Source organism: Candidatus Zymogenaceae bacterium (assembly GCA_016931225.1).
Lineage (GTDB): Bacteria > Desulfobacterota > Zymogenia > Zymogenales > Zymogenaceae > JAFGFE01.
This window is the reverse complement of sequence record JAFGFE010000012.1, coordinates 1-107,525: the sequence shown is the minus strand read 5'-3', so window position 1 is coordinate 107,525 and position 107,525 is coordinate 1. Positions and strand designations below refer to the sequence as shown.

Annotated in this window: 100 protein-coding genes, 1 tRNA gene and 1 other RNA gene; 44 read left to right on the top strand and 58 right to left on the bottom strand. The window is 56.3% G+C overall.

Annotated elements, in window-relative coordinates; genetic code table 11:
- The first annotated feature begins 681 nt into the window (after positions 1 to 681).
- The 3 genes from JW885_05530 to JW885_05520 all read left to right on the top strand — a co-directional run bounded on the left by JW885_05530 (position 682) and on the right by JW885_05520 (position 3,276).
- Positions 682 to 2,319 (top strand): NAD(P)/FAD-dependent oxidoreductase, encoded by a 1,638-nt coding sequence (locus JW885_05530; protein ID MBN1881616.1) that lies wholly within the window; start codon positions 682 to 684, stop codon positions 2,317 to 2,319.
- A gap of 10 nt (positions 2,320 to 2,329) precedes the next feature.
- Complete coding sequence (locus JW885_05525; GenBank protein ID MBN1881615.1) at positions 2,330 to 2,734, top strand: cytochrome c3 family protein; 405 nt, start codon at positions 2,330 to 2,332, stop codon at positions 2,732 to 2,734.
- 212 nt (positions 2,735 to 2,946) lie between these two features.
- Complete coding sequence (locus tag JW885_05520; GenBank protein ID MBN1881614.1) at positions 2,947 to 3,276, top strand: NusG domain II-containing protein; 330 nt, start codon at positions 2,947 to 2,949, stop codon at positions 3,274 to 3,276.
- Between the two features lie 204 nt (positions 3,277 to 3,480).
- On the opposite strand, the gene JW885_05515 is transcribed toward JW885_05520, so the two are convergent.
- From JW885_05515 to JW885_05485, 7 genes are all read right to left on the bottom strand, one after another.
- A complete protein-coding gene (locus JW885_05515) occupies positions 3,481 to 4,371 on the bottom strand; it encodes a hypothetical protein (protein MBN1881613.1) in 891 nt (296 codons plus the stop codon).
- Positions 4,358 to 4,933: a hypothetical protein gene (locus JW885_05510; GenBank protein ID MBN1881612.1), complete on the bottom strand. Its 576-nt coding sequence runs from the start codon at positions 4,931 to 4,933 to the stop codon at positions 4,358 to 4,360. The genes JW885_05515 and JW885_05510 overlap by 14 nt, the downstream gene beginning before the upstream one ends.
- 108 nt (positions 4,934 to 5,041) lie before the next feature.
- Entirely contained in the window at positions 5,042 to 8,107 is a 3,066-nt protein-coding gene (locus JW885_05505) for a hypothetical protein (GenBank protein MBN1881611.1), read from the bottom strand.
- Between the two features lie 20 nt (positions 8,108 to 8,127).
- Positions 8,128 to 9,000, bottom strand: a complete 873-nt coding sequence (locus tag JW885_05500; GenBank protein MBN1881610.1) for a B12-binding domain-containing radical SAM protein — start codon at positions 8,998 to 9,000, stop codon at positions 8,128 to 8,130.
- Between the two features lie 72 nt (positions 9,001 to 9,072).
- Positions 9,073 to 9,540, bottom strand: coding sequence for a LapA family protein (locus JW885_05495; GenBank protein MBN1881609.1), 468 nt, complete (start codon positions 9,538 to 9,540; stop codon positions 9,073 to 9,075).
- On the bottom strand, positions 9,537 to 10,052 hold the full coding sequence (locus JW885_05490; protein ID MBN1881608.1) for an HIT domain-containing protein: 516 nt from the start codon (positions 10,050 to 10,052) through the stop codon (positions 9,537 to 9,539). The genes JW885_05495 and JW885_05490 overlap by 4 nt, the downstream gene beginning before the upstream one ends.
- Complete coding sequence (locus tag JW885_05485) at positions 10,049 to 10,525, bottom strand: metallophosphoesterase (protein ID MBN1881607.1); 477 nt, start codon at positions 10,523 to 10,525, stop codon at positions 10,049 to 10,051. Before JW885_05485 ends, JW885_05490 begins: the two co-directional genes overlap by 4 nt.
- A gap of 282 nt (positions 10,526 to 10,807) precedes the next feature.
- Between JW885_05485 and JW885_05480 the strand changes: the two genes are divergently transcribed.
- Positions 10,808 to 11,293 (top strand): DUF721 domain-containing protein, encoded by a 486-nt coding sequence (locus tag JW885_05480; GenBank protein MBN1881606.1) that lies wholly within the window; start codon positions 10,808 to 10,810, stop codon positions 11,291 to 11,293.
- A 22-nt stretch (positions 11,294 to 11,315) separates the two neighbouring features.
- Here the strand turns inward: JW885_05480 and JW885_05475 are convergent, their stop codons facing one another.
- The 6 genes from JW885_05475 to ybgF all read right to left on the bottom strand — a co-directional run bounded on the left by JW885_05475 (position 11,316) and on the right by ybgF (position 18,737).
- Positions 11,316 to 11,636 carry a divalent-cation tolerance protein CutA gene (locus JW885_05475; GenBank protein MBN1881605.1) on the bottom strand — a complete coding sequence of 107 codons (321 nt, stop codon included), beginning with the start codon at positions 11,634 to 11,636 and terminating at the stop codon, positions 11,316 to 11,318.
- Positions 11,637 to 11,651: 15 nt separating this feature from the next.
- Positions 11,652 to 13,028: a methylenetetrahydrofolate--tRNA-(uracil(54)-C(5))-methyltransferase (FADH(2)-oxidizing) TrmFO gene (gene trmFO / locus JW885_05470; GenBank protein ID MBN1881604.1), complete on the bottom strand. Its 1,377-nt coding sequence runs from the start codon at positions 13,026 to 13,028 to the stop codon at positions 11,652 to 11,654.
- A complete protein-coding gene (gene topA / locus JW885_05465) occupies positions 13,015 to 15,315 on the bottom strand; it encodes a type I DNA topoisomerase (protein MBN1881603.1) in 2,301 nt (766 codons plus the stop codon). Before topA ends, trmFO begins: the two co-directional genes overlap by 14 nt.
- A 10-nt stretch (positions 15,316 to 15,325) precedes the next feature.
- A complete protein-coding gene (gene dprA, locus JW885_05460; protein MBN1881602.1) occupies positions 15,326 to 16,432 on the bottom strand; it encodes a DNA-processing protein DprA in 1,107 nt (368 codons plus the stop codon).
- A gap of 98 nt (positions 16,433 to 16,530) precedes the next feature.
- On the bottom strand, positions 16,531 to 17,766 hold the full coding sequence (locus tag JW885_05455) for a LysM peptidoglycan-binding domain-containing protein (GenBank protein ID MBN1881601.1): 1,236 nt from the start codon (positions 17,764 to 17,766) through the stop codon (positions 16,531 to 16,533).
- A gap of 164 nt (positions 17,767 to 17,930) precedes the next feature.
- Positions 17,931 to 18,737, bottom strand: a complete 807-nt coding sequence (gene ybgF / locus JW885_05450) for a tol-pal system protein YbgF (GenBank protein MBN1881600.1) — start codon at positions 18,735 to 18,737, stop codon at positions 17,931 to 17,933.
- 219 nt (positions 18,738 to 18,956) lie between these two features.
- Here ybgF and JW885_05445 point away from each other — a divergent pair, with 219 nt between their 5' ends.
- Genes JW885_05445 through JW885_05435 form a run of 3 tightly spaced genes read left to right on the top strand, consistent with a single transcriptional unit; the run spans position 18,957 to position 21,903 of the window.
- A complete protein-coding gene (locus tag JW885_05445; GenBank protein MBN1881599.1) occupies positions 18,957 to 19,880 on the top strand; it encodes a DUF4349 domain-containing protein in 924 nt (307 codons plus the stop codon).
- Positions 19,877 to 21,421: a CCA tRNA nucleotidyltransferase gene (locus tag JW885_05440; protein ID MBN1881598.1), complete on the top strand. Its 1,545-nt coding sequence runs from the start codon at positions 19,877 to 19,879 to the stop codon at positions 21,419 to 21,421. Before JW885_05445 ends, JW885_05440 begins: the two co-directional genes overlap by 4 nt.
- The gene (locus JW885_05435) at positions 21,418 to 21,903 is read left to right on the top strand and encodes a hypothetical protein (protein ID MBN1881597.1); all 486 of its coding nucleotides are present in this window, start codon (positions 21,418 to 21,420) and stop codon (positions 21,901 to 21,903) included. The genes JW885_05440 and JW885_05435 overlap by 4 nt, the downstream gene beginning before the upstream one ends.
- A 265-nt stretch (positions 21,904 to 22,168) precedes the next feature.
- Here JW885_05435 and JW885_05430 read toward each other — a convergent pair whose 3' ends face one another.
- The 6 genes from JW885_05430 to JW885_05405 form a co-directional block, all read right to left on the bottom strand.
- On the bottom strand, positions 22,169 to 22,711 hold the full coding sequence (locus JW885_05430) for a hypothetical protein (protein ID MBN1881596.1): 543 nt from the start codon (positions 22,709 to 22,711) through the stop codon (positions 22,169 to 22,171).
- A gap of 69 nt (positions 22,712 to 22,780) precedes the next feature.
- Positions 22,781 to 24,319, bottom strand: coding sequence for a GMC family oxidoreductase (locus JW885_05425; protein ID MBN1881595.1), 1,539 nt, complete (start codon positions 24,317 to 24,319; stop codon positions 22,781 to 22,783).
- A 39-nt stretch (positions 24,320 to 24,358) separates the two neighbouring features.
- Complete coding sequence (locus JW885_05420; GenBank protein ID MBN1881594.1) at positions 24,359 to 24,886, bottom strand: gluconate 2-dehydrogenase subunit 3 family protein; 528 nt, start codon at positions 24,884 to 24,886, stop codon at positions 24,359 to 24,361.
- Between the two features lie 187 nt (positions 24,887 to 25,073).
- Positions 25,074 to 25,574: a nitroreductase family protein gene (locus tag JW885_05415; protein MBN1881593.1), complete on the bottom strand. Its 501-nt coding sequence runs from the start codon at positions 25,572 to 25,574 to the stop codon at positions 25,074 to 25,076.
- The gene (locus JW885_05410) at positions 25,571 to 26,161 is read right to left on the bottom strand and encodes a nitroreductase family protein (protein ID MBN1881592.1); all 591 of its coding nucleotides are present in this window, start codon (positions 26,159 to 26,161) and stop codon (positions 25,571 to 25,573) included. Before JW885_05410 ends, JW885_05415 begins: the two co-directional genes overlap by 4 nt.
- Positions 26,162 to 26,186: 25 nt before the next feature.
- Entirely contained in the window at positions 26,187 to 26,699 is a 513-nt protein-coding gene (locus JW885_05405) for a ribonuclease H-like domain-containing protein (GenBank protein MBN1881591.1), read from the bottom strand.
- A gap of 269 nt (positions 26,700 to 26,968) precedes the next feature.
- On the opposite strand from JW885_05405, the gene JW885_05400 reads away from it, so the two are divergent.
- A complete protein-coding gene (locus tag JW885_05400) occupies positions 26,969 to 28,660 on the top strand; it encodes a M48 family metalloprotease (protein MBN1881590.1) in 1,692 nt (563 codons plus the stop codon).
- A gap of 37 nt (positions 28,661 to 28,697) precedes the next feature.
- On the top strand, positions 28,698 to 30,368 hold the full coding sequence (locus tag JW885_05395; protein ID MBN1881589.1) for an amidohydrolase family protein: 1,671 nt from the start codon (positions 28,698 to 28,700) through the stop codon (positions 30,366 to 30,368).
- A gap of 295 nt (positions 30,369 to 30,663) precedes the next feature.
- Here JW885_05395 and ilvD read toward each other — a convergent pair whose 3' ends face one another.
- Complete coding sequence (gene ilvD, locus JW885_05390; protein MBN1881588.1) at positions 30,664 to 32,325, bottom strand: dihydroxy-acid dehydratase; 1,662 nt, start codon at positions 32,323 to 32,325, stop codon at positions 30,664 to 30,666.
- Between the two features lie 269 nt (positions 32,326 to 32,594).
- On the opposite strand from ilvD, the gene JW885_05385 reads away from it, so the two are divergent.
- From JW885_05385 to JW885_05360, 6 genes are all read left to right on the top strand, one after another.
- A complete protein-coding gene (locus JW885_05385) occupies positions 32,595 to 34,241 on the top strand; it encodes a cation:proton antiporter (protein ID MBN1881587.1) in 1,647 nt (548 codons plus the stop codon).
- 73 nt (positions 34,242 to 34,314) lie between these two features.
- Positions 34,315 to 35,928, top strand: a complete 1,614-nt coding sequence (locus tag JW885_05380) for a cation:proton antiporter (GenBank protein ID MBN1881586.1) — start codon at positions 34,315 to 34,317, stop codon at positions 35,926 to 35,928.
- A 166-nt stretch (positions 35,929 to 36,094) separates the two neighbouring features.
- On the top strand, positions 36,095 to 38,770 hold the full coding sequence (locus tag JW885_05375) for a 1-acyl-sn-glycerol-3-phosphate acyltransferase (GenBank protein ID MBN1881585.1): 2,676 nt from the start codon (positions 36,095 to 36,097) through the stop codon (positions 38,768 to 38,770).
- Positions 38,771 to 38,790: 20 nt separating this feature from the next.
- Positions 38,791 to 39,543 carry a septal ring lytic transglycosylase RlpA family protein gene (locus tag JW885_05370; protein MBN1881584.1) on the top strand — a complete coding sequence of 251 codons (753 nt, stop codon included), beginning with the start codon at positions 38,791 to 38,793 and terminating at the stop codon, positions 39,541 to 39,543.
- A gap of 414 nt (positions 39,544 to 39,957) precedes the next feature.
- A complete protein-coding gene (locus JW885_05365; GenBank protein MBN1881583.1) occupies positions 39,958 to 40,431 on the top strand; it encodes a flavin reductase in 474 nt (157 codons plus the stop codon).
- A 19-nt stretch (positions 40,432 to 40,450) separates the two neighbouring features.
- On the top strand, positions 40,451 to 40,690 hold the full coding sequence (locus JW885_05360) for a hypothetical protein (protein MBN1881582.1): 240 nt from the start codon (positions 40,451 to 40,453) through the stop codon (positions 40,688 to 40,690).
- Positions 40,691 to 41,110: 420 nt separating this feature from the next.
- Here JW885_05360 and JW885_05355 read toward each other — a convergent pair whose 3' ends face one another.
- From JW885_05355 to JW885_05275, 17 genes are all read right to left on the bottom strand, one after another.
- On the bottom strand, positions 41,111 to 42,046 hold the full coding sequence (locus JW885_05355) for an alpha/beta fold hydrolase (protein ID MBN1881581.1): 936 nt from the start codon (positions 42,044 to 42,046) through the stop codon (positions 41,111 to 41,113).
- Positions 42,047 to 42,211: 165 nt separating this feature from the next.
- A complete protein-coding gene (locus tag JW885_05350) occupies positions 42,212 to 43,000 on the bottom strand; it encodes an alpha/beta hydrolase (GenBank protein MBN1881580.1) in 789 nt (262 codons plus the stop codon).
- Between the two features lie 148 nt (positions 43,001 to 43,148).
- Positions 43,149 to 43,721, bottom strand: a complete 573-nt coding sequence (gene nusB, locus JW885_05345; protein MBN1881579.1) for a transcription antitermination factor NusB — start codon at positions 43,719 to 43,721, stop codon at positions 43,149 to 43,151.
- Between the two features lie 228 nt (positions 43,722 to 43,949).
- On the bottom strand, positions 43,950 to 44,423 hold the full coding sequence (locus JW885_05340) for a 6,7-dimethyl-8-ribityllumazine synthase (protein ID MBN1881578.1): 474 nt from the start codon (positions 44,421 to 44,423) through the stop codon (positions 43,950 to 43,952).
- Between the two features lie 9 nt (positions 44,424 to 44,432).
- The gene (locus JW885_05335) at positions 44,433 to 45,638 is read right to left on the bottom strand and encodes a bifunctional 3,4-dihydroxy-2-butanone-4-phosphate synthase/GTP cyclohydrolase II (protein MBN1881577.1); all 1,206 of its coding nucleotides are present in this window, start codon (positions 45,636 to 45,638) and stop codon (positions 44,433 to 44,435) included.
- A gap of 35 nt (positions 45,639 to 45,673) precedes the next feature.
- Positions 45,674 to 46,321 carry a riboflavin synthase gene (locus tag JW885_05330; GenBank protein MBN1881576.1) on the bottom strand — a complete coding sequence of 216 codons (648 nt, stop codon included), beginning with the start codon at positions 46,319 to 46,321 and terminating at the stop codon, positions 45,674 to 45,676.
- A gap of 116 nt (positions 46,322 to 46,437) precedes the next feature.
- A complete protein-coding gene (ribD, locus tag JW885_05325; GenBank protein ID MBN1881575.1) occupies positions 46,438 to 47,547 on the bottom strand; it encodes a bifunctional diaminohydroxyphosphoribosylaminopyrimidine deaminase/5-amino-6-(5-phosphoribosylamino)uracil reductase RibD in 1,110 nt (369 codons plus the stop codon).
- A gap of 7 nt (positions 47,548 to 47,554) precedes the next feature.
- The gene (nrdR, locus tag JW885_05320) at positions 47,555 to 48,019 is read right to left on the bottom strand and encodes a transcriptional repressor NrdR (GenBank protein MBN1881574.1); all 465 of its coding nucleotides are present in this window, start codon (positions 48,017 to 48,019) and stop codon (positions 47,555 to 47,557) included.
- Complete coding sequence (locus tag JW885_05315) at positions 48,016 to 48,447, bottom strand: cytidine/deoxycytidylate deaminase family protein (protein ID MBN1881573.1); 432 nt, start codon at positions 48,445 to 48,447, stop codon at positions 48,016 to 48,018. Before JW885_05315 ends, nrdR begins: the two co-directional genes overlap by 4 nt.
- A 25-nt stretch (positions 48,448 to 48,472) precedes the next feature.
- Positions 48,473 to 49,768, bottom strand: coding sequence for a serine hydroxymethyltransferase (locus JW885_05310; GenBank protein MBN1881572.1), 1,296 nt, complete (start codon positions 49,766 to 49,768; stop codon positions 48,473 to 48,475).
- A complete protein-coding gene (rpiB, locus tag JW885_05305; protein ID MBN1881571.1) occupies positions 49,765 to 50,220 on the bottom strand; it encodes a ribose 5-phosphate isomerase B in 456 nt (151 codons plus the stop codon). Before rpiB ends, JW885_05310 begins: the two co-directional genes overlap by 4 nt.
- An 11-nt stretch (positions 50,221 to 50,231) precedes the next feature.
- On the bottom strand, positions 50,232 to 50,465 hold the full coding sequence (gene acpP, locus JW885_05300) for an acyl carrier protein (GenBank protein MBN1881570.1): 234 nt from the start codon (positions 50,463 to 50,465) through the stop codon (positions 50,232 to 50,234).
- A 65-nt stretch (positions 50,466 to 50,530) separates the two neighbouring features.
- Entirely contained in the window at positions 50,531 to 51,274 is a 744-nt protein-coding gene (gene fabG / locus JW885_05295) for a 3-oxoacyl-[acyl-carrier-protein] reductase (protein ID MBN1881569.1), read from the bottom strand.
- A gap of 116 nt (positions 51,275 to 51,390) precedes the next feature.
- The gene (fabD, locus tag JW885_05290; protein MBN1881568.1) at positions 51,391 to 52,299 is read right to left on the bottom strand and encodes an ACP S-malonyltransferase; all 909 of its coding nucleotides are present in this window, start codon (positions 52,297 to 52,299) and stop codon (positions 51,391 to 51,393) included.
- Between the two features lie 64 nt (positions 52,300 to 52,363).
- Positions 52,364 to 53,326, bottom strand: a complete 963-nt coding sequence (locus JW885_05285) for a nitronate monooxygenase (GenBank protein MBN1881567.1) — start codon at positions 53,324 to 53,326, stop codon at positions 52,364 to 52,366.
- Complete coding sequence (gene rpmF, locus JW885_05280; protein ID MBN1881566.1) at positions 53,327 to 53,509, bottom strand: 50S ribosomal protein L32; 183 nt, start codon at positions 53,507 to 53,509, stop codon at positions 53,327 to 53,329.
- Positions 53,510 to 53,523: 14 nt separating this feature from the next.
- Positions 53,524 to 54,132, bottom strand: a complete 609-nt coding sequence (locus JW885_05275; GenBank protein ID MBN1881565.1) for a DUF177 domain-containing protein — start codon at positions 54,130 to 54,132, stop codon at positions 53,524 to 53,526.
- Positions 54,133 to 54,416: 284 nt separating this feature from the next.
- On the opposite strand from JW885_05275, the gene JW885_05270 reads away from it, so the two are divergent.
- The 8 genes from JW885_05270 to hisD all read left to right on the top strand — a co-directional run bounded on the left by JW885_05270 (position 54,417) and on the right by hisD (position 62,414).
- Positions 54,417 to 54,851: a hypothetical protein gene (locus JW885_05270; GenBank protein ID MBN1881564.1), complete on the top strand. Its 435-nt coding sequence runs from the start codon at positions 54,417 to 54,419 to the stop codon at positions 54,849 to 54,851.
- A gap of 336 nt (positions 54,852 to 55,187) precedes the next feature.
- On the top strand, positions 55,188 to 56,537 hold the full coding sequence (gene rho, locus JW885_05265; GenBank protein ID MBN1881563.1) for a transcription termination factor Rho: 1,350 nt from the start codon (positions 55,188 to 55,190) through the stop codon (positions 56,535 to 56,537).
- Between the two features lie 100 nt (positions 56,538 to 56,637).
- Positions 56,638 to 56,856 (top strand): 50S ribosomal protein L31, encoded by a 219-nt coding sequence (gene rpmE / locus JW885_05260; GenBank protein MBN1881562.1) that lies wholly within the window; start codon positions 56,638 to 56,640, stop codon positions 56,854 to 56,856.
- 6 nt (positions 56,857 to 56,862) lie between these two features.
- Complete coding sequence (locus JW885_05255) at positions 56,863 to 57,840, top strand: DUF1385 domain-containing protein (GenBank protein MBN1881561.1); 978 nt, start codon at positions 56,863 to 56,865, stop codon at positions 57,838 to 57,840.
- Positions 57,830 to 58,897 (top strand): peptide chain release factor 1, encoded by a 1,068-nt coding sequence (gene prfA / locus JW885_05250; protein MBN1881560.1) that lies wholly within the window; start codon positions 57,830 to 57,832, stop codon positions 58,895 to 58,897. The genes JW885_05255 and prfA overlap by 11 nt, the downstream gene beginning before the upstream one ends.
- Positions 58,894 to 59,841 carry a peptide chain release factor N(5)-glutamine methyltransferase gene (prmC, locus tag JW885_05245; protein MBN1881559.1) on the top strand — a complete coding sequence of 316 codons (948 nt, stop codon included), beginning with the start codon at positions 58,894 to 58,896 and terminating at the stop codon, positions 59,839 to 59,841. The genes prfA and prmC overlap by 4 nt, the downstream gene beginning before the upstream one ends.
- A 16-nt stretch (positions 59,842 to 59,857) precedes the next feature.
- Complete coding sequence (gene murA / locus JW885_05240) at positions 59,858 to 61,117, top strand: UDP-N-acetylglucosamine 1-carboxyvinyltransferase (protein MBN1881558.1); 1,260 nt, start codon at positions 59,858 to 59,860, stop codon at positions 61,115 to 61,117.
- Entirely contained in the window at positions 61,110 to 62,414 is a 1,305-nt protein-coding gene (gene hisD / locus JW885_05235; protein MBN1881557.1) for a histidinol dehydrogenase, read from the top strand. The genes murA and hisD overlap by 8 nt, the downstream gene beginning before the upstream one ends.
- Before the next feature lie 276 nt (positions 62,415 to 62,690).
- Here the strand turns inward: hisD and JW885_05230 are convergent, their stop codons facing one another.
- On the bottom strand, positions 62,691 to 63,350 hold the full coding sequence (locus JW885_05230) for an L-2-amino-thiazoline-4-carboxylic acid hydrolase (GenBank protein ID MBN1881556.1): 660 nt from the start codon (positions 63,348 to 63,350) through the stop codon (positions 62,691 to 62,693).
- A gap of 280 nt (positions 63,351 to 63,630) precedes the next feature.
- Between JW885_05230 and JW885_05225 the strand changes: the two genes are divergently transcribed.
- Positions 63,631 to 65,784: a HEAT repeat domain-containing protein gene (locus JW885_05225; protein MBN1881555.1), complete on the top strand. Its 2,154-nt coding sequence runs from the start codon at positions 63,631 to 63,633 to the stop codon at positions 65,782 to 65,784.
- 107 nt (positions 65,785 to 65,891) lie between these two features.
- Here the strand turns inward: JW885_05225 and JW885_05220 are convergent, their stop codons facing one another.
- From JW885_05220 to pfkB, 6 genes are read right to left on the bottom strand one after another with little or no spacing between them, the layout of a single operon-like run.
- Entirely contained in the window at positions 65,892 to 66,611 is a 720-nt protein-coding gene (locus JW885_05220) for a tetratricopeptide repeat protein (GenBank protein ID MBN1881554.1), read from the bottom strand.
- Between the two features lie 35 nt (positions 66,612 to 66,646).
- Positions 66,647 to 67,009: an L-2-amino-thiazoline-4-carboxylic acid hydrolase gene (locus tag JW885_05215; GenBank protein ID MBN1881553.1), complete on the bottom strand. Its 363-nt coding sequence runs from the start codon at positions 67,007 to 67,009 to the stop codon at positions 66,647 to 66,649.
- Positions 67,003 to 67,260: a hypothetical protein gene (locus JW885_05210; GenBank protein MBN1881552.1), complete on the bottom strand. Its 258-nt coding sequence runs from the start codon at positions 67,258 to 67,260 to the stop codon at positions 67,003 to 67,005. Before JW885_05210 ends, JW885_05215 begins: the two co-directional genes overlap by 7 nt.
- Positions 67,257 to 68,042, bottom strand: a complete 786-nt coding sequence (locus JW885_05205) for a GTP cyclohydrolase I FolE2 (protein ID MBN1881551.1) — start codon at positions 68,040 to 68,042, stop codon at positions 67,257 to 67,259. The genes JW885_05210 and JW885_05205 overlap by 4 nt, the downstream gene beginning before the upstream one ends.
- Positions 68,043 to 68,045: 3 nt before the next feature.
- Positions 68,046 to 68,417 (bottom strand): 6-carboxytetrahydropterin synthase, encoded by a 372-nt coding sequence (locus JW885_05200; protein ID MBN1881550.1) that lies wholly within the window; start codon positions 68,415 to 68,417, stop codon positions 68,046 to 68,048.
- Between the two features lie 13 nt (positions 68,418 to 68,430).
- Positions 68,431 to 69,360 (bottom strand): 1-phosphofructokinase, encoded by a 930-nt coding sequence (gene pfkB, locus JW885_05195; GenBank protein MBN1881549.1) that lies wholly within the window; start codon positions 69,358 to 69,360, stop codon positions 68,431 to 68,433.
- A gap of 195 nt (positions 69,361 to 69,555) precedes the next feature.
- Here pfkB and JW885_05190 point away from each other — a divergent pair, with 195 nt between their 5' ends.
- The 11 genes from JW885_05190 to JW885_05140 all read left to right on the top strand — a co-directional run bounded on the left by JW885_05190 (position 69,556) and on the right by JW885_05140 (position 83,160).
- Positions 69,556 to 70,005, top strand: coding sequence for a GatB/YqeY domain-containing protein (locus JW885_05190; GenBank protein ID MBN1881548.1), 450 nt, complete (start codon positions 69,556 to 69,558; stop codon positions 70,003 to 70,005).
- A gap of 105 nt (positions 70,006 to 70,110) precedes the next feature.
- Entirely contained in the window at positions 70,111 to 72,453 is a 2,343-nt protein-coding gene (locus JW885_05185) for a Smr/MutS family protein (GenBank protein ID MBN1881547.1), read from the top strand.
- A 192-nt stretch (positions 72,454 to 72,645) separates the two neighbouring features.
- Complete coding sequence (locus JW885_05180) at positions 72,646 to 74,454, top strand: DNA primase (GenBank protein ID MBN1881546.1); 1,809 nt, start codon at positions 72,646 to 72,648, stop codon at positions 74,452 to 74,454.
- Between the two features lie 18 nt (positions 74,455 to 74,472).
- On the top strand, positions 74,473 to 76,236 hold the full coding sequence (rpoD, locus tag JW885_05175; GenBank protein MBN1881545.1) for an RNA polymerase sigma factor RpoD: 1,764 nt from the start codon (positions 74,473 to 74,475) through the stop codon (positions 76,234 to 76,236).
- Positions 76,237 to 76,309: 73 nt separating this feature from the next.
- Positions 76,310 to 76,385: transfer RNA gene (locus JW885_05170), tRNA-Ile, on the top strand.
- 282 nt (positions 76,386 to 76,667) lie between these two features.
- The gene (locus tag JW885_05165) at positions 76,668 to 77,471 is read left to right on the top strand and encodes a Nif3-like dinuclear metal center hexameric protein (GenBank protein MBN1881544.1); all 804 of its coding nucleotides are present in this window, start codon (positions 76,668 to 76,670) and stop codon (positions 77,469 to 77,471) included.
- Positions 77,472 to 77,547: 76 nt separating this feature from the next.
- The gene (locus tag JW885_05160; protein ID MBN1881543.1) at positions 77,548 to 78,285 is read left to right on the top strand and encodes a hypothetical protein; all 738 of its coding nucleotides are present in this window, start codon (positions 77,548 to 77,550) and stop codon (positions 78,283 to 78,285) included.
- 22 nt (positions 78,286 to 78,307) lie between these two features.
- A complete protein-coding gene (locus JW885_05155) occupies positions 78,308 to 78,898 on the top strand; it encodes a reverse transcriptase-like protein (protein ID MBN1881542.1) in 591 nt (196 codons plus the stop codon).
- A 170-nt stretch (positions 78,899 to 79,068) separates the two neighbouring features.
- A complete protein-coding gene (locus JW885_05150) occupies positions 79,069 to 79,593 on the top strand; it encodes a hypothetical protein (GenBank protein MBN1881541.1) in 525 nt (174 codons plus the stop codon).
- A 97-nt stretch (positions 79,594 to 79,690) separates the two neighbouring features.
- An RNA gene (gene rnpB / locus JW885_05145) (RNase P RNA component class A) lies at positions 79,691 to 80,090 on the top strand.
- A gap of 58 nt (positions 80,091 to 80,148) precedes the next feature.
- Positions 80,149 to 83,160 carry a hypothetical protein gene (locus JW885_05140; protein ID MBN1881540.1) on the top strand — a complete coding sequence of 1,004 codons (3,012 nt, stop codon included), beginning with the start codon at positions 80,149 to 80,151 and terminating at the stop codon, positions 83,158 to 83,160.
- 67 nt (positions 83,161 to 83,227) lie between these two features.
- Here the strand turns inward: JW885_05140 and JW885_05135 are convergent, their stop codons facing one another.
- Positions 83,228 to 84,094, bottom strand: coding sequence for an amidohydrolase (locus JW885_05135; protein ID MBN1881539.1), 867 nt, complete (start codon positions 84,092 to 84,094; stop codon positions 83,228 to 83,230).
- Positions 84,095 to 84,326: 232 nt separating this feature from the next.
- On the opposite strand from JW885_05135, the gene JW885_05130 reads away from it, so the two are divergent.
- From JW885_05130 to JW885_05120, 3 genes are all read left to right on the top strand, one after another.
- Positions 84,327 to 85,544 (top strand): alpha/beta fold hydrolase, encoded by a 1,218-nt coding sequence (locus tag JW885_05130; protein ID MBN1881538.1) that lies wholly within the window; start codon positions 84,327 to 84,329, stop codon positions 85,542 to 85,544.
- Positions 85,545 to 85,603: 59 nt separating this feature from the next.
- Entirely contained in the window at positions 85,604 to 86,815 is a 1,212-nt protein-coding gene (locus tag JW885_05125) for a hypothetical protein (protein MBN1881537.1), read from the top strand.
- Between the two features lie 66 nt (positions 86,816 to 86,881).
- On the top strand, positions 86,882 to 87,928 hold the full coding sequence (locus JW885_05120) for an NAD(P)-binding protein (GenBank protein ID MBN1881536.1): 1,047 nt from the start codon (positions 86,882 to 86,884) through the stop codon (positions 87,926 to 87,928).
- A gap of 438 nt (positions 87,929 to 88,366) precedes the next feature.
- Here JW885_05120 and JW885_05115 read toward each other — a convergent pair whose 3' ends face one another.
- Positions 88,367 to 88,810 (bottom strand): Hsp20/alpha crystallin family protein, encoded by a 444-nt coding sequence (locus tag JW885_05115; protein MBN1881535.1) that lies wholly within the window; start codon positions 88,808 to 88,810, stop codon positions 88,367 to 88,369.
- A 142-nt stretch (positions 88,811 to 88,952) separates the two neighbouring features.
- On the opposite strand from JW885_05115, the gene JW885_05110 reads away from it, so the two are divergent.
- The gene (locus JW885_05110) at positions 88,953 to 91,346 is read left to right on the top strand and encodes a penicillin acylase family protein (GenBank protein MBN1881534.1); all 2,394 of its coding nucleotides are present in this window, start codon (positions 88,953 to 88,955) and stop codon (positions 91,344 to 91,346) included.
- 66 nt (positions 91,347 to 91,412) lie between these two features.
- Here the strand turns inward: JW885_05110 and JW885_05105 are convergent, their stop codons facing one another.
- Together JW885_05105 and JW885_05100 are read right to left on the bottom strand one after the other, a co-directional pair.
- A complete protein-coding gene (locus JW885_05105; protein MBN1881533.1) occupies positions 91,413 to 92,543 on the bottom strand; it encodes an acyltransferase family protein in 1,131 nt (376 codons plus the stop codon).
- 111 nt (positions 92,544 to 92,654) lie between these two features.
- Positions 92,655 to 93,386, bottom strand: coding sequence for a metallophosphoesterase family protein (locus JW885_05100; protein ID MBN1881532.1), 732 nt, complete (start codon positions 93,384 to 93,386; stop codon positions 92,655 to 92,657).
- 328 nt (positions 93,387 to 93,714) lie between these two features.
- Between JW885_05100 and JW885_05095 the strand changes: the two genes are divergently transcribed.
- From JW885_05095 to JW885_05075, 5 genes are read left to right on the top strand one after another with little or no spacing between them, the layout of a single operon-like run.
- Positions 93,715 to 94,485 (top strand): outer membrane lipoprotein-sorting protein, encoded by a 771-nt coding sequence (locus JW885_05095; GenBank protein MBN1881531.1) that lies wholly within the window; start codon positions 93,715 to 93,717, stop codon positions 94,483 to 94,485.
- Between the two features lie 2 nt (positions 94,486 to 94,487).
- A complete protein-coding gene (locus tag JW885_05090) occupies positions 94,488 to 96,263 on the top strand; it encodes a hypothetical protein (protein ID MBN1881530.1) in 1,776 nt (591 codons plus the stop codon).
- A 13-nt stretch (positions 96,264 to 96,276) separates the two neighbouring features.
- Entirely contained in the window at positions 96,277 to 97,068 is a 792-nt protein-coding gene (locus JW885_05085) for a sulfite exporter TauE/SafE family protein (protein ID MBN1881529.1), read from the top strand.
- A gap of 14 nt (positions 97,069 to 97,082) precedes the next feature.
- Entirely contained in the window at positions 97,083 to 97,616 is a 534-nt protein-coding gene (locus tag JW885_05080) for a DUF4870 domain-containing protein (GenBank protein MBN1881528.1), read from the top strand.
- 20 nt (positions 97,617 to 97,636) lie between these two features.
- The gene (locus JW885_05075) at positions 97,637 to 98,038 is read left to right on the top strand and encodes a DUF4870 domain-containing protein (GenBank protein ID MBN1881527.1); all 402 of its coding nucleotides are present in this window, start codon (positions 97,637 to 97,639) and stop codon (positions 98,036 to 98,038) included.
- A 329-nt stretch (positions 98,039 to 98,367) separates the two neighbouring features.
- Here JW885_05075 and JW885_05070 read toward each other — a convergent pair whose 3' ends face one another.
- From JW885_05070 to JW885_05025, 10 genes are all read right to left on the bottom strand, one after another.
- Positions 98,368 to 98,898 carry a hypothetical protein gene (locus tag JW885_05070; GenBank protein ID MBN1881526.1) on the bottom strand — a complete coding sequence of 177 codons (531 nt, stop codon included), beginning with the start codon at positions 98,896 to 98,898 and terminating at the stop codon, positions 98,368 to 98,370.
- A 1-nt stretch (position 98,899) separates the two neighbouring features.
- Positions 98,900 to 99,538, bottom strand: coding sequence for a tetratricopeptide repeat protein (locus tag JW885_05065; protein ID MBN1881525.1), 639 nt, complete (start codon positions 99,536 to 99,538; stop codon positions 98,900 to 98,902).
- Between the two features lie 374 nt (positions 99,539 to 99,912).
- The gene (locus JW885_05060) at positions 99,913 to 100,344 is read right to left on the bottom strand and encodes a universal stress protein (protein MBN1881524.1); all 432 of its coding nucleotides are present in this window, start codon (positions 100,342 to 100,344) and stop codon (positions 99,913 to 99,915) included.
- Positions 100,345 to 100,361: 17 nt separating this feature from the next.
- Positions 100,362 to 100,991, bottom strand: a complete 630-nt coding sequence (locus tag JW885_05055) for a V-type ATP synthase subunit D (protein MBN1881523.1) — start codon at positions 100,989 to 100,991, stop codon at positions 100,362 to 100,364.
- Positions 100,992 to 100,994: 3 nt separating this feature from the next.
- On the bottom strand, positions 100,995 to 102,383 hold the full coding sequence (locus JW885_05050) for a V-type ATP synthase subunit B (GenBank protein MBN1881522.1): 1,389 nt from the start codon (positions 102,381 to 102,383) through the stop codon (positions 100,995 to 100,997).
- A gap of 12 nt (positions 102,384 to 102,395) precedes the next feature.
- A complete protein-coding gene (locus JW885_05045; protein ID MBN1881521.1) occupies positions 102,396 to 104,153 on the bottom strand; it encodes a V-type ATP synthase subunit A in 1,758 nt (585 codons plus the stop codon).
- Positions 104,154 to 104,163: 10 nt separating this feature from the next.
- Positions 104,164 to 104,781: a hypothetical protein gene (locus JW885_05040; protein MBN1881520.1), complete on the bottom strand. Its 618-nt coding sequence runs from the start codon at positions 104,779 to 104,781 to the stop codon at positions 104,164 to 104,166.
- A 33-nt stretch (positions 104,782 to 104,814) separates the two neighbouring features.
- Positions 104,815 to 105,120: a V-type ATP synthase subunit F gene (locus tag JW885_05035; protein ID MBN1881519.1), complete on the bottom strand. Its 306-nt coding sequence runs from the start codon at positions 105,118 to 105,120 to the stop codon at positions 104,815 to 104,817.
- Between the two features lie 81 nt (positions 105,121 to 105,201).
- Entirely contained in the window at positions 105,202 to 105,591 is a 390-nt protein-coding gene (locus JW885_05030; GenBank protein ID MBN1881518.1) for an ATPase, read from the bottom strand.
- Positions 105,592 to 105,628: 37 nt separating this feature from the next.
- The coding region (locus JW885_05025; protein MBN1881517.1) for a hypothetical protein at positions 105,629 to 107,525 on the bottom strand (1,897 nt) is incomplete at its 5' end.

The window sequence follows — 107,525 nt, the reverse complement described above, 5'->3', positions numbered from 1 at the left end:
GCTCCTGTCACAACATGGACGCCGAGATCACCTTCAAGGACGCCATGCACCATAACTGCGTTGTGTGTCACATTGATGAGGTCGCCGGGGGCAAGAACCCGCCCACCGACTGTCTCGGATGCCACGAGCAGCGACCATAAGACCATCACCGACAGATAAAAAACTCTCTTCGGCGCCCCCTGATTCCGGGGGCGCTTTTTTACTTGTAAATCAATCTGTTTATGTTACCATATGGAGGCTGAACATTCCCTACGGATGTTTAAAGACGAACCGTCGTATTGAAACGGAAACAGAACAAGGCGACTCCGAACCGATTTATTTCTCATTGTTTCGATGAACTCCCTCTGCCCCAATAAGGTATGTATCACCATGGGGCTCCCCAGCAGACCAAGCGACTGCATCATTTAGTATCCCAAACCGAACGTACATCCGTAACATGGGTTTTCTGCGCCAAGACGATAAAACAAATCGTCGAGGAGTATATGCAACTCAGAAATAATCCTTCAAGGGAACATCAATCACTGAGGACACCATAATCACGACGATGTTGTCCCGATCGATCCAACAAGATGAGTAGCTGCATCATGCGGCATCTTGTTCAGAACCACATGAAAGAGATGATCGGAGATCAGGGAAAACAATAAGTTTCTTCAACTGCATATATATAATAAGGAGGAGGCAATGAAACCATACAAGTTCTCTTTCAGCGTATTTCTTGCTATAGTCGTTGTCAGCGTGTTCCTGGTAACATTCGGCTGCGGCACAACAGCACCGCCGACCCATGAGGCGGAATACGACGTGATCGTCATCGGCGCCGGTATGGGAGGACTCTCCGCCGGGGCGCATCTTGCCGCCAGTGGGCTGAAGGTCCTGGTGCTGGAACAGCACCACAAAGTGGGCGGCTGCACCACTAACTTCAGCCGGGGAGCCTTCGTTTTCGATACGGCGCTCCACGAAATGGCCGGCGGCGGTCCCGGCAGAGCGGACCGCGGCCTGTATCAGCTTCACAAGCTGTGCGGCGTTGATGAGTACGTTGAGCTCTATGAGCTGCCGGAGTTCTATCGATCCGTGTATCCGAACGGCCTGGATATAACCCTGGGCAACACATGGGAGAAATGGGATAGCACCCTGGGAGAACAATGGCCCGAAGAAGCAGAAGGCATCGATAAATTTCACACCCTCTGCTCGTCGTTCATGAACGAAATGCTCAGTTTGAGGGATCTCTTCCGTATGACCGGTGTCGAAGCCTTCTTCACCAAGATGAAGGTCCCCATGAAGCAGAAGATTTTATTTGAATGGAAGGACAGAACCATCCAGGATCTGATGGACGAATGCTTCACCGACGAGAAGCTCAAGGCGGTTGTCTCCCAGCTCTGGGTCTACTACGGTGCCCCGGTGCCCTACGCGTCATGCCTCCTTCTCTTATCCGCCACCGATTCATATCTGACCGACGGCATTTGGCACGTCAAGGGCACTTCCCAGGCCCTGTCAGACGGCTATGAGATGCTCATTCGCAAGCTGGGCGGCAAGGTGAAAACCGATACCCTGGTGACCGAGATCATCATCGAGGACGGCATCGCCACGGGCGTCGTCACCGAATACGGTGACGTCTACACCGGCCGCTACGTTGTCTGCAACACCGACCCCTACCAGATGATTTTCAATTTGATTGGAGAGGAAAACCTCCCCGCAGGTTACGTGGCTAAGATCAGGAACATGGAGCCCGCCAACTCACTCTTCGGCGTGTATATGGGTCTGAATGTGGATCTCGCCGAACGGGGTTATAATGACACGGAGTTGTTTGTCAACACCTCTCTGGATAGCGTCGTGATGCACGACAACATGATGTCAGGAAACTTCTCGGAAGGCGGGGTAAGCATCACCATCTACACAAACTTCGGAGACCCGATCTACGCCCCGGAAGACAAAGGCATGTCGGTGGTTGTGCTCCATGCCTATAGTGACTACGACATCTGGCCCATGGACAAGGGTGAATACCGGGATATGACGGAAGAGAAGGCACAGGAGCTGATCAGCCTTGCGGCGACGGTCATTCCGGAGCTCGCGAATCCCGCATACATCGAGGAGATGGAAATCATCACCCCGGTTACCCTGAAGGAATTCACCATGAACCATGATGGTGTTGTCTATGGATTCTACCTGTCACCGGACCAGTGGGAGAAGATACCCAACAACACTCCCATCGACAATGTATTCATCGCCAGCAACTGGACCCAGGCATGGCACGGCGTCAGCGGCTGCCAGATAAACGGCTGGAGGGCCGCCCGCCTGATCCTTGATATCGAAGGCATAGAATAGGAGGAGAGTCATGAACAAGAAACGTATCGTTCCGATTCTGGCCGCAGTGACGCTCTTCGTGCTCTGTGCCGGCTTGGTTGCCCTGTCCCAGGAGTACGGCCCATACGGCCCGGAGAAGATCTTCATCGACGACACCACCAGGGCGACGCTGCGGTATCTGCCGGTGGATTTCGACCACCAGGAGCATCAGGCCGATTACGACATCAGCTGTGTGACCTGCCACCACACCAATGACGAGGACTTCATCTCCGGTGTGCCCCCGACGTGCGGCTCCTGTCACAACATGGAAACCGAGATCACTTACAACTTCAAGGACGCCATGCATCAAAACTGCGTTGTGTGTCACATCGATGAGGTCGCCGCGGGCAAGAACCCGCCTACGGAATGTCTCGATTGCCACGTGCAGCGGCCGTAACAGTGGTCCATACACACAAAAAACGGCGCCCTTGATTTTTGGGGCGCCGTTTTTTCCTTGGAAATCAATCTATTTATGTTACCATATGAGGGGTGGATACCCCCGACGGCTGTGGAAAGCCGAACCGGCGGACGGAAGCGGAAACAGAACAAGGCGGTCCCGAATCAATTCACATCAAATCGATCCGATTGACTCCCCGGGAGGCGTGCGGCATGAAAAAAAAGGATATTCTCTTCATCATCATTGTGGCGGCGCTCATTGCCGCAGCCTTCGGCATATTCCAGGTGGTTCTCCCGTCCCAGGGGCGGGAAATCGTCATCGAAGAGGGAAATGAGCTTGTCGGCGTGTTCCCTCTGGAGGAGGAGAGGATAATAGAAGTCCAGGGTCCTTTGGGCATCAGTACCGTCGTCATCGAAAACGGGGAGGCCTACATGCTGGATTCCCCCTGCCCCAACAAGGTATGCATCGCCATGGGCCACATCAGCGAGCCGGGCGATACCATCATCTGTATCCCGAACCGGGTCTACATCCGGGCTCGGTAATCTTTCCCCCTCCCCCCTTCACCCGGACCTTTTTTTACCGGTATATTTCCCGGTTTGCTGTGCGATGTTGGTAACATCGTTGCAACGACCGGCGGAGAACTCTCCGGAGTTAAGGCTCATCAGAGACGGCCGCGTCCCGGCGGGAGTAAACAGCAGTCACGCCCGGATTAATACAGACCGTTTCGCGTGTTCCATCGCGAATGATTATTCCTTATCCAGCCCCTTCATTGTAAGTATCTCCAGGGCTCTCTCAATATCCTCCCCTGTTACCTTTAACACGACAGGCGCATCCGCCGGGCAGAGATGGTTCGAATCGTGGACATGAATCATGCGTATCTCGCCCGTCTCGTCCCCTCGATACGAGGGCTGAGATGTCAGATAATTGTAGGGGAAAAACGGGAACCTCCCGGGAAGAACATACACGACAAATCCCGTCCCGTCATTCTCATACTCAATTTCAACCGCATCCCGGGATACATCGAAGAACTCATCAACGAGCTCGCCCTCCACCGGCAAGGGAAGAGAGGATACCTCCCCTCCGTCACCATCACCAAGGCGCATGCGCGCCATCTCAAATGCCATTAATTCCACCAGGGCCTGCTCACGGCGGCTCTGCTCGATCCCCGGCCAATAGCCCACGAATGCGACCGTCATCCCCATCAAGAACAGGGTGGTCAGAATAAGGAGCACACCGGCGGGAATCAGGCGCAGGGGATTCGCGCCGGTCGATTTCGCTTCACCCTTTCTTTTACACGACGAGCCGATCCCCCAAAAGAGCATATCGCCCCCCCGTTTCAGGGCGATGATACCGAAAACCAACGCCACGCCCGCTCCGAGGCCTTCGTGTGCCGCCGAAACCAGAATCGCCAGAATCGCCCCGAGAACCAACAGGACCCCCCTCCGGGAAGACCGCTCGCCCCGAAGCCGCTCCCGTACCGCATACGCCCCACCTGCCAGAGAGAGGAGTATCATCGCCGGGAGTATCAGCACCTCGGACAGGAGAATCTGCGGCCCGGGCGGCTGATTCGCGAACGCGGGCGCCGCTGAAAACAGCACGAAGAGAAAAACCGCGTATCGGACACTATGCTTCATCATCTTCTATGACCTTCCATGAAAAATCCCAGTCCTCCGTCGGCATAAAATCCTCTTTTTGAAAGAAAAGAACGTGTGTATCCGCATGAATGAGGGGATAGGTGGAATGTATGATCTCGACTCCCTCCGGCATCAGACGGAACTCGCCTCTTTCAATGGCACGTCTCCAAAGGCGTGTCGTGGTCAAAAGATAGCACGCGTTCTTATTCGGTGCGTATTGAATATATTCGACCATGATCGTGACGCTGTCGCGCGGCGGAACCGTCACCTCACATCGATATGCTCCCAGAAGGTACCGAACGGGAAACGGTTCATGAGCGGGCTTCAGTGCTGCAACACGGATTAAAACGGGAGAAGGATTATCCTGATCGATCGGAAGAGGAACGGTGAGACCCTGAATGACCGGAAACGGCAGGAAGTTGTCATAGACATAGGTTCCCCGTACATGAACACGATCGGGATATACGGTGATATCAATCTGTTCCTCGGTGAAACGAACGACGGGCAATACACCCGAAAGAAATAGGAGAGCAAAGAAACTGAGGACCAGGACGAAGCAGCGCATCACCCCGGAAACGGGACGTTTTATACACCGTGACGACCTATTGTGTCCCACAAGTGCTCACCTCCCGATGCTCACAAAGAAGACACCGATCCACATCCCCATGCCCGGTTATGCCCCCATATTCCCCTTGTCCGCTTCCTGCATCGAGCGGGAATTCTGGTACCATGCGTGAAAATGAAACCCCATGATGAACCGGAAGAATGCGGATTCCGGCCTGATCATCTCATATACTTCCGTCACCTCCCGGTTGAACGTCCCCGCATAGTCAAGAACCCCGACATATCGAAACATCTCGAGCCTGGTGGTATCGCCGGTGTGCTCCACCCCGAAAATCAGGTAAATATCATCGCCGTCGTACGCGAAAAGATTCCAGAATTCCTTATGGAGCTCGGCGGCGTATACCCGTCGCTCGAAGAAAAAGAGGCGGTTCTGACTCTCCCTGATATACTGTCGCAGGGCGTCCCCGGATATCGCCTCGCCCAGGTTGTAGACATCGGTCGTGGAGGAAACCAGGTCCTGTTCGAAAAGCTCCTCGCTTCTTATTATTTCGGAAAGGTCCTGGGAGAGAATGCGCTCCTCCGCATCATCCCCGATCAACTCCTGGGCATAGTCTACAAACGTCCTGATGCCCCGGGGTCGATCCATCGATTCGTTTCCGACTGGCTGGATGACGGTATATGTGGGCGCAATGATGATCGAGAACGGATAGACCAATCCGGGGTTGTTTGATTTTTGACGTCTCTCCTGCACAAATCGATCCATTCTCTTTTTCACCGCACGGTTTCTCTTGGCCCCCCGGGACGCCTCGTTGATCTTGTCGGCGATGCTCACGCGGACATCCCCCCACAGGTCATCGTGGATGATCACCTTCTGACTGACATCCCCGAAGGCTATATATAAGCCGGTGTTGATCCCAAGGTCCGCAATCTCTCCAAGCCGTTCATAGTAGGATTGGGTCAGAAGCTGCTCCTGGCGAAAATTGTTGTCCAGCATACCGATGAGCCGCTTGATCTGTTTCAGCTCATCCTGGCAGATATCCATATACACCTCGGACGATCGCTCCGAGAGCTTCTGGAGTTCAACCTCTCTGAGGAACTCCTCCTGGGTGGACTTTACCACCGAAAGCTGAAAGCGAAGGTCGTCCTCAAGTTGGACCAGGTCTTTGATCTCCTGCATTGTTTTATATTTTTGTATCTTCAGTGATACGTCGGAAAGTGATTCAATAAGCTTCTCGATTTTCTCCCTGAATATACCACTCTGGACCTCGATGAGAGACGTCGGCGCTATGCTGCGCTTGGTCTTGATGATGGAATTCAGGGTCAGAAGCGCCTCAACGATTTGCGTGCTGTGTTTGTTGATGCGCTCGCGCTGCTGTTCATATTCCACTTGCAGGGTATTGATCTGAGAATTCTCGTCATATTCGGGGTTGTCCTTGACGATCTTTTCTCGAAAATCCCTGGCGATACGATATATTTCCCAGGCGAGGGACACCAGGGAGCTGACCGGCCCTGAAAAGGTGATCGCATCCCCCAAAAGGTTGTTCAGCTCGATACCGGAGGTGTAGTCCGGCCCCACGTTCAGGTAATGGGATTTGGCGGAGTCGAGAATGGGAGCAAAAAATTCATGCTTGAGAAAATCCGCGATGATCAGGCTCCCCGAACGCTTCGCCCGGCGGGTAAAACCCTTCATGTCCACAAACAGATGACCCTCCTTGAGCTCCTCCCGCTTCATCAGGGACACCTTATGGTCCCCGGAAAAACGATAGAGCCTTCCGGCGTCATATTCTCTCACAAGGTGTTGAAGGGTGAGTTCCTTTTTCCTGTTTACGAGACATCGGGTCATGGCGGAGAAATGGCTGTCGTACCCGACATCCATTCGATAGACGATGTATCGCTTGAGGATGTCCGACAGCTTGAACTCAATCCCACTGTCTCCCGAGGAAAAGAGCCGGCTGATCCCCCCCCGCTTGTGACTCCTGAAGTGGGATATGATCTGGCGTATTTTCGTCACCCTGGCCTCGTCCCGATAATATCGATCGACCATGTCCGAAAGGCCGAACTCCAGTTCGCGACTGCTTTCAAGGTTTTCCCACACCGCCCGCAGGGTTTTCTCGTCATGGACGATCTGCACCAACCGTTGGTGAAATACATCCGTCTGGTTGTCAAAGCGCAGGAGATAGTCGATGATATCGTCACGAAAATTGGAGAGGGTATAATAATCCAGGAGCCGTTCCGTTATCGATTTGTCTTCGAGCATAATGCCGACCATCCGGGCAAGCAGATCCCGGACACTCATCGATTTACGGGCGGCTTCGTTGTAGGGTTCTTCGAGCCAATCGAGCACAACAGGAGAGAGGAGATAATTGTTGAGATCGAAGTTGATGATGGACTTCTTTATATTGAGGGCGAACAGCGGCGTTGTGCTTCCCAACAAGAGATATTCCATCTCACGGATGTCGTACGACAGCCGCTTGGTTCTCAGGTCCTTCAGTATGTGCTCGATGACCTTATAGATGACCGCGTAAAAAAGTACCCCGATGGAGCGCTCCAATCGCTCGTAGTTCACCCCCATAATCCTGATGTTTTTGAGGAGTGCCTTTTTTTCGATAAGGATCTTTGAGACGGCAAGGTGGGTGATATAGGCCGTTCGTTCGCCGCCGCCGAGCTGCATCTCTTCTTCAATGGATTTTTTGTAGATCCTTCGAATCTCACCGATGAACTTGCGGCCGTTGAAGCGGGATGACAGCCACGTCTCCAGTATGCCGGCGTCCAGGAGCGGATCCGAATAGAGCACCATCATTGCCAGTTCATGCTCGGCCCGGTTGTAAAAAGCACCGCCGATCTTAAAGGTCTTATGGGCAAGCTTCACATTCTCGTCCAGCGTGGAGACAACGATCCCCCCCCGGTCGTCGTATACCATGGGGGGCTCGATGCGCTCGCGAACCAGCGTCGCCAAATCCCGCACCGCGTCTTCGAATATCTCCTCGCTGGCGCCTCCGAAGATATGGGGGATTCGGATGTTCAGGTCTGATTCACCCAGGTGGAAACGGGCGTCGGTTTTAGAGAGAGACCAGAATTGTCTCCCCTTGATATTTCGCTCCTTGGAATAGGCGAGGATGTCGTCAAGAAGCGTGATACGCTCTTCGAAAAAGCGTTCTCTGAAATCAGACTCCATGTTCATACGCCGATAAGATGTTACAGCCCCCTCATTCTCTCGGGACGCAGCATATCCCGACGGTCTTTGTCGAGTACCGTCCGAATGAGGTACACCGCTTCGTTCTTCTGATCGGGAAGCTCTATTTTCAGCGGCAGATAATTCGAAGCATGATTCGAGGTGAAAAGACAATCGGTGACATCGGTGTGTTCTATGATTCCGGCCAACTCCTTAAGCGACTGCATCGGATCGGGAACTGTGAACTCCCCGTTCATATAGTCGTCATACAGGGGACATCCGGGGACGATCATCAGGGTCAGGGCGCCGATATAATCAGGATCCATCTTGGTGAGCACCTCGCCCGTGGCCCGAGCGTGCCGCTCGCTCCCATCCGGTCCCGCAAGTCCCAGAAGCACCGTCACCGATAACAGGATGCCCGCCTCTCTAATCCGGTGCGCCGCCTCGATCATTTCTTCCGTCCCAACACCCTTCTTCACCCGCGTCAACACCTCCTCGTCCCCGCTCTCCAGGCCGAGATATACGATGCCCAGCCCGCGATCCGCCAGCTCTCGGAGCTCATCATCCGTTCTCTTCAACACACTCTTGGCGTTGGCATACATGCCGATACGCTCCAGGTTCGGGAACGATTCATTCAGATGATCGACGACCGGCATCATCATCCGGCGGGGAACGATCAGGGCGTCTCCATCGGCCAGGAACACACGACGGACGTACTGTTTTCCGCGAACTCCATCGATATCCTCTCGGATATCCTCAAGGCTCCTGATGCGGAATTTCTTCTGTTTGTATGCGGAACAGAAGGTACAGCGATTGTGGGAACATCCCAGGGTGACCTGGAGTATGAGGCTCCCGGCTTCGCTGGGAGGACGAATAACAACGCCTTCGTATCTCATGAGTGCCGTCCGCTTGTGCCGATCGGCCCCCGCATGAAAGAATTTCAACGGAAGCCGATGATGAGTTTTAATCTACTGTTCGGTGTCGCCGGTATCGACCTTTGTGGTCTCGGCCGTATCCGCAGCCTCGGGAACGGGTACCGCTGTTTCGGTTTTCTCATCTTTTTTGAAAGAAAACCGTCGCTTCTTCTTTTCCTCAGGCGCTTCTGCCGTCGGGGCGGGAATGGCCGCCGTCTTTTTCGTTGTCCTGTCGTCCTTGTCGGGAGCGCTCTTGTACAGACTCAGCTCGCTCGTGAGCTCCTTGACCTGCTTGTTGAGCTTTCGAATCTGACCTTTCAGGCGAAGCCTCTCTGTCAGACCCACGAACGACATTAGGATGACCATCACTCCCGCCGCGAGAAACAACAGTGCATACAGCGGCATTGATGCGGATTCCAAGCCAAAATAACTGATCGACGCAAAGTTGCCGTCGTTCTGAGCCGCAAAAGTGATCAGCACGGCAAGCAGCACGACGAACAGGATAACCTTTATAAACTTCATGACTGCTCCTTTAACAGGCTTTTAAGACTGTGTAATAACGAATCATAGGTGGCCAGGATATGTTCCGAGACGACCTTTACATCTCCCACCACGGGCATGAAATTCGTATCTCCCATCCAGCGGGGTACGATGTGCAGGTGAACATGATCCGCAACGCCGGCCCCGGCGACCGCTCCCATGTTGACACCGATGTTGAACCCGTCCGGATTCATGGTCTTCTTCAGCATCCTCACTGAAAGCTGCACGAGGCTGAACAGCTCTCCCGATTCGTCATCGTTCAATTCGGTAATATCTCCCAGGTGGCGGTTCGGCGCCGCCATCAGATGACCGTTGTTATAAGGATACCGATTCATGATAATGAACCCGTACTCCCCCCTGAAAAGAATCAGGTCGTCTCGGTCATCGGTACGCCCGATACGATTGCAGAAGATACATCCGTCCTCTTTGGCCTCCCTGATGTATTGCATGCGCCAGGGCGCCCAGACGACGCTGCGGTGCGTGTCATCGCTCATAGATAGACAATCTCCCCGGTGATATCCTCTCCTATGGTCAGATAGCCGATGCTGTTCTTTTTCGCATACCGGGGATCGGTGGGCGATCCGGGATTGAAAAGCAACACGCCGTCTTTTATCTTGTTGACCGGATTGTGGCTGTGCCCGAACACGATACACGAAACGGTATTAAACGCCGACAGCACCCGCTCTTCCAAGCCGCCCGGAGCGCCTCCGCCGTGCGTAATGCCGATATCCTTTCCCCCCAGGGAAATCACCCGCTTTTCCGGAAGATGTTGGGTGATCTCCCATCCATCAATATTCCCCGCCACGGCATACAGCTCCCAGGCCGAGAGATAGTCAAGCACGACGGGTGAAACGATATCACCCGCGTGAATGACGGCATCCACATCAGAGAATCGCTCCCGCATCAATCGCTTGAACGACTCATCCGGAACTCTCAGGTGCGTGTCCGACAGGACCCCCACTTTCATGTAACAAACGCTCCTTATACCTCTCTTTGGGCACAGAAAAACATCGACGGGGCGCCGAAGGGCGAAGTGGAAAAAACCGCCTTCCCAAAAGGAACAGCCTCGCTTCCTTCACCCCGGATACCCCCGCCGCACGTCACCCACCCCCGTGTTGCGCTGAATTTTCCCAAACATCAATTTTTTATGATAAATCATCGAACACGACAAATCAACCTTAAAACGATACGGCATAGATCCGCCGAAAAGATTGACACATATGTTCTGCGGCCGTATAATAATTAGATAATGAACGATCGGGGAAAAACATCACCGCCGCAGTCTTTGAGTGACGTTCTCTCTTCCATTCTGAAGAACAGGGGATGGGATACGATCATTCGAGAGCGGCGGGTTTTCGAGATATGGGAGGAGGCCGTCGGCGGCCCCATCGCGAGAAACGCCCAACCCGACCGTATCGAGCGGGGCGTTCTGATCGTCCGGGTGAGAAGCTCATCCTGGGCGCAGGAGATGACCTACATGAAGGATCGCATCATCACGAGGCTGAACGAGAAACTCTCCCGACAGCTGGTGACCGATATGCGATTCATTCAGGGAACGATTGATGCGCCGGAAAGAGAGCGGGCGGCACCCGATCATGGAAAAAAGAAAACGAAAAGACGGGTTGATCCGGAGACGGCCGCGCCCTTTACCGATCACATGGACGACTCCGAGTTGAAGGATATCATCACCCGCGTCGTCGCTCTGGCCCTTGATCGGTCGGACGATGCACAATGACGGCGTTTTTCGTCAAGAGCCTTCAGACCACGGTTACATCGTTAATCCAGGCCAGATACTCCTCAAGCCCCTCCACGATGGGAAGAGACACGATCTCGGGCACCGAATAATTGTGCATCTCCACAATTGCATCCCGCACCCGCTCGAAGAGGTCTCCCCGGGTCTTTATGATGAGAAGAAACTCCTCCTCGTCACAGATCGTATCTTCCCACATGTATATTGATCGTATCTTCGGCACGATACTTGCGCAGGCGGCAAGCCTGTTTTCAATAAGATGCTTTGAGATTGACAGGGCGTGTGCCTCGCTGTCGGCCGTTACCAATATGACTGCAGGTCCGGTCATGTCGCCTCCTGATAGCTACCTGACGTCGTCCGAGAAAGATCTCTGTTCATCATCGAGCGCCGCACTTCCCCCCGGCATCCCGATACGATCTGTCCATGTCTCCATGGCCGAAATCGCCCTCTTCGCCAGGTATCGCTTTCGATCCCGTTTTTTCACTCCCCGAGGGGCGCTGGGCATGATACCAAAATTTATATTCATCGGCTGAAAATCGATGATGCCGCTGTCGGTAATATAGTAAATGAGCGATCCCAGGGCGGAATCCCTGGGGGGCACTTGGGGACCCTCGTCTGCGGCCAGCATTGCCGCGTTGTAACCCGCGACGATCCCCATCGCCGCCGACTCCACATATCCCTCCACCCCCACAAGCTGCCCGGCCACAAAAAGACCGGATCGTTTTTTCAACTCCAGTGTCGGCAGCAGAAGCCGAGGGGCGTCGATGTACGTATTACGGTGCACGCTTCCGTATCGCGCGAACCGGGCGTTTTCCATGCCGGGTATCATACGAAACACCCGCTCCTGTTCGCCCCGTTTCAGGCGGGTCTGGAATCCGACCATGTTGTGGAGCGTCCCCTCTCTGTTCTCCTGGCGAAGCTGCAATACGGCATAATGGATCTCGCCGGTCTCCGGATCGTCCAGCCCCACCGGCTTCAGGGGGCCGAACGCAAGGGTATCCTCCCCCCGACGCACCATCACCTCCACGGGCAGACATCCCTCGAATATCTTCGTGTCCTCAAAGGAGTGGGGCTCCACCTCATCGGCCCGTTTTATTTCCCGCACCAGGCGATAGTACTGTTCTTTATTCATGGGGAGGTTGATGTAGTCATCGCCCCCCTTGCCGTATCGGGACGCCCGAAAGGCCACGTCCATATTTATGCTGTCGGTATATATAATAGGTGAGATCGCATCATAGAAAAACAGCTTTTCACGCCCGGTGATGCGCTGCAATGCCATGGAAAAATCATCGGATGTCAGGGGACCGGTGGCGACAACGGCGGGGAGAGAAAAATCAAGGTCCGTGACTTCAGTCCGAATCACGTCGATGAGGGGATGTGCGGCGACGCGCTCGGTGATCTCCCGGGAGAAGGCCTCACGGTCCACCGCCAGGGCGCCGCCGGCGGGAATCCGGTGATTGTGGGCGGATTCAATAACGATGGAATCCAAAAGCTCGAGCTCGCGCTTGAGAATGCCGGATGCGTTCTCCAGCGATTCGGCCCGGAGGGAATTGCTGCATACCAGTTCCGCGAGGCTTTCGTTCTTGTGGGCGGGGCTGAATCTATCCGGTTTCATTTCAAAGAGCTTCACCCGCACGCCCATGCGGGCCGCGCGCCACGCCGCCTCACACCCCGCCAGCCCGCCTCCTATCACGGTTATTTCAGCGTCACTTTTTTTCAAGTTTTTCCAGGTCCTTTTGATCGACTTCCCGGCTGTAACCGCATCCCTCGGCGGGACAGAAAAGCTCTCCGTCTCCCGTCTTGGTTCCCTTGTATACCAAAAACGGATTCGCGCACTTTGGGCACGGTGTCGGGTAGGGTCGATTGTTGACGATATAGGTGCAATCGGGATACTCGGAGCAGCCGTAAAAGAGCTTGCCCTTCGTCCGTCCCTTCTTGACCTCCCGCTCGATGAGGGTTCCCTTGCCACACAGGGGACAGGTAACACCCGTATTCAGCGGATCCTTGAGCGGCTTGATGTTCCTGCACTCGGGGTAGCCCGTGCAGCCCAGAAACTGGCCGTATTTCCCCATCTTGACCTGCATCGGCTTCCCGCACAGATCACATACTTCGTTCGTCTGGGGGATCTCCTGCTCCTTCCCCTCCAGGGATGCAACGTAGCGGCAGTCGGGATAGCCGCTGCAGGCGTAGAATCGGCCGAACTTCCCCAGCTTGATGACGATCGGCTTGCCGCACTGGGGACAAATCTTGTCGGTCTTCTGGTTATAGACGTCCTCTTTTCTGACCTCCTTGTCTTTTTTGAGAAGCAGGTCGTAAAAGGGCTCCCAGAATTCCTTGATCATCGGCCGCCACTGGGCGTCCCCCGAGGCGATGCTGTCCAGGTCCTCTTCCAGGTGGGCGGTAAAGTCGTAATCCACGTATTTTTGAAAATGCTTTACCAGAAGATCATTGACGATCATGCCGATGTCTTCCGGATAGAACCGCCGCTCCCGGAGCGTTACGTACTTCCGTGCCTGGATCGTGTTGATGATGCCGGCGTACGTCGAGGGTCTGCCGATTCCCCGCTCTTCGAGGGCCTTGATGAGGCTCGCCTCGGAATACCGGGGCGGTGCCGCGGTGAAGTGCTGTTCCGGCACCATGCCGATGAGATCAAGCATGTCACCGATTGCAAGAACGGGCAACAGCAGTTCCTGCTCCTCGGCCTCATCATCCCTCCCCTCCATGTACACCTTGGAAAAGCCGGGGAACTTCACCGTGGAGCCGCTTGCCCGAAAGACGCTCTCGTTCTCTCCCAGGAGTTCGGCGGACACCGAATCGAGGACCATCTGCGCCATCTGGGAGGCCGCCGCCCGCTTCCATATCAATTCATACAGACGAAACTCATCTTTGGTCAGATACTTCTTTATGAGCTTCGGGGTGCGGGTGAACGAGGTGGGCCGGATGGCCTCATGGGCTTCCTGGGCGCCCTTCGCCTTTTTCTTAAACACACGGGGCTTTGCGAGGGAGTATTCCGCACCGAATTCGTCGGTGATCACCTGTTTGACCTCGGCCAGGGCGGAGGCCGCCACGTTGGTGCTGTCGGTACGCATATAGGTGATGAGACCCACCTGCTCATCGCCCACCTCTTTACCCTCGTAGAGTTTCTGGGCCACCCGCATCGTCTTTCGCGCGGGAAAGCCGAGCTTCCGTGACGCCTCCTGCTGCATGGTGCTTGTGATGAACGGCGGTGGGGGATTCCGCTTGATGTCTTTTCTCTTGACATCCCCCACAACGAAAGGCCCGGAGACGCACAGGTCTATGGCGTTCTGGGCGTCCTGCTCGGTGGCGAGATCGAATTTTTTCAGCTTATTCCCGCCGCTTGTGATCATGGTGGCGGAAAAGGGATTGTACTCCCCTGTTTTCGTGAAAATTCCCTCGATGGTCCAGTATTCCTGGGGCGAAAAGGCCTCGATCTCCCGTTCGCGCTCACAGATCATCCTGAGGGCAACCGACTGAACCCGACCCGCGGAAAGACCGTATTTCACCTTTCGCCACAAAAACGGACTCAGGTTGAATCCGACCAGGTAATCGAGGATCTCCCGGGCCCGCTGGGCGTCGACCAGCTCCCGGGATATCTTCCGGGGATTTTCGATGGATTCCAGTACCGCGGACTTGGTGATCTCCGAAAACACAATGCGATGAACGTTCAATCCGTTTCCGCCGTTATCGATGTTGAGCACGTTTACCAGATGCCACGCGATGGCCTCACCCTCCCGGTCTAGGTCCGTCGCGAGGTATACCGAATCGACGTTTTTCAGGCTTTTCTTGATGGTATTGATATGTGTTTTCTTGTCCTCGATAACCTCATAGGTGGGGGTAAAGTCGTTCTGGATGTCCACCGAACCGCTCTTGCTCGGAATCGAGCGGACATGTCCGTAGGAGGCCAGGACCTTGAAATCCTTCCCCAGAAATTTCTCTATGGTTTTCGCCTTGGCCGGCGATTCCACTATGACCAGTGATTTAGACATATGACACTCTTCAGGCTACTATGCGGATAAAACTCTTGCCGGGAATCTGCCTGACGACATGTTTCAGCTCCAACTCTAATAATATCTCAAGGACCCGCTCGCTGGCAAGTCCGCTCTCATCAATAATAATATCGACATATACCGGCTCATGTCCGATATTTTCGAGCACCTTCCTTTCGTCGTCCGTGAGGACGAGCGGACTCTTCGTCTTGTCAGTACCCCCGCCGACGAAGAATCTCCCTCCCAACACGCCGGGCAGCTCTTCAATAACATCCCGGGCGCTCTCCACAAGTTTCGCCCCGTCCCGGATGAGCCGGTGTGTTCCCTTCGACCGGGGGTTGTTGATGTTCCCCGGAACGGCGAAGACCTCCCTATTCTGTTCGAGGGCGAGGTTCGCCGTTATCAGGGCGCCGCTCTTTATCCTGGCCTCGACGATCACAACCCCAAGGGACATGCCGCTGATAATCCGGTTTCTCCTGGGAAAATTCTGGGCTTCGGGCCCGGTGCCCAGGGGAAACTCGCTGACGACAGCGCCGTTTTCCGCGATGCTTTCCGCAAGTTCTTTGTTTTCCGGTGGATATATCACATCCAGGCCGGATCCCAAGACGGCTATGGTCCGCCCATTGTTTTTGAGTGCAGCCTCGTGGGCCAGTGAATCAATACCCCGGGCCATGCCGCTGACTATCGTAATTCCTTCCGCCGCCAGCCCTCCGGCAATTCGCTCGGTTGAGAGGACGCCGTAATGAGTCGGATTTCTGGAGCCGATAACCGCCACGGAGCGGTGATCTACAGGCTCCAAAGACCCGAGCACATAGAGAAATCCGGGAGGATCGTATATCTCCCCCAGCGGGAACGGGTATTCGTCGTCCTCAATCCCAATGATATCGGCCCCAAACGAGCGTACCCGATCAAGCTCTTTCTCTATCGGGTCCCAATCGGAAAACGAGACGATGCTGCGGGCCAGCTTTTCGCCCACGATACCCGATGCGAGAAGTCGGTCATATCCCGCCTCGAAGGCTTCTTTTGCGCCGCCGAAATGCCGCACCAGCTTTCGGAACGTGACGTTTCCCACCCGAGGGACACGGGAAAGCGCCAGATCGTATCGTTTCGAGTCCATCAGGTGACAGAGTATATAGCAATTATCCCTTAAGTCAAGGCCAAAAAAGGCGCCGGGATACTCCCGGCGCCGATGGATCGAAATGTGTATCGAATACGTTATTCCAGCTCGAGGCGCACCATATCACCCACTTCTACGTGCCGATTCGAATTGCTGATGACCGCCGTTGATGTGTACTCTTTAGCATTGATCACCACGAGACGTCCCACCACGTCAGGCGGGTAAATAACGGCGTACTTCGGCGTGGCTCCCTCGAGAATCTCCTTCCCGGTTATCCCCTCTTCGAAGTACATCTGCCTGAGCATATCCTCATATCCTTCGGCGGTCAGCTTCCCGATATTGTTTTCGTCAATGCGCAGTATATCAAAAATGCTTCCCACCTCCACGCCGTCGGCGAATCCGCGATCGATATACACGATGTCGTTTTCAGCCAACAGCGGCTCCTGGGCCAATTCTGGATCCGGTCGCGCCGCGTATACGATATGTCCAACCACGGGCGCTTTCCCCTTCTTCAGATCAATGGTCTTCACCAGCGGTTCAAAGGGCCTGATTCTGTCTTTCAGATAGACGGCGTCATTTGTATTTGTGATGACGGCGGACGCCGTCTTTTCCCCCAGGGCCGTCACATGCAGTTCCCCGACAATATGAATCATATATCCGGTCTTCTTTTTCGTAACCGGATGTTTCACCTTTTCTTCAACCCGGAAAATGGTGAACCTGTCGCCCTGTTTCAGATCGATCATCTTGTCCTTTGGCAGCTTGATGAAAACGACGTCGTCATCGGTGAGCATGGTTCTGTCATCCCGGGTATGGTGGATATATCCCGAGTCCTCCAGCTCATCATCGGACAGAAAACCGGTATAGACAACCTTCGGAATAAAATAGATATCTTCCGGCTTCATTTTGTAGGGTTCTGTTGGAATGATCTCCCGCATGCTTTCGGTTGAGAAGAGGGTTGGAGGTAATGTCACCTCCTCGGTAACGCCCCCCACAATCGATTCGGTGACGGACGGCACGAACGGTGCTTCCGTCGGTGTGGTCTCCGTTGTGGTCAGAGGTTCCAGGTACAGCTCATCTCCCACCGTCAGGCTGTTCGGATCGCCCATATGAGGATTCATTTCCCACAGCTCCCGCCATTTGGAGGGATCGTTGTAGAGATCGTCGGAGATATCCCACAGCGTATCGCCTTCCTTGATGATATAAACCCGGGTGCTCGAGCCCGTCGGCGTTGTGGTACCCGTACCGTTATCCTGCGCGATGGACACAACGGCGAACGACAGGCAAAGAACCGCAACAGCGACAACGGCGACTCTCATAATAGTGACCTGTTTCATTTTTAGACCCATAAAGGTTAAAGTGTTTACGATGAATGGATGACGGGAATGCGTTTCCTTCGCCACATCCACACACAGAGCATGACCGATCTTCACCTCAGTCCCCACAAGACACCGAAACCGGCACTGCGTGACGCATCCATCCCGAAGGAGACATCATGTCCCTATAAAAGCAAGAGCTTCTCCCTGGCCAGGTCGGAAACGGGACTTTCCGGATATCGATTGATAAGATCGGTCAGCACATCGACCGCGGCGTCGGTCTCCCCCAGTTCGATCAGGCAGTATCCGAGCTTCAATTGGGCGTCCGGCGCCTTGTCCCTGTCGGGAAAGGAGTCGGTGACGGTCCGAAAATGCCTGGCCGCGGATTCATAATCGCCCAGGGAATAATAGCTCTCACCGAGCCAGTAATATGCGTTATCGGTCAAATCACAATCGGGATAATCATTCACGAAGCGAGAGAACAGGACCAGGGCCTCTTCCGGGTTTTTATGCATGATGTGTCTCAAAGCCTCGTCATACAGGGCCTGGGGATCGCCCGCGGGTGTGGAGTCCGGTGTTTCCCCGGCGGGAGGTGATTCGCTTTCGTCCGCCGCCGATCCGTCGGCCGCATCTTCGGCGATATCCAATTCACTCCCCACACCGGCGTCCCCCGTATCGACATCGCCGCCCCCGCTCTCCGGCTCCCCGGCGGCGGTCTCATCGGCGATGATCTCCTCCTCCACCAGGGGCGTATCGATATCGCCCCCTGAATCTGCGGCGCCGGCGAGCAGCTCCACGCGCCGGTTCAGCTCCGCCACCTCCCTGGTCAGCTCTTCCACTTTACGCTCCAGATCCACCACCGTGCGTCCCAGCTCCGCGGTGGTCATGGTAGCGCCGGTCGACGTGTAGGTTACGGTTTCGCAGCCGAACAAGAACAGGATCACACAGGAAAGGAGAGCGGCCGTCCCAATACTTCGGATTTTTTCCGCCATGCTCGAGCTTGTGAAAAGAAAAACAGGCATTTTCTTTTACTTAATACCCGATTTTTCTTCTTTTGTCAAGGGATTCTCGGCATCTCACAATTTCTTTTATTTTCGGCCGTTTTTCCTGTAGTATATCTATTATAAGAATATAGACCCCGGAACATATCGAGATCCGTTTGTGTCCTACTGAACGGATTATAACATATACCAAAAAGGAGTCGAATGACAATGAAACCAAAAAATATATCCTTAACTGTACTCATCACACTCTGTCTCGTGGTGATCCCGCCGTTCATCTCCTCATGCAGCAAGGATTCGCCCGAGGGATTCGTGGGGATGGATAAATCCTTGGAAATGGTCATGGAGACCGCAGACATGGAGCCGCCGGCGGCGGCGCCTCCTTCTCCCATGACCGGCACAAGCGACGATGCATCAATCCCCGCCATGGAGCGGAAGGTCATTAAGCGGGCGGAGCTTGATATCGAGGTGAAGGATTCCAAGGAAGCCTTTTCGAGTGTTCAGGACATCATCAACGAGGTCGACGGCTTCATTGCCGACAGCTCCTCGTATAAGTCCGATGCGGGAAGCCTGAGTTACGAGGTCACCCTCCGGGTCACCCCGGATCGCTTCGATTCGGTCATCGACCGAATTTCCGATCTGGGCGAACTCGAATACGAGCACATCTCCGGCGAGGACATCACCGAGATGTACTATGATATCGAGGGACGTCTCAAGGTCAAGCGTCGGTCCGAGGAAAGTCTTCTGGCGATCATGTCGACCCGCACCACCAACCTCCAGGATCTCCTGGCGGTGGAGAAGGAACTCGCCCGGGTGCGGGAAGAGATCGAGACCCTTGAGGGGAAACTCAGGTATTACGACAACCTGGTGGGACTTTCCACCATTACCGTCAGCCTCTTCGAGCCGGAGCCGATCACGGCGGGCAGGAACTTTCTTTCGCCGATCAAGGACGCCCTGGGCGACTCCGTGGAAGTCCTGGCGCGATCCGTAGGCGGCCTCATTATCATCTTCATGGCGATCCTCCCCTGGGCGATAGTCGCCGTAATCGTCTTTCTGATTATCAGGACAATTGTCAGAAAACGCCGGGAAAAGAATCCCTCGCCCGCAAAGGCGTCGGACGCGAAAAAATCATGAATCACCCGGCGGGTGAAAGGAGGGGTGTGCTCTCCCCTCCTTTCCCCGCCCGTCACATCATGCAATCCATCGATCTTACCCGTATCATCACCGATCTGGATACCCTGTACAGTGCGCTGGAGCCGACCTGTCGGGAGGCGTTCCTCGTGGGCGGGGCGATTCGCGATCATTTCTTGGGCGCATCGTCGACGGATTTCGACATCGTCGTTTGGGGCGATCCGGAATCCGCCGCCAAAACCTTCGCCCGAAAAACCCGCGGCACCTTTGTGATCCTCGACAGTGAGGAGGATATCTATCGCGTGGCGAAAGGCGGTGAAACCTACGATTTCTGCGCCCCCAAGGGGCCGGATGCGGCCTCCGACGCCCGGGACCGGGACTTCACCATCAACGCCCTATCCGCACGGGTGTGGCCCCGGGGTGATGGGACAGACACCCCCCTGATCGACCCGACCGGGGGGCTTTCCGACCTGGCGGCGGGCGTTATACGGGTTCCCTCGCTTTCCGTTCTGTCAACGGATCCGGTCCGCATGCTCCGGGCGTTTCGCTTTGCGGCGACGCTTGGCTTCACCATCGATCCGAAAACCACGGATGAGATACACGCCCGATGCCGTGATCTCCTCTCCGGTGCACGGGAGCGAATCCGGGATGAGTGGACGAAGCTTTTGAGCGCGGACTTGGTATATCCGGTCATCCGTCGGATGGATGACGCCGGGATACTGCCGGTGATGTTTCCCGAGATCGAGACCATGCGCGGCGTATCCCAGAATCGCTTTCACAGTTATGACGTGTGGGGACACAGCCTGGCGTGCCTGGAGGAGGTGGAGCTGCTCCTCACGACATACCCGGAGCGGCTCGGTGGATTCGAGGGGATCATTCGTCCGTATCTCGCCCGACCTCTGGGCGGGGGATGGACGGGCGCGTCCCTCTTGAAGCTCACGGCTCTCTTTCACGACGTGGGAAAGCCGGTCACCAGGGATGTCAGGGAAGACGGAGAGGCGACCTTTTACGGTCACGAAAACAAAGGCGCGGTCACCTTCAGGTCCATGTGCCTTCGCCTTTTGATGGGACGGCGGGCCGTCCGTACGGGGACGGTGCTGATAAAGAATCACATGCGGCTTCTGTCTCTCTCCCGGATGGAGAAAATCACCCCCCGGGCCCTGGGGAGACTGATCCGCGATGTCGGCGATAATCTCCCCGGTGTGGTGCTCCTGGGCCTGGCGGACACCGGGGCGGGACACACGGACGGCCGGCGGGTCGACAACGGAGACATGCTCGCACGAAGCATCATGGAGGCGTATCTCCGGGTGCTGAGTGACGACGATAACACCCCGGCGCCGCTGCTTTCCGGGCGGGACATCATGAAGATCGCCGACATCGGTCAAGGCGTTTTGGTGGGGCGATTGAAATCGGAGCTTTTGGAGGCCCAGGCGGCGGGCGAAGTTACAACGAAAGGAGCAGCAGAATGGTTCATCACGAAACGAGCGGACGCACTAAAACTTATGCGGAAGGAACATCGGGAATCCTCAGATGGGCAAAGGTGACGATCGGCATCCTGCTGATCTGCGCATTTTTCCTCCCCTGGGCTGCCCAGACGGAAGGCTGCGCTGATGACGCCGCGATAATTCGAGACAACATCAGCGGATATTCCCTTGCCGTGGAGGGGACGGCGCCCAGGGCCGTGCTGGCGCCGCTTTCCGGGCTGATTATCGGGCTGCTGGCGCTTTTCCTCATCGGAAAAGCCCGCCCCTTCGCGCGAAGTCTCGTTTCCCTGGGAGAAATCTTCCCCGCCCTGTATGCATGGATATACGTCAACTTCGAGGTCTTCTTCCTCAGCCCCCTTGTGGAACGGTTCGGTTACATTATCACATCCCTCCTGATGGTCTCGATTCCCGTCCTCTCATTTATCGAGTCGGTCGTCCACCTCCCTCTGATGAATCGAAACAAGAGAATCATCGTTATAATCGTCATTGTCATCGGGGTCGTCTTGTGTGCGGCCATGAATGTGTACGATACGGTCACATGACGAATTCCATATAGAAAAGGAAAAAGGACGGGGATCAAACCGATCCCCGTCCTTTCATACACGTGGATATTCGTTTTTCAGCCTCACCCGAACGCACAGCACTCCATCGTCACCCCCATACCCCCAACGCCGCCGCGGGAATCACCCGCGCCTTGATTCGGCCGCATCACCGCATTATGCGTGGTTTCTTTTGGATGGTGGCGGGGAACACATCGACATCCGGATTTGTTGTTGAATTATCAGACGTCAGGTGAAACGCTGTCACCTATTCGTCGTCCAGCTCCACAACGCAGGATTCCATGTGCTTGGTTCGCCCTTCGGGGCTCCCCATGAATTTTTTCAGCTTGCCAAGGACTCCCTTGTCTTCCAGTACATCCTTGAGCGTTTCCTCATATCCCAGCGCGGCGTAATAGAGCGCCCGGTCGAAGTATAGGCCCGCCCGGTTGTTCAACTCCTGTAGTTGATACATCTGGTAGGCGGTGCCGAAAAAACCCTCGGCGGAGACTACTTCCATGATGACCTTCTTGAGCAGTGTCAGAGAATCGACGATGTCATGCAGGGCGTAGTTGTCATCGAAGCACTCCTTGCCGAGCTGGGTGAAGTCGATGCAGATTCGGTACTTTGAGATGTCCTTTGTGATCATATCATCGAATCCATCAAGGACATCCTGCATCATTCGTTTCCACTTGTCTTCGTCGATACCCGCCTCGATTCTGAGCGTCCTGGTGTTTTTGAACTCATCGAGCCAGAGGTTAAGTATCTCGTCCTGTTTGTTCCTGATGATGCTGACAAGCTTTTCATAAATCATATCCGATCACCTTTACTGTATAGTTTAAAACTACCGATCACTGTACCTTATCTTGAGTTTTTTCGCTTCCTAATTGAAATACCTGCTTTTATTGGTGAGAACGTAGTCTGCCGCTCGATGGGCCATGGCCATGACCGCTACCATGTTGTGAGAACTGGAAGTGGACGGGCAGACCGAGGCGTCTACGACGAACAGGTTCTTGACGTCGTGACTCTCCATGTAATTGTTCACCACGCTGGTTTTTGGGTCCGGCCCCATGCGGCAGGTACCCTGTATGTGAAAGGCCATGATGGACTGCCGGCACGCCCCAACCCCCATTTCATCCACGATCGACAATTCCGATTCGGCCTCGATAATGGTCGGCACCTCGTAGACGAATATCACCCTCTTGGCGCCCGCGGCGAACATCACCTTTGCCCCCTCCTTCATCCCTTGCATCATGCGCTTTTTGGTATCGTCCCGCATGGCGTAGTGCACCACCGGCCTTCCGTATCTATTCAGTTTCACCTCGCCGCTGGGCTCCTCGGGAACCAGGATCATCATGGCGGCCAGGTAATTATATCTGGTCATCACATCCTTGGTCTGGGCGCCGAATCCGGGCATGAGGTTTGCCACGATTCCGGGCTGACCGAAGGCCCCCTCCATGCGAAATCCGGTGAGCCCCCGTTCCTCGTCCACCTCCTCGAACTCGTCACAGAAATACGCCTGGGTGATCCCCCGATGGCTGTCCAGTTTTTCATCGAACTCCGCGGCTATCATCGTCTGGGGCTGGAGAATCAGGTTCTTTCCCACCAGGCCGCTGGAATTGGCGATGCCGGAATTGAGGAGGAGCTGGTCGGTATTGATGGTGTTCGCCGCCACCATAATAACCTTGGCGGATATCTCGATGTTCGCCTTGGCGGCTCCAGTCTTTTGATTCAGCACGACTCCCCGGACCTTTTTCGCCCTCCCCTCGGATGTGACGATCCTTTCCGCTCGTGTCGAGATATAGAGCTTCGCACCGGCGTCCAGGGCCCGGGGGATATACGTAAGGCTCACCGCCTGTTTCGCGTTGTAGGTGCAGCCCAAAAGGCAATAGCCGCATTTCCTGCAATTGACGCTGTTGTGGTGGAAGGTGTCTCCCGAGTAGCCGAGGGCATCGACGCCCTTTTTGACCATCGAGTTGCTGCCGTTGAGGTCTCTTTCCGGTATCTGCGTGGCCGATATGATTGATTCCGCCTTTTCGAAATAGGACTTCATCATCTCCGGCGTCATGTCGGTGATGCCGAACTGTTTTTCCCACCGCCTCAAAACAGGATCATGAATGCGGACGCAATCGGCGACGTTCACCAGGGTGCCGCCGCCCACCGCCTTTCCCTGCATGATGGAAACCGAGAGATCCTTCGTGCTCCGGGCGCCCCGCTGCTGATAGAGGGCCCCCATCATGTCCGCCTCCCGCTGGTTCAGGTCCGCCCCGGTGTAGTATCCTCCTTCTTCCAGGATGACAACCGTATAGCCGGCCTCGGCCATCTCCACCGCCATCACCCCTCCCGAGGAACCGGAGCCGATAATACACACGTCGCAGGATTCGGTGACGTCTCCCATGATATCTTCAGGATATACGATCATCTCTCTAATTTTCCCCGTATCACACCGCGACCGGTCTCTCTACACCAGCGGCCCATCGTACCCGATGTGCGGCCAGACCAGCTCGTTCGTATAAAATCCCATCATACACAGTTTTTTGATTCCCACAAACGCCCCCCTGAGCAGCACGGAATTGCTGGTTTCCCACTTTTCGAGATATTTATCCTGCTCATCCGGGGTCATCTCGGTAAACCGCTTTGCGGAGAACTGCATGAAAAGCGGTCCATGCTCGAGAAGCGTGATGACACTCTTGAAGTCCTTTTGCGCTTCGGGATAATCGGTGGCGGCGAATTCATCGAAGAACTCCACCACCCGGGTCTCGGCGGCCCCGATTTCATAGGACCCACCGCTGGGGATGATTCGATCGGCGAAAGCGGACATGACGGCGAATCCCTTTTCGTCGAGAAATTTCAACCCCGAGGGAACCTCTGGATACCCCGCACATCCCGTTGCGCCGGTTCCCACAGCCAGCGCGGAGGCGGCAAGAGCAAATCCCCTGAGAAAGGTCCTGCGAGTTGCATTGAACTGGAAAACAAGATCACCGCTCACAATTCGCTCCCGACTGCATGCGATGTGTCTCTGTGTCTTTTCCCTCCGACGCCACTGGCGACGGGATACACAGAAACGGAAATCAAATCTATTTTTAACACACTATAGCGAAAAAGTAAAAAAATCTCAAAGGAAAAAGGCGTATTCCCGTGAAAAAACAAGGCGCCGGCCCCCTGGATGGAAAACGTCACCGGATTTCGACGGCACACCATTCATCGATATCCGCGGCCCTGTTTCCCTGCTGCATATGTCCCAACGCCACCAGCGCCACCACCCGATACCGCTTCGGGGCTTCGATGATGGAAAGCGTGTCCTGTTCATCGAACTCGTATGTCCACGAACACCCCAGCCCCAACTCCGCGGCGGATAAAAGCAGGTGCGAAACGGCGATGGGCACGTCGATCATAAAATAGGGCTGTTCCCTCCCCCGGCGTTTGAGATAAGAGGGAGATGCACACGCAGCGATAATGACCGGGCAGGTCCCAAAGGCCGGTTTTCCGGCGAGTTTTGCCAGGCTCTCGAGCATATTTCTCCCGCGAATCACGAAAAATCGCCATATCTGACTGTTCATGGCCGACGGCGCCAGGCGGGCCGCCTCCAGGACGGCCATAATTTCTCCGTCGCTCACATCCTCTTTTGTAAAGGACTCCGCCTCGGTCAACACGTTCACAAGGTTTTCGAGTATCATGTCCCCTCCACCATCGTCATCAACTCGTCGATGTGTTTCCTGCGGAGCGACACTTTGTTCTCCCGCATGTATTGTTCGCTTTCGGCCTGAATGCGCTCCGCGGGATATCCCAGGGGGCTGACGGCGACCACCCGCAGATCGTCGGTGACGGAAAGCGCCTGTCTGACTCCCTCTTCGCCGAACCCGCCGAGCCAGCAGGTGCCCAGCCCGTACTCCGCCGCCGTCAGTACGGCCACCTCCATCAGCATGGACGCACCGGCCATGTAGAGCGCCCTGTCGCCGGTGGGCGCCGACGGATCGGGAGAGCCGCAGGCAATGATGAAGGCCTGTGCCCGGGTGGTGAGGATCCAGGGATTGATTTTCCCGGCAAGGCCCGAAAAGACGGCCCGGCGAAGCCTCTTTACCCCATCCGGCTTTCGTACGATGATAATCCGGGCGTTTGTGATTCCCCAGGCCGCTGCGGCCGACCGCACCACTGTCGTGAGGCTTTCATATACATTCTCCGGGATGGGCCGATCGACATACGTGCGAACGCTTCTCCTGATCCTGATGACGTCCATCAGGCTATCGGTGGGTGTTTTCGTCATGCGACTCTCCACATTCAACTATACATTATTTCGAGGGAATAGATCCCGTTATCACACGTGTGCCGTCGTCGGCGTCGATAATGCGCCGAAGGACCGCCAGGTTCACGACGTCCTCGCCGTTGTAGCGCAACAGAAGCGCCAGCGCCTCCTGATCAGAGCGTTTTCTATACCGCTCCCACAGCACCGGGGCGTCACGACCTGTGAGTCCCGCAGTCTCCCGCTCTATCCCCAGGGTGCGTTCCACCGCCTTGAGTCCGCCGAAGAGCCCCATCCGGTGACAGTCGTACATCAGATCCCGGGACCGGTGGTTTTTACGGATGTCTAGCCCAACTCTCCGCTTGATGACCGGGAGGTCAAACCGGTTGCCGTTATACGTCACCACCGTCTCAACGGAACCCAGGACCTCCTCCAGGGTGTGAGCGGTAATCCACTCGCCCACAAGCTGGACGAGACGCCCCGGCTCTCGGTACACGCCGACAACCGTCACCGCTCCCCGAAAAGTGGTCTCGATATCGAGATAGGCGTATTCATTCGGCAAAAGAGAACTCCAGGATCGGATATGTTTCGGGATTCGACCTCATTCTCATGGATCGACACGATAAATCATAAACCAGCACGCATACGAAATCAAGGACCAATGGACGCCGTGAGTTCACCAAATCGACATACAACACCCTCTTTCCCACCCCTTGATCGCCTGATTTCACCCCTTTTGACCGCCGTGCCGCGCCTATTCAGTTGACAGTATCTCACATGAGGGGGTATAATTTTTCTAATTTGTTTTTTCTTATCAGGGAGTTACATTATATGAGATTCAAGCTCCTGTTTGCTTCCGTGTTTACCATCGGCATCCTGAACCTTTTCGTGCTTATCGTTCTTGTGCCGGTGATGTTGTTTACGGGATTGATCGGAGGGGCGATCTTGATTGTTCTCACAATCATCATCAATATCATCATCTGGCTGATTTCGCCCTGGATCATGGACCAGATTCACAGGCTGTTTTATAAATTTGAAATCATCACCTATGAGGATCTGGAAAAGCGAAGTCCCTATACAGCGAAATTTCTCAAAGAGGCCTGCGAGCGAAATGGAATGAAGCTCCCGATGCTTCGCATCGTGAAAGATCTGAACCCCACCGCCTACTGCTACGGATCGGTACGCTCTAATTCCCGGATCGTCGTCTCCGAGGGACTGTTTCACTACCTTACCGACGAGGAGGTGGCGGCGGTATATGCCCATGAGCTGGGGCATATCAAGCATCTTGATTTCGTCGTCATGACCGTGGCCAATACGCTCCTTATGATTCTCTACGAAATTTACTTTATCTTCACTCGGATGCGGTCCAACAGCAGGAACAACCCGCTGCCGATCATCGGCCTCGTCTCCCTGATATTCTGGCTCATCGGGACCTTTATCGTCCTCTATCTCTCCCGCACTCGGGAGTACATGGCCGATCGCTTCTCGGCGTTGGAGACGAAAAATCCGAACGCCCTCTCCACGGCCCTCGTGAAGATCGCCTACGGCATCGCCGCCCAGCCCGACGATGCGGCGTCACGCAGGCTGCTTTCCAGCACCCGATCCCTGGGGGTGAGCGACTGCAAGAGCGCAGCGACGGTGGGGAGTATTGTCAGTCTCTCCGCCACCGAAACCGTACGATCCACGGAAAGGGTCCCGGCCTTCGATCCCCAAAAGGTCAGCAGGGTGTTCCTGTTCGATGTTTATAACCCTTGGTCCCGGGTCGTCCAGCTCGGCTCCACCCATCCCCTCACCGGAAAACGTATCAAGGCGATGATGGATGTGGCCAGTGAGCTGAAGGTCCCGCCGATGTTCAACTTCGACGAGATATCGATATACGGCCAGGCGCTGGATAGGGGGCGTCTCTATCGCAATTTTTTCTTCGAGGTGCTCATCTACTTCGCGCCGATCGTCACCCTCATCCTCGGCCTCGTCCCGGCCCTGTTTGATCCATCTCTCCTCGGTCTTGCGCCGATATCGTGCGGACTGGGGCTTCTGCTCAAGGGTATCTATAAGTTCCCGCCGATTTCCGAGCCGAAGGAACAGACGATTCTGGAACTGATGAGCGACCCCTACGCCAGCCCCCTCAGGGGGCAACCGGTCACTGTGAAGGGGGTGGTCATCGGCCGGGCGATCGCGGGAAGCTATTTCGGCGAAGACATGGTCATTTACGACCGCTCCGGCGGCCTGATGACCCTCAACTACGAGTCGATCATCCCGCTGATAGGCAACCTCATTTTCGGCACGTCCCGCACGAAAAAGCTCATCAACCAGACCGTCCGGGGCATCGGCTGGTTCAGACGAAAGGTATCCCAGGTGGTGGATCTCAAGAGCATCGTCACCGAGGAAAAAACATTCGCAAGCTATAATCGCCTGTGGGCCATCCTCGCGGGCATCCTGGTAGCCGGTGTCGGTGTCGTCACCACGGTCGTTGCCGTTGTGACGATGCTGACGGCGGGAGGAACGGCTCAGGGCGCCTTTTAAATCATAGAACCGATTCATTTCGGAAAGGAACACAACAATGACTGATCTTTTGATAAAAAACGCCCGAATTGTCGACGGGACCGGGAAGAAGCCGTTCGAAGGCCATCTGATGGTGGACAACGGTCGAATTACGGGAATCGTCTCCGCCTCCTCCACAAACGGCGATTCTTTTCTCACGCAGGGTGCAAAAGAGACCATCGACGCGCGTGGTCTTGCCCTGAGCCCCGGCATCATCGATTGCCACAGTCACTTCGACTGGATCCTCCCCCTTCCCGAGCACCCGGACTTTACCTATCCGATGGTGGAGCAGGGCGTTACCACGGTCGTTACCGGAAACTGCGGTTACACCCCCGCCCCGGTGGACGACTATACACGCACCATCATGAACGACTACGGAGACTTCATCCTGGAGCGGCCCCTGGATTATGATTGGAGTTCCATGAGTCAGTTCATCGAGTACCTGAACAATCGAAATAAAAACGGCGGGGGACTCTTGTTCAACAACGTCCAGCTTGTGGGTCATGGGGCGCTTCACCTGATGGCGGTGAAGGATAAGATTAAGAATCCCACACCTGGGCAGCTCTCCCACATTACCGAAGAGGCCGAGCGGGCATTCGACGAGGGAGCATTCGGGCTGTCCCTGGGTCTTCAGTACCCACCCGGAATCTTCAGTACCCCGAAAGAGCTGGAGGAATTGGCCAAGGTCGTGGCACGGCACAATCGCATCCTGACCGTTCACATCAAGGCCCTCTCCAAATACTCCGGCTCCTACCCGATCATCCCCCTGGGAACGCCTCACAATATAAAGGCGATACAGGAAATTCTCGCCATCGGTGAGCGAGCCGGGGTGAAGCTCCAGTTATCCCATTTCATCTTCGTGGGGAAAAGCACCTGGGGCACAATGAACCGGGGTGTCCGGCTGGTTGAGCGGGCCAGGAATCGGGGACTGGATGTGATGTGGGACATCTACCCGCATTTCGGGGGCAACAGCTACATCACGGTGCTTCTGCCCCCCTGGTTCGTGGAGGACTTCGAGCGCCACTCCAAAAACCCCCGTTCCATGAAGCGTTTGAAGATGGAATTAAACCTGACCAAGTGGCTTCTGGGCTTTGAGTTCGACGACATCATCGTCATGGACGCGGCGTTTTCGGGCGGTGAGAAGTACAACGGGAAGAACGTCCAGGAGATCTCCGAAATGGAGAGCATGGAACCGGTGGAGGTCTTTACCATGCTCGTTAAGAAAAGCGACGGGCGGGCCCTCGATCTCGTCTATGGATTCACCGGCGACGAGAACAACGAACAATATATCGAGCAGCTGATCGCCCACCCCCTGACCCTGTTTGAGACCGACACCATCCTCAAATCCAGGGGCTTTCCGAACCAGGCCTCCTTCGGGGCCTTTCCACAAATCCTGGGGCGCTACGTCCGGGAAAAAAACGTGCTCACTTTATCCGACGCGATACACCGGATGACCGGCCAGTCCGCCGAGCGGTACGGCATACCGGATCGGGGGACATTGAAGCCCGGCAACCACGCCGACCTGGTGCTGTTCAACCCGGATACCATCGCCGACAATACCACACGGAAAGACAGCGCGAAAAAGCCCACCGGTATAGAGAAGGTTTTCATCAACGGCGAGCTGACGGTGAACAACGGCGACTACATCACGGGCAAACGTCCCGGGCGGGCGGTGACGCCGAAGGGATAAACGCACGACGGACCAAAAAAAACGGGCGTGTTTTGACACATCCCGGCCCATTGAACATTCGGCCCGCTTCCACTTCTTGGAGGCGGGCCGTTTTTTTGTCTCATCTTTGCGCTTGTCTTTCGGGCCACTTCCCAGCCCACCCTTCAGCTCGTCTTCCGATCATCCTTCCGGCTCATCTCCCGGCCCGTCATGTAGCCCGTCTTTCAGTTTCTTTATCAATCCCTCTCGTGGCCCGTTTTCAGTTCGTTTATCGTTCCCTCTTTTGGCCTGCCTTTCGTGCCCGGTTTTTCGCCCGCTATCTCTTAAAGATGGCGCCGGTGGCGGCGGACGTGACGATCTTCGCGTATCTGGCCAGGTAGCCGGTGGTGATTTTGGGTACAAACGGCTTTTGAGCGGCCCGCCTCTTATCGATCTCCTCATCGGTAAGCCTCACCGCCAGAACACGGTTCGGGATGTCTATCTCGATTTCGTCGCCGTCCTGAACCAGACCGATAAGTCCCCCTTCGGCGGCCTCGGGAGAGACGTGTCCGATAGCGGCCCCTCGGGTCCCTCCGGAAAACCTGCCGTCGGTTATCAGGGCCACGTCCTTGTCCAGCCCCATTCCGGCGATAGCGGAGGTGGGAGTGAGCATCTCCCGCATGCCCGGACCTCCCCGGGGTCCCTCGTAACGAATCACGATCACGTCCCCCTTTTTGATCTTCCCGCCGAGGATTGCTTCCGCCGCCTCCTCCTCGGAGTCAAAGACCCGGGCGGGACCGCGATTTTTCATCATGGAGGGATCCACCGCAATCTGCTTGACCACGGCGCCATCCGTCGCCAGGTTTCCCCGAAGAACGGCGATGCCCCCCTCGGTGTGATAGGGATCAGCGATGGAGCGAATGACCGTATCGTCCGTCACCTTCGCTTGGGCCAGATTCTTCTTCACGTTTTTGCCGGTGACGGTCATGGTGGATGTATCTATATGACCCGCTTCGGCCAGCACGCTCATCACCGCCTGGACACCCCCTGCACGGAAGAGGTCTTCCAGGTGATCCGGACCGCCGGGAGATAAGTTGACCAGGTGCGGCACGTTTCTGCTGACGGCGTCGAATACATCGAGGTCGAGGGGAATATCAGCCTCCGACGCCACCGCCGGAAGGTGGAGCACCGTGTTCGTGGAACAACCCAGGGCCATATCCACGGCGATGGCGTTCTTTATGGCGGTCTCCGTCACGATATCCCTGGGGAGAATCTTCTTCTCTATCAAGTTCATCACCGCCCGTCCCGCCTCCTTGGCAAGACGTACCCGGGCGGCGTGAATCGCAGGAATAGTGCCGTTTCCGGGAAGACCCAGGCCCACCGCCTCGGTCAGGCAGTTCATGGAATTGGCGGTGAACATCCCCGCGCACGAGCCGCATCCGGGGCAGGCGCAGTTTTCCATATCCACCAACTCGTCTTCCGTGAGACTTCCGGCCTTGACCCGTCCCACCCCCTCAAACACGCTGATGAGGTCCACTACCTTATCATCGAAGAGCCCTGCGAGCATCGGGCCGCCGCTGATGACCACAGTGGGGATGTTCACCCTGAGGGCGGCCATAAGCATACCGGGAACGATCTTGTCGCAGTTGGTGACCATTACCATGCCGTCGAACGGGTGGGCGGTGGCCATGATCTCAATGGAGTCGGCGATGATCTCCCGGCTGGCCAGGGAGTATTTCATCCCCTCGTGGTTCATGGCGATCCCGTCGCACACGCCGATGACAGGAAATTCGACGGGGGTTCCGCCGGCCAGCCTGACTCCCGCCTTAACGGCGTCGGTAATGGTATCAAGATGGATGTGGCCCGGGATTATTTCGTTTTTCGAGTTGACGACGCCCACCATCGGCCGGGCTATCTCACCGTCGGTATATCCCATCGCCTTGAAAAGCGCCCTGTGGGGGGCCTTCTCCAATCCTCGCTTCATTCGATCGCTGCGCATGTGAACCTCCTTGGACGTGCCGGGATTATAACAACTCTCGTTTTGTATTGTAAAGAAGTATTTTTTTGATATAATCACATCCTGACGACACCGATTCCCCGATCGATGACGATTTAGACGTGTTGTTTTTTTGCTTTTCGCCGAAAATCCGTTTTGTCTCTGTTTCTTTCGAGCAGGAACTCCCCCGGGAGCGGTTTTCTCACGATACTCCCCACACCCACCACCGGATTCGTTGCCTAAGGACCTTCTGTATCCAAGGATGACGCCTCATGGAACACGGCCTCACCCACCAGATGGCCCACTTCATCATCCAGCTCGCGGTGATCTTTCTTGCGGCAAAGGTCTCCGGCGAGATTACCGAGAAATTCTTCAAGGCGCCGGGGGTGCTGGGAGAGTTGATCGCCGGCATGATTATCGGCCCCTACGCCCTGGGAGGGATGATACGGATTCCGGCCCTGGGATATCTCTTTCCCATACCCGCCGCCGGGGTTGAGCTGTGCCTGAATATTCCGTGCGAGCTGTTCGCACTGGCGCAGGTCTCCTCCATCATTCTGTTGTTTCTGGCGGGGCTGGAGACCGATCTCAAGCAGTTTTTTCGCTACACCTATCCGGCGCTGGCCGTGGCCCTGGGCGGTGTGGTGGCGCCCTTCTTCGCCGGGGCGTGGCTTGCCGTGGCAATGGGATTCGGGGAGGGCGTCTTCGACACCACGCCGCTCTTCATCGGGACGATCATGACCGCCACCTCTGTGGGCATCACCGCCCGGGTGCTGTCTGTGATGAAAAAGATGGACACCCCCGAGGGGGTGACCATCATGGCCGCGGCGGTGGTGGACGACATCCTGGGGGTACTGCTGCTCACAGCGGCGTTGAGCATCACCACACTGGGGGTGTTTACGCCGTCTGCGATTGCTGCGGTGGGCGGGAGGGCGCTCCTATTTCTGGCGGGACTCATCCTAGTCTGCTTTTTGATATCCAGAACCATCGACCGGGTCATCTCGTTTTTCAAGTCCGCCGGGGCGGATATTGTCATTTCCCTGGGACTCTGCTTTTTTGCCGCGGCGATATCGGAGTTCTTCGGGCTTGCCATGATCATCGGCGCGTACATCATGGGGCTTTCGCTCTCCACTTCCAAGGCGGCCCGAAAACTCCAGGAGGATATGGAGCCGGTCTACCACACCTTCGTGCCGATATTCTTCGTGGTCATGGGAATGCTGGTGGATTTTTCCGCAATGCTGCCCGCACTGGTTTTCGGCCTTCTCCTGACGCTTCTGGCGGTGATCGCAAAGGTCCTGGGGAGCGGTCTCCCGTCGCTCCTGGTCGGCTTCAACGGGAAAGGGGCCCTGCGCATCGGCCTTGGCATGCTCCCCCGGGGCGAGGTGGCCCTGATCGTGGCCGGCGTGGGACTCTCGGCCGGGGTCATCTCCCGGGATATCTTCGGCGTTTCCATCCTGATGACGTTCGTAACCACTCTGCTGGCGCCGATCCTTCTGGTTCCCTCCTTCATTAGGGGGGGAGAGGGAACCCGGGCGGGGGGCAGAACACGGGCGTTTGCGGACACCCGAAGCTGGGACGCCACCCCCTACACGACATTCGGCACCAGTTTTCAGCGACACCGCATATGGCCCCACCAAACGGTGCAGAAATGGACCCTCTTATTCGTCCGGGAGCTGGAATCGAGGGGATATGAAAAACTCCGGGGCATCGTCTGTCCCACCGGCACCGTGCTCACCTACAAGCAGCGGGAGGGCACGGGGCTCGTCTCCATCAACCGGGAGGATATCCCCGGCCGGTCCGACGTATCCATCAGGCTGACGTCATCCACCAGGGATCTGGATGAGATGATCGCCCGCACGGACGAGACATACAACCGCGAGGCATGCGTGACGTTTCTCGGCACACAGGACCACACCGAATAACGGAATGCATCGGCGGTCGGGCCGACACAGGAGTACATCGGATTATGTGTCCTCCCCCCAGAGGAAAAAGCGAATGGCCGGCGAATTGACAATACAGATGGCGCATTTCGTCATCATGGTCGGCGTGATCATCCTGGCGGCCAAGATCGCGGGCGAATTGACCGAGCGCCTGTTCAAGGCGCCGGGGGTGCTGGGGGAGCTGATTATCGGTATGGTCATCGGCCCCTACGCCCTTGGGTCATGGATCAACATTCCCCTCATCGGCGCCCTCTTCCCTCGGGGCGGCATCGAGAGCCCCTGCATGAACATCCCCTGCGAGCTGTACGCCCTTTCCCAGCTCTCGGCGATCATCCTCCTGTTTTTGGCGGGGCTGGAGACAAACCTGAGACACTTCTTCTCCTATGCAAAGGTTGCGGTGGTCATCGCCCTGGGAGGGATAGCGCTTCCGTTTGTCCTGGGAGTGTCTCTCACGACGGTCATGGGCTACGCCGATTCATGCTTCGAGCCGACATCCCTCCTTGTGGGCACCGTCATGACCGCCACATCCGTGGGGGTCACCGCCCGGGTGTTGTCGATGCTGCACAAGCTCGACACCCCCGAGGGAATCGCCATCATGGGCTCCGCGGTGATGGACGATATCCTGGGCATACTCATCCTCGCCGGGGTCACCAGCATCGCCGTCGTGGGAACATTTTCCGCCCACGATGTGGCGATGGTGGGCTTCAGGGCGATCCTCTTCATGGCGGTTCTCGTGGCCGTGGGGCTGGTTGTCTCTCGGTATTTTGAGAGAATCCTGGGACTCTTTTCGTCCGCCGAGTCGGAGGTCGTCATCGCCCTGAGCCTCTGTTTTTTCTCCGCCGCCCTGGCGGAGGTCTTTGGCCTCGCAATGATCATCGGCGCATACATCGTGGGTCTGTGTCTCTCTATATCACCCGCCGCCGAGACCGTCAAGAAAAAGATGGCCCCCCTTTACCACACCTTCGTGCCGATATTCTTCGTCGTCACCGGAATGATGATCGACCTCTCGGCCGTTACGGGTCCCGTGCTTCTCTTCGGGATAGCCCTCACGGCGGCGGCGGTGTTGGGAAAGGTCCTGGGTGCGGGGCTTCCGGCCCTGGCGGTGGGTTTTAATACCACCGGCGCCGTGCGCATCGGCCTGGGCATGCTCCCCCGGGGGGAGGTGGCCCTGATCGTGGCCGGTGTGGGGCTCTCCGCCGGAATCATCGACGAAGAAATCTTCAGCGTGGCGATCATAATGACGATGATCACCTCTATCCTGGCGCCGCTGCTCCTCAAACCCAGTTTCCTCCACAAGAGCGAAGGAGCCGGCGAAAGAATCAAAGAGGTGAAATTCGCCCGCTCAGGAAGCTGGCATGACACGACAACCGCGACCGGTTTTCAACACACGAAGACCGTCGGCCAGTCCGTGGCCGCAGGTTGGCTCCCGATCTTTCTCACCGTCCTGGAAGACGAGGGATTTGTGCGTTTTTCCGGCATGAAGAGCCCATCGAGAACCTTTTATACCTATCACGATGAGAACAACGAGATTATCACCATATCGGTGGTCAGTGTGCAGCTCAGAAACCAGAGTTTCATTCGGATCACCTCCACCACAGAGCGCCTGGACGAGCTCATCATGACAGCTGACGACCGATATAACGAACATATAAACCTCCAGGAGATCTGATCCATCATCAGAGACGGCGACACGCACATGTTCTTCCGGGTCCGGCCTCCAATCACCTTGACTTTTCACCTTGTTGGTGTTAGCGTATCGTAGGCGCAGGCGCAGGAATATTTTTCCACGCCTGCATTGGATTTCATCAATAGGTAGAAAAAGCGTACGTTTTCATATGAACAACAATCACACGTCAAACGACGTTAAAAACAAGATCCTCTCGTTTTTAATGCTGCTCATGGGTAACCATCTCAACTGGTATGTGTCGTTTCTGGGTGACTACAAAAGCTCCCTGACTCCGCTGATTTTCAACTTCTTTGCTCCGAAAGTATCCATCCCGAAAGAAGACGTGAAAACCATTCGCGAACTCTCCCGGCAGGGAACGGTGATTTACGCCGGGAAAAACCGCTCATCACTGGATTTTCTCTTTTTTCACCACCGATACAAGATGGAGGGACTTCCCTATCCGATATTCGGCAACTTCATCAACATGATCTGGTGGCAGCCGGTGAAATCGGTGTTTCGCATCATCATCTCCTATATCTATTGCACTATCGCGAACGTACCTCCCCCAAACCCGTACCAGACCGATTACGTCCGCAGGATGAGCGAGGAGGGCCATTCCTCCATCCTCTTCCTGCGCCGCCCGTCCGGACTGCTCAAGCGATTCGCCCTTACCGAGCGTGACGATCCGATGGTCTATCTCCTGGAAGCCCAAAAGGAGATGACGAAAACCATCTACATCGTCCCTCAGATGATTATCTTCCAAAAATCCCCCACCCGGGAGAAGAAGAACCTCATCGATCTCTTTTTCGGCCCCAAGGAGGATCCGGGGCTGATCAGACGTATCGTGGTCTTCTTTCGATACTATCGCCGGGCGTTCATCAAGATCGGCGACCCGGTGAACCTCCGGGAATTCCTGGAGGAGCGGGACTCCCGGGCCGACGCCCACTCGTCCTACGCCCTTCGTCGGCGCCTTCTGGACAACATCGAGGCGGAAGAGCGCATGATCATCGGCCCCGTGCTCAAGGAGCGCACCGAATTGATGGAAATGGTGCTTTTCGATGGGGACTTCCAGCGGGAACTCGACGATCTGGCGGAGGTGACGGGTCTGCCGGTGGAGCGCTTCCGGCAGTCCGCGGTGGAGATGCTTTCGGAGATCGCGTCAGACTTCAACATCACCTACGTACGCATCTTTGATCTCGTCCTGACCTGGGTCTGGCACAACATCTACAACGGCATCGAAGTGGACATGGAGGGATTGGCGAAAATACGGGAGGCGGGGAAAAAAGCCCCCCTTATCCTGATTCCCTGTCACAAGAGTCACATCGATTATCTGATGCTCTCCTATGTGTTCCTTCACAACAACCTGCACATTCCCCATATCGCCGCGGGGGCCAACCTCTCGTTCTGGCCCATGGGACACATTTTTAGAAAATCCGGGGCGTTTTTCCTGAGACGCACCTTCAAGGGCGACCGTCTTTACCCCATCGTCTTTTCCGCCTACATCAGGACCATACTGACCCAGGGCTTTTCCATCGAGTTTTTCATCGAGGGGGGCCGCTCCCGCACCGGGAAGCTGGTCATGCCGAAGCTGGGGCTCTTGTCCATCATCATAAACGCCTATCTCAACGGATATGTCGACGATATTACCTTCGTGCCCGTGTTTATCGGATACGACCGCATCATGGAGGAATCCGCCTATATAAAAGAGCTGTCCGGCGAGAAAAAACAGAAGGAGAACTTCCGCGCCATGCTGAAGGGAAGGAGCCTGCTCAGGAAGAGATACGGGCGGGTATACATCAACTTCAGCGAGCCGATTTCCATCAAAAACTTTCTCACCGACTCGGGCTATGATGTTCGCACCATCACGAAACCGGAAATCCGCCAGCTTCAGTACGACCTGGCATACCGTATCGTCTATTCCATAAACGAAGAGAGCGTGGTCACCACCACGAATCTCGTTGCATTGGCCTTCATGTCTCACATCAAGGGCGCCCTGACCTGGGACGAGCTATGTTCTCTGGTATCGCTCTATACGGACTACCTTGACTATTTCAACGCCCGTTTTACCGACACCTATAAGGGAAGAAAAACGGCCATCGGCGAGGCCCTCACAGAACTCATCGGTGAACGTCTGGTGCAGCTGGTAAAATCGGACATAGAAGAGGAAGAGGACGAGGAATTCGAGCCGCTCTTCTACGTGCCGGACGACAGACGACTTCACCTGGAATACTACAAAAACAACATCCTGCACTTTTTCCTCCCCGCGGCGTTTGTTTCCACATCGCTCCTTTTCCGAACGCCGGGAGACGCTACGGAGGCGGCGACCACCGTCGATTTCCGATATTTGCGAAAAATATTCAAGTTCGAGTTCATTTACGATCTGAAGTTCTCCGACGCGGAGCGGGTGAACCAGGTCCTGGCCTATTTCGAACAACTCGGGGTCATTACAAAAACAAATGATGAATACGAGATCAATCCGGATAAGCGGGAGATTCTCATGGCCTTTGCGGGATTGATACACAACTACTTGGAATCCTACCTGGTGGCCGCACAGAATCTTCCGGAATATGTGCATAAAAAACCGAAGAGCGAGCGGGATGTTATGCGACGTCTTGACGCATCCGGCGAAAAGATGTTCAAAAGGGGGGAAATCACTCGGATGGAGGCCCTCTCACCCCCGAGTTATAAGAGCGCCCTGACGCTCATGACCCATGAAAAGGTTCTCGACACAAAAACCGTTACGGAGGGGAAGAAGACCGTCAGGTATTACTCCCCCGGTCCCGAAGAGCGGTCGTACAGGGAGGAATTGAAAAGATTCCTCTCCAGCATCAGTCATTCTTCATAACCTATCTGGAGTGAGGAGAAATGACTTCCAAAACACGCATCGTCATGTACATATGTTTTGCCGTGTGTCTTGTGATATCCCTCTCGGGCTGCGCGGCATATGACATCGCCGTCAGGTACTGGCCCGAAGACACCACCCCCGAATCCACGATTACTCCCGTTCCCACCGAAGTGGTCGATACGTTCGAGGGCGTCGCATCGTGGTACGGCCCGAAATTTCACGGGAAGAAGACCGCCAGCGGAGAGGTGTTCGATATGTACGACCTGACCGCCGCACACAATACCCTCCCGATGGGCACCCTCTGCGTGGTCACGAACAAGAACACCGACGAATCTGTCACGGTCAGGATCAACGATCGCGGTCCGTTCGTGAAGGATCGGGTGATCGACCTCTCCTACGCCGCGGCGAAGGTCATCGGCATGATAGATACCGGCACCGCGCCGGTATATGTGGAGGTGCTGGGGAGCGAGGAAACGGTGCCCGGATACGAAACCGCCTCCACCCCTCCCCCCGACATCTACGGGGAGGAAGTGGAGGGATTGACCTACACCATCCAGGTCGGCTCGTTCACCGATCGGACGAATGCGGAAAACCTCCAGAGCATGCTCATGGATATGTTCACGGATGTACGCGTTGAGGAGTTTGCCACCACCGGCACCACCTACTATCGGGTCCGGGTGGGCCTGTTTGCCAGCCGCATCGACGCCCTGAACACCGCGGAAGAGCTGACCTCAGCCGGATACGACGGGTTCATCGTCGAAGCCGGGCGATGATCCGACAGGGCCGACAGCCATTGAAGTGGTTGTCCGGAGCACGTGGGATGTTGAAGGCACATGTCGAATGCATAAGGATAGTGGGGCTAAGGAACAACCTTTCTCCGCCCCTGTCGGAACAATCCACCGCTATATCGGCCGGCCGACACTGTCGGCCCGGCTGCCATTATAGTGGCGGGCCGGTGCGACAGGGTAACACTCCAGATAGTGGTGACTTGGAGCGAATGGGTTTGTGCCGATTTCACCCCGCCCCGCACCTCTCAACCCCGCATCGACCCTTTCGCCCTTCAGTCACACTCCACCGCATCCTAATCGGCCGACACTGTCGGTTTGCTCTTTGATGGTATGGTTATACGGGAATCCGTGATATATTGGAGTGAGACATACCTCTATACATAGTGTGAGTTGTCGCTAATGAATAAGAACATTCAGGACGCCCTCGCATCCTTTACCTACGGCCTGTACGTGGTGACCGTCGCCGCAGGCAACGTGCGAAACGCCATGGTCGCCTCATGGGTCTCCCAGGCGTCATATGATCCCCCCCGGGTACTGGTGGGGATCAAAAAAACACGCCTGACCCATGAGCTGCTCGAGCGGGCGGACCGATTTGGTCTCATGGTTGTCCAGAAGGGAAAAGAAGGGGAGCTTCCGTCGCTCAAGGGGGGAGATCCCGAGAAAAAATTTACAGAAAGAGACGTCATGACGGGAGAGAGCGGCGTTCCCCTTTTCACCGAATTCCTCTGGTCGCTGGAGCTGGTACTGGTGGATCGATTCGACGCCGGGGATCACACGATCTTTTTGGGAGAGATAACCGACGCCAAAAAAACCGCTGAGGGGGCGCCTGCGTCCACGGCGGACTACGGCAAGGTTTACATAGGCAGGCAGTAACACCGGGAGGCACCCGCCCATGCCCACGGACGGCGAGATCAAAGAGGAGCAGAAGAAAATCAACCGGCTGCGGTTCCTGGTGGATTTCACCATTACCGTCATCCTCCAGGGGCACCTCCCCATTGAGGAGGTGTATCGGCTGGTCGACGGCCTCAAAAGCCACGCCTTAACGCTGTTCCCGGATAAGGAAGACACCTTCGAGCTGATATATCGACCGCGTATCACCCGGGCCATCAGGGAGAGTTACCGGCTCCACTAACCCGGCATGGACCGGGAGCCTTGATAGCGGCGGAACGCGGCGAATGGGACACAAAGAAACACCGGGGGGGAAACATACCACCGGGGCGGCAGGTTACGGGGCGAGTGTCGTCAGGTTGCCGACAAAACACCCCCTCCATCCTGTTTTTCACCCCCCACCATTCCGGCCCACCGCTATTACGGCCGTCGACCCTGTCGACATGGACCGGGAGCCACTATAGTGGTAGGCCGAAGCGACAGGGATGGCAACTTAAAGAGTGGTAGCCCGGAGCGGATGGGGCGTTAAGGGAAAGTGTTGAATGTATAAGGATGGTGGGACCGAGGAAACAACCCTTCCTCCGCCCCTGTCGTATCAATCCACCACTATCTTGGGTGCAGGCACTGCCTGCCCACCACTATACCGGCCGTCGACCCTGTCGACCTACGGCATGTTTTCCTCGATGAAGGAGAGAACGATCTCCTCGTATTCCTCGGTGTGATCCTCGTAGCCCATTGTATGGGTGCATCCGTCGAAATAGTAGAGATCCTTGACCTCCGCCCCGGACGCATCGAACATCGCCTGGGAATACTCCGGCCGGATATTTTCATCTCCCCGGCAGTGGAGGATCAGCGTCGGAACGAATACGTTCTCTATGGCCCTGATCGGCTCCACCAGCTTCGGTGTAAAATCGGCCCGCAGACCGGCCAGAAACAGCGCCGAATACACGAGGGGAAACTTCGGAAGCCCGTAGAGGTCCTTCGCGTAGTCGCTCACCACCGTCTCGAGCCCCGGATAGGCCGAATCCTCCACCAATAGGTCGATGCGCTTATCCTCGGCGGCGGCCATGATCGCCACCGCCCCGCCGAAGGACTCTCCGACGATCCCGAGATCCGATGTGTCGCAGTCGTCCCGCGTCTCCAGATATTCAATGGCGGCGGATACATCATAGCTCTCATAATATCCATAGGTGCAGAAATCCCCTTCCGACAGGCCGTGATAGCGCTGATCATAGATCAGGACGGCGTAGCCCGCTCGTCCCAGCATCCCGGCGTATTTCAGGGCGCCGATGCGGTTGTCGTTCTGTCCGTGCAGCACGATGAACGTGGGGGCATCGGCTCGTTTCCCCGGGATGAACCAGCCGGAAAGCTCGATCCGCGGTCCTGACATCTCATCGCTCTTTTTATACGAATAGAAGCTCACATCCTCGGGCTCCACGCCGAACTCCGCCAGGTCGGAGAATTTTTTGTGTTCTATCTGCTCCTCGATGGTCTTGGTCTCGAAGGCAACGATCTGCCCGGAAAAATACCAGGATACCCCGACGAAAACCACAATAAGAAACACAACCAGAATAAGAACAATTCGTTTCGTCGCTTTCATATATGACTCCTCATAGAATGGCTGGCAGTGCCAGCTCCCTTTATTGCAGTGGCCTGAAACTATCGAGGCGCTGATAAACAAAGAGGACAAAGGAAAACACCGGGGCGGCCGTAATAAAATCAATAAATACAGGCACGCCTGCGCACCTGCCGCTTCGACCCACCACTATCTCGGCTGTCGGCCCGTGCCGATCCGTTCGACCAGCCAGTCGTGGATGTCGTCGGCCACGCGTTCCCAGCCGTTTTCGGTCATGAGGTTGTGCCCCATGCCCCGATACATTCGATAATCGCCCCGATACGCCCGTGCGGTTCGCTCCTGCGTCCTGATGGGAAAGAAGTAATCGTGCTCGGCCGCCGTCACCAACACCGGAGTCGAGACGCGATGGGGCTTAAGCCTCGTCAGGGGGACAACCGGCGTCAAAAGCGCCACGGACGACTCCGGCACCGCGGATTCGGACCCCCTCCGACATACCTCGTCCGGGGCGTTATGGAGAAACAGACGCCGGTACATCTTTTCATCCCGCACCGGCAACGGCAGCAGAACGCCAAACCGAACCGCCAGGGACGGATAGTGCAGGGCCATTTTCAGAAAGGTCGTGCGGGGAAAATGCCGAAACGGGAGGGGCGCCACAAGGACGGCCGCCGGTGGTGTTGCCTCTTCCAGGTATTTCATCACCACATATCCCCCCAGGCTGTGACCGATGACGATCGGATTGCCGATATCTCCCGCGACCCTCCCGACCTCCCGCACGTATTCCATGAAGGTTTGGCGGCTGATGTTCTCCCCGTCCCCCCGGCGCTCCCCGTGAGCGGGAAGATCCACGGCATGGCAGGCAAAACCCTTCTCGGACAGAAAATTCATGAAGTTTTCCCAGCACCAGGCCCCATGCCAGGCCCCATGAACAAAGAGAATCGGGATATCATGCGCTTCCTTCTTCGGAATCATTTTCTTCATGCGGCCTCCCGACATACTCAAAACGAATACCAATAAAAAAACACCGACGGACACCGGAGCCGTACCCGGCGTTCGAGATCGAAGACAATATCGCCCGCCTCACATACGTATCCCTCGGCGTATGACGATTCCACATGCACTCTATACATCAGAGAGAGGGCTTCTCCGTCTCATGCACGGGACCTGTTTGAGAATTTTTATCAGTAATTTCTTCCGCGATGCGGTCAAGTATGCCGTTTATAAAGCCGGGGCTGTCTTCGGTGCCGTAGCGCTTGGCGATCTCAACGGCCTCGTTGATGGTGACGTTGGGAGGGATGTCTGCAAGATAGAGGAGCTCGAACACGGCACATCGAATGATGTTTCGATCGACGACCGCCATTCGATCCAGCTTCCAGTTTCTGGATACATCGTTGATGATACGATCTATTTCATCCAGGTGCTTACATGTTCCGACGACCAGGACGGTAAAAAAACTCCTTGCATCGGAGTCGGTCTTGAAAAAATGCCAGAAATTAGTTATGGCCTCTTCGATACGATCGCGGGATACCGACGCACGCCCATCCGTGTCGACCGCCTCCGCGTCCTGCATCCGGGGTGCATCGGATCCGTCGTATACGGCAACCGATCCGCCCTCCCCGCTTTCGGACGAGGGCGGTGGATTCATGTCGCACTGATATAAAAACTGAAGGGCGAGTTCCCTGGCCCGTCTTCTCTTTCCCACGATATCTATTCCATGTGTCGGGCCGACTGGCAGTGCCAGCGGCCGAGATAGTGGTGGTTCGAGGCGGCAGAATGTAACATATAGGATAGCGGTAGCCCGAATTGCATGAGGCGGGACAGTGAACCTTCCATCACCGCCACTCCGATGGTCTCCCTCGTCCGCCCTCATCCACCGACGCCCCGATTGTTTCACTCCACCGCTATAATGGCTGTCGACCCTGTCGACCTGTCACCCCTTGTCGATCTGTCCGACCAGGTTCGCCATCTCGATGGCGGTGACGGCGGCGTCGTATCCCTTATTGCCCGATTTCGATCCGGCGCGCTCTATGGCCTGTTCGATGGTATCGGTGGTGATGATACCGTAGCTGATGGGGATATCGCTTTCGAGGGATATCTTCGCCACCCCCTTTGCGGATTCGGATGCGATGTACTCGAAGTGCGGAGTAGCTCCTCTGATAACCGCCCCGAGGCAAATGACTGCGCTGTGTTTCTTGGAGGTGGCCAGACGCCGGGCGATTTGGGGAATTTCGAACGCACCGGGTACCCGATACACATGGATGGCGTCGTCCGCGCCGCCGTGGCGGACGATGGCGTCCACAGCCCCGTCCAGGAGCCGCTCCCCGATGAAATTATTAAAACGGGACAGCACGATGGCGAACGTCAAACCCTTCGCCGTCAATGAGCCCTCGATATGTTTCGGCATATATCGCTCCTACACCTTGTTGAGAATGTGGCCCATTTTTTCCTTTTTCGTCGTCATATAGGGCCTGTTGAACTGGTTCGGTTCCATCTCTATGGGCACGACGCCGACCACCTCCAGGCCGTACCCGTCAAGCCCCACGATCTTCTTCGGGTTGTTGGTGAGCAACCTGATCTTCTTGATTCCCAGATCCACCAGTATCTGGGCGCCGATGCCGTAGTCCCGAAGGTCCGCATCGAACCCGAGCTTTTCGTTGGCCTCCACGGTATCGTATCCCTCGTCCTGGAGCTGATACGCCTTGATCTTGTTCAACAGACCGATGCCCCTTCCCTCCTGGTTCATGTACACCAGCGCGCCCTTTCCCTCCTCGCTGATCATCCTGAGGGCGGTCTGGAGCTGGTCTCCGCAGTCACACCTGAGCGAGCCAAGAACATCACCGGTGAGGCAAGCACTGTGCACCCGCACCAGCACCTCGTCATCGGGGCCGATCTCTCCCATCACGAGGGCGAGGTGTTCGAACGTGTCCACGTCGTTCTCGTAGCCGATGGCATGAAATTCCCCCCCCAGCTTGGTCGGGATGATGGTCTCAGCCACGCGGTGCACCAGCGACTCTGTCTTCATTCGGTACTCGATGAGATCCCTGATGGTGGCGATCTTGAGATTATGCTCCTCGGCGAAAATTTCCAGGTCCGGCATCCGGGCCATGGTGCCGTCGTCCTTCATGACCTCACAGATGACACCCGCGGGTCTCAATCCCGCCAACCTCGCCAAATCCACCGACCCCTCGGTCTGTCCCGTCCGGACCAGCACCCCCCCGTTCTTGGCGATCAGGGGAAAGATGTGTCCCGGCTTCACCAGGTCGTCCGGAACGGCGTCGTCGGCCACGGCGGCCTGTACGGTGGTGTGCCGGTCATAGGCGGAGATGCCGGTGGTAACGCCCTTCCGTGCCTCTATGGAAACGGTGAAGGCGGTGCCGAACCGGGAACGGTTTTCCTGAACCATCAAGGGCAGGTTCAGGGAACGGGCCTTCTTCTCGGTCAGAGAGAGACAGATCAGGCCGCGACCGTACCTGGCCATAAAATTGATGGATTCCGGCGTCGACTTCTCGGCGGCCAAGCACAGATCGCCCTCGTTTTCACGATCCTCATCATCCACCAGGATGATCATCTTCCCCGCTTTTATGTCTTCAAGAACTTCCGGTATTGATGAAACAGCCATATTCAATGCACTCCTCGGAAAGATCGTTCAACTATCTATACATATCCCTCTTCCGCAAGCTTCTCAAGGGTTACCCCCCCGGAAGGCGACTCTCGATTCTGAAGCAGAAACCGCTCGACATATTTGCCGATCAGGTCCGCTTCCAAATTCACCCGGTCCCCCGGCTTTCTGCCGTCCAGGATCGTCTCCTGAGCGGTGTGCCGGATGATATTAACGGTAAATACGTCATCGGACAACGAATTGATCGTCAGGCTGACGCCGTCGACGGCCACCGACCCCTTATCGACGATATATCGCCGGACTCCCACAGGAGCCGTAACGCCGATAATGAGGCTGTCCGGACTTCTCTCCACCGTTGCAACCTTTCCCACGCCGTCCACATGGCCCGCCACGAAGTGACCGCCCAGTCGATCCCCCACCCTGAGGGCGCGCTCAAGGTTGACGCGCCTCCCCCGGTTCGCGTTGTCCAGGGTACAACGGGAAAGCGTCTCCGGCGACGCCTCGACACTGAAAGAGCCGGACCCTACTTCCACCGCCGTCAGGCAGACGCCGTCCACGCTGATGGAGTCCCCGATACGGGTATCCGCAAGATCCATGCTCGTCTCGATGGCCAGGATGGAGATATTTCCGGCAAAACGTATGTTCCGGATTGTTCCCACATCCTCGATGATACCGGTAAACATCGAAAGGACCTCTCTTCCTCGGCCGGCACGGGCTTCATACACACAGGCAACGACGCCCCCTATCCGCACTCCCGGACATCATCATAATGAGACGATGAGCATACCCTTGAAATTGCTTATCCTCCGTCACGTACGGAGGGATACGCCTCCACGATAATATCCGGCCCCGCCCGGCGAACGGTCAGCCCCCCCAGCTTTATTGCGTCCGCGATACGCCGGGGACCCGGCCCGACCGTGAGGCCCAGGGTATCGTCCCCGGTAAGAATCTTGGGGGCGTACATGAACATTATTTTATCAAATATAGCATGTTTCAAAAAGTAAGTAAACACGTTTGCGCCACCCTCGACGAGAAGACGCATCATACCCCGCTTGCCGAGGAGTAAAAGGAGGTACGAAAGGTCCATCAGGTCGCCGGCGTCCCTGGGGAGCCCGATCACCTCCGCCCCGGCGGCCTCCAGCGCCCTCATCCTCGACTGCATCTCGGCATTCCCGGTCTCGTCCACGGCGATGATAGCGGCCGCCCCCCCTCCCGCCAGAACTCGGGCGGTAATCGGGGTCCGGGCGTCTGGATCGATAATCACCCTCACAGGATCTGTTCCTCGAACCAGGCGAACGGTCAGCTCCGGGTCGTCGGCCAGAACGGTGCCCACGCCCACCAGTATTCCGTCGGACACGGCCCTAAGGCGGTGAGCGTACCGCCTGGCGTCGATGGAGGTAATCCACTTGGAATCTCCGCCGGCGGCGGCCAGTCTGCCGTCTAAAGTCATGGCGGCCTTGAGGGTGACGAAGGGAAGGCCGGAGACCACGAAACGGCGATACGCCTCGTAGAACCGGGTGATTTCATCTCCCATCACATCACAGACAACCTCGATGCCCACCCGGGACAATACACCCGCCCCGTCACCCGGGACGCAGGGATTCGGATCACACATCCCAAAGAAGACGCGTCCGATGCCCGCATTAATGATTGCATCGGTACAGGGGGGGGTGCGCCCGTGGTGGCAGCAGGGCTCCAGGGTGACGTAGATATCCGCCCCGCGGGCCCTCTCCCCGGCGTCGGCAATGGCCACCACCTCCGCGTGGGGTGTTCCCGGTCCCCGGTGAAACCCCTCCCCCACGACGTTTCCCTCAGAAACGACGACAGCCCCAACCGGGGGATTGGGGCTCGTTCGGCCCTCAAACCGCCGCGCCAGCGTCAGGGCCCGTCTCATGAACCGAAGATTCATTCGACTGTCACATCCTGTCCTTATCGTCCAGAAGCTCCTTGAGCTCCGCCATAAACTCGTTGATGTCCTTAAACGACCGGTACACCGAGGCGAACCTGACGTATGCAACCTCGTCCAGATCCTTGAGGTGCTCCATCACCTTTTCGCCGACCATGGAGCAGTCGACCTCCCGCTCTCCCACGTCGGTGAAGCTCGCCTCGATGGAATCCACGGTCTTTTCGATGACGGTAATGCTGATGGGGCGCTTTTCGCAAGCCTTTTTGATGCCGATGAGAATCTTGTTGCGGTCAAAGGCCTCCCGCCTCCCGTCCTTTTTGACTACCAGCGGCAGCATTTCCTCCACCCGCTCATAGGTGGTGAAACGCCGTCCGCAGTCCAGACACTCCCGCCGCCTGCGGATGACATCGCCGTCCTTCGTCAGGCGGGAATCGATGACCTTATTATCTATAAACGCACAAAAGGGACACTTCACCGGTTTTTATCTCCTCGGTCGATCTGTTTCGTGTCAATTCCCGCCTCATCGAGCATCGAGCGGGAAAGCGGATCTGCGTATCCTTCCCGATATACAATCTTCTGTATGCCGGCGTTGATGAGCATTTTCGTACAGATAATGCAGGGGAGCGTGGTACAGTAGAGGGTGGCGCCCCGGATGGAAACGCCGTGATAGGCGGCCTGAATGATGGCGTTTTGTTCCGCGTGCAGGCCGCGACAGAGTTCATGTTTTTCACCCGAGGGGACGTTCTGCTGTTCCCTCAGGCACCCCACCTCAATGCAGTGAGCAAGCCCCCGGGGTGCGCCGTTGTATCCGGTGGAGAGGATGTTTCTGTCTTTCACCAGCACCGCCCCAACCTGCCTGCGCAGGCACGTGGAGCGCTGGGCCACCAGGTCCGTAATGTCCATGAAGTATTCGTCCCAGCCGGGACGTTCAGACGCCCTGTCGTTTGGAATAATCGCCTTCTTCAAACGAAACCCGTTCTGTATCGATACGGTGACGATAGAGAGGAAAATCCTCCAGGAATTCCCGCACGTATTGCCTGGTTTTTACGATCTTGTCCTCATTGCCGATGTCATCGAGGATATCGGCGATCAGGTTCGCAACCACCGCCGCGTCACCCTCTTTCAGTCCCCGTGTGGTGATCGCCGGGGTGCCGAAACGAACCCCGCTGGTGACGCGGGGCGGGCGGGCGTCGAACGGGATGCCGTTCTTGTTCGCACAGATACCGGCGCGATACAGCGCCTGGGCCGCATCGGCCCCGGTGAGGCCTGCGATCCCGACATCCACCAGGAAAAGATGATTGTCGGTACCGCCGCCGACGAGCCGAAAGCCCCGTGAGAGCAGCACATCCGCCATCGTAGCGGCGTTGGCAACGATCTGTCTCTGGTACTCTTTGAAATCGTCCGTCATCGCCTCTTTGAACGCCACCGCCTTCGCAGCGATGGTATTCATCAGGGGACCTCCCTGGGTGCCGGGGAATACCCGGGAGTTGATGGTCTTGGCGAACTCCTCCCCGCTGAGGATGAGCCCTCCCCTGGGTCCCCGCAGGGTCTTGTGGGTGGTGCAGGTGGTCACCTGGCAGGATGGTATCGGATCGCAGTGAAGTTTTGCTACCACCAGCCCGCCGATATGAGCGATATCCGCCATGACGACGGCGTCCACGTCCGCACCGATCTCGCCGAAACGGTCAAAATCGATATGCCGGGGATAAGAACTTGCCCCGGTGATGATCATTTTCGGCCGGTGCTCCCTGGCCAGTCGCGATACTTCGTCGTAATCGATGCATTCCGTCTTTTCATCGACGCCGTAGGAAACGATATTGAAATACTTCCCGGAAAAATTCACCGGGCTCCCGTGGCTGAGATGTCCCCCGTGGGACAGCTCCATGCTCAGCACCGTATCGCCGTGATCCAGTACCGAGAGCATCACCGCCATATTGGCCTGGGCGCCCGAATGAGGCTGGACGTTCGCAAAGTCCGCATTGAAGAGCTTCTTTGCCCGATCGATGGCCAGGGTCTCGGCGCGATCGACGTTTTCACACCCCTCGTAATATCGCTTTCCCGGGTACCCCTCGGCATATTTGTTTGTCATGACCGAACCGGACGCCTCCAGCACGGCCTCGCTGACGTAATTTTCCGAGGCAATCAGTATTATCTGGGATTCCTGACGATCCGTTTCGTCATGTATAGCGTCAAATATCTCTCTGTCTGTTTCAAACAAACTCACCCTTTTCCTACTCCTCTTTTTTCTATTTCGCCTATTTTATCAACGCGCCGCTGATGTCTCCCCCCATCGAATGGCTCTTCCAGGAACGTCATGAGAATCTCTCGCGCCAACTCCGGGCCGGTCACCCGCGCCCCTATGGTGAGTACATTCGCGTCATTATGCCAGCGGCTCATCCTGGCGGTGAAGATATCCCACGCCAGCGCCGCCCGTATTCCGGGCACCTTGTTGGCCGCTATGCTCATGCCGATGCCGGTCCCGCACAACAACACACCAAAATCGACCGTTCCGGCACACACCAGATCCGTCACCTTCAGGGCGATATCGGGATAGTCCACCGAGCCGGGCTGGGAGACCCCCACGTCTGTTACGTCCACTCCGGCCTTTTTGAGTACGTCAACCAAACAGACTTTAAGGTCCAGGCCTCCGTGATCCGATCCAATGGCCACCTTCAGAGACATACCGATTACATCTTTTCCTTGATATAGTTAATGGCATCCTGGACGGTGGAAATCTTTTCCGCGTCATCGTCGGAGATCTCCACATCATATTCATCCTCGATGGTCATAATCATCTCGACAATATCCAGCGAGTCCGCACCCAGATCATCGATAAAGGATGCGTCCAGTTGAATATCATCTTTTTCCAGTCCCAGCTGCTCAGCGATGATTTCCTTGACTCTTTCCTCAACAGAAGCCATGTTACTAACCTCCTGAATAAATATTCTGTTTTATCATTGAATCAGTTACTCATTAACTGTTTCCGTTACATGTAAAGCCCACCATTGACGCCGATCACCTGACCGGTGATGTAGCGCGCATGGTCCGACACAAGAAAAAGCACGGCGTCGGCGACTTCCCCCGGCGCGCCGATCCTTCCCAGGGGAATCCTCTGAATAATACCGTTTCGTATGTCCAGAGAAATGCCCTCGGACATATCCGTATCGATCAATCCGGGAGAGACCGCGTTGGCGGTGATATTGCGATCCGCCAACTCGCGGGCAACCGATCGGGTAAATCCGATAATACCGGCCTTCGCCGCGGAGTAATTGGACTGACCGGGATTGCCGTACTGCCCCGCGACCGATGTCATATTGACGATCCTGCCGAAACGGGCCTTCATCATAGGCCGCACCGCGGCTTTTGTCAACAGGAATGTTCCTGTCAGATTGGTCTGAATGACCTCATCCCACTGGGACTGCTTCATGAGGGGGACGAGGTTGTCCTTCGTGATGCCCGCGTTGTTGATCAGGATATCCAGGCGGCCGGATTGATCCAGGAGCGCCTTGACGCCGTCCTTCACCTCATCCGGATTCGACACATCGAAGGGGGCGAGTTTCGCCGTGCCGCCCCTCGCCTCGATATCTTTTTTGGTCTCTTCGGCCGCATCCGTCTGGGATCGATAATTTATATATACTTCGACCCCCTCTTCGGCCAGCGCCTGGGCCACCGCCCGGCCGATTCCCCGGGACGCCCCGGTCACCAGTGCAACTCTGCCAGAAAGGGACATCGTCTCTCCCTCTTCGGTGATGATGTGAAATGCGATCTCTACACGACCGCCCTTCTGTCAATCCATACAAGCCCGCGGTGCATGTCCGGATCCCGTTCGCCGCCGCCCGTTGCTTTCTATCCGAACTTTTTCTCCAGTGCCTTGAGCGTCTCCATATCTCCGACGGCCTCACACGATACCTTCCGGTCGATACGCCGTATCAGCCCGGTCAGGACGTTTTTGGGACCCACCTCCACAAAGGTGGTGATCTCTCTGTCGATAAGACGCCGGATGGAGTCCTCCCAGAGCACCGGCCTGATAAGCTGGTCTGTGAGGAGCTTTCTGATCCCGCCCGTGTCGTCCGGGTGGTCGTCCGCCGTCACATTGGAAATCACCGGGAACTTCGGGGCCTTCGGCGATTCGGGGCCGAGGGCCTGTATCTCTGCATCCAGATTTTGTGAGGCCTCGGCCATGAGCGGGGAATGAGACGGCACGCTGACCGCCAGGATGATGACCTTTTTCGCCCCCGCCTCTTCCAGCATCGCCCCCGCCCGTTCGACGGCGTCTTTATGCCCGGAGATGACGATCTGTCCCGGGCTGTTGTAATTGGCGCCGACAACTATTGAATCATCCCGGGAGACATCACTCGTGACGGCGTCTATTGTCTCCCGATCCACGCCCAGGACCGCCGCCATCGCGCCGACTCCCTCGGGCACCGCACGCTGCATCAGGGCCCCCCGGGTCCTGACCAGGGAGACGGTCTGTGCCAGGGAGAATGATTCCGCCGCCTTGAGGGCCGCGTATTCGCCCAGGCTGTGTCCCGCCGCGGCGGCCGGCTCGTGGGATGAAAGAAAACCGGTATCTTCGAGCACCGCGTAGATGCTTGCTGATACCGTCAGCAGTACCGGCTGTGTCTGTTCCGTCTTATTCAGCTCCGATTCCGGACCGTGGAAGGCGAGCTTTTTGACATCCATCGACAGGATATCCGAGGCCTCCTCGAATATCAGCCGCGCGGACTGGAAATTATCATGAATGTCCTTTCCCATGCCGACATACTGAGAACCCTGGCCGGGGAAAAGATATGCGATGCGCGTCACGACACCTCCAGGCTTATCTCGGATGTGAAACTATCCCACAAAGATGCTCTACCGTTTCGGCTGCTTCTCGAACGGTATCCTCGACAATCTCCCGCGCCGAGCGGGGTGATTCGAGGAGTCCGGCGATCTGTCCGCTCATGATGGAGCCCATCGCCACATCTCCGTCCACGGCGGCCCTGAGCCGACCCTCCCCCAGAGAAAATATTTCTTCCGGCAACGCCCCCTGCTTTTCCATATCCAGGATCGTGCGGGAGAGCCGATTCTTGAGCATTCTCACCGGATGGCCGGTGGATCGCCCGGTGACCACCGTGTCCCGATCCCCTGCATTCAGCACCCTCTCCTTCCAGGCCGCACAGATCGGGCATTCATTCGCGGTCAGAAAGGCGGTGCCCATCTGCACCCCCTCGGCGCCCAGGGCAAAAGCCGCCGCCATAGTCCTGCCGTCCGCGATGCCGCCCGCGGCGACGACCGGGATGGAGACCTTCTTGGTCGTCATCGCGGTCAGGGTCATGGTGGTCAACTCACCGATGTGGCCGCCGGCTTCGTATCCTTCGACGATGACGGCCTTCGCCCCCATCCTTTCAGACCGCACCGCCAGCGGAACCGACGCCGCCACCGGTATCACGATCGGCTGCTTCCCTGGGGGAAGCCCCGCGATTCGACCGAGTATTGTTCCGGGATTCCCCGCACCGGTGGTAAGTACATGCACCCCCTCATCGAGAACCACATCGATCAATTCCATGACATGGGGAGCGACGAGGATAACATTAACACCGAAGGGGCTTGCGGTAAGAGACTTCGTGCGCCTGATTTCAGCCTGAAGCTCATCGGGGGTCATCAATCCCGCGCCGATTATTCCCAGGGCTCCGGCCTCGCTTACCGCTGCGGCCAGCTCCGCTCGGGACACCCAGGCCATGCCACCCTGAAAAATCGGGTGGGATATATCAAGAAGCGTGCATAATCTCGATTCGATCAACTACACTTCCTCGATCTGAACGACCTCCCGGCCCTTGTAATAGCCGCAATGGGGGCACACCACATGAGGCATCTTCACTTCGGTACACTGGGGACAAATCGACCGAGGGGGTGTGACAAGTCCCTGGTGAGACCGCCGCTTCCCCTTTCGGGATCTGGAATGTTTACGTTTCGGAACCGCCATAACAAAAAACCTGTTTATTTAACCTGAAAATCCTTCAATTTCTCAAACCGAACGTCAACGACGTCCTGATCACAATCACATTGTTTCTTATTGAGATTACCGCCGCATTGCGGGCAGAGCCCACTGCATAATTCGCTGCAGAGAGGACGCATCGGGAGCGCCAGCGCCACCTGTTCCTCGATGATCTGTGCGATATCCACCTCATCCCCGTGGAGAAACGACTGCTCCAGTTCATCGACGGAGAGCTCATGCTCCCTTTCTTGAACATTCATCCTGGTGATGATATATGAAAACGGAACGTCCAATATCGCCTCAAAACTTTCGAGACATCGGCCGCATTCGCGAACCACCAAAAGCTGAATCCTGCCCGATACGAATATATCATTCCCCGATGTAACGAGGGTGATCGCACCCTCAAAACCGTGGGGAAACGAAAGCCCCGATTCAACAATATCCGAGAGCGTCTTCGCCTGCCAGTCCGTTCCGGGAATCACCGTGTGAACCGCGAGGGGAGTAAAATTCTCCCGCCACTCGGCAAACCTCCCCTCCCCGGGAAAGGCGACGGAATAACCTCCGTCGGGTTCTACCGGGATTTCAGATATATGTATCCTGAGCGAATCCATTCCGACCCCACATCCCGCGCGGTTTAATGTAATACCGCACCTGCGTCACAATACACGCTGCGTTTATCCTTCCCCTCATATCCGCCCCCCCCCGTGAAATCAGACATGTCCCCGATCCCGGTGTCTGTCTTGATTCGTTTATACCCAATGCCCTTTTCGATGTCAAGAAAATTGCATGAGGAAAAGTGCGGAAACTCCTTGACTTAAATGAATAATTTTCTCATAATTATTTGGTTGAATCAAGCATTATTTCACATCCGTTGTATCCTTTTTTTGAGGCGAAAATGAATCGATACCGTTTCGGCGACCCTGTCGGACAGGCCCTGGCGATCCTGTTCTGTGCGCTTGTGCTCTCCCTCGCAGGAATGCCCGCTCTCTCTCAGGAAAACGGATGCGGTCACTCCGGCTATCTGTGGGGCGGCGGCGCCTCCGCGACGTTCGAAGTGTTCGTAGATACCGAAGCCGTCGCCCTCGATTTCGACTGGCCCCAGGGCATCGTCGATTTCCGGGTCAAGGGGTATGGAGACGAGCCGGAGGAACTTTTGATCGACCAGCCCCTGGCGGACGGGGACCTGCTCACCCTCGCCGGACCGGGAATATATTATATAACCATCTATTCAAAGTGGGGCAGCGGGTGCTGGGAGGTGACCATCGAGCCGACAACGTTACCTGAAGAGGACGCCGACGACGATGCCACCCCCCCCGCCAATGAAATGTAATTCGACGATGATGAAAAATGCTTGACAGGATACGGAAAATACATTATAGTGCATACACCTCTTGAGGAACACACCTCAAAAGCGGTTTCGGAACAGCCGCCCGTACCCAGTATGCTTTTCAGTTTTCATATAGTTGTGTGTATATAACGATAAAACTCCCGATAAATCCTATACTCTCACCCACGTTACGTTAAAAGGACCTGCAACATCATTCCTACTTATACCTTGTGTGCCATTATACTAAATAACATATAAATTGCCATGTCGGCGCCGAATCCGAAATCCCCATCCACGGATCGAGATTAAAATACACGCCGACGGAACACCCTGATTCCGATGTACCGCACGCGCGGCGCCTCGGCGTACCAACACAAATCGAGAAGGTTTTTCATGGACGGAACCGACACCACTACTGTAGAAACTGAACAGAGCGACATCATAAATCTGGTCGACCTGAAGAAAAAGGACATCAGCGGCCTGCACACAATGGCCAAGGAGCTGGAGATCGAGGGCGCCAGCGGTATGACCCGCCAGGAACTGATCTTCAGCCTCCTGCAGGCTCACTCGGAGCAGAACGGCGTGGTGTATGCCGAGGGCGTCCTGGAGACCCTCCCGGACGGTTTCGGATTTCTCCGGGCGCCGGACTATAACTATCTGCCCGGCCCGGACGACATCTACGTATCGCCGTCGCAGATTCGCCGCTTCTCCCTGCGCACCGGCGATACCATCTCGGGACAGATCAGGTCTCCCAAGGAATCTGAACGTTACTTCGCCCTCTTAAAGGTGGAACAGGTCAATGCTGAATCCCCGGATCACTCCCGGGACAGGATTATGTTCGACAACCTCACTCCCCTTTACCCGGAAGAGCGAATCAACCTGGAATACGAAAAGAACCGGTACTCGACGCGCATCATGGATATCTTCACCCCGATCGGCAAGGGACAGCGGGGCCTGATCGTCTCCCCGCCCCGGACCGGGAAAACCATGCTGCTTCAGGAGATGGCGAACTCCATCACCACGAACCATCCGGACATCATCCTCATCGTGCTCCTCATCGATGAGCGCCCGGAAGAGGTCACAGACATGGAGCGATCCGTCAAGGGTGAGGTGGTCAGCTCCACGTTCGACGAACCGGCGTCCCGGCACGTCCAGGTGGCCGAGATGGTCATCGAAAAGGCCAAACGCCTGGTGGAGTATAAGCGGGATGTGGTGATCCTCCTGGATTCCATCACCCGGCTCGCCAGGGCGTACAACACCGTGGTGCCCCCCAGCGGCAAGATCCTCTCCGGCGGCGTCGATTCCAACGCCCTGCACAAACCCAAGCGGTTCTTCGGCGCAGCCCGGAACATCGAGTTCGGCGGAAGCCTGACCATCATGGCAACCGCTCTCATCGACACCGGCAGCCGCATGGACGAGGTCATCTTCGAGGAATTCAAGGGTACCGGCAACATGGAAATCCACCTCGACAGAAAGCTCGCCGACAAGCGGGTCTTCCCGGCCATGGATATCAACCGATCCGGCACCAGGAAAGAGGAACTCCTGATGGACCAGGCGACCCTCAACCGCATGTGGATACTCAGAAAGCTCCTGTCTCCGCTGAGCCCCATCGACTCCATGGAGTTTATCCTCGATAAAATCCAGGGCGCGGAATCTAATGCGGATTTTCTGGCAAATATGAATCAATAGAGTTATAATATAGAGATAACTGCGTTACGCCCCCGATGAAAACAGGGGGTTTTTCGTAGGCGATACAACGGCAAACTCAATCCAACGGAGCGAACAGACCATGAAAAAGGACATCCATCCCGAATATACCGACGCGGTCATCACGTGTGCCTGCGGCAGCGAGATCAAGACCAGGTCCACCAAGCCGAAGATCCATGTGGAAATCTGCTCCCAGTGCCACCCCTTCTTCACCGGAAAGCAGAAGATGGTCGACACGGCGGGACGCGTTGAAAAATTCCGAAAGAAATACGCAAACGTACAGACCCAGAAAAAGCAGTAACCACCTATGGATAAAATCAGAGTGGGCGGTCAGGCGGTGATCGAGGGCGTGATGATGCGCGCCCCGAAGAGTCTGACGGTTGCGGTGCGCAAGTCCGACGGAAGCATCAAGGTCAAGGAAGATCCGGTCAATTCCATCGCCGAGACCTTCCCGGTACTCAAAAAACCGCTGTTTCGCGGTGTGGTGATTCTCTTTGAATCCCTGGTACACGGCATGACGGCCCTGACGTACTCCGCCAACGAGGCCGCAGAGGAAGAGGACGGCGATGGGGACATATCACCGTGGATGATGGCGCTGACCATCGTCTTTTCTTTAGCCTTCGGCGTGTTTCTGTTCGTGGTGCTTCCCCATCTCGCAACCGCGTACATGGATCGAATCATACCCCTGGAAATCGGCATCGAGAGCTTCTGGTTTCACCTGATAGACGGCGTCATCAAGGTTATGATATTCGTCATCTACTTGATGGTCATCTCCCTGATGCCGGATATTCGAAGGGTATTCATGTACCACGGCGCCGAGCACAAATCCATCTTCGCCTACGAGGCGGGAGAAGAGCTGACCGTGGACAACGCAAGAAAATATACCACGAAACATCCCCGCTGCGGCACGTCTTTCATCCTGATTGTGCTCCTGGTCAGCATCGTGATGTTCGCCGTGATCTTTCCCCTGATGCCCGAGCTTCAGAATCTCTCCAAGCTCGTCAAGAACCTGATTTATGTGCTCATCAAGATCCCGCTCCTCATACCCATCGCCGGCATCTCATACGAGATGATCCGCCTGGCCGGTGAGAAAAGGGACAACCGGCTGCTTCAGGCCATGTCCCTTCCCGGAGTCTGGCTCCAGCGCATCACCACCCGGGAGCCCTCCGACGATCAGCTGGAGGTGGCCCTGGCGGCCCTGAGCACGGCTCTTTTGATGGAAGAACGACAAAACGGCACCGGGGCGGCCCCATCATGCACGGACGGCACGGATCATGTTCAGTAAACTTGACGATATCGAACATCGCTACGAGGAAGTGGTACGGCTGATATCCGATCCCGATACCATTTCCGATCAGGAACGGTACGTATCACTCACCAAGGAACACGCCGACCTGGAGCCGATCGTGGAGGAATTTCGACGCTATCGGGATATCACGCGCCAGATCGATGACAATAAAACCCTCTTTTCCGATGACGACGACGACATCGTTGCCATGGCCAAGGAGGAGCTTATACGCCTTGAATCGGAAAAGGATGCGAGCGAGCAAAAACTCAAGCTCCTTTTACTCCCCACGGACCCCAACGACACCAAGAATATATTCCTGGAAATCCGGGGCGGCGCGGGGGGCGACGAGGCGGCCCTGTTCGCCGCCGACCTCTTCCGCATGTACAGCCGCTACGCCGAGAACAACAGGTGGAAGGTGGAGATCATCAGCGAAAACAGCACCGGCGTGGGGGGATTCAAGGAGGTTATCGCATCCATCCAAGGGAACGGTGCCTACAGCCGCCTGAAATACGAGAGCGGCGTACATCGGGTTCAGCGGGTGCCGGAAACCGAGGCCCAGGGGCGCATTCACACCTCCACCGTCACCGTGGCGATTCTTCCCGAAGCCGACGATATCGAGGTGGATATCGATTCCAACGATTTACGCATCGACACCTACCGGTCCACCGGTCACGGCGGCCAATCGGTCAACACCACGGACAGCGCCGTGCGCATTACGCACATCCCTACGGGACTGGTGGTCACCTGCCAGGATGAAAAGTCCCAGCACAAAAACAAGACGAAGGCGCTCCGGGTCCTCAAGGCGAGGCTCCTCGACCTTGAAACCCAGAAACAGCAGAACGAAATATCCGAGGCGAGAAAAAGTCAGGTCGGGACGGGGGACCGGTCTGAAAGAATCAGGACATATAATTACCCCCAGGGACGGGTAACGGATCACCGGATCGGCCTGACCATGCACAAGCTCGATTCGATACTCCTCGGTTACATCGATGAACTCATCGACGCCCTGACCACCTATTATCAGGCGGAGGCCCTCAAGAGCCAGGCATCATGACAACACCCCCTTTCCCGGCCGAGAAACCGGATATCGCCGCCGAATCGATGGAAGCACACGGCGACGACACTCCCGACGCCCGGCGATTGCCCAAAACCCTCAAAGAGGCGATCATCCGGGCGACTCAGCACCTCCACTCCTGCAATGTCCCGTCGCCGCGTCTTGATGCGGAAATCCTTATCGCCCATGTCCTGGGATACCGACGCCTCGATCTCTACCTCAACCATGATCGTCCCCTGACCGGAAAAGAATATAAAACCATCGTCACCCCGATCCTCCGTCGCGGATCGGGCGTCCCGGCCGCCTACATTACGGGGATCAAAGAGTTTCACTCGCTCAACTTCATCGTGAACGAATCGGTGCTCATTCCCCGCCCCGAAACGGAGTTTCTCGTAAGCGAATCACTCATGGATATTCGCATGAAGAACCTTACAGAACCCTCCATTCTTGAAATCGGGACCGGGTCCGGGGCCGTGGCCGTCACCCTCGCCTCATCCCTCGATGCCGGTGATATCATCGCAACCGACGTATCGGAGGATGCGCTGAAGGTGACGAGGAAGAACTGTGAATTGCATGACGTCTTCAGACGGGTGACGCTCAGGCGGGGAGACCTGTACGAGCCCGTCGCGGGACACACATTCGATCTGATCGTCTCCAATCCGCCCTATCTGACCGATACCGAAATGGAGCTGCTCCCCCCGGAGGTCAAGAACGAGCCTCGCGTCGCCCTGGCCGGCGGCCCCGACGGGCTTGGCGTTATCGCGCCTCTGGTCGCCGGCGCGCCGGAACATTTGCGTGAAAACGGGTGTCTCATCATTGAAATCGGCGCCGCACAAAAGGAAGCGGTGATTCGACTCTGTGATGAGGTCGAACACATGGAGGTAAGCCACGTAACACAGGATTACGCCGGTCACCCCAGGGTTGTGGTAGCGCGGCGGGTATAGAAAGGGACACCGTATGCTGGAAAAAATGGTTATCCGCGGGGGAACGCCCCTTACGGGCAGCGTCACCATCAGCGGCTCGAAAAACGCCGCTTTACCGGTCATTATCTCCTCGATCATGGCGCCGGGGACATCTCTTTATCGGTCGGTCCCGGACCTGATGGATATTCACACCACAAAAAGCCTGCTTGAGGCGCTGGGGGCGGATGTACGCGAGGATGCAGACGCTCTGGCGGTGGACAGCGGGCCCATCACGAGCCACGAGGCGTCCTGGGAGCTGGTCAGAAAGATGCGGGCGTCGTTTCTGGTCATGGGTGCCCTTATCGCCCGGTTTCGGCAGGCGCGGGTCTCGCTTCCCGGCGGGTGCATGCTGGGCGTCAGGCCGGTGGATCAGCACCTGAAGGGCTTCACCGCCCTGGGGGTCTCCATTACCGAGGAACACGGCATCGTCATCGCCGAGGCGAAACGCCTCAGGGGAAACCGCGTCGTCTTCGACTTCCCCACGGTGGGGGCCACCGAAAACGTCATGATGGCCGCCGCCGCCGCGAAGGGCGAGACGGTGATCGAAAACGCCGCCCGGGAGCCGGAGATCATCGACCTGGCTCGAGCGCTCTCCAACATGGGGGCGGTCATAGAGGGCGCCGGCGATGAGACCATTCACATCCAGGGTGTCGAATCCCTCTCACCCATCGATCACACCATTATCCCGGACCGCATCGAGGCGGGCACCTTTCTCCTCGCCGCGGCGATCACCGGCGGGGACGCGCAGATTTATAACTACCCCTTCGGCATCCTGACGGCGGTGGAGGAAAAATTGAAGGAGTGCGGGGTGAAGCTCAAGGAGTCGCCTGAGGGCATGAGGGTTTCCGGACCCAGGCGCCCCCAGAGTACGGATTTTCAGACCCTCCCCTATCCCGGCTTTCCCACGGATCTCCAGGCGCCGTTTACATCGTTTCTCTCCCTGGCGTCGGGCACCAGCATCATCACCGAAAACATCTTTGAACAGCGTTTCGCCCATATTCCCGAGCTCGTCCGACTGGGGGCCGACATCTCCATCGACGGGCGCACGGCGGTCATCCGGGGCGTGAAAAAGCTCTCGGGCGCGAAAGTGATGTCGTCCGACCTCAGAAACAGCGCGGCCCTGATCCTCGCCGGGCTTGCCGCGGAAAACACCACCGAGGTCTACCGGATTTATCACCTCGACAGGGGATACGAGCGGATCGAAAAAAAGCTTTCTTCCATGGGCGCGGACATCGAACGGACCAGACAGGATGATTGAGATCATCAGGACATCGGACGCCGATTTTCCCCGGAAGATCGCCGCCATCGTCCGCCGGGGGGAGACGATCCCGCCGGAGATCGAGGCGGGCGTGGCGACCATCATCAAGGACGTCAGAACCACGGGCGTTAGCGCGGTCATCAGGTACACCGAGCAATTCGACGGCGTTCTCCTGACGCCAGAGACGATGGAGATCGCTCCCGCCGACATGAAAAAATCCGCCGATACGCTCCCGAAAGAGGCGAGGGACATCATCTCAGCCGCTGCGGACCGTATCCGGTCCTTTCACGAAAAGCAGAAGTTTGAGGGATTCGAATACACAGACGCTCTGGGCAATCGTCTGGGGCAGATCGTCCGCCCGGTGAAGCGCGCGGGGGTGTACGTCCCCGGAGGCCGGGCGCCCTACCCTTCCACGCTGCTCATGAACGTCATCCCCGCCCGGATCGCCGGCGTCGAGGAAATCGTCGCCGTCCACCCCACACCCGACGGCATGCTGAACCCGGCGGTCATGGCCGCCGCCCTGGAGGCGGGGGTCGACCGGATGTTCAGAATCGGCGGCGCTCAGGCTGTGGCGGCCCTGGCCTTCGGAGTCGATCCCGTCCCCCGGGCGGACGTCATCGTGGGACCGGGGAACATCTTTGTTGCCACGGCGAAGAAACAGCTCTTCGGTATAGTGAACATCGACATGATCGCGGGGCCGTCGGAGATACTCATCATCGCAGACGGCACCGGGAACCCTGCCTGGGCGGCGGCGGACCTCCTTTCCCAGGCGGAGCACGACCCCCTGGCGGCGGCGATCCTCATCACAACGGACGAATCCTTCGCCCACCGCGTGGCCGAGGAACTCTCGTCCCAGCTTGCCGCGCTTGAGAGAGAAAAGATCGCCCGGCAATCCCTCGCCTCCTACGGCGCGCTGATCGTGGCCGGGGACCTCATTGAGGCGGCGGCCGTCTCCAACGACATCGCCCCGGAGCACCTGGAGCTAATGGTCGAAGATCCCGACGATCTCCTCAAGCACATCACCGCGGCGGGCTCAATCTTTCTGGGGCACCACACCCCGGAGACGGTGGGGGACTACGCCGCCGGACCCAATCACGTGCTCCCCACCGGGGGGACCGCCCGATTTTCCTCGCCTTTGGGGGTGTATGACTTCGTCACCCGCATGAGCGTCATCGAAATGAGCGAGAAGGGCGTCAACGCCGTTGGGAGGATTTCCCGGGACTTCGCCCGGCTGGAGGGATTGAGTGCCCACGCCCGGGCGGTCGAGTTGCGCATCAAAAAAGACTCCACAGAATAGCCACCCCGTCCACCTTTTCAATATCATACCCTTATAAAAAAAAGAGAGGCTGACCGCCTCTCCCTTCCAAACCCGTGTCGTCTTTTCAGACAACTTTTTTGCGTAGCTCCGAGAGTATTTACTACAATTTAATACAATATTGCGGTTCCCGATCCATCCGGTACGTCCGAAGCGGCGCTCCCCCCTTCCCCGCCACCGATGGACGACGTCGCATCGCCTCGACTGTTTTAACCGTGTTCACATCACCCTATCACCCGAGCATCGCGCATGTGCCGGCTATTTCATCATGAAGCGAAAATTGCACAGATCATCGCCCTTTCCCAGTGTTTTTGCACGATGCAAACCTATCCCGAACGCGTCAAAGGTTATATAGTCGATGTCACAGAGAAACGGGGTAAACTCCCGGGCGTTTTCAGACTCATAGAGCGTGCATATCCCACATTCCGTGTAATCTATCCCGTAATGAAATGTTTTCCCGTCCCCCTCCACGAAACGATAGACCCAGTCTCCGGGGTATGTCTTCCGTTGTGATCTCTCCGCCTGCTGTTTTCTCCGTTTCTGGCAGTACCCGGACATCAGGTATGCGCCCCGTAATCTGAGCATGAATGACGGGTAGGAAAGAACGCGCTCCCTGATGACATCATGGGTGATGCCCCCGATCTCCTCCACATTCATATTTCGTGCTTTAAGTGCCTTATAGTAAGCCAATATCACGGCGGACTCGATAATGTGAAAGGTAAGAAAATTCGATTTGCCGCCGATATCAGGAAGCCGGGACGCTATCGAGAGGAACTCTCTCTCGGCGCGATCGATGATATCCGAGACGTCTCCCCCACTAAAGCGGCCTTGCAGAACCTTCCGCCAGTGACGAGCCTGCTTGTTGAAAAGCCGCAGCATCTTCTTTTTGGAATAAAACGTATCTCTTACTTCTTTCATGTCCCAATTCCCTCCTGGATTTCGCAAAACACTCTCTATCAGAAAGATACTCTTATCCACTTAGTTAGTTGTGCCTAACTTTATACGAGTTACGCTCCACCGTCAAGGATAAATTCTCTGCTACGCAATGAAAATAAAATGTCGGGGCGAATATTTTTTACTCCCGCTTTATATCTTTAAATATTTAAAAAACTACTATAGTTGTTATTGAATTTTCTTCACATTTGGGATACATTCTTTCAACAGGATGAGTGCCAATTTTTTCAATCAGGAGCACATCATGAAAAAGAAATGCATTGTTACCGTCACGGTGATTCTCATATGCACGGCAGTGTTCATCTCCTCGTGCGAGCTGGACGTGACGGATGACAACGCCATCCGAATGCTTGACAGCATGAATCCACAGAAAAGAATCGAAGCGACTCGGACATTGGGGGAATTGGGCGATCCTCTTGCCACAGAACCGCTCATCTGTGCGCTGGAAGATAAGAATGATGACGTTCGTATGTATGCAGTCTGGGCCCTGGGAGAGATCGGCGATCCCCGGGCCGTGGACCCGCTCATCCTGATGTTACAGGATGACAATGATAATATTAGACGCACTGCCGTATTAGCCCTGGGGAAAATCGGCGACTCCAGGGCCACGGAGCCCATCATAGAGCTGTTACAGGATGAGACTGTCGAAGTTCGAAAGGCCGCCGCGAAAGCCCTGGGAAAGCTCGGCGATCCCCGGGCGATAGAAGCGCTAATATCAATGCTCAGAGGTCCCAGTTTCAATCTCACCAAGCCCGGAACCGAGGTGTCAGAATACGTCAATGATTCCATGTCACGTGAACCCTTCTGTGTTCTCTTGTGGGCTTTGGATGATCCGCATGCCACCGTAAGAGAAACCGTATCTCATGAACTGATACATATAAGCGATCCTGCAATCATGCCCCTTACCGTCGCGCTTGCAGATCGTAACGACTATATCAGAGAGGCCGCCGCCATTACTCTGGGTGGCATCGGCAGTTCTCTTGCCGTGGAGCATCTCATCGAGGCGTTAAAAGATGAAGTGGGATTGGTGCGATTGGCGGCGTCCATCGCCCTTGGCGAAATCGGCGATCCTCTCGCGGTCGAGCCGCTCATCGAGACGTTGCAGGATAAAGATATTGACGTAAGAATATACGCAATCGAAGCCCTGGGTAAAATCGGTGATCCCCGGGCCATCAATCCGCTCGTTGAGATGCTGCAGGATAATGTACCGGATATTCGTCAGTATACGACCTGGGCTTTAGGAAAGATCGACGATCCCCGGGTCGTGGACCTGCTCATCGGTGCGCTGGAGGATAAAGATGCATATGTGCGCTCCGGTGCGGTTATAGCCCTGATGAAAAACGATGATCCCAGGGCCGCCGAAGCACTCATCGGCGCATTAAAGGATGGAAGTCCGGATGTGAGAGATACTGCGGCCTGGGTACTGGGAAACATCGGTGAGCCGGGAGCGGTCGAGCCGCTTATAGAGACGTTACGTGATGAAGATATGTATGTTCGAGAGAAATCCGCCGAGGCCCTGGGAAAGCTCGGCGATCCCCGGGCGGTCGAGCCGCTGATGATGTTGTTGCAGGATGATAAAGAAGTTGGTGTCCGATACACTGCAGCCTGGGCGCTGGGGAAGATCGGCGACGCCAGGGCCGCGAAGCCTCTCATTGAGACGCTGAAGAATGATGATGTTTGGATTCGGATTTCTGCGGCTCGAGCCCTGGGGGAAATCGGCGACCCGGCATCAATTGATATCCTGAAGGAGGATTTAGATAAAGATGAAAAATTCTGGGAACTGGTCGCCCTCGGATTTCTGGGCGATCCCCGGGCGGTCGAGCCGCTCATCGAGCTATTGCAGAAAGAAAAACGGGGGGCATTTTGTGAAGATGCCATCGAAGCGCTGGGAAAAACCGGAGATCCCCAGGCCGTCGAACCAATCATTGCCCTGTTCGAAGATAAAAATAGTCGTACCAGTGATCGAGAGACTGCAGCCATAACTCTGGGTGAACTCGGCGATCCCCGGGCCGTAGATTCGCTTATCAAGGTATCGAGGGATGAATATGATGGTAGACATGTTCGAATGTTTGCAACCGAAGCCCTGGGAAAGATCGGTGATCCCCGGGCCGTGGAATCGCTCATCACGGCCCTGGATGATGAATACTGGTATATCAGAGATACCGCGGCCATATCTCTTGGGGAGATCGGCGATCCCCGGGCGGTTGAGGCTCTTATCGATGCGTTAAAGGACGGAAGGAGAGAAGTTCGAGCGGCCGCGGCTTCCGCACTGGGGATGATCGGCGATCCCCGGGCTTTCGAGGCTCTCACGGAAGCCCAGTCGGATCCTCGAAACAGGTATAAGAAAAATGTCCTGGCGGCCATCGATCATGCTCTCGAGGTGATTGAGGCGGATTGACCGGTCATTTCCAGGATTTTGTTACTCCGCTCCTAAATATAATAAAGGCCGGCATCATGCCGGCCTTCACATTTATTCCTGTGGCGACACCGCCCGATCCTCCGGAACTACTCCCCCATATCTTCCAGGGCGTCATACGCCTCTTCTTCGCCCATATCATACGCCTTTATCATATCGGCCCGCGCCTTTTCTTCCTCCCCCATTTCCCGGTAAATCAGGCCCCGGGTGTAGTACGCCCAGGAATAGTCCGGCATCAGCTCAATCGCCCGATTTATGTCCGCCAGCGCCTCGTCGTATCTCCCCAGCTCGCGGTAGATATTCGCACGGGTGTCGAGGGACGATGGATCATCCGGCTCGAGGCCGAGGGCAACGGTAACGTCCTCCAGGGCCCGGTCATAATCGCCCATTTCGTAATATATCCACCCCCTGCTGTTGACGCCATACGCCTTGTCGGGATCGATCTCATAGACCCTCGTGAAGTCCGAGATCGCCTCGTCATATCGTTCCAGCAGATCGTAGGCGTCCCCCCGGTTGTAGTACGGTTTTGCGTATTCTGGATCAAGCTCAATGGATCTGGTGAAGTCCGAGATCGCCTCGTCATACCGACCCAACGACTTGTGGGAGACCCCCAAACCGTTATGGGCGATTGCATTCGTCGGATCGATTTCTATGGCTGCTGTGAAACATTCAATCGCCTCGTCATACTCTTGGGCATAGTAGTGCTCAATCCCTCGGGCGACCCACTCATCGGCGGTCTCGGCACCGGCCGCAACGGGAAACAGTAACAGGCCGATAAGAACAACGTATGATAAAATGCGATATTTCATGATATATCTCCCTATATACATATCGTCTCTATCCGCTATTCCTTCATCCGATAGCGAAAGAGGCAGAAATCCTCTCCTGTGGTCTGTCGCTGAAAAAGCTCCATCTTTACGTCCTGGCTGTATCCCTCCAGTATCTTGTAATCGACGTACTTGCAGTAGATATGGGCGTATTCCCCCAGACCCCAGGTTTTCTCCGCGTTGTAGAAGGTGCAGTGACTCACCTTTACCACCAGGTCGTCGTCCTGGATGTCCGGGATCGGCTGGAGGTTTTTCGAGGAGTCCAAGTCGGAGCAAATCCGCCGGTTCTTGAACGTCAGGGGAAGTCCCAGTCCTTTCACATTTTCGGCGATGCGCCGCCCCCGCTTGAAGCCGAAGCGTTCTATCGCCTCCTTCAGCACCTTCTTCCCTCCTCCCGCCCCAGCTTTTCCATGACGACCTTGGCGGTGGCTGAAAAGAGCTGGGCCGCCAGGCCGAAGCCGGGGGGCTTGTATCGATCGCCCACCACCTCCTCCTTCCGGGGCACATCCCCCAGATAGGCGAAGTCGAAACCCTCTTTCTTCTCCCCGGTCAGATCATCTATTACGATAATTTCCTTCCTGTATGCGGCCTTTCTATAACGTCCCGATCGGACGTCATCCGCCCGCATCATCTACACACTTCGGGTGGCTCTCCCCATTCCAGATACGCATAGGCGCTGTGGTTGTGAATACTCTCGATATTCTCCGCCGACACCGAAAACCACCGAAACAGCCCAAGCTCCATCAATCCGTCGGCGGTCTTTCGAACCACGTCCTCCACGAACATCGGGTTCCGGTAGGCCAGCTCCGTCAGGTGCTTCTCGTCCACCCGTTTGAGCAGGGAATACACCCCGGCGCTTGCCGATCCCTCGATCAGTGTTATGATGTCCTCGATCCAGAAGAACTTTTCGTACAAAAGGCGCACGTGGACGTAGCCCCGCTGGTTGTGGGCGCCGACGTCCGCGATTTCCCGGGAACAGGGGCACAATGTCGTCACCGGGACCCGAATGCCGACGATGAACTCGTCATCCTCGCCGCTGTATCCGTGATAGCTGCAGGTATATTCCATCAACCCAAGCTCATTGGAGACCGGCGCCATCTTTTCTATGAAATAGGGAAACGTGATATCAATATGGGCGGACTGGGCGCTCAGGCGCTCCTTCATTTTATGAAGGATCTCATTGACGTACCTGACGTCGATTTTCTCCCGATATTCGTTCAGAATCTCGATGAACCGGCTCATGTGGGTGCCCTTAAAACGCCGGGGGAGATTCACGAACATATTGCACGTAGCGACGGTATGCTGGGTGCCCCTGGCCTTGTCCAGAACCACGATGGGATAGCTGATATCCCGAACGCCCACCTTGTCGATGTCGAGGTGATACGGTCCCTGCTGATTCTGAACATCCTTCATGGTCTATTCCATATACGACGCCCGGGAGTTTTCCGATTCCCACACATCCACCCGAAAGGGTGTGGGATGACCCTTGCCGGCCAGGCGGGTGGATAACTCCCCGTGTATAAATCGGGCCAATCGCTCCGATGAGGGGCCGATGTTCTGAAAGGCATCCAGGTCGTTGAGAAATGTGTGGTCCAGGATAGTCAGGACCTCCGCGAGGACCGTTTTAAGGACTCGAAAATCGATGACCGTCCCTCCATCGGTGAGGGTTTCGGATCGGACAAACACCTCCACGGTGAAATTATGGCCGTGAAGCTTTTCACAGCCGCCTCCCACCTCGGTGAGTTGGTGGGCCGCAGAGAAATGATCTTTTACGGATACTTCATACATGTCGTCCCCCCCATCACTTCACATTCTCGATGGTCACCCGGGGAAGAATGGCCTCCACATCTTCTTTTCGAGCCAGCTCCGTCCCCGGCGTCATGGCCGCCGCCGCCCCCGCCGCCACTGCAAGGCGAAGGCACGACTCACCCGCCTCCCCCCGGGAATGGGCCAGGACGAATCCCGCCAGGAACGAATCGCCCGACCCCACGGTACTGTCCACCTCTACCCGGGGTGGAATCCCGAGAAGCCGCACCCCGTCCGAGATAAGAAGCGCCCCGCTCTCCCCCATGGAGACGAGAATCGTCTTGACCCCCCACCCCTGAACGATCTGTGCCGCTCCGAGGGCGTCCTCGACGGACGAAAGCCGCCGATCCACCAGGCGCCCCAGTTCGTGCATGTTCGGCTTAATAAAGTCGGGATGCGCGTCGACCCCCCGACGCATCACCTCGCCGTCGGCATCCAGGGCCACCAGGGAGCCCCGCTCCCGGGCGATGGCGACGATTTGTGCGTATATATCAACGGGCACGCCCTCCGGCACGCTCCCGGACACGATGAAATAACCGGGGTCCTCCACCTGTCGAATCTTGTCCAGAAGTTCCCCGATCTCCACCTCGTTGACCCTCTGGCCCGAGGCGTTCAGCGACGTGTGGGTCTTCTTGTTTTTTTCGAATATCAGGATATTCGTTCGGGTTTCGCCCCTGGTCTCCACAAAATCGCACCGCACACCCTGGCGCAACAGCCGCTGTTCCAGCTCCATGCCGTGGAATCCCCCCATAAAACCGAGGGCCACGCTCTCTCCCCCCAGCACCTTGACGACCCGCGACGCATCGATCCCCTTGCCCCCGGCGTAGCTGTGCTCATGCCGGATGCGGTTTGCGTCGTCCGGGACCAGCTCGTCCACCTCAAGCGCCCGGTCGAGGGCGGGGTTCAGCGTTACGGTATATATCATAGACACCGGATCCACTTCCTTCCATGTCGTCTGTGACGTATCCCATCCATGGTTTCGTTTATCTTAACACAGCGCGACGAAATCATACTAATACAGCCCGACTTCATTTGTCAAATTAAATAGTTGACATATTGATATATAACGGTATAATTTATAAGTTTATCTTGCACATTACCTCACCACTGGGAGGCCGCCATGTCCCTCAAAGAACAGCTTGATACAGATCTCAAGGAAGCCCAAAAAAGCCGCGACTCAATTCGAATGAACACCATACGCATGCTCAAGACGGTCATAAAGAACCGTGAGGTGGAGAAAAAAGGGGAGTTGACCGATCAGGAGCTTCTCCAGGCGGTCAATTCACAGGTTAAGGCCCGAAAGGAGGCCATTGAGGAATACAAGAAGGCCGGTCGAGACGAACTTGCCGACAAAGAGCAAACGGAGCTGAAAATTCTGGAGGCATATCTCCCCGATCAGCTTACTCCCGAAGAGCTGGATACGCTTGTCGACAACGCCGTCAGTGAAACCGGCGCCGCGGGCCCCAAAGACATGGGGGCGGTCATGAAGGCCCTGATGCCCCACGTCACCGGCCGGGCCGACGGGAAAACCGTCAGCCAGAAGGTCAAGGAAAAGCTGGCCGGCCTGTAGTCCCCTCTTCCCGGTTGATATGCATGTACGTTTTGAATCCCGTCCGTAAGGATGCGAACGGGCGGTGTTGCTTTTATCCGTATCTCCACGGTTCGGTGTACCACTATGGACGAACGCACAAAAGAGGTACTCGAATACCCGAAAATAAAGATGATCCTTTCGGATTTCGCCGCCACCGGTCCGGGTACGGAGCTGTGTCTCAATTGTGAGCCCCTCACGGATTCGATCGACCTCTCCAGGCTCCTGAAAACGGTTTCGGAGTTTCAGGAGCTGACATCGGTCGAGGGAAATGTTCCAATGGGCGGCGTCAGCGATATCGGGCATCTTCTCGATCAGCTCTCGGTGGAGGGGGCGTATCTGTCGTCCCATGAAATCCTGGATGTCCTCTCCAACCTGGCGGCCTACCGGCGGATATCGTCCTTTCTGAAGAAGCTCTCCGAAAACTACCCCCTGGCCTGGAGCACTGCGGAGCCGATCGTGACAACCCCCGATCTCGAAAAAAGAATCGAGGAGTCCATCGGAAACCGGGGGGAAATCCTCGATACCGCAAGCAACCGTCTCAGGGAGACACGAAAGGGGATTCGTCAAAAACGGGACAAGCTCCAGAGAATTTTGAACGCCCTCATCGGCTCCGCATCGTCCACAGGCGTCCTCCAGGACGACATTATCACCACCAGGAACGGTCGCTTCGTTATCCCCGTCAAGGCGGAGTCCAAGGGGAAAATTCCCGGCATCATACACGATAGGTCCCAGAGCGGCGCGACTTTCTTCGTCGAACCGCTGGACATCATGGAGGACAACAACGAGCTGTCGTTTCTCATCAAGGAAGAGGCCGACGAAGAGATCAAGGTGCTCAAGCGCCTTTCCGGTGAAATCGCGGATTTTGTATACGACATCAGGGAAAACCAGCGGCACGCGGCGATCGTCGACGGCATGCTGGCCCGGGCGGAAATGGGGCGGGCCCTCGGGGGGATCGCCCCGGAAATATCGGACGACGGCAGCGTTCTTTTTCAGTCGGCCAGGCATCCGCTTCTGGCCCACAGCGGCCGGGAGGGGATACGGCATCGATTCAACAGCGACACCGTGGTCCCCATCGATATATCCATCAGTGGTGCCATCCGCACCGTCATCCTCTCCGGCGCAAACACCGGCGGCAAGACCGCGGCACTGAAAACCCTGGGGCTTCTTTCCCTGATGTTCATGACCGGCATCCCCATTCCGGTGGCGGAGGGAAGTAAGGCCGTCGTGTTTCAATCCATATACGCGGATATCGGCGACGAGCAGGACATCGAGGGGAAGCTCTCCACCTTTTCCGCCAAGCTCCTCAGGCTCAACGACATCCTCAACCGGGCGGGAAAGGGCTCTCTTGTGCTTCTCGACGAGATCATGTCGGGGACCGATCCGGAGCAGGGAGGCGCCCTGGCCCTGGCGTCCCTGGAATATTTAAGTAAAAAAGATGCAACGACTCTCGTTACAACGCATCTAAACTCAGTGAAGGCGTATGCCCTGAATCGGGAGGATGCCGTCAACGTGTCGGTTGTGTTTGACGAAATCACCCACAGTCCCCTGTATCGGCTCCACTACGGCTCGCCCGCCGGGAGTAACGCCATCCTGGTGGCCCAGGGTCTGGGCATGCCCACAGACGTGATCAACACAGCCCTGGGGCTTTTGACGGAAGAAGGCAAGCGCCTGGGCGATCTGATCGCTGATATCGAGCAGGAGCGCCTGCAGGTCCTGAAGGAACGGGAGACGCTGAGCGCCATCAAACATCAACTGGAAACGCTGGAGAAAAAATCCCGGGAGCTCTTCGAGGTCCTCGACCGCTCACGAACCGACATTCTCGACTCATTTTCCGAGAAACTTTCTCAAACCGTACACGGGTACGAGGAGCGATTCAGGGAGCTTTTCAGTAAAATGGACTCGGCCGCGGTCAAAAAGGGCGAGGTCCATAACGAGTTTTATCATACGAAGCGGGAACTTCTCGAGTCGGTACCGCGGACGGAAACACCGCGATCCGACGATTTAAACATCACACAGGGGGACGATGTCACCCTCAGGGGACTCTCCACCGTCGGAAAAGTCTTGAGCATCACGGACGACAGGGCCGAGGTGGATATGGACGGAAGGAAGGTCATCGTCGACGTTCATCAGCTGGTCAGATCCCTGAAAACCCCCCGGCGCCGGGGCGCGGCCCATTACGACGTGACGTCCGATCCGGTGACGGAGGTGAATATCATCGGCATGCGCGTGGAGGAGGCCATCCCGGTGGTGGATAAGGCCATCGACAACGCGCTGCTCTCCGGCATGAACCAGATAGACATCATACACGGCATCGGCACCGGCCGACTCAAAAAAGCCATCAGGGAACATGTGAAGGAACACATGCACGTCAGCGACGTCAGGCATGTGGAGGCAAACGCCGGGGTGACCACCGTGGAGCTTCGGTGAAACGAAGGAGTGGAAAGAGGGAAAAAGAGCGGCACGCTCATTACGGCCCGGGGCGGCGGGATACCCGTTTCGGTCCGGGGGGAGAAGATGACCTTTTCGATCTCTCTCATGGCATCCATATACGAGAGCGAACAGGGAGCGAGTCGTCGCCCCCTTTAGAATAAAAAACTGAACAATCCACGGGGGATATTCGTGGCGGGAATCATACCGGATCGCACCATCGAGACGATCAAGGAGCGGGCCGACATTCTTGAGGTGATCTCCCGGTATGTTCCCATGAAAAAAGCGGGGGTCAATTACGTCGGCCTGTGCCCCTTTCACCGGGAAAAAACCCCCTCCTTCACCGTATATCGGGACAAGGGATTCTATAAGTGTTTCGGCTGCGGCAAGGCGGGAGACGTCATCGGATTTTTGATGGATCTCGAGGGGATGAGCTTCGTGGAGGCGGTGACCGACCTGGCCGCACGATACGGGATCCCGGTGGAGACGGAATCGTCCGGCTCCGCAAAAAAAGATAAAAAGTTCACCCGCCTCCTTGAGATAAACCGAGACGCCCAGGCGTTTTTCTATGAACAGCTCAAGGGGGACAGGGGACGGCGGGCGGTGGACTATCTCAAGTCCCGGGACATCGAGGGAAAGACTGCGGCGCTGTTTTCCCTCGGATACGCCCCCGGCGGCTGGGAAAACCTGGTGGAATATTTCAAGAAGCGGGGGGTTGACGCCCGGCTTCTGATCGACGCGGGCCTCGCCATACAGGGGGATCGGGGACCCTACGACAGGTTCCGGGATCGGATCATCTTCCCGATCAAAAACCGTCGGGGGGAAACGGTCGGATTCGGCGGGCGGGTCATCGACACCGGCGAGCCGAAATATATGAACAGCCCCGAAACCCCGGTGTATCACAAGGGGAAAATCCTGTATGGCTTGGATGTGACTGGCTCCGCTATTCGGAGGGAGGGACAGAGAAGACAGAGACAGGGATGGGCTGTGATCGTTGAGGGCTACATGGACCTGATCGCCCTCTACCAGGGGGGCGTAGAGAACGTCGCGGCGACCCTGGGCACGGCGCTGACATCGGACCACCTGGGGGAGCTGAAGCGATACACGAAGGACGTGACACTGGTGTTCGACGCCGACGAGGCGGGGGCCCGGGCCGCGGAGCGCACACTCCCCCTCTTCGGGGAGGGCTCAATATACGCCACGGTTGCGGTACTCCCGGACGGCGAAGACCCGGACAGCCTCATCAGAAAGGGCGGCCGGGAGACCTTCATGAAACTGGTCGACGAGGCACCGGAACTATTTACTTTCTGCCTCGATCGTGTGTTTGCTCGGCACGATATTGATACCGTCCGGGGACAATCGGCAGTGTTGGAAGAAGCGGTGCCGATCATCGCCGTCAAGCACCAAAAGCATGAGCGAGATTATTACATTAACCGCGTTGCGGATCGATTAGGCGTGAGGCCGGAATCGGTGCTGACACGGCTTACTCAGATGCGTCACGCGAGGCCCGGACAACAAAGACAACACGAAGCCCGGAGTGAAGCGGACGCCGAAGGAAAACCGGACTCCCTCACGCCGTCCCGCATCGAGCGGGATATATTCAAGGTGGCGGTCAACTACCCGCACCTCATCGATCGGGCCGGGCTGACACACGAACATCTGGAGCTTTTGGAGACGGAGGCGATCAAATCGGTGCTTTTTCGTCTCCTGGATGACGAGAAGACGGGCAACGCGATCAACGTGTCGTCCTTGATTCCGGGAGACACGCCCCCGGAACACACGGAAATCCTGGTGAATATCGCCGCCATAGATCGGGAAAAGAACGAAATCCCGGACGAGGAGACGGCGCTCTCGATGCTTCTGGGATGTGTTCGAACGCTGGATCGTCAGAAGAAAAGGCGGGACATCAGGCGGATCGACGTCCAATTGAAGGAAGAAACAGACGAGAAAAGACAGCAGGAACTGCTGGAACGGAAGAATAAAATTATTAGACAAACATAACTACTGAGGGGTGATCGAATGGCAAAGACTTCCGGAATTGATGAGGTCAAGCAGCTCATCGATTTGGGGAAAGAAAAGGGATATCTCACCTACGACGAGGTCAACGACGTGCTTCCCGCGGACCTCTATCCCGACCAGCTGGACGACATCATGAACATGTTCGGCGAGATGGATATCGACATCGTCGATTCGTCCAAAAAGGCCAAGGTCGTCAAGCCCAAGGGGAGCGATTCGTCCTCGGACGATGACGACGATGACGATTCCGACCAGGAGGATGTGGAATACCTTCCCGGCCAAATCGGCAAGACCAATGATCCGGTCAGGATGTACCTTCGGGAAATGGGCTCCATCGCCCTGCTCACCCGGGAGGGAGAGGTTGAGATCGCCAAGCGCATCGAGGGGGGGGGACTCATCGCCCGGGACGAAATCCTGAAAACACCGCTGGCCATAAAGGAAATCCTCCTTTTGGGAGAACGGCTCGGAAAAGACAAGATCAAGATCAAGGACGTGGTGAAGGATCTCAACGACGAGTACACCCTCAACAAGCAGGACGAGAAGGAGTTCAAGGATAACTTCATCTCATCCATTGAGAAGATCAAAAAGATCGACGATCGCATTAAGAAATATAAAAAGAGCCTCTCTGGGACCGAAGACAGGGAAAAGATCAAAAAGAACATCGAACAGTCCCAGACGCAGCTCTTCAATCAGATCAATAAGCTTGAGCTGGAGAAAAAACAGGTCAACCGATTTGCAAACAGGCTTAAAACCGCCAAGGACCGCCTGAACGCCGCCGATCGGGAATTACAGGTCATAGAGGATCAATACGGAATCTCGATTACCGAGCTGAAGCGAAGGATCAGAAATTCCACCAAGGATAAAAAGGAACGGACGAAGCTCGCACGTTCTTTGAAGATGAGATCCTCCGACGTGGATGAACTGGATAAAACGATCCAGAACATCCAGCGAAAAATCCGACGCATTGAACAGGATACCGATATGACGGCCCACCAGATCAGGCAGACCGTCAAAAAAATCGAAGAGGGCGAGCATCTCGAACAGGTGGCGAAAAACGAGCTGGTCAAGGCGAACCTGCGACTGGTCGTCAGCATCGCCAAAAAATATACCAATCGGGGTCTTCAGTTTCTGGACCTGATCCAGGAGGGGAATGTGGGCCTGATGAAGGCGGTGGACAAGTTCGAATACCAGCGGGGATACAAGTTCTCCACCTACGCCACCTGGTGGATTCGCCAGGCCATCACCCGGGCCATCGCGGACCAGGCCCGCACCATCCGCATCCCGGTACACATGATCGAGACCATCAACAAGCTGATCCGCACCTCCCGCTACCTCGTCCAGGAGATGGGAAGAGAGCCCACGCCGGAGGAAATCGCCGAGAAGATGGAGCTTCCCCTGGAAAAGGTGCGCAAGGTCCTGAAGATAGCCAAAGAGCCGATTTCGCTGGAGACGCCCATTGGGGAGGAGGAGGACAGCCACCTGGGCGACTTCATCGAGGACAAGAAGATTCTCTCTCCCAGCGAGGCGATCATCAACATCAACCTGTCCGAACAGACCAGAAAAGTGTTGGCCACCCTTACTCCCCGGGAGGAAAAAGTGCTCAGAAAGCGCTTCGGCATCGGCGAGAAATCGGATCATACCCTCGAGGAGGTGGGACAGGATTTCGACGTCACCCGGGAGCGCATCAGGCAGATCGAGGCCAAGGCCCTTAGAAAGCTCAGGCACCCCTCGCGGAGCAAAAAGCTCAAAAGCTTCATCGAGGGATGAGCCTATTTCAGCATAGAGGAATTTTTTGGCTTGACTCATACTGATGATTGAGATAACATGTTTATTTATGCGGGGGCCCATAGCTCAGTTGGTAGAGCCACCGGCTCATAACCGGTCGGTCCCAGGTTCGAATCCTGGTGGGCCCACCATCCACATTTAAATCGGAGTCCACTCTGGAGGAGGGAGGGTGGGCCTCAACGGAAGACTCGTCGGCGGATGTACCGTTGCCCGAGGGCCGGATCAGCGTACATAGCCAAAAGGAACCATGAAAAAACCGGGCGTACAGACATACCAGCATCGTGAAAAACGGACGATGCCCGAAGTGAAATCACACGCAATGGCTGTCAACACATACAACGCCGCATCCTCTGAAACGAGCCCGCGGCGACAATAGATGAAGAGGTGCTTTCAAAAGCACCTTTTTTTATGAAATGGAACCGACTGTACAGGACATTATAACGATCGTAGAAAGCATCGCGCCTCTTTTCACCGCGGAATCCTGGGACAACTCCGGATTCCAACTGGGAGAGAGAAGCGCACAGGTGAAAAAAGTCGCACTGTCACTCGACGCCACCCCGACCGTCATCCGCAGTGCCGTATCACAGGGCGCCGATCTTTTGATAACGCATCACCCCTTGATCTTTCCCCACATCACGCATATCGATCGCGGCAGTGCTTTCGGCGCCGCCGTCGCCTGGGCCTTTACACACGATCTTTCCATTTACTCCTCCCACACCCCGCTGGATCACTCCCCCCAGGGCACGAACCTCGCCCTTTCGCAAACGCTGAGGCTTCTCGACCCGGCGCCGCTGCCCCGGCGATTGGACGCGGAGGCGGCCGACGGCATCGTCTTTACCGGAACGCTGAAACGCCCTATGCCCCTGGCGTCGTTCGCACAATACGTCAGGGACACCCTCGGGGCGACGAGCGTGCGCTATACGGGCGACGGAGCGAGCCAGGTGTACGTCATCGCCGTTTGCGGCGGGAGCGGCGGTGATTGTATCGACCGGGCGAGAGAGCGCGGGGCCGATGTGTTTGTCACTGGAGAAGTCAGACATCACCAGGCGTTGGCGGCCCTGGATACGAATATACACATTGTTGAGGCGGGGCACTACCACACCGAATGGTGCACGGTGCCCCTTTTGGAGAAAATCATCAGGGAGGGAGCGGAGCGAAACGATTTTACAATCGATGTAGAAATCGTTTCAGCACCCTCCCCCTTTGTCTCGATATAGCGCGAAACATGCACCGCTCGCCGAACTCATGTTTTTTTCGGCGAACGACGAAACAAAAGAGGAGGGAATATATATCGTGGAAACAAGCCTGCAAGAAAAGGTCGCATTGCTCAAGGGTCTGCAGGATCTCGATAGTGAGATATCCACATATCGAACGAGAATCGAGGAGCTGCCGAACATCATTGCCTCCCTCAAACAGGAACTGAAAACGATTCAGGGTCTGATTACGGGTCTCCAGGAGCAGATCAAGGAGCTTGAAATTGAACACAAGGTTCGCGAGCTGAAGCTGAAGGAAGAGGAGGAAAGTATCAAGCTGGCCGAGGAGAAACTCCTCGTGGTCAAGACAAACAAGGAATATGAGGCGGCCCTGAAGGAGATCACCGATCACAGAAAGAAAAATTCCGCCCTGGAAGACTCACTGTTGTCACTCATGGACCAGCTCGACACATTGAGAAAGGAAATAGAGGATAATCAGGGGCTCCTTTCGGAGAAAACCTCAGAGAATACGGAACAGATCGAGAGTCTGACACGGGAGAATGAAGATTTATTCGGCAAAATGCAGGTTCTGCAGGGTGAAAGGGAAACCTTCGCGAAGCATCTTTCTCGTGATGAGTTGAGACGATACGAACTGATGATCACCAGAACCCACGGCCCGGTGGTCGTCCGGGTGGAAAAGGGAATTTGTTCAGGATGCCATATAAATCTCCCACCCCAGCTCTTTAACGAATTAATGAGAGACCGCGACCTGAAAACCTGCCCCAACTGCAGCCGGATGATCTATTTCCAGAATGACGAGGGAGAAGAGGCCGTATAACCAATGGAGGTCGATGATACCGATGGGCGACCGCGATATACATCGGGAAGCCGTAGCGCTTCTGAAGCGTCTCGCCAAAGACGACGCCGCCCGAATTATTTCGGAGTTTCTGGGAAACACCGAGTGTGAGCGCACGTCCGAGTTGCTCGGACGGGCGGCGGAGAGCCTCGAGGCATCGTTCCCCACGAGTGATGCCGTGAGAACGACACCCGGAAAAGCCGCGTTTTCCGCCTATGTCGACGGAGCGTCCAGCGGCAATCCGGGCCCGTCGGGCATCGGTGGGGTGCTGTATGATGAGAACGGCGATGAACTGGAGCGGTTTTCCGAGCATATCGGCGCCGCTACAAACAACGTCGCCGAATACCGCGCCCTCATCCATGCCCTGGGTCGTCTGAGGAACCTGGGAGCCGAACATGTCCGGGTATTCACCGACTCCCAGCTTCTCCAGCGCCAGACGACCGGCGATTGGAAGATCAAGGATGAAAAGCTGAGAGAGCTCAACCGTACGCTTCGGGACATCATCGATCGCTTTTCGTCGTTTGAAATCACCCACATCGGCAGGGAAAAGAACCGCTTGGCCGATCGCCTGGCAAAGCGGGCCGCCGAGAGGTAGGCTGAAGAACGAACCGCGTCTCACCTGTGTTCCAATTGAGGACATTGAGTCCGCCCTGCCGTTCCCCCTCCCGATCATTCGATACTTTCCTGTTTATCTTATCGCCTATTTGACATATAATGTTTCATTGTTCTCTCTTATATTAATTCTATACACAAGGAGGATATTATATGTCTGCACAGCAAAGCGGCGGCTCCGGCGGGAGCCGGAGAGGAGGAGGCGGCGGCCAGGGCAGAACCGGTGGACAGGGAAGATCGGGCGGCCAGGGCAAGGCCGGCGGACAGAGCAGGGGCGCACGCGGTACGAGCCGGCCCGATGCCGATCGGGGACAACCGTCCTCCGGTGGACAGGGAGGGACCGGCGGTCAAACTAAGGCCGGCGGGCAGAGCAGGGGCACACGCGATACGAGCCGGCCCGATGCCGATCGGGGACAGCCGTCCTCTGCCGGACAGGGGGCGGGCGGCGGGCGGACTCCGACCGCCGGGAGGGACCAACAGCCCTCCGGCGGGCAGACCACGGGATCTCAGTTGGGCGGCGGCGGACAGCCCGGCGGCACGAGAGACACCTATGTGGAAACCACCACAACAACCGATGAGCCCACGGGAAAGAAGAAACGCGGCTGCTGCGGCGGTGCGGTTGTGGGGGGTATTGTCCTCGTCGTGATCATCATCATTGTCATTAAGATGATCAGCTGAAACAGGTATCGGTACTCCACTATTTCATTCGCGAACAATCTCTCAATCTTACAGGGAGAAGAGACGCACGACCACACGATACAAAAATACGAGAATCGGAGCAGGCAAGGTGATCGCCGGCGAAGCGGCCTAACAGTCGATTCGCGGGAGGAAAGTCCGAGCTCCACAGGGCAGGGTGCTGGGTAACGCCCAGTGGGGGAGACCCCAAGGAAAGTGCCACAGAAAATACACCGCCGGAATTCGTTTCCGGTAAGGGTGAAATGGCGAGGTAAGAGCTCACCGCGGTTCGGGCGACCGAACCGGCACGGTAAACCCCACCCGGAGCAAGACCAAATAGGAAGGCGCTGTCCTCCTTCGGGGGGACTGGAGGGCTGCCCGCCCGAGTCTTCGGGTAGGTCGCTTGAGACCCCGGGTAACCGTGGTCCTAGATAAATGATCGCCGCCCCCCGACCGAAAGGCGGGGGGAACAGAACTCGGCTTACTGCCTGTCTCCGACTTTTTTTCGGGAGAAATCACATGACGTCCGGGGAAACGAAAAAAAAGAGAGGATGCATTATGAGTTGCGTGAACGTTCTCCTATGGCTCACGCTCATCATCGTCGCTGTTTTTTTCATCAAGGTGTCACTGATCCCCAGAATACCGCTCATCGGGAAAAGCACCGAGAGCAAGGTCTACGTCGCCCTGGGGTATCATATGAACCTCTATCACTCCTACCGCATCGATACAAACGACGAGGCCGGCTTCGGCAAAGACATCCGCATCATCCGGCACATCATCGATGTCATGGACGCCCATAACAAGGCCGGCTCCAACGTTTCTGGCGTGTGGGATATCGAAAACCTCTTCACCCTGGAGGAGACCCTCCCGGAGTACGCCCCGGATATTATCGAGGACATCAAACGCCGGGTCGAGGAGGGGCGGGATGAAATCATCCTGATGTCCTATAACAACGGCCTTCCGTCGGCGATGACCGAAAAGGAGTTCCTCGATTCCGTCAACAGGGCCATCACCAATCCCTCAGGCAGCGGGGTACGGGACATCTTCGGGATGTATTCTCCCATCGTGAGACCCCAGGAGATGATGTCCTCCCCCGGCGAATTTCAGCGATACAGAGACCTGGGCGTCAATACCATATGCCTCTATTACAGCGCGATCCCATTCGACGCCCTGAGGGTGTTCCTGGACCCCCTCACCTCCGAGGAGGCGCACAACCCCTTGCTCTATAAAAACGACGATACCGGCGAGGAGATAATCGTCATCCCCACCTATAACCACGGCGACATGGCCGAAAACGTCTCCATCACCAAGTGGGCCCGGGACCTGCACCGGCTGCAGCTCCGGGGAAAAATCAGGGGGGATGTGCTCATCTTCATCAACCTGGACGCCGATGATGAATACTGGTACGGGTATGACTTCCCCCCGTATCTCTCATGGCTTCCCAACACCGGAGGCATCGAACAGATCATCGAAGAGGTGGACGCCCTGGAGTACGCGGAGTTCACCACCCTTCAGGAGTACCTGGATACCCATGAACCGGTGGGTGAAATATCCTTCGGACAGGACACGGCGGACGGCAACTTCAGCGGCCTGAGCTCCTGGTCCGAAAAGCACAACAGCCACACCCACTATACCGCGGTGGTAAAGGACAGGCGCTACCACGAGGGCGTTGAGGCGGTTTACGACCTCCTCGGCCAGGGCAACATCCCGCCCCAGACGAAAACGCTCCTGAGCCACTCCTACGAGCTGAGGCTCCGGCTCCTCTCCACCACAAACTTCGGCCTGGCCGCGCCGTTGTTGGCGAAGAACCGGGAGAACGTCGCCGAAAACATTATAGAAGACATGCTGTCCCTCTCCGGCGAGGCCTGGGAGTCGGCGAAAGCCCTCCTGGTCGATCGTCTGACAAGCGCGCCCGTACCTGAGCCGAGCGTGGAGGGGCTCACCTTTGTCGACGGCTTCATGCTCCTTTCCGACGAACACAATCCCGCCGCCAGGCGATATATGCTTCTCCGGTTCGATATTTCGGGCCTGAACCTCACACCTGAGGCGTTTTATATCGTGGACGAAGGGGGGAATGTCGAGCCGACACGTCTTCTCGACACGACCGAAAACAGCAATGGTACGGCCGGCGAAGCCGTCGTCATGGTCACGGGGCTTTCAATGAATACCCCCTACTTTCTCTTCGTCGGTCCGAAAGGCCTAATCCCTGTGGAGAAACCTTCAACCACGGCGGGGAAGACCGTGCTCAAAAACGATTCGATTACGATTGAAATATCCAAAGACGGGATAATTGAAGCGGTTTTTCTGGACGACATCAAGCGGCTCGACCGATACAGCCTGACACCGCGTCTCTCCTACCTGAAGGAGGATCGGGAGCTGTCCCTGCGTCCCGGAAGGCTGACGGCGACGGTCGAAAACGACGGGACAGATGGCGTCGCCCGGGTCAATCTTTCCGGCGATTTCAACCTGCCGGAGGTCAAGGGGAGCGAATCCGGCTATATTAACTATACCCTGACGGTCATCGACGGCCTGCCGTATGTCTTTCTCGAGGGCGAGATATTCTACCCCGAAACCCCCCGGGAAGACCTCATGGGCGGCCCGAACACGCCGATGCTTCTGAGGAAGCTGGACAGCGGCTGGTACGAGACGGCGCCGGCGGAGCTGTTTTTGACCTCAACGGCCACCGAGGCGTCACCGTTTAAAATCATCAAGCGAAATCTCCTGGGGGTGGACGCCGGGTACGAACTGGACTATTTCAAGCATTCGAACAAAAACCTCAACCTGGCGAACGTCAACAACCACATCACCGGCTCCTACGTTGCGGCGGCGGGAGACAACGGAGGTGTGGCGGTGGCCATGGATACATCGATTCTGGCGGATTTCGCCTTCTGCCCCATGAAGATGACATACGACGAAGACCTAAAAACCTTCACCCTCTCGATGAATCCCTTCGGCGCCTACTTCGGCGATCAATACTATTATCCCACATGGGGCGACCAGGCGGGATTTGAGGTGGCCCTGCTGTCCGGCCAGCAATACAAGAGCCCCGCCCCCACCTACAACGGAAAGCGATCCAGCTTCTCTCTCATGGTGGCCTTTTTCGACGGGGACGTGCTGCCTGAGGATGTACAGTCGGATATGATCGCCTTTTCCGCCCCCCCCATTATCGTGACCGGTGGACGGATGATTCCCATCCAGTCTGATTCGTACGTGGAGAAATCCGCGGCGCCCACGGGGCTGGTGAGCGGCTCGGACGGGAAGGTCGATTACATCATGTGGGAGAAGGCACCCGGGAATCCCGTGTCGTACAAGGTGTATCTCGGAAGTGAAAGCGGCGTCCGGGACGAGGTATTTGAGACCGATGAAACGACCGTGGTCCTCGATGACCTAACGGCGGGAAAAACCTACTACACGTCCGTGGCGTCGGTCTATGCCGACGGGATGGAAAAGGGACCCACCGAAGAGATCAGCTTTGTCTCCAAGGCGGCCGTCGAAGGCGGCGGTATGAGACTTCCGATATCACTGCAATTGAAGGTGCTCATCAACGGTCTTTTGGCGCTGATCGATTGACATTCCTTCGATTCAATAAAGTTATTATAAAAACGGCCGGGGTGCTCCCGGCCGTTTTTTTATTCTCTTACAGACCCAAAAGGCGCCGCGCGTTTTCGCCCAGTATGTTCTTCTTGAATTCATAGCTGATATCGACTTTATCGAGCGCCTCAAGGGTCTCGGCAAAGGTGAGCAGCGGATTGTCGGTGGCGAACAGCACCTTGTGCTCAACGTTGAACTTACTATACACATCCCAGGGGAAATAGTGGTAGAGGTCCGGGTAGGCGGAAATATCGATATAGACGTTCGGGTGGCGCGCCACCAGGGACGCCGCCTCCATCATCCAGGGGAAGCCGCAGTGCCCCATGACGATCTTCATGTGCGGATACTTCAGCGCCACCGGCTCGATGAGCAGGGGGTGTCCCAGCCGGGCGTCGGAGCCGGGGGTGGAAAGCTGGTGGGCCACGTGGGTCCAGACGATAATGTCGAGATCGATCGCCGTCTCCCACAGCGGATCGAACTTCGGATCGGAAAAATCAAAAAGCTGCATGGGGGGGACCAGCTTCAATCCCCGGCAGCCCAGGTGCCTTACGGCGTGAATGAGCCGATCCACCGCGGAGCGTCCCATGCTGGGATCCACGCTGGCGAAGGGGATAAAGCGATCGGGATAATCGCCGGCGAGGGTGGCGACGTCTTCATTCGTGACGGCGATGACGCCGAAGGCCGTGGTATAATCCGCCGCAACAATGACCGCCTTGTCCACCGATGCCGCGTCCATGTCCGCGATGATATCCGAAACGCTTCGCTGGGTGAATATATATTCCAGCATGGCGGTGATGTTCTTGAAACGCTCCTGATCGATCATGGAACCATACAAGCGCTCCGCCGCTTCGTTGTAGCCGGGAACGATCGTCGTCTCCTTGCAGAAGGGGTGGGTATGCATATCGATTATCATGGCAATGTCTCCTGTCGTATGACGAAATATAACACTGAGTATCATCGCACAGACCGGCATCGGGACGCAAGGACTTTTCCCGACGCCTCGTGGATGTATTGCACCCTTCCGTTGAGAGAGAAGTATCACCCGTCGGTTCCGTCTTGACTTTTTCCCCGGCTTGTGTAAGCTGTTACCATACTCTCCCGTGTTACTCATCACTGTTTCAAACTGCATGTGAAAAGGTGGCGTTATGACCGCATCCTCCCCCCGCTTTCGCGTTATATTAAAAATTTTTTTATATGTGTTTGCGGGGCTCATCTTCGCCTTCGCCCTCTTTATAGCATATGCGGTCCTCTTCGGGCCGCTCCCCCTGCCGCCGTCGGTGGTGGATAACGCCGCCTTGGGCAAGGAGCCGAATCCCTTCTACGACGGCGACGGCGCTCTGATCGCCCACATCGGCCGGGGAGACCCCGCCCTCCCGGAGGGCCCCGGCGTGGTCATCGAGGAGCCGCTGACAAGCGACATCCTGAAAGAGGAGCGTCCCCTGTTGATCTACCTCCCCCCCGGATACGATGAGGAGCGGAATGATCCATACCCGGTCATCTTCACCCTCCACGGCTCCAACGGCAGGACGCACACGTGGATCAACCTGCTCATCGGCCCCCTGGAAGACGCCATCGAGGCGGGAACGGTGCCGCCGGTGGTGGTGGCGTCGGGGGATTATTCCATCTCCGGCAACGGGAGAGACGACCCCGATACCCCCTTCGATGACCGCAGGGGAGCACGGTACATCAACAGCAACCGGGGCCGTTTCAGGGATCATTTTTTTGAAGAGATCGTCCCCTTCGTCTTTGAGACCTACCATGTCCGCACCGATCCCGACGGCGTTGTGCTGATGGGAAATTCCATGGGAGGATTCGGCGTGCTCTACTACGCCCTAACGGAGCCCGACTTTTCCCACGTACTCGTGCCCATCTACCCCACCGCCGACATGCGATACGGCATCGACGGCGACAAGATCGCCCCCTACGATCCCGCATCGTACCGCCCCATCGACACCGACGATCCCCGTCGCATCGTCAACGGGGCGCCGCTTTTCGGCCTCTTCGGCGTCACCGAGGAGTGGATATACTACGCCGTGTTCGACAGCGACACCGAGCCGGGGGAGGTATGGACCGAGGACCTGCCGGTTTGGAAACGCCTGAAAGATCACAATCCGGTCGATATCCTTCGGGACGCCCCCCCCGATCTTTCCGGCCAGCGCTACTTCATCATCGCCGGCGATGAGGATGAATTCAACTCCGACGACGCCCTCACGGTACTGCTTCCGCTTTTGGAATCCACCGGCGCCGAGGTCGATCCGGAGACACACATCATCCCCGGCGGGCGTCACGACGGTGCGTTTATCACCGAACACCTGGACGAGATTTTTCTCTGGCTGAGCATGCTCCTGACGGACCGGGGCTGACGGTATGTATTGCATATCGGCATATCATTAATTATACTACCTCATTTGTGGAGTGTATTATGAGCATACAGAAATCATCCGGAGGTATCTCGCCGGCCCGTATCGGGCTGTACGTGGTGCTTATCTTCGCGGCCGTCATCGTGTGCGGCGCGGTGTACGCGCTGATCGCGGGTCCTCTCCCCATCCCCATCCCTCTGAACAACAAAATGGCCCCCTGGGCCGACACCATACCGACCTACGACGGCGGCGGCGAGCTGATCTGTTACATGTCCGCCGATGATCCGCTCTTTCCGTCCGGCGAATCGGTCACAAAAAAAGACCCGCTCTACAGCCGCATCCTGGGGGAAGACCGGCCCCTGATGGTCTACCTCCCCCCGGGATACGACGAGGGGAGGAGTGAGCCGTATCCGGTCGTCTTCGCGCTCCACGGTTTTTCCAGCCGGGGCCAGAACTGGGCCGACATGCTCATCGAGCCGGTTGAGGGGGCGATCGCATCGGGGGATATGCCCGCCACTGTCCTGGTATTCGTCGATTTTTCCATCTCGGGCGACAGCTCGGACGACCCGGAGACCTTCTGCGATGAGCGGGGCGGCTCCTTTTACATCAACAGTAACCTGGGCAGGTTTGAAGATCACTTCTTCGAGGAGATCGCCACATTCGTCTTCACCTCGTTTAACGTCCGCACCGATCCCGAGGGCGTGGTGATGATCGGCGGCTCTATGGGGGGCTACGGCGTTCTCTACTATGGAATCACCCACCCCTCCTTCTCCCATATCCTGGTCCCCATCTATCCGGCCGCCGACCTTCGCTACGGCATCGACGGCGATAAAATGGCCGACTACGACCCGGAGGGCTACGCACCCATCGATACCGACGATCCCCGCCGCATCGTGGACGACGCCCCGGTGTTCGGGCTGTTGGGCGTAACCGAGGAGTGGATCTACTATTTCGTTTTCGACAGCGACCGTGAGCCGGGAGAGGTCTGGGCCGAAGACCTGCCGGTATGGGAGCGGATGAGGGAGGCGAATCCGGTGGAAATCCTCGACCCGGATCGGGATGACATCGAAGGTCAGCGCTACTACATCATCGTCGGCGGCGACGACGACTTCAACTTCAACTCGCACATCCCGATTTTGGTGCCGCTTTTGACGGAGGCCGGCGCCGAGGTCTTTCCGGAAGAAAACGTCATCCCCGGCGGCATCCATCATGAAAGCTTCATCCGAGCCCACATTGATGACATCGTCCGCTGGATTGGATCCGAGATCAGATAGCAGCACGGGAAATACGGCAAGGAACACAACACTCTCTGTTACCACGAATACATCGAAAGGAAGCGAATGACACGAACGGTTGAAATCATCGGCGCCGGACTCTCCGGCATGACGGCGGGTATCTGTCTTGCCCGGGAGGGATATCAGGTGACCATCCTCGACGCCCAAAAGGAAATCGGCGGCTCCCCGGCCATGCACCCGTCGGTGCACACCACCCCGGCGCAACTGCCCGAGCTGATCGAATACATCGGGATCGACATATCGGACAATTTCGTGCGGTGCGACCCCTACCCGATCTTTCATTACAACAAAAAAGTGCTGAAATTCCCCGCCTACGTCGCCCACAACAGCGCCTACAGCATCGAGCGGGGTCCGCGCCCGAGCTCCATCGATCATTTTTTGTATCGACTGGCGAAAGAGGCCGGTGTCTCGTTTACCTTCGGAGAGCGGATGGAGTTTTCGGACCTGGCCCCCGGCACCATCGTCGCCACGGGGCTGGCCCCCGACGCCTACAAAAAACTCGGTGTCGCCTATCGTGATCTGTACGGCGTCTGGTCACATCAGGAGACGGACGATCCCTCCTCCACCGCCTTCGTCTACATGGGCTTCTTTTCGCAGGATTACGCCTATACCGCCCGGGTCAACGGGCTGGACTATTCCCTCCTCTTCTCCCACCACGACCCAACGGAAAAAGATATGGCAGCTTACAAGCGGGTGCTCCGGGCCGTGGAGTCCAAGGAGTATCCCGAGCCGTGGCGACGGGTGAAGATGTGCGTGTCGGCGGAGCCGAAGCTCTTTTCAGACGGTCTCATCCTCGCGGGCACCCTGGGGGGGATGATCGAGCCGTTCTGGGGCTACGGCATCGTGGGGGCGTTGATCTCCGGCCGTCTCGCAGCTACGGCGGTGACCGATCCCGACCGGGCCGCACGGGAGCACGCGGCGTTCAGCCGCGGATTTAAAAAGAAGCTCGTCCGCCGGGACGTCTTCGCCCGATACCCGGCCTGGAAGAGAGGGCTTCTGACCAGGGCGGGCCTCGCCTGGGCGCGGCTCCAGTGCACATGGAACAAGGAACTGGCCGGAAAACAGAGGGAGCCGCTGAAGTGGTTTCGCTGACGCAATAGCATAGGCCAGAGCATAGATAATAGATATGTACGCGCTTCTGAGAAACCGTACGGGTGTGCGGCGGTCGAAAACGGAGTTCTTTTTCGACGTTTTCCCGGATGAAACCGCCGGAACGCCGCCGCCCGATGCCCGATACGGCCCGTGTAAATGACGACCGCATGATATGCTCTCGTTTGACGGGATCGCATCCGGATATATGTGATGTGAGGCAAACCGTTTCAGAGGTTGCTGAGCCCATAATTAACCTCTCTATCCCGAGCGGCTTCACTGAACCGGAGGGCATGCCGCCGAAATCCTGAGGATACGGCCTTCGGCACAAAAAAACCCCGGGTGGGGATCCCGGGGGATGTGCTTGGTATGTAAGGTAGTGTGGATGAGTGCGGCGCCCCGAGGGAATCCTCGGGGCTTTTTATATTTTCACGAAACCCGTCAGTGGGTTTCGACGGTGATGGCCTTAGCGGCCTTGCCGCCCGCCTTGGGAAGCTTGACCGTCAGCACGCCGTTTTTGTAATCCGCCTTGATCTTGTCCGCCTCCACCTCCACCGGCAGCTTCAGGGACCGGCGAAAGGAGCCGTAAGACGTCTCTCTACGATAGTAGTTCTCGTCTTCTTCTTCCTTTTCGTCTGTGCGCTCGCCGGAGATGATGAGCATATCCTTCTCCAACGTCAGGTCGATGTCTTTCGCGTCCATGCCCGGAATCTCCGCCTTCACCACGAGGCTCTTCTTGTTCTCCTTGATGTCCACGCTGGGCACGAACCGACTGCGGTCTTCGTCATCGGTCACAAAATCGCCGAAGAATTCATCGATCCAGCTCCGATCGGCGGCAAGCCACCAGGGCCGCATCTCATATCGTCTGTATGGAACCAGTTTCATTTTCGGCACCTCCTTGTTTTTTTCTTTCTATTGGTAAGATAATCACGATTTTGTCGCTGTCAAGGGGCTTTTGTTTTGGGCTTGTGATGGGACGGGGGATTCTGGTATCATGTCGTCGCTTTTATTATATAAGGAGCCGACTATGAAAATTTTCAAGATCGCTCTCATTATTGTTTCATTGATAATCCTGGCGGTCGTCTTCGGCGTGTGGGGATACATCGAGTATCTCGTTCCCTCGCCCGCGGGTACGGTGGTGTCTGAAAAGATCAGGGACGGGGCGAGTGTCATCATCGATGAATACGGCGTGCCGCATATCTATGCGGACAACACCTACGATCTCTATTTCGCCCTGGGATACGTCCAAGCCAGGGATCGCCTCTTCCAGATGGATTTTTATCGCAGGGCCGCGAACGGGCGCCTCGCGGAAGTTCTGGGGCCGGACCTGGTGGACGCCGATCGGTATTTGTTGACCATGGGCTTTCGCCGAACCGCCGAGGTGCAGATCGAACATCTCTCCCCGGAGTTGACCGAGACGGTCAACGCCTTCAGTGATGGGGTCAACGCGTTCATGGAGGAAAACCCGCTGCCGGTGGAGTTCAAGATCCTGGGCTACGAACCGTCCCCCTGGACGCCCGTCGATTCTCAGGCCATCGGAAACCTCATCAGCTTTCAGCTCGCAAGCTGGGCCTATGCCAACGAGATGTTCAATTACCTCCTCACCACGACGCTGGACGAGGAGACGGCAAAGGCGTTTCTCCCCCGGATTCAGCACGACGCCGTCTATATCACGGCGGACGCCGCGTCCCCATCACCGGACACCCTGATCTCCGATACGTCCCGGGAATTTCTCGACATGTACGTGATCCGGGATCGGGCCAGCAACAACTGGGTCGTCTCCGGCGACCTCACCGAATCGGGCATGCCGATACTCTGCGAGGACTCCCACGAAGAGGGGCCGGAGCTCCCCACCCAGTGGCACCTGGCCCACCTTTCCGGCCCCGATGTTGAGGTCTCCGGCGCCATGTTCCCAGGCGCCCCGATCTTCATCTTCGGCCGCAACCGTCACATCTCATGGGGCGTGACGAACTTCGACATGGACGTGCAGGATTTGTTTCTGGAGAAAATCAACCCGGACGACGAAACCCAGGTGATGTACGACAACGAATGGGTGGATATGGAGATCATCACAGAATCGATCCCGGTGAAGGACGACGCCGCCGAGGGCGGATTCACAACTGAATCGGTGACAATCCGCATCACCCCCCACGGTCCCATCATCAACGATATCGAGGATGATCTGGGGGAGACGCCCGTCAGTCTCTGCCGCATGGGGGCCTCCCCGTGGCCCCTGCTTGAAGGCTTTCTCATGCTCAACTCGGCAAAAAACTGGGATGAGTTCAACGAGGCGATGGCGATATACGCGGCGGGCCCCCAGCACTTCGTCTATGGGGATGTGGACGGCACCATCGGGTACGTGGCGGCGGGGAAATGCCCAATCCGCACAAACAGCATCGGCATGGTCCCGATGCCCGGATGGGACGGCGGACACGACTGGCGGGGATTTTACCCCTACGGGACGCTGACGATCCTCTCGAACCCGGACAAGGGATACATCGCCACCGCGAACAATCCGCCGATCCCAGAAAGCGACTTTTCGGTCTTCATCAGCCGCAACTGGGAGCCCTCCACCCGGGCCGCCCGCATCGGCGAGCTCATCGAGGGAGGAGTTCCCCTGACGACGGACGATATGGCAAAAATGCAGATGGACGTGACATCGAAGCTCGCCCAGGAACTTGTGCCGATCATGGTCGAGATCCTGACGGAGACGTCAACCGACGGGTACGAACAATACATCGAGGAGCTGGCCGCTTGGGATTGCGTGTCCACCGTCGATTCGGTCGGCGCCACCCTCTATCACACCACCTTCAATACGCTTTTGAAGGTGGTCTTCGCCGATGAGCTGGGCGAGGACCTTTTCAATAAACTTTTGGGAGACAAATCCACCGCCGTCAGCACCCTCACCCGCCTTCTCACCATCGAGCAGGATTCCCCCCTGTTCGACGACATCACCACCGACAAAACGGAGACCGTCACTGATGCGGTGACGGAGGCGTTCGGTGAGGCTGTGGCATTTCTGACAGACGAATACGGAAGCGATCCGGAAAACTGGCAGTGGGGACGGGTGCATCCCATCGAGTTCGCCCACATCTTCGGCGAGGTGGCGCCGCTTCGGCCCTTTTTCAACTACGGCCCCTTCCCGTTCACCGGGTGCGATCAATCCATCAACCGGGGCGGGTACGACCAGCGAAACCCATACAACGTGAACATCACCGCATCCATCCGCTACATCGTCGACTTCTCCGACCTGGAGAACTCGCTGATCGTCCTCTCCACCGGACAGTCCGGGTTCCTTGGAAGCCCCCACCGGACGGACATGGCCGACATGCTGCTGGAGGGGACGTACATCCCCTGGTACATGGACCGGGAAAACTTCGAGGACACCGCCGAGGGCGTCATCACTTTTATGCCGAAATAGAAAAAAAGCCGGGGGATCGATGGACATCGATCCCCCGGCCCGTCTTGTAAACACACTTTTTCGCCCCTATTTCCGACGCATCCCGAACAGCACCCTGACGGGATTCCACCGCCTGACCAGGAACTCATAGAACAGCATGGTGGCGGCAAACGAGGTCGTCACGATGACGGTGAATTTCCACCCGATACTCCAGCCAGCCTGCACCACGTAATACCCGATGGCGACAATTACCGTCTGGTGCAGTATGTAGACCGGCAGGGCGGCCTCGTTGCAGTATGTCAGCGCCGGCCCCGGGCGGTCGAGGAAGCGGTTTCCCAGCCACAGGATCGCCACAAGCCACAGCCACGTGTTGATCGTGCGAACGATCGTCACGATCACCCACCATCCGGGGTTCTCCCACCCCCCGACTCCGATAGTCAAGCGAATAACGAGGTACACCGACATCAACACCACCCCCGCAGCCAGGGCAAGGGGTCCGTGACGGTTGATGATTTCGGTGAATCGATCGTCCGCCATGAGGATAAATCCGTAGGCGAAGACGAGCTGGTAATAGGCGTGGAGCATCCAGTCGCTGATAAGGTCATGAGTTTGGGGCCAAAAGGGCTCAAGGGTCACCCGTACGATCGCCAGGGGAATGAACAGGAGTAAAATCGCTCCCCGCTTTTCACAGAAATTAGCCAGGCGGCGGATGCGTGCCTTTCCGGATTCACTCTTGAGCCATATGAAAACCGGGAGAGCTACGAAGGAATAGAGAAACAGATATGCCAGAAACCAGAGGTGCTGCCAGCTTATATTCCCCTCGGGATAGGGACCGCCGTCAAAGCTGTATCTCGGGAAAAACGAGAAATATCCCCCGGAAAACAGACCCTCCTGCAACCGCTCGAAATAGAGCTGGGGCGGGCAGACGACAAGCATCCCGAACACCAGCGGAACAAACAATCGGGTAACACGTTCGCGAAGATACCGGCCTCCTGTCTTACTCCTGAGGGCATACCAGCTGGCGGCCCCGGAGATGAGGAAAAAGAGCGGCATGTGCCACTGGTGAATAAAATGGGCGAACACGCCCACGGCGACACTCAATTCTTCATTCTTGAGGTGCCAGTCCCAGGGGACGAATATCTGGGCGGTGTGAAACGGAAAGAGGATTAGAACGGCCAGGACCCTGAGCCAGTCGATATCGTACCGTCTCGTCTCCATGCAAAAGAACTCCTCTTCAAAAAAAGCAGGATACAAAACCCTGTATCCTGTAAGCTCCACACTGCCCCTTCCCCCTCCGCCTTTCACGTCCGGAGAAATGGTGCGTGCCCCTCATTCACCCCGAAACAGCCGATCCCCCATGTCCCGGGGGAGCCCGGACTCGTAGATTTTCTCGGCCGCTCGTGCGATATCATAGGAAACCCGGCGAACGGTGAAGACGCCCTCTGTCATATCAAGCAGGCCGTACGACGCCCGGGGATCACCGTCCCTGGGCTGACCCACACTGCCAGAATTGAATATGTATCGACATCGCCTTTCAAGAGAAATCGGCCCCTTTTCATGATCGATGCAGCGTATCTCCCCCCTTTCCAAAGAAAACACCCCGGGCCTGTGGGTATGCCCGACGAGCAGTACCCTGTGTTCCGATTTCTCAAACGCGTCCTCTGCGTCCGTGCGCGTCTCCGTATATCGCCACAGATGCGGCCTGTCCGGGTGGCCGTGTACCAGGTGCATGCCGTTTTCCACCTGGTGCATGACGAGTCGCCGAAGCCACCGCACCTCGTCTCCGGTTACGGCGTCGATGGTCCACCGGAGCGAGGCCAGCGCCGCGGGGCCGAGATCTTCCATCCCCAGGCTCGTGGCAGTGATCTTGTCATGATTTCCCGCGATCAGCACGTCGCACACGGAATCCAAAAGCATGATGCATTTCCGGGGATCCGCGGCATATCCCACCGCGTCGCCGAGAAAAAAGACCCGATCCGCTCCCACCTTTTCGATATCTTCGACCACAGCACTCAGGGCCTCCAGGTTTCCATGTACATCTGAAATGATCGCATATTTCATCGTCGCATCACCACCGCATGAAGATTGTGACCGTTTTCATATGTTCATTCCGCGTATGACCAAAAAGGCATACACGTAAAATCGAGGAGAGATTCTTGTTTATAACTTACACTACGTATCCCGACAACACTTGTCAAGTCAATTGCACGCAAAAATTGGACGGGAATCTGAATGCTGCGTACCGCGCCCCAAAACCCGTTTCCCGGATACGGAGCGATTTGTTCTTGACAATCAATCAATCGTTTGATAGACTCACTCCATGAACCATCCCTTTTCTTTTACCACATGGTGTGATAGGATGATACACATCAAAATAGGAGGCTTGTATATGAAATTCGGATTTCGATTGCTTCTTGCCACAATCCTGTGCCTTTCGCTCGCGGCCGGCGCATACGCCATCACCGGCACCGAGATCGTCCAGAACGTGCATGACCGGGACAACGGTGACTCCGCCGCCAGCGAAACCACCATGATCCTCATCAACGACAAGGGACAGGAAAAGGAGAGAACCGTTCGCATGATCAGCAAGGATTACGGCGATTTGTCCAAAAGCATGATACGCTTTTTGGCCCCCGCTGACGTGAAGGGAACCGGCTTTCTGGTGTGGGAGAACGACGACCGAGACGACGATCAGTTTCTCTACCTGCCCGCCCTCAAGCAGGACCCCAGACGCATCGCCTCGTCGGAAAAGAGCTCCCGCTTCATGGGAACCGAGTTTACCTATGAGGATATGGAAAACAGAAAGGTCGAAAAGGACACCCATACATACCTTCGGGATGAACAGCTTAACGGATACACCTGCCACGTGGTGGAAAGCATCCCCAAGGAGGGTGAGGAATCCCAGTACGGCAAGTTCATCTCCTGGGTGCGTCCGGATATCTGGATTCCGATACGCATCGAGTTCTATGACGAAAACATGGAGCTATTGAAGATACTGACCGTCTCGGAGATCAAAGAGATCGACGGCATCTGGACGACCACCGAGAGCCTGATGGACAACGTCCAGGAGGGACGCAAGACCATACTCAGGATCAACGAGATCCAGTACAATCTGGATATCCCGGATGACTACTTTACCGAGCGATATTTGAAAGAATAGCCGTGAACAACGCGCAACGAGGGGCCGCCGGTGTATCTCTGGCGGCCCTGCTGTTCTTTTTTTTCTGTGCCGTTTTCGCCTCCCCCACCCTCGCCCGGGACGAGACGATCGAACCGACGGCGGACTACCTCAATCCTCCCATACACCACGAGGACATCCGCATCCTGGTGGAAGACGTCAGGAAATACCTCCTGGCCCGGCTTTCGTCCATCGATGAAAATATCGAGCGGGTTACCGCCGCCCTGATCTTGGCAGACGACCCGGTCCTCCGCCGGGAACTGGTCGATGAGCTGGAGGAGCTCACACGGCTCAGGTCTGAGACCATAGCAGTCGCCGTGGCCGAGATAGGCGACCTCCGGGTGCGGGATGTGGAGCGCAGTGTGGAAAAACTCGCCACGTCTCCAAAGCCTGTGATCATCGACCGCATGAACCTCTCCCGCATACAGTCGTCACTGGACGATCTCTTCGCCCCGGAAACCGAGTTCGGCGGGTATCTCAAGATGCGCTGTAACACCGATATCGTCTGGGATAATCCCCGTGAGGATCTCTTCGAGATGCATCCAAAAGCGTACGTAAAGCTGAGACACCCGGTGAGCGATAACCTATCGTTTTTCGTATCCGCCCACGGGCAGTACGAGGTCTACACCGGCGGGCGGACCCACTACGATTACGAGGTGGAACTCGATGAGGCGTATCTTGACGTCTCATTTGGTTCATTCGATATCAGGATCGGCAACCAGGTGTTCGCCTGGGGAAGGACCGATATCATCAATCCGACCGACAACCTGAACGCTCTGAACGTGACCAATTTTCTCACCGGAGATACGGAGGAACGGCGGATCCCGGTGTTCGCCCTCAAGATGGATTATTACCGGGAGAACACGGTGTTCGAGCTGGGCCTGGTCCCCTTCTACCAGGATCACGAGATGGCCCTATGGGGGAGCGACTGGGCGCTGTACCGGCCCGGCATCGTCACCGAATACAGCGGCGGTTACCTCCCCTACAGCGAGGTGATCGACGACGAAAGCATGGAGGTGCTGGACTGGGTCGTCAGAAACTACAGCTCGCCCAATCCCCCGTCATACAGCCTGGAAAACCTCCAAGGGGGGGTACGGATATCGTCTAAATTCAAAGGCTGGGATTTTTCCGTCTCATACGCTTATCTCTTCGATAAGATCCCCACGATCTACTTCTCCGACGGCCTGTACAACGCGATCGAAAACGGAAATATACCGGGTTATATCGCCTCCCTGCCGATATATGAACTGACCGAATCCGCTTACCTGGAGCATAAGCGCCTCCACGTGGTTGGCCTCGATTTCGCCACCACCTGGGGAGCCTACGGCATTCGGGGGGAGGGCGCGCTCTTTCTCGGCGCGTATACGTACACGGACGTCCTACGCCCCACGCAGAAAAACTATCTCAGGTACGTCATCGGCGTGGATCGAATCTTCGGCGAAAACCTCTACGTCAACCTCCAGCTCGTTCAAAAAATCATCTTCGACTACGACGGCGACCTGTTGGAAGAGGAAGTCCAGAACATGCTGACGTTGAGCGCGAATAAAAAATTTTTCAATGATACGTTGATTCCTGAAGTGACTCTATCATATAATATTACTGATGGGGATTTTTATATCACCCCCAAGGTGACATATAAATACACCGACACCCTGGAATTTACGCTCGGGGCGAATATCTATAACGGGGATCCCTACACGATTTTCGGCCTGTTCGAGCACAACGATCAGTTTTTTCTTGAGATAAAATACCATTTTTAAGGTCTGAACCGACATGGATACACAGCTCTCCATTTTTGTCGCCTTCTGGGCCGGCATCGTCAGCTTCATCTCCCCCTGCGTGCTGCCGCTTTTGCCCAGTTACCTGACCTTCATCACCGGCATGTCCTTCGACGAGCTGACCGGTGAAAATAAAAAATCGGTGCGCCGGGCAACGGTGCTGCACTCGATATTCTTTATCATCGGCTTTTCCATCGTCTTCACGGCCTTGGGGGCGCTGTTCGGGCTGATGGGGGGGGCGCTCTTCACCTACAAGGAGATCATCCGAAAGATCGGGGCGGTGCTTCTTATTGTCCTGGGGATATATATCAGCGGCCTGATTCGCATGATGCTGCTTCGGATCCAATACGGCATGATCGAACGGGAACGGGAGCCGGGGCCGATCCTCTCATTCTTCATACGGCTCTTCTCCCTGATGGACACCGAGCGAAAGGTTCACCTGAAACAAAAGCCGGCGGGATTCATCGGAAGCTCTCTGGTCGGAATCACCTTCGCCGCGGGCTGGTCTCCCTGTCTCGGCCCCATCGTGGCGGCGATCCTGAGCCTCGCGGTCATTGGAGAATCCTCCAACGCCCTCTACGGTGTTGTCCTGCTCCTTGTTTTTTCACTGGGACTGGGCCTCCCCTTTCTCCTGGCGTCCCTCGCGTTCAACTCGTTTTTGGCCCTCTTCAATCGCTTTAAACGCTTTATCCCGGCGGTGAATATCGTCGCCGGTTTGCTCCTGGTGGTACTGGGAGTCTTTCTCTTCACCACCGGTTTCGAAGCCATTCTCACCTATATCCTGTAACGTACGGAGGTATCATGACCGACGAAAAGAAACCTTCAGACGAACGTCCCTCTTCCGAAGAATTCATCGGTGACGCGAAGGAAGATATCGCCGCCGCGGGCGGCGCCGGTTCCTCAAAATCATCGAAATCCGGCGGGACAAAAAAGTCGAGCGGCTCAAAGCGAGCGACAAAACCGAAGGCCGCCCCCGAAGCTCCGAAGAAACCGGAAGGTCAGGATACGGTCGGCGACCGCAACCTGGCCCTCATCGCCCACCTCGCCGGCGTCCTGCTCTACCCGGCCCCCGGCCTGAACATCATCATTCCCGGCCTGATTCTGATTCTCAAGGGAAACGAGGACGCGTTCGTCGGCCACCACGCCAGGCAGTCTCTGATCTTCCAGAGCATTATGACCGGCGCGATGATCTTGTTTACTATTCTCAGCTTCGTACTCATCGGCCTCCCGGTGCTGCTTTTAACGATGGTGTGCCATGTGGTCTTCGTCATCATCGCCACCTTCGCCGCCTCACGGGGAGAATGGTATACCTACCCCCTGATGGATCGGGTCTGATATAACACACGGAGCCTCGTATGAACACACAGGGCACAAATCGGCTTCTTTCCGGCCCAGAGCGGGACACGCCCGATCGAAGTGTCATCAATTGGGCCGTCGCGGCCCACGCCTCCGGCTTTCTCCTCTATTTTTTGTACGGGCTGCACCTGCTCATCCCGTTGTTCATCATGCTGACCGAGGGAAAGAAAAACGGCTTCGTCAATCACCAGGCCCTGCAGGCGCTGGTGTTTCAATCGATTATGCTTCTGCTGCTGAGCATCGGGGGGATACTGACCCTGGTGCTGGCGGGATTTCTGATCGTTCCGGTGGTGGCCGTCATCCATCTGGTACTGACCACCATCGCCACCATCAATTCGTCAAAGGGCGAGCGCTATTGCTACCCGCTTCTGGAGGGGCTGGGTACCGATGAGACATCGTAGCGCCCCGCCCTCAGCGCCGCGGATACCGGTTTCCCTCCCCTTCAACGCCCGATGCCCTCGCCGGCTCCGCTTTCGACATACAGACATCTCACAACGATGCGAAACCGCCCCATGAAGGGCCTGTGTCCTTTCATCCGGGGATTCCTTCACGCGAAAACAGGAGAGGTCCCCGACCTATCTCTCATCTCATTCCGGCATCCTCTCAATTCGGCGTTCCCCATCGACTCACAAAAAAAACCGCCGGGGCTGAGATTTCTCCCAACCGTCGGCGGGTTTTTGTCTTTCGATTGTGTGTCGAGCGGGGTATATGCGGCGCTCGATCGCCGTGTCTATTCCTGTGCCGGATACCTCGATCCGGGCACCGGCTCCAGGACCGTCAGCCTGTCGGTGCCGGTGTAATAGTTGAAGTTGTACACGGCGATGACCTCACCGGAGTCCGGATCGTCCCGATTCACATAGGAGATGTTGAACATCTCCGATCCGGCGAAGTACGTCCCCGCGAGGTATTCGTTGAGGTCTTCGATATCCTTCTGTGAAATATCCTCATCCACCCCCACGCTCAGGGAATCCTTTCCTTCGTCCAGGATGACATGCGCCGGCACGGAGCCGCGATCCCAGAAGGGTATCGTCTCCGGGGGAGTCGGGCGGGATTGATCCTGGTCAGGCACCGTAGGGGTTTCCGGCCCGAAAATCTCCGGTACCTCAAAGGTCTTCTCGCATGACCTGCTCACGAGGAATCCAAACAGGACAAGCATCAGTATCGTCACCAGCAGGATGATTGAACATGCGGCGCAGAAAAATCCGAGAGGCGAATGTTTCTTTTCCGGCTGGATGGGTCCGCCGGCGATGTCTTGTGTCATGTCAGTATTCTCCCTGATTACGATAGCGGGAGTCGAGATCACCCGCCCGGTTGAGATCATTTTGTGCGTCGTCGCCTCTGTCCATCAGGATTAGAAGCTGTGCCCGGTTGTAATAGCATTCGGCGCACGTATCGTCGAGCTCTATGGATGTATTGAAATCCGCCAGTGCCCGATCGAATAACCCGAGATACGACAGCGCCGTACCCCGATTCGCATACGCGTACGGGTCCTCGGGTGTCAACTCGATGAGGGTATCGAAGTCGGTTATTGCTTCCTCGAAATACCCAAGACTCAGCTTGAGAATCCCCTGGAGCTTGTAGGCGTCCGGAAAGTTTGGGGCCAACTCAATGGTGGTATCCAGATCGCTTTCGGCGTCTTCAAACCGCTCCAGGGAAATGAGGGCGTGCGCCCTGTTAAAATAAGCCAGGTAGAGATCCGGGTGCCCCTGATTCAATTCAACGGCGATCGTATAGAGAGACACGGCCTCCTTGTACTCTCCCTCTTCCAGCATCTCGTCCGCCTTGTCCCAAACGGACTTTTCATCTTCAGCCTGTGCGGACCGAACGCCGCCCATTCCAAGAACCGCTCCCACAATAACGAACACCAGCGTGATGTGCATGAGCCACTTTATTATCTTCACGTCGTTCTTCCGCCCTCGGTATGATGCTAATCTAATTATGATATATAAATAACGGGCAAAATGCAAGAGGAGTTTCATCTCGACGGGACGCCTGTTTCCCGAAAAAACGGCGTCGCATCGCCCATGCAGCCGATCTCATGCGTCTTTTTTTGCATTAGGCCGATCCAATGCCAAAATGATCGTCGCGTTATCGTCTTGCCCACACACATCTCCCCCATCCGGTCGCATCGCATCCCGTAAAAACGGACTGAAAAGTCGCTCCCCTCAGAATCACACCGCCCTTATCGGCGGACCAAACTGAAAACCGCCGTCTTTTTAAGACGGCGGTCATATGATGTTTCATAGGGGTGAAGATCGACGACGGGAGGCCCGGGCTACATGACCAGCATGACCGGTATATCGGTACACTCCACGACCTTGACGGATATGTCCCCCACCAGCACCCGTCGGGGACCGATCTTCCCGGATTTGGGCATGATGATGAGGTTGACGTCGTTTTTCCTGGCGGCCTCACAGATAACCGAGGCCGGCTGTCCGTCCCGTATGTCGATAAAAATCTTCATTCGTTCTTCCGGGGCGGATCTCTTTATGGAATACAGCATCTTGTAGCTGTCTTCTTCCAGAACCTTTCTATGCTCATCCCTCTCCAGATCGGTGACTTCCTCTCCCATCTCCAGGCTCTTGGAGCTGATCACGTGCAGGAGAATCAGTTCCGCCTTATGTACCTGTGCCAGTTCATAGGCGAGATTCACGGCGTTTTCGGATTTTTCCTTTGTCTCAATAGGAACCATAATCCTCTTAAACATAGTGCCGATACCTCCCTCTATAATTCCTTCTCCAGTTTGGCCTTAACCCGCTTCATCTGAAAGAACGCCTCTCGCTCTTTCTCGGCAAGGTTATCGTCCAGAAATCTGGCCGTTTCCTCATACTGGGGAATAAAGATATTCTCCAGGGCGTTGACCCGACGCTGGGTTTTTTTCAACTCCATCGCCAGCCGCCATACCGCCACCTCCACCTCGGAAAGCTGTGTCAGTTGTCTGAGCGCCGTGCGAAAGAGCGTTACCGCCTCGTCCAGTGCGGCGGTGGTGCCGCTGGGGGAATAATATGGTTTTTTCTCCCGCGTGGTGATGTCGATGATCGGCACCACCACCCCCATGATCGATCTCTCGGTGAAGGAAACGCTGATGTCCGGGGAAACCGCCATCGCAACCGCCTTCACCCTGTTGACACCCATGTTCATCAGGGCCTGTTTGAAGGCTCGATACGCCTTCTCAAGCTGCTCCTCGGTATTTTTCCTCGCCCGGCGCACGTCCTCGATCATCTGCATCACCTCCATTACGAGGATTTCTCGCTTCTGATCGAGGAGCTCGTAACCGTTTCTGGCGAAATCAAGATCCTCCTTGATCTTGATCAGGTTACTCTTCGTGGGCGATACGTTTAGTTTGTTTGCCATCGATTATTCTTCCAGGACCTTAGGGAGATATTTGTCAATCTGCTCCTCCTTGACCCGAACAAGCTCCGCCCGGGGCAGGACGGAGAGCAACTCCCATCCTCGATCCATGCTGTTGTAGATGCTTCTATCCTCGTTGATGCCCTGCCTGATGTAGGTGTCTTCGAACTGCTGGCCGAACTCCAGGTATTTCTTGTCCACCTTGGAGAGCTCCTCCTCCCCGATAACCGACGCCAACATCTCCACCTGCTTGGTGGTGGCGTACCCGGAGTAGAGCTGGCTTGAGAGGTTCGGATGATCCTCTCGGGTTTTTCCCTCCCCGATACCGTCGTTCATCAACCGGGAGAGAGACGGCAGCACGTTGATCGGCGGATAGATGCCCTTTTTGTCCAGGTCCCGGGACAGCACTATCTGCCCCTCGGTGATATAGCCGGTCAGGTCCGGAATCGGGTGGGTGATGTCGTCGTTGGGCATGGTGAGGATCGGGATCTGGGTGATGGAGCCGTTGAGCCCCTTGATGCGTCCCGCCCGCTCGAAGATGGACGACAGGTCGGAATAGAGGTATCCGGGATATCCTTTTCGACTGGGCACCTCGCCCTTAGAGGTGGATATCTCCCGGAGGCTCTCGCAGTAGTTGGTCATGTCGGTGATGACAACCAGTACGTGCATGCCCTTGTCGAAGGCCATGAACTCCGCCATCGTCAGCGCGCACCGGGGGGTCACCAACCGCTCGATGGACGGGTCGTCGGCGAGGTTGAGGAACATGACCACGTTCTTGAGGGCGCCGCTTTCCTGGAAGCTCTTGCGAAACACCTCCGCCACGTCGTGTTTGACGCCGACGGCGGCGAAGACCACGGCGAACTCCTCCTGTTCCCCCAGAATCTTCGCCTGGCGGACGATCTGCGCCGCAAGCTGGTTGTGGGGGAGGCCCGAACCGGAGAAGATCGGCAGCTTCTGCCCCCTGACCAGGGTATTCATCATATCAATGGAGGAAATCCCGGTCTGGATGAAGTCTCTGGGATACTCCCTGATAATCGGGTTGATGGGCGCTCCGTTGATGTCCCGGTGGGTGTCGGTAATCGGCTCGGCCCCGCCGTCTATGGGAAGCCCGATGCCGTTAAAGACACGACCCAGCATGTCGGTGGTCACCGGCAGGCGCAGGGCTTCACCGAGGAACCGAATCTTGGTGGTGGTGGTATTGAGGCCCGAGGTCCCCTCGAACACCTCCACGACGGCGATGTCGCTTCCCACCTCCAGCACCCGCCCGTGGCGTTTTTCGCCGTTCGGGTGGGTGATCTCCACCATCTCCTCAAAGCCCACGTTTTTGATGTTCTCAATGAAGATCAACGGGCCCTTGATCTTCCGCAAGCCTTCATATTCTTTGACAACGGCCATACACGCTCCTTATCAGGATACAAGGACGTCGAATTCCTGATCGATCAGCTTTCCAAGCTCGTCGAAATCCTCGATTTTGGAGTTTTCGATCTTGCCCTTCATACGGTTGAGTTCGTTCAGGATCGGCATTTCCCTGATTTTGTAGATGGGAACACCCTGATTGATAATAATCGATGCCCGCTGGAAGAAGTGCATGATAAGGATGAGCATCTTTATCTGCTTTTTCGGCATGCAGTACATGTCCACATCGTCGAAGGCGCTCTGTTGCAGAAAGGCGTTCTTGATGAGTTTCGCGCCGTCGACGATCAATTTCTGCTCGTCGGGGAGGGCGTCCTCGCCCACGAGCCGGACGATCTGTTGCAGCTTGTCGTCGTTTCTGAGTATCTCCATGGCCTGGCTCCTGAGAACCTTCCAGTCACGGTCTCCGTTCTCCCTCCACCATCCCTCAACGTCGTCCAGGTACTCGCTGTAACTGTCCATGTAATTGATGGCCGGGTAGAACCGGGCATACGCCAGCTCCTTGTCCAGACCCCAGAAACAGCGGACAAACCGCTTCGTGTGCTGGGTGACCGGTTCCGAGAAGTCGCCGCCCGGGGGCGAAACGGCGCCGATGGCGCTCACGGATCCGATAACCTCGCAGAGGGTCTCCACCCGTCCGGATCGCTCGTAAAACTCCGCCAGTCGGGTGGCGAGGTACGCCGGGAAACCCTCCTCCGCCGGCATCTCCTCCAGGCGTCCGGAAATCTCTCTGAGGGCCTCGGCCCACCGTGAGGTGGAGTCGGCCATGATGGCCACGTCATAGCCCATATCTCTGTAGAATTCCGCCAGGGTGATCCCGGTGTAAATCGAGGCCTCACGGGCCGCCACCGGCATGTTTGACGTATTGGCGATAAGGATCGTACGCTCCATCAGAGGCTTCCCGCTTCGGGGGTCCTGGAGCTTGGGAAAATCCACCAACACGCCGGTCATCTCGTTGCCCCGCTCGCCGCACCCGATATAGACGATCAGGTCTGCGTCGGACCACTTCGCCAGGTTATGCTGGGTGACGGTTTTCCCGGTGCCGAAGCCGCCGGGGATCGCAGCGGTGCCGCCCTTGGCGATGGGAAAGAAGGTGTCGATAATGCGCTGTCCCGTCACCAGGGGTACGGACGGGGCGAGGCGCTCTTTATAGGGCCTGCCGTGCCGTACCGGCCAGCGATGATACATCTTGACCTTTTCGACACCATGTCCCGTGTCCACCTCGCAGATGATCTCCTCGATGGTATACTCGCCCTGGGGGGCGATATATTTTACCTTTCCGGAAATCGCCGGGTGGAGCAGCACCCTGTGGGTGAGCACGAATCCCTCTGGAACGCTGCCCAGCACCGCGCCGCCCGTTACCTCATCCCCCACCGACACCTCCGGCGTAAAATGCCACTTCACATCCCGGGAGAGGGGAGAAATCTGAACACCGCGCTCAATAAAATTACCGGTGCTCTTCAGGATCGCTTCCAGGGGACGCTGCACGCCGTCGTAGATGTTGCTGATGAGACCGGGACCCAGTTCGACCGACAGGGGAAATCCGGTTCCCACCACCTCCGCCCCCGGTTTGAGGCCGGTTGTCTCCTCATATACCTGTATGGTGGCGATATCGCCCTCAAGTTCGATAACCTCCCCGGAGATTTTATCCTCGCCCACAATGACCATCTCCATCATCCCCAGCTCTTTTTCAATACGAGCCTTCACCACCGGACCGCTTATCCAAATGACAGACCCGACCTTGCCTTCCATCTTTTCTCCTTTAATCGAAAAGGATTTCAGATACTTTCGCTCGAATCTCGTTTTTGATTCTGTTGAGCATGCTGTCAAAGGTGTTGTCTATGGAGACCTTGCCGTTTTTTTCCCGGACAACGACACCGCCGATATCCTCGTCAACCTCCTGGAGCTCAAGCTTCAGCCCCTTTTTTCTCGTCTCCTTCTTGATCCTGTTGACGACGGAATCTGTGAGGCTGAATGAATCATGCTTCGAAACGACTATCGTAAATGAGTTCCCTTCAAGCTCCCCAATGGATGCGATAATGTGTTTTTGCAGGATGTCCGTGTATTCCTTGGTCTTCTTGAAGGTCTTGAACTTCTCCCGGGCCAGGGCGAACGCCTCGTCGATAAGTGATTCCCTGCAGTTGAGAACCATCCGTTTCACTTCCATCTCTTCGGTGGAAAGAATCTTTTGTTTCTCTTTCTCTCCGGCGTATCTGCCCTGGGTGATTATTTTTTCGGCATTTTCAGAGGCCTTTTGAGTCGCCTCTTCGATGTACTTGTTGGACATCTCCTGGGCGCTCTTGATTATCCACTCCGCCTTGTCCTCGGATTCACTGATGACGACTTTTCCAAGATTATCAACGGTCTCCAACGGTGCCATACACACACCTTTTTCTTTGAATACTGTTTCTTTTTAAATTTTCACGCCTATGGCCGCCTTCACCAAATCGGAAATTGTGATTTTGTCCTCCAGAGGCCCGGACATATCGGGGATCTCCAGCACCAGAGGATAGCGGCTGTTGATCATGATGTCGTCCAGTTCATCTCTGAGGGCCTGGGCGTATCGTTCCGTAATCAGAAGAATGCCCACCCGACCGGAATCCATCACCTCCCTCAGGGCGGCGTATGCTTCCCGATCGTCCTTTGCCACACGGCCTTCTATCCCGGACAGGGAAAAACCGAGTACCGTGTCGTGGTCTCCGATGATGAAATAATCCATATTCTACTCTCAGGCGTGATACGATTGCCTTGGATGTGTCCACCGGTTATATTCGCTTTTGCCTTCCATAACCGGCCGAGATTACAACTGCCCCAGTATCATGATCGAAATGATCAAACCGTAGATGGCGATACCTTCGGCAAGACCCACGAAAATCATCGCACGACCCAACAGCTCCGGCCGCTCGCTGATGGCGCCCATCGCCGCAGATCCGACGCCTCCCACCGCAACTCCTGCGCCCAAGGCGGCGATCCCTGTGGAAAGCGCCGCAGCAACAAAACCCCACCCCACTGCCGAATCTCCCAATGGGGCCGATTCCGGGGCCGCGTGACCGCCGCCTGTGTCGGTCCCATCCTGAAAACCATAACTCACATCCGGCACCAACGACACCAGCAATCCAACGCCCGCCGCTGTGAAAAAGATGAGGGCGTTCAGGGCGATTAATCCAACAATAACCTTTTTAAACTTCATACCAAAAACTCCTTTTAGGAATGTTTGTTTTATTTTTTTAACGCGTGATATCCGTATCTTTCGATGTCCCGATTTTCATGGGGACAAACGCTTCTCCGTTGCCCGAATAGAATTTGCTGAAGAATTCATAGTAAATCAACCTGACGGACTGAATGGAGACAACCAATCCCTCAAGACCAACGATGAGAATATTGCCACCCAGCTCCATCAGAAACGACGGCGCCTGGCCCGGTACCATCGCTTTCAGCTGAAAGACCCCGAGGAACAGCGCCGCGTGGGCCAGCGAAAACGCCGCCACCCTGATAAACGATATAGTGTTTGAGAGGTATCCGGTACAGGTATCGAGCACCTCCACAAGGGAGCCGAGGAAATATGATATCGGATCGTGAATCAAAGGTCGCTTTCCCGAGAAAAGGTGATACAGCGGCTCCCGTAAAAATATCACCAGGAGCGGAACGCCGAGGATCGTCAAAAACACCCACAGGGGCACACCTAGGTTGCCTGTGGCGATGAACTTTATCATAAACGCCACTGCCGCCCAGTAAAACAACGCACCGGCAAGACCATGGGTTTCAAATATACCCCGCTCCATATCCCGGGAGCGAAGGGAGTTTATCAGGTTGATAACCAGACCAATGGAAAGAAACAGAATCCCGAACGCCACCGTCACCGCCATAAGAGTCGTGATGTTGTGCATGGGATGGAAGATCAGGGCGGGGATCACATCCTCGTACCCGAAAATACTTCCAAAACAGAATCCGAAAAAGATCGATGAGACGCCCGCCCGAAGCAGGATCCCGCCGATTTCCTCGGCGGCGGGCACTTTTTTGGTCAGAAGCCATCCGAGAAACGCCAGGACAAATCCATGGCCCACATCTCCGAACATCACACCGAACATCAATAAAAACGCCACGCCGATAATCGACGACGGCTCGATTTCGGTGTAATCGGGAGAGCCGTATGTGGTGACGAGGGCCTGGAAGGGCTTTAACAGTTTCGGATTTCTCATGATAACCGGCACCTTGACTTTCCCGGTTTTCACGCCCTCAACCTCTTCGGCGGGTGTCACCTCAAGGTAGAACAGATCCCCCAGAAGTTCCGCAAGCACCCGTTTCAAATCATCGACGCTTTTTGCCGGTATCCAGCCGGTAATCAGAGCGGTACTCTCGGAAAGTCCCATGGACTTGACCGAGACGAGAATATCCAGATTCGTGGTCAAGTGTTCCCTGATGCGCAACAGTTCATTTCGATAGGTCCAGCCGAATCCTCGCAGCTTGTTCTCCCCCTCTCCGATCCGCACCTTCAGCTCGTTGATGCGACCTTCGATCTGCTGCCTCGCCTCTCCCGGCGTCCCGGCGCAATCCTGGGGGAGAGGAAGAAACTCAAAGAGCATATTTTTGAGCTCATCCTCCAGGGTCTCCGCATCTTCAGGGAGACAGAAAAACGCGCTCAGCTCCCGGTCGCCCCGGGTCTGAATGGGAATGTATGTGGTGAATTTCGCGGTGATCCCCTCTTCAAGGAGACGAACATGCTTGGAGGGAAAATATCCGTAAAACATACGGAGCATCGTCAAATCCCTCATGTGGGAAACATCCACATCGACGGGCGTCAGGTTGTCGAGCCGCCTGAGGTTGTCCTCCTCGATGTTGAGTTTGTCTCTGAGGGTATATATCTCGTCGTTTATGGACCGTATCTGGGAGTGATAGGCCTGTATTTTTTCTTCCAGTTCATCAATGTCATCAAGGGGATTAACCTCGTACGTGCCCGGTATGGCGGGCGCCTCTTCGGTGATTCCGGCATGGTCAAAAATCTCATCAAGCTGCCGCTTCGCTGTCTGATACCGGGAGACCACTTCAAGTTCCTGGCCTGGTGTCCAACCCATTTCAGAAAGCCCCGGGGTGCCTCCCACCTCCACCAGGTGCATAATCCCCAGG

Excerpts from the sequence above, each read along its gene's own strand:
- JW885_05530 (MBN1881616.1), top strand. The coding sequence starts at position 682 with ATGAAACCATACAAGTTCTCTTTCAGCGTATTTCTTGCTATAGTCGTT.
- JW885_05525 (MBN1881615.1), top strand. The coding sequence starts at position 2,330 with ATGAACAAGAAACGTATCGTTCCGATTCTGGCCGCAGTGACGCTCTTC.
- JW885_05520 (MBN1881614.1), top strand. The coding sequence starts at position 2,947 with ATGAAAAAAAAGGATATTCTCTTCATCATCATTGTGGCGGCGCTCATT.
- JW885_05515 (MBN1881613.1), bottom strand. The coding sequence starts at position 4,371 with ATGATGAAGCATAGTGTCCGATACGCGGTTTTTCTCTTCGTGCTGTTT.
- JW885_05510 (MBN1881612.1), bottom strand. The coding sequence starts at position 4,933 with ATGCGCTGCTTCGTCCTGGTCCTCAGTTTCTTTGCTCTCCTATTTCTT.
- JW885_05505 (MBN1881611.1), bottom strand. The coding sequence starts at position 8,107 with ATGGAGTCTGATTTCAGAGAACGCTTTTTCGAAGAGCGTATCACGCTT.
- JW885_05500 (MBN1881610.1), bottom strand. The coding sequence starts at position 9,000 with ATGAGATACGAAGGCGTTGTTATTCGTCCTCCCAGCGAAGCCGGGAGC.
- JW885_05495 (MBN1881609.1), bottom strand. The coding sequence starts at position 9,540 with ATGAAGTTTATAAAGGTTATCCTGTTCGTCGTGCTGCTTGCCGTGCTG.
- JW885_05490 (MBN1881608.1), bottom strand. The coding sequence starts at position 10,052 with ATGAGCGATGACACGCACCGCAGCGTCGTCTGGGCGCCCTGGCGCATG.
- JW885_05485 (MBN1881607.1), bottom strand. The coding sequence starts at position 10,525 with ATGAAAGTGGGGGTCCTGTCGGACACGCACCTGAGAGTTCCGGATGAG.
- JW885_05480 (MBN1881606.1), top strand. The coding sequence starts at position 10,808 with ATGAACGATCGGGGAAAAACATCACCGCCGCAGTCTTTGAGTGACGTT.
- JW885_05475 (MBN1881605.1), bottom strand. The coding sequence starts at position 11,636 with ATGACCGGACCTGCAGTCATATTGGTAACGGCCGACAGCGAGGCACAC.
- topA (MBN1881603.1), bottom strand. The coding sequence starts at position 15,315 with ATGTCTAAATCACTGGTCATAGTGGAATCGCCGGCCAAGGCGAAAACC.
- dprA (MBN1881602.1), bottom strand. The coding sequence starts at position 16,432 with ATGGACTCGAAACGATACGATCTGGCGCTTTCCCGTGTCCCTCGGGTG.
- JW885_05455 (MBN1881601.1), bottom strand. The coding sequence starts at position 17,766 with ATGAAACAGGTCACTATTATGAGAGTCGCCGTTGTCGCTGTTGCGGTT.
- ybgF (MBN1881600.1), bottom strand. The coding sequence starts at position 18,737 with ATGGCGGAAAAAATCCGAAGTATTGGGACGGCCGCTCTCCTTTCCTGT.
- JW885_05445 (MBN1881599.1), top strand. The coding sequence starts at position 18,957 with ATGAAACCAAAAAATATATCCTTAACTGTACTCATCACACTCTGTCTC.
- JW885_05440 (MBN1881598.1), top strand. The coding sequence starts at position 19,877 with ATGAATCACCCGGCGGGTGAAAGGAGGGGTGTGCTCTCCCCTCCTTTC.
- JW885_05430 (MBN1881596.1), bottom strand. The coding sequence starts at position 22,711 with ATGATTTATGAAAAGCTTGTCAGCATCATCAGGAACAAACAGGACGAG.
- JW885_05425 (MBN1881595.1), bottom strand. The coding sequence starts at position 24,319 with ATGATCGTATATCCTGAAGATATCATGGGAGACGTCACCGAATCCTGC.
- JW885_05415 (MBN1881593.1), bottom strand. The coding sequence starts at position 25,574 with ATGATACTCGAAAACCTTGTGAACGTGTTGACCGAGGCGGAGTCCTTT.
- JW885_05410 (MBN1881592.1), bottom strand. The coding sequence starts at position 26,161 with ATGACGAAAACACCCACCGATAGCCTGATGGACGTCATCAGGATCAGG.
- JW885_05400 (MBN1881590.1), top strand. The coding sequence starts at position 26,969 with ATGAGATTCAAGCTCCTGTTTGCTTCCGTGTTTACCATCGGCATCCTG.
- JW885_05395 (MBN1881589.1), top strand. The coding sequence starts at position 28,698 with ATGACTGATCTTTTGATAAAAAACGCCCGAATTGTCGACGGGACCGGG.
- ilvD (MBN1881588.1), bottom strand. The coding sequence starts at position 32,325 with ATGCGCAGCGATCGAATGAAGCGAGGATTGGAGAAGGCCCCCCACAGG.
- JW885_05385 (MBN1881587.1), top strand. The coding sequence starts at position 32,595 with ATGGAACACGGCCTCACCCACCAGATGGCCCACTTCATCATCCAGCTC.
- JW885_05380 (MBN1881586.1), top strand. The coding sequence starts at position 34,315 with ATGGCCGGCGAATTGACAATACAGATGGCGCATTTCGTCATCATGGTC.
- JW885_05375 (MBN1881585.1), top strand. The coding sequence starts at position 36,095 with ATGAACAACAATCACACGTCAAACGACGTTAAAAACAAGATCCTCTCG.
- JW885_05370 (MBN1881584.1), top strand. The coding sequence starts at position 38,791 with ATGACTTCCAAAACACGCATCGTCATGTACATATGTTTTGCCGTGTGT.
- JW885_05365 (MBN1881583.1), top strand. The coding sequence starts at position 39,958 with ATGAATAAGAACATTCAGGACGCCCTCGCATCCTTTACCTACGGCCTG.
- JW885_05360 (MBN1881582.1), top strand. The coding sequence starts at position 40,451 with ATGCCCACGGACGGCGAGATCAAAGAGGAGCAGAAGAAAATCAACCGG.
- JW885_05355 (MBN1881581.1), bottom strand. The coding sequence starts at position 42,046 with ATGAAAGCGACGAAACGAATTGTTCTTATTCTGGTTGTGTTTCTTATT.
- JW885_05350 (MBN1881580.1), bottom strand. The coding sequence starts at position 43,000 with ATGAAGAAAATGATTCCGAAGAAGGAAGCGCATGATATCCCGATTCTC.
- JW885_05340 (MBN1881578.1), bottom strand. The coding sequence starts at position 44,423 with ATGCCGAAACATATCGAGGGCTCATTGACGGCGAAGGGTTTGACGTTC.
- JW885_05335 (MBN1881577.1), bottom strand. The coding sequence starts at position 45,638 with ATGGCTGTTTCATCAATACCGGAAGTTCTTGAAGACATAAAAGCGGGG.
- JW885_05330 (MBN1881576.1), bottom strand. The coding sequence starts at position 46,321 with ATGTTTACCGGTATCATCGAGGATGTGGGAACAATCCGGAACATACGT.
- ribD (MBN1881575.1), bottom strand. The coding sequence starts at position 47,547 with ATGAATCTTCGGTTCATGAGACGGGCCCTGACGCTGGCGCGGCGGTTT.
- JW885_05315 (MBN1881573.1), bottom strand. The coding sequence starts at position 48,447 with ATGGACATTACGGACCTGGTGGCCCAGCGCTCCACGTGCCTGCGCAGG.
- acpP (MBN1881570.1), bottom strand. The coding sequence starts at position 50,465 with ATGGCTTCTGTTGAGGAAAGAGTCAAGGAAATCATCGCTGAGCAGCTG.
- fabG (MBN1881569.1), bottom strand. The coding sequence starts at position 51,274 with ATGTCCCTTTCTGGCAGAGTTGCACTGGTGACCGGGGCGTCCCGGGGA.
- fabD (MBN1881568.1), bottom strand. The coding sequence starts at position 52,299 with ATGGGAAAGGACATTCATGATAATTTCCAGTCCGCGCGGCTGATATTC.
- rpmF (MBN1881566.1), bottom strand. The coding sequence starts at position 53,509 with ATGGCGGTTCCGAAACGTAAACATTCCAGATCCCGAAAGGGGAAGCGG.
- JW885_05275 (MBN1881565.1), bottom strand. The coding sequence starts at position 54,132 with ATGGATTCGCTCAGGATACATATATCTGAAATCCCGGTAGAACCCGAC.
- JW885_05270 (MBN1881564.1), top strand. The coding sequence starts at position 54,417 with ATGAATCGATACCGTTTCGGCGACCCTGTCGGACAGGCCCTGGCGATC.
- rho (MBN1881563.1), top strand. The coding sequence starts at position 55,188 with ATGTACCGCACGCGCGGCGCCTCGGCGTACCAACACAAATCGAGAAGG.
- rpmE (MBN1881562.1), top strand. The coding sequence starts at position 56,638 with ATGAAAAAGGACATCCATCCCGAATATACCGACGCGGTCATCACGTGT.
- JW885_05255 (MBN1881561.1), top strand. The coding sequence starts at position 56,863 with ATGGATAAAATCAGAGTGGGCGGTCAGGCGGTGATCGAGGGCGTGATG.
- prfA (MBN1881560.1), top strand. The coding sequence starts at position 57,830 with ATGTTCAGTAAACTTGACGATATCGAACATCGCTACGAGGAAGTGGTA.
- prmC (MBN1881559.1), top strand. The coding sequence starts at position 58,894 with ATGACAACACCCCCTTTCCCGGCCGAGAAACCGGATATCGCCGCCGAA.
- hisD (MBN1881557.1), top strand. The coding sequence starts at position 61,110 with ATGATTGAGATCATCAGGACATCGGACGCCGATTTTCCCCGGAAGATC.
- JW885_05230 (MBN1881556.1), bottom strand. The coding sequence starts at position 63,350 with ATGAAAGAAGTAAGAGATACGTTTTATTCCAAAAAGAAGATGCTGCGG.
- JW885_05225 (MBN1881555.1), top strand. The coding sequence starts at position 63,631 with ATGAAAAAGAAATGCATTGTTACCGTCACGGTGATTCTCATATGCACG.
- JW885_05220 (MBN1881554.1), bottom strand. The coding sequence starts at position 66,611 with ATGAAATATCGCATTTTATCATACGTTGTTCTTATCGGCCTGTTACTG.
- JW885_05210 (MBN1881552.1), bottom strand. The coding sequence starts at position 67,260 with ATGATGCGGGCGGATGACGTCCGATCGGGACGTTATAGAAAGGCCGCA.
- JW885_05205 (MBN1881551.1), bottom strand. The coding sequence starts at position 68,042 with ATGAAGGATGTTCAGAATCAGCAGGGACCGTATCACCTCGACATCGAC.
- JW885_05200 (MBN1881550.1), bottom strand. The coding sequence starts at position 68,417 with ATGTATGAAGTATCCGTAAAAGATCATTTCTCTGCGGCCCACCAACTC.
- pfkB (MBN1881549.1), bottom strand. The coding sequence starts at position 69,360 with ATGATATATACCGTAACGCTGAACCCCGCCCTCGACCGGGCGCTTGAG.
- JW885_05190 (MBN1881548.1), top strand. The coding sequence starts at position 69,556 with ATGTCCCTCAAAGAACAGCTTGATACAGATCTCAAGGAAGCCCAAAAA.
- JW885_05185 (MBN1881547.1), top strand. The coding sequence starts at position 70,111 with ATGGACGAACGCACAAAAGAGGTACTCGAATACCCGAAAATAAAGATG.
- rpoD (MBN1881545.1), top strand. The coding sequence starts at position 74,473 with ATGGCAAAGACTTCCGGAATTGATGAGGTCAAGCAGCTCATCGATTTG.
- JW885_05165 (MBN1881544.1), top strand. The coding sequence starts at position 76,668 with ATGGAACCGACTGTACAGGACATTATAACGATCGTAGAAAGCATCGCG.
- JW885_05155 (MBN1881542.1), top strand. The coding sequence starts at position 78,308 with ATGGGCGACCGCGATATACATCGGGAAGCCGTAGCGCTTCTGAAGCGT.
- JW885_05150 (MBN1881541.1), top strand. The coding sequence starts at position 79,069 with ATGTCTGCACAGCAAAGCGGCGGCTCCGGCGGGAGCCGGAGAGGAGGA.
- JW885_05140 (MBN1881540.1), top strand. The coding sequence starts at position 80,149 with ATGAGTTGCGTGAACGTTCTCCTATGGCTCACGCTCATCATCGTCGCT.
- JW885_05135 (MBN1881539.1), bottom strand. The coding sequence starts at position 84,094 with ATGATAATCGATATGCATACCCACCCCTTCTGCAAGGAGACGACGATC.
- JW885_05130 (MBN1881538.1), top strand. The coding sequence starts at position 84,327 with ATGACCGCATCCTCCCCCCGCTTTCGCGTTATATTAAAAATTTTTTTA.
- JW885_05125 (MBN1881537.1), top strand. The coding sequence starts at position 85,604 with ATGAGCATACAGAAATCATCCGGAGGTATCTCGCCGGCCCGTATCGGG.
- JW885_05120 (MBN1881536.1), top strand. The coding sequence starts at position 86,882 with ATGACACGAACGGTTGAAATCATCGGCGCCGGACTCTCCGGCATGACG.
- JW885_05115 (MBN1881535.1), bottom strand. The coding sequence starts at position 88,810 with ATGAAACTGGTTCCATACAGACGATATGAGATGCGGCCCTGGTGGCTT.
- JW885_05110 (MBN1881534.1), top strand. The coding sequence starts at position 88,953 with ATGAAAATTTTCAAGATCGCTCTCATTATTGTTTCATTGATAATCCTG.
- JW885_05105 (MBN1881533.1), bottom strand. The coding sequence starts at position 92,543 with ATGGAGACGAGACGGTACGATATCGACTGGCTCAGGGTCCTGGCCGTT.
- JW885_05100 (MBN1881532.1), bottom strand. The coding sequence starts at position 93,386 with ATGAAATATGCGATCATTTCAGATGTACATGGAAACCTGGAGGCCCTG.
- JW885_05095 (MBN1881531.1), top strand. The coding sequence starts at position 93,715 with ATGAAATTCGGATTTCGATTGCTTCTTGCCACAATCCTGTGCCTTTCG.
- JW885_05085 (MBN1881529.1), top strand. The coding sequence starts at position 96,277 with ATGGATACACAGCTCTCCATTTTTGTCGCCTTCTGGGCCGGCATCGTC.
- JW885_05080 (MBN1881528.1), top strand. The coding sequence starts at position 97,083 with ATGACCGACGAAAAGAAACCTTCAGACGAACGTCCCTCTTCCGAAGAA.
- JW885_05075 (MBN1881527.1), top strand. The coding sequence starts at position 97,637 with ATGAACACACAGGGCACAAATCGGCTTCTTTCCGGCCCAGAGCGGGAC.
- JW885_05070 (MBN1881526.1), bottom strand. The coding sequence starts at position 98,898 with ATGACACAAGACATCGCCGGCGGACCCATCCAGCCGGAAAAGAAACAT.
- JW885_05060 (MBN1881524.1), bottom strand. The coding sequence starts at position 100,344 with ATGTTTAAGAGGATTATGGTTCCTATTGAGACAAAGGAAAAATCCGAA.
- JW885_05055 (MBN1881523.1), bottom strand. The coding sequence starts at position 100,991 with ATGGCAAACAAACTAAACGTATCGCCCACGAAGAGTAACCTGATCAAG.
- JW885_05050 (MBN1881522.1), bottom strand. The coding sequence starts at position 102,383 with ATGGCCGTTGTCAAAGAATATGAAGGCTTGCGGAAGATCAAGGGCCCG.
- JW885_05045 (MBN1881521.1), bottom strand. The coding sequence starts at position 104,153 with ATGGAAGGCAAGGTCGGGTCTGTCATTTGGATAAGCGGTCCGGTGGTG.
- JW885_05040 (MBN1881520.1), bottom strand. The coding sequence starts at position 104,781 with ATGGCACCGTTGGAGACCGTTGATAATCTTGGAAAAGTCGTCATCAGT.
- JW885_05035 (MBN1881519.1), bottom strand. The coding sequence starts at position 105,120 with ATGGATTATTTCATCATCGGAGACCACGACACGGTACTCGGTTTTTCC.
- JW885_05030 (MBN1881518.1), bottom strand. The coding sequence starts at position 105,591 with ATGAAGTTTAAAAAGGTTATTGTTGGATTAATCGCCCTGAACGCCCTC.